At 33.3% G+C, this 115,343-nt stretch carries 110 protein-coding genes and 1 pseudogene (2 of these 111 only partly in view); 33 read left to right on the forward strand and 78 right to left on the reverse strand.

The window, feature by feature from the left end; all coding sequences use genetic code 11:
• The 6 genes from prfB to fakB1 all read right to left on the reverse strand — a co-directional run.
• Positions 1-545 (reverse strand): peptide chain release factor 2 gene (prfB, locus tag NGI30_RS08020; RefSeq protein ID WP_251519183.1). Its coding sequence is split into 2 segments (ribosomal slippage): positions 1-472 and positions 474-545, totalling 1,113 coding nucleotides; it reaches 569 nt to the left of the window's first position; the frame shifts between segments, so codons are not numbered across the junction.
• A gap of 397 nt (positions 546-942) precedes the next feature.
• Positions 943-3,480 carry a preprotein translocase subunit SecA gene (gene secA / locus NGI30_RS08025; RefSeq protein ID WP_251519139.1) on the reverse strand — a complete coding sequence of 846 codons (2,538 nt, stop codon included), beginning with the start codon at positions 3,478-3,480 and terminating at the stop codon, positions 943-945.
• 278 nt (positions 3,481-3,758) lie between these two features.
• Positions 3,759-4,331, reverse strand: coding sequence for a ribosome hibernation-promoting factor, HPF/YfiA family (gene hpf / locus NGI30_RS08030; RefSeq protein ID WP_251943275.1), 573 nt, complete (start codon positions 4,329-4,331; stop codon positions 3,759-3,761).
• A gap of 65 nt (positions 4,332-4,396) precedes the next feature.
• Entirely contained in the window at positions 4,397-5,071 is a 675-nt protein-coding gene (locus NGI30_RS08035) for a ComF family protein (protein ID WP_251943277.1), read from the reverse strand.
• Positions 5,064-6,368 (reverse strand): DEAD/DEAH box helicase family protein, encoded by a 1,305-nt coding sequence (locus tag NGI30_RS08040; RefSeq protein ID WP_502960380.1) that lies wholly within the window; start codon positions 6,366-6,368, stop codon positions 5,064-5,066. Before NGI30_RS08040 ends, NGI30_RS08035 begins: the two co-directional genes overlap by 8 nt.
• 86 nt (positions 6,369-6,454) lie before the next feature.
• The gene (gene fakB1, locus NGI30_RS08045) at positions 6,455-7,318 is read right to left on the reverse strand and encodes a fatty acid kinase binding subunit FakB1 (RefSeq protein ID WP_251943281.1); all 864 of its coding nucleotides are present in this window, start codon (positions 7,316-7,318) and stop codon (positions 6,455-6,457) included.
• A 169-nt stretch (positions 7,319-7,487) separates the two neighbouring features.
• Here fakB1 and NGI30_RS08050 point away from each other — a divergent pair, with 169 nt between their 5' ends.
• Complete coding sequence (locus NGI30_RS08050) at positions 7,488-8,129, forward strand: YigZ family protein (RefSeq protein WP_251519125.1); 642 nt, start codon at positions 7,488-7,490, stop codon at positions 8,127-8,129.
• A gap of 223 nt (positions 8,130-8,352) precedes the next feature.
• Here the strand turns inward: NGI30_RS08050 and NGI30_RS08055 are convergent, their stop codons facing one another.
• Positions 8,353-9,402 (reverse strand): glycosyltransferase family 4 protein, encoded by a 1,050-nt coding sequence (locus NGI30_RS08055; protein WP_251519122.1) that lies wholly within the window; start codon positions 9,400-9,402, stop codon positions 8,353-8,355.
• A 370-nt stretch (positions 9,403-9,772) separates the two neighbouring features.
• Between NGI30_RS08055 and gdpS the strand changes: the two genes are divergently transcribed.
• The 4 genes from gdpS to pepT all read left to right on the forward strand — a co-directional run bounded on the left by gdpS (position 9,773) and on the right by pepT (position 13,615).
• Positions 9,773-10,843, forward strand: a complete 1,071-nt coding sequence (gene gdpS / locus NGI30_RS08060) for a GGDEF domain-containing protein GdpS (protein ID WP_251943283.1) — start codon at positions 9,773-9,775, stop codon at positions 10,841-10,843.
• Positions 10,844-11,089: 246 nt separating this feature from the next.
• Positions 11,090-11,851: a threonine/serine exporter family protein gene (locus tag NGI30_RS08065; protein WP_251519115.1), complete on the forward strand. Its 762-nt coding sequence runs from the start codon at positions 11,090-11,092 to the stop codon at positions 11,849-11,851.
• A gap of 15 nt (positions 11,852-11,866) precedes the next feature.
• Positions 11,867-12,367: a threonine/serine exporter family protein gene (locus tag NGI30_RS08070; protein ID WP_251519113.1), complete on the forward strand. Its 501-nt coding sequence runs from the start codon at positions 11,867-11,869 to the stop codon at positions 12,365-12,367.
• A gap of 12 nt (positions 12,368-12,379) precedes the next feature.
• Positions 12,380-13,615 (forward strand): peptidase T, encoded by a 1,236-nt coding sequence (gene pepT, locus NGI30_RS08075; protein ID WP_251519112.1) that lies wholly within the window; start codon positions 12,380-12,382, stop codon positions 13,613-13,615.
• 256 nt (positions 13,616-13,871) lie between these two features.
• Here pepT and NGI30_RS08080 read toward each other — a convergent pair whose 3' ends face one another.
• The 3 genes from NGI30_RS08080 to NGI30_RS08090 form a co-directional block, all read right to left on the reverse strand.
• A complete protein-coding gene (locus tag NGI30_RS08080) occupies positions 13,872-14,996 on the reverse strand; it encodes a glycerate kinase (RefSeq protein ID WP_251519111.1) in 1,125 nt (374 codons plus the stop codon).
• 243 nt (positions 14,997-15,239) lie between these two features.
• A complete protein-coding gene (gene ytxJ, locus NGI30_RS08085; RefSeq protein ID WP_251943286.1) occupies positions 15,240-15,560 on the reverse strand; it encodes a bacillithiol system redox-active protein YtxJ in 321 nt (106 codons plus the stop codon).
• Between the two features lie 158 nt (positions 15,561-15,718).
• On the reverse strand, positions 15,719-16,612 hold the full coding sequence (locus NGI30_RS08090) for an EMYY motif lipoprotein (protein ID WP_251943288.1): 894 nt from the start codon (positions 16,610-16,612) through the stop codon (positions 15,719-15,721).
• Between the two features lie 118 nt (positions 16,613-16,730).
• Here NGI30_RS08090 and NGI30_RS08095 point away from each other — a divergent pair, with 118 nt between their 5' ends.
• The 3 genes from NGI30_RS08095 to NGI30_RS08105 all read left to right on the forward strand — a co-directional run bounded on the left by NGI30_RS08095 (position 16,731) and on the right by NGI30_RS08105 (position 18,648).
• Positions 16,731-17,252: a GrpB family protein gene (locus NGI30_RS08095; RefSeq protein WP_251519106.1), complete on the forward strand. Its 522-nt coding sequence runs from the start codon at positions 16,731-16,733 to the stop codon at positions 17,250-17,252.
• Between the two features lie 144 nt (positions 17,253-17,396).
• The gene (murB, locus tag NGI30_RS08100) at positions 17,397-18,317 is read left to right on the forward strand and encodes a UDP-N-acetylmuramate dehydrogenase (RefSeq protein WP_251519105.1); all 921 of its coding nucleotides are present in this window, start codon (positions 17,397-17,399) and stop codon (positions 18,315-18,317) included.
• Between the two features lie 16 nt (positions 18,318-18,333).
• On the forward strand, positions 18,334-18,648 hold the full coding sequence (locus NGI30_RS08105; protein ID WP_251943290.1) for a CHY zinc finger protein: 315 nt from the start codon (positions 18,334-18,336) through the stop codon (positions 18,646-18,648).
• Positions 18,649-18,717: 69 nt separating this feature from the next.
• On the opposite strand, the gene NGI30_RS08110 is transcribed toward NGI30_RS08105, so the two are convergent.
• The 4 genes from NGI30_RS08110 to nrdI all read right to left on the reverse strand — a co-directional run bounded on the left by NGI30_RS08110 (position 18,718) and on the right by nrdI (position 22,794).
• Positions 18,718-19,041, reverse strand: a complete 324-nt coding sequence (locus NGI30_RS08110; RefSeq protein WP_251943291.1) for a PH domain-containing protein — start codon at positions 19,039-19,041, stop codon at positions 18,718-18,720.
• A 181-nt stretch (positions 19,042-19,222) separates the two neighbouring features.
• Positions 19,223-20,194 carry a class 1b ribonucleoside-diphosphate reductase subunit beta gene (gene nrdF, locus NGI30_RS08115; protein ID WP_251519101.1) on the reverse strand — a complete coding sequence of 324 codons (972 nt, stop codon included), beginning with the start codon at positions 20,192-20,194 and terminating at the stop codon, positions 19,223-19,225.
• 133 nt (positions 20,195-20,327) lie between these two features.
• Positions 20,328-22,433 carry a class 1b ribonucleoside-diphosphate reductase subunit alpha gene (gene nrdE / locus NGI30_RS08120; protein WP_251519100.1) on the reverse strand — a complete coding sequence of 702 codons (2,106 nt, stop codon included), beginning with the start codon at positions 22,431-22,433 and terminating at the stop codon, positions 20,328-20,330.
• Positions 22,384-22,794: a class Ib ribonucleoside-diphosphate reductase assembly flavoprotein NrdI gene (gene nrdI, locus NGI30_RS08125; protein WP_251943292.1), complete on the reverse strand. Its 411-nt coding sequence runs from the start codon at positions 22,792-22,794 to the stop codon at positions 22,384-22,386. The genes nrdE and nrdI overlap by 50 nt, the downstream gene beginning before the upstream one ends.
• 613 nt (positions 22,795-23,407) lie before the next feature.
• Here nrdI and NGI30_RS08130 point away from each other — a divergent pair.
• The 5 genes from NGI30_RS08130 to NGI30_RS08150 all read left to right on the forward strand — a co-directional run bounded on the left by NGI30_RS08130 (position 23,408) and on the right by NGI30_RS08150 (position 29,428).
• Entirely contained in the window at positions 23,408-24,274 is an 867-nt protein-coding gene (locus NGI30_RS08130) for a DMT family transporter (RefSeq protein ID WP_251519097.1), read from the forward strand.
• Positions 24,275-24,292: 18 nt separating this feature from the next.
• Positions 24,293-24,793, forward strand: a complete 501-nt coding sequence (queF, locus tag NGI30_RS08135; RefSeq protein WP_251519095.1) for a preQ(1) synthase — start codon at positions 24,293-24,295, stop codon at positions 24,791-24,793.
• Between the two features lie 213 nt (positions 24,794-25,006).
• Complete coding sequence (locus tag NGI30_RS08140; RefSeq protein ID WP_251943294.1) at positions 25,007-26,521, forward strand: peptide MFS transporter; 1,515 nt, start codon at positions 25,007-25,009, stop codon at positions 26,519-26,521.
• A 343-nt stretch (positions 26,522-26,864) separates the two neighbouring features.
• Positions 26,865-28,373 (forward strand): peptide MFS transporter, encoded by a 1,509-nt coding sequence (locus NGI30_RS08145; RefSeq protein WP_251943296.1) that lies wholly within the window; start codon positions 26,865-26,867, stop codon positions 28,371-28,373.
• 110 nt (positions 28,374-28,483) lie between these two features.
• Positions 28,484-29,428, forward strand: coding sequence for a diacylglycerol/lipid kinase family protein (locus NGI30_RS08150; RefSeq protein WP_251519088.1), 945 nt, complete (start codon positions 28,484-28,486; stop codon positions 29,426-29,428).
• Between the two features lie 130 nt (positions 29,429-29,558).
• Here NGI30_RS08150 and NGI30_RS08155 read toward each other — a convergent pair whose 3' ends face one another.
• The 6 genes from NGI30_RS08155 to NGI30_RS08180 all read right to left on the reverse strand — a co-directional run bounded on the left by NGI30_RS08155 (position 29,559) and on the right by NGI30_RS08180 (position 37,855).
• Entirely contained in the window at positions 29,559-30,095 is a 537-nt protein-coding gene (locus tag NGI30_RS08155; protein WP_251519087.1) for a 5' nucleotidase, NT5C type, read from the reverse strand.
• 155 nt (positions 30,096-30,250) lie between these two features.
• Complete coding sequence (hisC, locus tag NGI30_RS08160) at positions 30,251-31,306, reverse strand: histidinol-phosphate transaminase (RefSeq protein WP_251519086.1); 1,056 nt, start codon at positions 31,304-31,306, stop codon at positions 30,251-30,253.
• A 164-nt stretch (positions 31,307-31,470) separates the two neighbouring features.
• Positions 31,471-32,985 (reverse strand): ABC transporter permease/substrate-binding protein, encoded by a 1,515-nt coding sequence (locus NGI30_RS08165; protein WP_251943298.1) that lies wholly within the window; start codon positions 32,983-32,985, stop codon positions 31,471-31,473.
• Positions 32,978-33,946: an ABC transporter ATP-binding protein gene (locus tag NGI30_RS08170; protein ID WP_251943301.1), complete on the reverse strand. Its 969-nt coding sequence runs from the start codon at positions 33,944-33,946 to the stop codon at positions 32,978-32,980. Before NGI30_RS08170 ends, NGI30_RS08165 begins: the two co-directional genes overlap by 8 nt.
• Before the next feature lie 233 nt (positions 33,947-34,179).
• Positions 34,180-35,958 carry a DNA helicase RecQ gene (gene recQ, locus NGI30_RS08175; protein WP_251943303.1) on the reverse strand — a complete coding sequence of 593 codons (1,779 nt, stop codon included), beginning with the start codon at positions 35,956-35,958 and terminating at the stop codon, positions 34,180-34,182.
• Positions 35,959-35,971: 13 nt separating this feature from the next.
• On the reverse strand, positions 35,972-37,855 hold the full coding sequence (locus tag NGI30_RS08180) for an ABC-F family ATP-binding cassette domain-containing protein (protein WP_251518972.1): 1,884 nt from the start codon (positions 37,853-37,855) through the stop codon (positions 35,972-35,974).
• 111 nt (positions 37,856-37,966) lie between these two features.
• Between NGI30_RS08180 and NGI30_RS08185 the strand changes: the two genes are divergently transcribed.
• Positions 37,967-38,785 (forward strand): ZIP family metal transporter, encoded by an 819-nt coding sequence (locus tag NGI30_RS08185; RefSeq protein WP_251943305.1) that lies wholly within the window; start codon positions 37,967-37,969, stop codon positions 38,783-38,785.
• Between the two features lie 315 nt (positions 38,786-39,100).
• Here NGI30_RS08185 and ltaS read toward each other — a convergent pair whose 3' ends face one another.
• The 7 genes from ltaS to NGI30_RS08220 all read right to left on the reverse strand — a co-directional run bounded on the left by ltaS (position 39,101) and on the right by NGI30_RS08220 (position 46,291).
• Positions 39,101-41,041 (reverse strand): polyglycerol-phosphate lipoteichoic acid synthase LtaS, encoded by a 1,941-nt coding sequence (ltaS, locus tag NGI30_RS08190; RefSeq protein WP_251943306.1) that lies wholly within the window; start codon positions 41,039-41,041, stop codon positions 39,101-39,103.
• A gap of 928 nt (positions 41,042-41,969) precedes the next feature.
• Positions 41,970-42,974, reverse strand: coding sequence for a 5-oxoprolinase subunit C family protein (locus tag NGI30_RS08195; RefSeq protein WP_251518966.1), 1,005 nt, complete (start codon positions 42,972-42,974; stop codon positions 41,970-41,972).
• A complete protein-coding gene (locus tag NGI30_RS08200; protein WP_251518964.1) occupies positions 42,962-43,669 on the reverse strand; it encodes a 5-oxoprolinase subunit B family protein in 708 nt (235 codons plus the stop codon). The genes NGI30_RS08195 and NGI30_RS08200 overlap by 13 nt, the downstream gene beginning before the upstream one ends.
• 67 nt (positions 43,670-43,736) lie before the next feature.
• Positions 43,737-43,883 carry a hypothetical protein gene (locus NGI30_RS08205; protein ID WP_251518962.1) on the reverse strand — a complete coding sequence of 49 codons (147 nt, stop codon included), beginning with the start codon at positions 43,881-43,883 and terminating at the stop codon, positions 43,737-43,739.
• Between the two features lie 79 nt (positions 43,884-43,962).
• Positions 43,963-44,571 carry an aminotransferase class IV gene (locus NGI30_RS08210; protein WP_251518960.1) on the reverse strand — a complete coding sequence of 203 codons (609 nt, stop codon included), beginning with the start codon at positions 44,569-44,571 and terminating at the stop codon, positions 43,963-43,965.
• Complete coding sequence (gene pabB, locus NGI30_RS08215) at positions 44,571-45,713, reverse strand: aminodeoxychorismate synthase component I (protein WP_251943308.1); 1,143 nt, start codon at positions 45,711-45,713, stop codon at positions 44,571-44,573. The genes NGI30_RS08210 and pabB overlap by 1 nt, the downstream gene beginning before the upstream one ends.
• Complete coding sequence (locus NGI30_RS08220; RefSeq protein ID WP_251518949.1) at positions 45,704-46,291, reverse strand: anthranilate synthase component II; 588 nt, start codon at positions 46,289-46,291, stop codon at positions 45,704-45,706. Before NGI30_RS08220 ends, pabB begins: the two co-directional genes overlap by 10 nt.
• A 255-nt stretch (positions 46,292-46,546) precedes the next feature.
• Between NGI30_RS08220 and queC the strand changes: the two genes are divergently transcribed.
• The 5 genes from queC (at position 46,547) to NGI30_RS08245 (ending at position 49,587) form a co-directional block, all read left to right on the forward strand.
• Entirely contained in the window at positions 46,547-47,221 is a 675-nt protein-coding gene (queC, locus tag NGI30_RS08225; protein ID WP_251518947.1) for a 7-cyano-7-deazaguanine synthase QueC, read from the forward strand.
• 1 nt (position 47,222) lies between these two features.
• Positions 47,223-47,648, forward strand: coding sequence for a 6-carboxytetrahydropterin synthase QueD (queD, locus tag NGI30_RS08230; RefSeq protein ID WP_251518945.1), 426 nt, complete (start codon positions 47,223-47,225; stop codon positions 47,646-47,648).
• On the forward strand, positions 47,641-48,357 hold the full coding sequence (queE, locus tag NGI30_RS08235; RefSeq protein ID WP_251518943.1) for a 7-carboxy-7-deazaguanine synthase QueE: 717 nt from the start codon (positions 47,641-47,643) through the stop codon (positions 48,355-48,357). Before queD ends, queE begins: the two co-directional genes overlap by 8 nt.
• 322 nt (positions 48,358-48,679) lie before the next feature.
• Positions 48,680-49,273, forward strand: coding sequence for a hypothetical protein (locus NGI30_RS08240; RefSeq protein ID WP_251518941.1), 594 nt, complete (start codon positions 48,680-48,682; stop codon positions 49,271-49,273).
• A gap of 59 nt (positions 49,274-49,332) precedes the next feature.
• The gene (locus NGI30_RS08245; protein WP_251518939.1) at positions 49,333-49,587 is read left to right on the forward strand and encodes a GlsB/YeaQ/YmgE family stress response membrane protein; all 255 of its coding nucleotides are present in this window, start codon (positions 49,333-49,335) and stop codon (positions 49,585-49,587) included.
• A 187-nt stretch (positions 49,588-49,774) separates the two neighbouring features.
• Here NGI30_RS08245 and NGI30_RS08250 read toward each other — a convergent pair whose 3' ends face one another.
• The 9 genes from NGI30_RS08250 to NGI30_RS08290 form a co-directional block, all read right to left on the reverse strand.
• The gene (locus NGI30_RS08250) at positions 49,775-50,848 is read right to left on the reverse strand and encodes a glycosyltransferase family 2 protein (protein WP_251943310.1); all 1,074 of its coding nucleotides are present in this window, start codon (positions 50,846-50,848) and stop codon (positions 49,775-49,777) included.
• A 662-nt stretch (positions 50,849-51,510) separates the two neighbouring features.
• Positions 51,511-52,350, reverse strand: coding sequence for an aldo/keto reductase (locus NGI30_RS08255; protein WP_251943312.1), 840 nt, complete (start codon positions 52,348-52,350; stop codon positions 51,511-51,513).
• A gap of 212 nt (positions 52,351-52,562) precedes the next feature.
• On the reverse strand, positions 52,563-53,912 hold the full coding sequence (locus NGI30_RS08260) for a hemolysin family protein (RefSeq protein WP_251518933.1): 1,350 nt from the start codon (positions 53,910-53,912) through the stop codon (positions 52,563-52,565).
• A gap of 272 nt (positions 53,913-54,184) precedes the next feature.
• Positions 54,185-55,345, reverse strand: coding sequence for an N-acetylglucosamine-6-phosphate deacetylase (nagA, locus tag NGI30_RS08265; protein WP_251518931.1), 1,161 nt, complete (start codon positions 55,343-55,345; stop codon positions 54,185-54,187).
• Between the two features lie 289 nt (positions 55,346-55,634).
• Positions 55,635-57,602 (reverse strand): PTS fructose transporter subunit IIABC, encoded by a 1,968-nt coding sequence (locus tag NGI30_RS08270; RefSeq protein ID WP_251943313.1) that lies wholly within the window; start codon positions 57,600-57,602, stop codon positions 55,635-55,637.
• Between the two features lie 2 nt (positions 57,603-57,604).
• Positions 57,605-58,528, reverse strand: coding sequence for a 1-phosphofructokinase (gene pfkB, locus NGI30_RS08275; protein WP_251943315.1), 924 nt, complete (start codon positions 58,526-58,528; stop codon positions 57,605-57,607).
• Positions 58,525-59,280, reverse strand: coding sequence for a DeoR/GlpR family DNA-binding transcription regulator (locus NGI30_RS08280; protein WP_251943318.1), 756 nt, complete (start codon positions 59,278-59,280; stop codon positions 58,525-58,527). Before NGI30_RS08280 ends, pfkB begins: the two co-directional genes overlap by 4 nt.
• A 173-nt stretch (positions 59,281-59,453) precedes the next feature.
• Positions 59,454-60,548: an ABC transporter permease gene (locus NGI30_RS08285; protein ID WP_251943321.1), complete on the reverse strand. Its 1,095-nt coding sequence runs from the start codon at positions 60,546-60,548 to the stop codon at positions 59,454-59,456.
• Positions 60,545-61,273, reverse strand: coding sequence for an ABC transporter ATP-binding protein (locus tag NGI30_RS08290; RefSeq protein WP_251518923.1), 729 nt, complete (start codon positions 61,271-61,273; stop codon positions 60,545-60,547). The genes NGI30_RS08285 and NGI30_RS08290 overlap by 4 nt, the downstream gene beginning before the upstream one ends.
• Positions 61,274-61,413: 140 nt before the next feature.
• On the opposite strand from NGI30_RS08290, the gene NGI30_RS08295 reads away from it, so the two are divergent.
• On the forward strand, positions 61,414-61,992 hold the full coding sequence (locus NGI30_RS08295; protein WP_251518921.1) for a TetR/AcrR family transcriptional regulator: 579 nt from the start codon (positions 61,414-61,416) through the stop codon (positions 61,990-61,992).
• A gap of 91 nt (positions 61,993-62,083) precedes the next feature.
• On the opposite strand, the gene galU is transcribed toward NGI30_RS08295, so the two are convergent.
• The 3 genes from galU to norA all read right to left on the reverse strand — a co-directional run bounded on the left by galU (position 62,084) and on the right by norA (position 65,520).
• Positions 62,084-62,953 (reverse strand): UTP--glucose-1-phosphate uridylyltransferase GalU, encoded by an 870-nt coding sequence (gene galU / locus NGI30_RS08300; protein ID WP_251943323.1) that lies wholly within the window; start codon positions 62,951-62,953, stop codon positions 62,084-62,086.
• Between the two features lie 362 nt (positions 62,954-63,315).
• Positions 63,316-64,071, reverse strand: coding sequence for a hypothetical protein (locus tag NGI30_RS08305; protein ID WP_251943325.1), 756 nt, complete (start codon positions 64,069-64,071; stop codon positions 63,316-63,318).
• Positions 64,072-64,362: 291 nt separating this feature from the next.
• Entirely contained in the window at positions 64,363-65,520 is a 1,158-nt protein-coding gene (gene norA / locus NGI30_RS08310) for a multidrug efflux MFS transporter NorA (RefSeq protein ID WP_251518913.1), read from the reverse strand.
• 289 nt (positions 65,521-65,809) lie between these two features.
• Here norA and NGI30_RS08315 point away from each other — a divergent pair, with 289 nt between their 5' ends.
• Together NGI30_RS08315 and NGI30_RS08320 are read left to right on the forward strand one after the other, a co-directional pair.
• The gene (locus tag NGI30_RS08315; protein ID WP_251518911.1) at positions 65,810-66,433 is read left to right on the forward strand and encodes a DUF1361 domain-containing protein; all 624 of its coding nucleotides are present in this window, start codon (positions 65,810-65,812) and stop codon (positions 66,431-66,433) included.
• Positions 66,423-66,698 carry a hypothetical protein gene (locus NGI30_RS08320; RefSeq protein WP_251518909.1) on the forward strand — a complete coding sequence of 92 codons (276 nt, stop codon included), beginning with the start codon at positions 66,423-66,425 and terminating at the stop codon, positions 66,696-66,698. Before NGI30_RS08315 ends, NGI30_RS08320 begins: the two co-directional genes overlap by 11 nt.
• A gap of 165 nt (positions 66,699-66,863) precedes the next feature.
• Here NGI30_RS08320 and mdh read toward each other — a convergent pair whose 3' ends face one another.
• From mdh to NGI30_RS08335, 3 genes are all read right to left on the reverse strand, one after another.
• Positions 66,864-67,802 (reverse strand): malate dehydrogenase, encoded by a 939-nt coding sequence (mdh, locus tag NGI30_RS08325; protein ID WP_251518907.1) that lies wholly within the window; start codon positions 67,800-67,802, stop codon positions 66,864-66,866.
• Between the two features lie 126 nt (positions 67,803-67,928).
• Complete coding sequence (locus NGI30_RS08330; RefSeq protein WP_251518905.1) at positions 67,929-68,228, reverse strand: hypothetical protein; 300 nt, start codon at positions 68,226-68,228, stop codon at positions 67,929-67,931.
• A gap of 20 nt (positions 68,229-68,248) precedes the next feature.
• A complete protein-coding gene (locus NGI30_RS08335) occupies positions 68,249-69,154 on the reverse strand; it encodes an aldo/keto reductase (RefSeq protein ID WP_251518903.1) in 906 nt (301 codons plus the stop codon).
• 815 nt (positions 69,155-69,969) lie between these two features.
• Here NGI30_RS08335 and mgrA point away from each other — a divergent pair.
• On the forward strand, positions 69,970-70,413 hold the full coding sequence (gene mgrA, locus NGI30_RS08340) for a global transcriptional regulator MgrA (protein ID WP_251518901.1): 444 nt from the start codon (positions 69,970-69,972) through the stop codon (positions 70,411-70,413).
• A gap of 199 nt (positions 70,414-70,612) precedes the next feature.
• Here mgrA and cydC read toward each other — a convergent pair whose 3' ends face one another.
• Complete coding sequence (cydC, locus tag NGI30_RS08345) at positions 70,613-72,289, reverse strand: thiol reductant ABC exporter subunit CydC (RefSeq protein ID WP_251943327.1); 1,677 nt, start codon at positions 72,287-72,289, stop codon at positions 70,613-70,615.
• Positions 72,286-73,917, reverse strand: coding sequence for an ABC transporter ATP-binding protein/permease (locus NGI30_RS08350; RefSeq protein WP_251518897.1), 1,632 nt, complete (start codon positions 73,915-73,917; stop codon positions 72,286-72,288). The genes cydC and NGI30_RS08350 overlap by 4 nt, the downstream gene beginning before the upstream one ends.
• A 258-nt stretch (positions 73,918-74,175) precedes the next feature.
• Here NGI30_RS08350 and NGI30_RS08355 point away from each other — a divergent pair, with 258 nt between their 5' ends.
• The 4 genes from NGI30_RS08355 to NGI30_RS08370 all read left to right on the forward strand — a co-directional run bounded on the left by NGI30_RS08355 (position 74,176) and on the right by NGI30_RS08370 (position 76,945).
• Entirely contained in the window at positions 74,176-75,048 is an 873-nt protein-coding gene (locus NGI30_RS08355; RefSeq protein ID WP_251943329.1) for an undecaprenyl-diphosphate phosphatase, read from the forward strand.
• A 156-nt stretch (positions 75,049-75,204) separates the two neighbouring features.
• Positions 75,205-75,906, forward strand: a complete 702-nt coding sequence (locus tag NGI30_RS08360; RefSeq protein ID WP_251943332.1) for a hypothetical protein — start codon at positions 75,205-75,207, stop codon at positions 75,904-75,906.
• Positions 75,907-75,911: 5 nt separating this feature from the next.
• Positions 75,912-76,376 (forward strand): YaiI/YqxD family protein, encoded by a 465-nt coding sequence (locus tag NGI30_RS08365; RefSeq protein ID WP_251518891.1) that lies wholly within the window; start codon positions 75,912-75,914, stop codon positions 76,374-76,376.
• 2 nt (positions 76,377-76,378) lie between these two features.
• Entirely contained in the window at positions 76,379-76,945 is a 567-nt protein-coding gene (locus NGI30_RS08370) for an LOG family protein (RefSeq protein ID WP_251518885.1), read from the forward strand.
• 73 nt (positions 76,946-77,018) lie between these two features.
• Here NGI30_RS08370 and NGI30_RS08375 read toward each other — a convergent pair whose 3' ends face one another.
• From NGI30_RS08375 to NGI30_RS08390, 4 genes are all read right to left on the reverse strand, one after another.
• Positions 77,019-77,570, reverse strand: a complete 552-nt coding sequence (locus NGI30_RS08375) for a GNAT family N-acetyltransferase (RefSeq protein ID WP_251518884.1) — start codon at positions 77,568-77,570, stop codon at positions 77,019-77,021.
• 95 nt (positions 77,571-77,665) lie between these two features.
• Positions 77,666-77,962 (reverse strand): hypothetical protein, encoded by a 297-nt coding sequence (locus NGI30_RS08380; RefSeq protein ID WP_251518882.1) that lies wholly within the window; start codon positions 77,960-77,962, stop codon positions 77,666-77,668.
• A 281-nt stretch (positions 77,963-78,243) separates the two neighbouring features.
• Positions 78,244-78,456: an SA0632 family lipoprotein gene (locus tag NGI30_RS08385; protein ID WP_251518880.1), complete on the reverse strand. Its 213-nt coding sequence runs from the start codon at positions 78,454-78,456 to the stop codon at positions 78,244-78,246.
• 44 nt (positions 78,457-78,500) lie between these two features.
• Positions 78,501-78,968 (reverse strand): GNAT family N-acetyltransferase, encoded by a 468-nt coding sequence (locus tag NGI30_RS08390; protein ID WP_251943334.1) that lies wholly within the window; start codon positions 78,966-78,968, stop codon positions 78,501-78,503.
• A gap of 97 nt (positions 78,969-79,065) precedes the next feature.
• On the opposite strand from NGI30_RS08390, the gene NGI30_RS08395 reads away from it, so the two are divergent.
• Positions 79,066-79,749 carry a DUF1129 family protein gene (locus NGI30_RS08395; RefSeq protein WP_251943336.1) on the forward strand — a complete coding sequence of 228 codons (684 nt, stop codon included), beginning with the start codon at positions 79,066-79,068 and terminating at the stop codon, positions 79,747-79,749.
• Between the two features lie 65 nt (positions 79,750-79,814).
• Here NGI30_RS08395 and NGI30_RS08400 read toward each other — a convergent pair whose 3' ends face one another.
• From NGI30_RS08400 to NGI30_RS08420, 5 genes are all read right to left on the reverse strand, one after another.
• Complete coding sequence (locus tag NGI30_RS08400) at positions 79,815-80,978, reverse strand: MFS transporter (protein ID WP_251943338.1); 1,164 nt, start codon at positions 80,976-80,978, stop codon at positions 79,815-79,817.
• A 269-nt stretch (positions 80,979-81,247) separates the two neighbouring features.
• Positions 81,248-81,736, reverse strand: coding sequence for a DUF456 domain-containing protein (locus NGI30_RS08405; RefSeq protein WP_251943340.1), 489 nt, complete (start codon positions 81,734-81,736; stop codon positions 81,248-81,250).
• Positions 81,737-81,738: 2 nt separating this feature from the next.
• Complete coding sequence (locus tag NGI30_RS08410; RefSeq protein WP_251518872.1) at positions 81,739-82,947, reverse strand: sugar efflux transporter; 1,209 nt, start codon at positions 82,945-82,947, stop codon at positions 81,739-81,741.
• A gap of 85 nt (positions 82,948-83,032) precedes the next feature.
• On the reverse strand, positions 83,033-83,890 hold the full coding sequence (locus NGI30_RS08415; RefSeq protein ID WP_251943342.1) for a LysR family transcriptional regulator: 858 nt from the start codon (positions 83,888-83,890) through the stop codon (positions 83,033-83,035).
• A gap of 239 nt (positions 83,891-84,129) precedes the next feature.
• A complete protein-coding gene (locus tag NGI30_RS08420; protein ID WP_251518868.1) occupies positions 84,130-84,720 on the reverse strand; it encodes a ribonuclease FAU-1 family protein in 591 nt (196 codons plus the stop codon).
• A gap of 213 nt (positions 84,721-84,933) precedes the next feature.
• On the opposite strand from NGI30_RS08420, the pseudogene NGI30_RS08425 reads away from it, so the two are divergent.
• Positions 84,934-86,047 (forward strand): annotated as a pseudogene (locus NGI30_RS08425) (5-methyltetrahydropteroyltriglutamate--homocysteine S-methyltransferase).
• Positions 86,048-86,118: 71 nt separating this feature from the next.
• Here the strand turns inward: NGI30_RS08425 and NGI30_RS08430 are convergent.
• The 3 genes from NGI30_RS08430 to NGI30_RS08440 all read right to left on the reverse strand — a co-directional run bounded on the left by NGI30_RS08430 (position 86,119) and on the right by NGI30_RS08440 (position 88,124).
• The gene (locus tag NGI30_RS08430) at positions 86,119-86,619 is read right to left on the reverse strand and encodes a cupin domain-containing protein (protein WP_251943344.1); all 501 of its coding nucleotides are present in this window, start codon (positions 86,617-86,619) and stop codon (positions 86,119-86,121) included.
• Position 86,620: 1 nt separating this feature from the next.
• Positions 86,621-87,337 (reverse strand): YebC/PmpR family DNA-binding transcriptional regulator, encoded by a 717-nt coding sequence (locus NGI30_RS08435; protein ID WP_251518862.1) that lies wholly within the window; start codon positions 87,335-87,337, stop codon positions 86,621-86,623.
• Between the two features lie 133 nt (positions 87,338-87,470).
• The gene (locus NGI30_RS08440; protein WP_251518860.1) at positions 87,471-88,124 is read right to left on the reverse strand and encodes a Bax inhibitor-1/YccA family protein; all 654 of its coding nucleotides are present in this window, start codon (positions 88,122-88,124) and stop codon (positions 87,471-87,473) included.
• Between the two features lie 399 nt (positions 88,125-88,523).
• Here NGI30_RS08440 and NGI30_RS08445 point away from each other — a divergent pair, with 399 nt between their 5' ends.
• A complete protein-coding gene (locus tag NGI30_RS08445) occupies positions 88,524-89,354 on the forward strand; it encodes a LysM peptidoglycan-binding domain-containing protein (RefSeq protein WP_251518858.1) in 831 nt (276 codons plus the stop codon).
• A gap of 393 nt (positions 89,355-89,747) precedes the next feature.
• Here NGI30_RS08445 and NGI30_RS08450 read toward each other — a convergent pair whose 3' ends face one another.
• The 5 genes from NGI30_RS08450 to NGI30_RS08470 form a co-directional block, all read right to left on the reverse strand.
• The gene (locus tag NGI30_RS08450; RefSeq protein ID WP_251943346.1) at positions 89,748-90,752 is read right to left on the reverse strand and encodes an inorganic phosphate transporter; all 1,005 of its coding nucleotides are present in this window, start codon (positions 90,750-90,752) and stop codon (positions 89,748-89,750) included.
• Positions 90,753-90,765: 13 nt separating this feature from the next.
• A complete protein-coding gene (locus NGI30_RS08455; protein WP_251518856.1) occupies positions 90,766-91,383 on the reverse strand; it encodes a DUF47 domain-containing protein in 618 nt (205 codons plus the stop codon).
• Positions 91,384-91,987: 604 nt separating this feature from the next.
• On the reverse strand, positions 91,988-93,022 hold the full coding sequence (locus tag NGI30_RS08460; RefSeq protein WP_251518855.1) for a sensor histidine kinase: 1,035 nt from the start codon (positions 93,020-93,022) through the stop codon (positions 91,988-91,990).
• Positions 93,015-93,689: a response regulator transcription factor gene (locus NGI30_RS08465; protein WP_251518854.1), complete on the reverse strand. Its 675-nt coding sequence runs from the start codon at positions 93,687-93,689 to the stop codon at positions 93,015-93,017. Before NGI30_RS08465 ends, NGI30_RS08460 begins: the two co-directional genes overlap by 8 nt.
• 16 nt (positions 93,690-93,705) lie before the next feature.
• Complete coding sequence (locus NGI30_RS08470) at positions 93,706-94,623, reverse strand: Rossmann-fold NAD(P)-binding domain-containing protein (RefSeq protein ID WP_251943348.1); 918 nt, start codon at positions 94,621-94,623, stop codon at positions 93,706-93,708.
• Positions 94,624-94,741: 118 nt separating this feature from the next.
• On the opposite strand from NGI30_RS08470, the gene NGI30_RS08475 reads away from it, so the two are divergent.
• On the forward strand, positions 94,742-95,248 hold the full coding sequence (locus NGI30_RS08475; protein ID WP_251518852.1) for a GNAT family N-acetyltransferase: 507 nt from the start codon (positions 94,742-94,744) through the stop codon (positions 95,246-95,248).
• A 98-nt stretch (positions 95,249-95,346) separates the two neighbouring features.
• On the opposite strand, the gene NGI30_RS08480 is transcribed toward NGI30_RS08475, so the two are convergent.
• The 16 genes from NGI30_RS08480 to NGI30_RS08555 form a co-directional block, all read right to left on the reverse strand.
• Positions 95,347-96,378 carry an alpha/beta hydrolase gene (locus NGI30_RS08480; protein ID WP_251518851.1) on the reverse strand — a complete coding sequence of 344 codons (1,032 nt, stop codon included), beginning with the start codon at positions 96,376-96,378 and terminating at the stop codon, positions 95,347-95,349.
• 193 nt (positions 96,379-96,571) lie between these two features.
• A complete protein-coding gene (locus tag NGI30_RS08485) occupies positions 96,572-97,639 on the reverse strand; it encodes a YkvI family membrane protein (RefSeq protein WP_251943350.1) in 1,068 nt (355 codons plus the stop codon).
• 417 nt (positions 97,640-98,056) lie between these two features.
• Positions 98,057-98,557 (reverse strand): hypothetical protein, encoded by a 501-nt coding sequence (locus NGI30_RS08490; RefSeq protein ID WP_251518847.1) that lies wholly within the window; start codon positions 98,555-98,557, stop codon positions 98,057-98,059.
• A gap of 146 nt (positions 98,558-98,703) precedes the next feature.
• Positions 98,704-99,066: a dihydroxyacetone kinase phosphoryl donor subunit DhaM gene (gene dhaM / locus NGI30_RS08495; protein ID WP_251518845.1), complete on the reverse strand. Its 363-nt coding sequence runs from the start codon at positions 99,064-99,066 to the stop codon at positions 98,704-98,706.
• A gap of 1 nt (position 99,067) precedes the next feature.
• Positions 99,068-99,643: a dihydroxyacetone kinase subunit DhaL gene (dhaL, locus tag NGI30_RS08500; protein WP_251518843.1), complete on the reverse strand. Its 576-nt coding sequence runs from the start codon at positions 99,641-99,643 to the stop codon at positions 99,068-99,070.
• 24 nt (positions 99,644-99,667) lie between these two features.
• Positions 99,668-100,633 (reverse strand): dihydroxyacetone kinase subunit DhaK, encoded by a 966-nt coding sequence (dhaK, locus tag NGI30_RS08505; RefSeq protein WP_251518841.1) that lies wholly within the window; start codon positions 100,631-100,633, stop codon positions 99,668-99,670.
• A gap of 174 nt (positions 100,634-100,807) precedes the next feature.
• Complete coding sequence (locus NGI30_RS08510) at positions 100,808-101,824, reverse strand: FecCD family ABC transporter permease (protein WP_251518839.1); 1,017 nt, start codon at positions 101,822-101,824, stop codon at positions 100,808-100,810.
• On the reverse strand, positions 101,821-102,819 hold the full coding sequence (locus tag NGI30_RS08515) for a FecCD family ABC transporter permease (RefSeq protein WP_251518837.1): 999 nt from the start codon (positions 102,817-102,819) through the stop codon (positions 101,821-101,823). Before NGI30_RS08515 ends, NGI30_RS08510 begins: the two co-directional genes overlap by 4 nt.
• Before the next feature lie 10 nt (positions 102,820-102,829).
• Positions 102,830-103,633: an ABC transporter ATP-binding protein gene (locus NGI30_RS08520; RefSeq protein ID WP_251943352.1), complete on the reverse strand. Its 804-nt coding sequence runs from the start codon at positions 103,631-103,633 to the stop codon at positions 102,830-102,832.
• Positions 103,634-103,898: 265 nt separating this feature from the next.
• Positions 103,899-104,735, reverse strand: coding sequence for a YitT family protein (locus NGI30_RS08525; RefSeq protein WP_251943354.1), 837 nt, complete (start codon positions 104,733-104,735; stop codon positions 103,899-103,901).
• 474 nt (positions 104,736-105,209) lie between these two features.
• Positions 105,210-106,442, reverse strand: a complete 1,233-nt coding sequence (locus NGI30_RS08530; RefSeq protein ID WP_251943356.1) for a NupC/NupG family nucleoside CNT transporter — start codon at positions 106,440-106,442, stop codon at positions 105,210-105,212.
• Positions 106,443-106,712: 270 nt separating this feature from the next.
• Positions 106,713-108,431, reverse strand: coding sequence for an ABC transporter ATP-binding protein (locus NGI30_RS08535; RefSeq protein ID WP_251943959.1), 1,719 nt, complete (start codon positions 108,429-108,431; stop codon positions 106,713-106,715).
• A 605-nt stretch (positions 108,432-109,036) separates the two neighbouring features.
• Positions 109,037-109,435: a glycerol-3-phosphate cytidylyltransferase gene (gene tagD, locus NGI30_RS08540; protein ID WP_251518829.1), complete on the reverse strand. Its 399-nt coding sequence runs from the start codon at positions 109,433-109,435 to the stop codon at positions 109,037-109,039.
• Between the two features lie 92 nt (positions 109,436-109,527).
• On the reverse strand, positions 109,528-110,586 hold the full coding sequence (locus NGI30_RS08545) for a glycosyltransferase family 2 protein (protein WP_251943358.1): 1,059 nt from the start codon (positions 110,584-110,586) through the stop codon (positions 109,528-109,530).
• On the reverse strand, positions 110,583-111,674 hold the full coding sequence (tarB, locus tag NGI30_RS08550) for a teichoic acid glycerol-phosphate primase TarB (RefSeq protein WP_251518825.1): 1,092 nt from the start codon (positions 111,672-111,674) through the stop codon (positions 110,583-110,585). The genes NGI30_RS08545 and tarB overlap by 4 nt, the downstream gene beginning before the upstream one ends.
• Positions 111,675-111,877: 203 nt before the next feature.
• A complete protein-coding gene (locus NGI30_RS08555; protein WP_251943360.1) occupies positions 111,878-112,678 on the reverse strand; it encodes an ABC transporter permease in 801 nt (266 codons plus the stop codon).
• Between the two features lie 306 nt (positions 112,679-112,984).
• Here NGI30_RS08555 and tagH point away from each other — a divergent pair, with 306 nt between their 5' ends.
• Positions 112,985-113,779, forward strand: a complete 795-nt coding sequence (tagH, locus tag NGI30_RS08560) for a teichoic acids export ABC transporter ATP-binding subunit TagH (protein ID WP_251518821.1) — start codon at positions 112,985-112,987, stop codon at positions 113,777-113,779.
• Between the two features lie 97 nt (positions 113,780-113,876).
• On the opposite strand, the gene tarA is transcribed toward tagH, so the two are convergent.
• Complete coding sequence (gene tarA / locus NGI30_RS08565) at positions 113,877-114,638, reverse strand: N-acetylglucosaminyldiphosphoundecaprenol N-acetyl-beta-D-mannosaminyltransferase TarA (protein WP_251518819.1); 762 nt, start codon at positions 114,636-114,638, stop codon at positions 113,877-113,879.
• Positions 114,639-114,849: 211 nt separating this feature from the next.
• Between tarA and NGI30_RS08570 the strand changes: the two genes are divergently transcribed.
• Positions 114,850-115,343 carry the 5' portion of a M50 family metallopeptidase gene (locus NGI30_RS08570; RefSeq protein WP_251943361.1) on the forward strand. It continues 256 nt past the right edge of the window, so the window shows 494 of its 750 coding nt (coding positions 1-494); its start codon is at positions 114,850-114,852; the stop codon falls past the right edge of the window.

A 115,343-nucleotide genomic window follows, 5' to 3' on the forward strand; every position in this document is an offset into this window, starting at 1 on the left:
CGACGAAAGTTACGCTTTTTACGCCAGCTTCATCCCCAGGTAAATAGTCAGCAATTTCAACTTTAAATCCGCTTTGTTCGCAGTAACGTTGATACATTCTAAGTAACATATTCGTCCAATCTTGCGATTCCGTCCCACCTGCACCTGGGTGTAATTCAATGATTGCATTGTTTGCATCATAAGGGCCGTCTAATAATAGTTGTAATTCAAACTGGTCTAGCTCATCTTTGAAAGCTACCACTGTTTCTTCTAAATCATCTTTCATATCTTCGTCATTTTCTTCAACTAATAATTCTCTCGTTGTAGTCATATCTTCTATATCCGCTTCTAGTTTACGATAAGCATTAACGACTGATTTTAAAGCATTGTTTTTATCAATGATATCTTGAGCTTTGTCTTGATCATCCCAAAATGTTGGGTCTGTCATCATTTCTTCATATTCTTGTATGTTCGTCTCTTTCTCTTCTAAGTCAAAGAGACCCCCTAAGTTGTTCTAACTTCTCTTGATAGCTATCTATATTTCTTTTTATTTCTGATAATTCCATAGTGCATCGCTCCTATTTTCTTAATAAACAATGATTTACTTTTATTTTAATTTGTTTTTGAATGAATACAACTATTTTACAAAAGTTAAGGAACACCTTTCAACTTTACATACTGTTCGAACGTCCGTAGTTTGAAATAAGTAGAGTTGTTTCAGTTTCATCCCTAAAATACGCGTGTTTCACTCGATAGCTCTATTAATTCACTATCATTATAAAAATTTAGAGTCTGAGACATAATAGGTGTCTCAGACTCTTTGGCAACTTGACAGTAGATGTCTGAATTGAAAATGCACTTATATCAAGCTTTTTTCAATCCTAGTCATCCTTGCCGGGGTGGGACTACGAAATCTTTATTAAAAATCGATTTCTGTCCCACTCCCTTTTTAAAATTTATTAATTATGCACCGTGGCAATTTTTATATTTCTTACCGCTGCCACAAGGACATGGATCATTTCTACCAATATCCTCATCTTTAACATAAGGTTCTGCCTTAGCTTCACCTTCTCCATAGTCGTCTCCGCTCGTTACATGTTCAGCTTTACCAAAGTCAGTAGATTTATCACGTTCAACATCTTCTTCTACAGAAACAACTGATTTCAAGATGTATTTAGATACGTCCTCTTCGATTGTTTGCATCATTGTATCAAATAATTCGTGACCTTCGTTTTGGTAATCTCGAAGCGGATTTTGTTGTCCGTATGAACGTAAGTGTATACCTTGTCTTAACTGATCCATAGTATCAATGTGATCCGTCCAATGATCATCAATAGAACGTAATAAAATCATACGTTCAAACTCATCAAATTGTGAGCCGATTTTTTCTTTTTGATTCTTCAATGCTGTTTCAATTTTAGGCCATACATATTCGAACACATCTTCATTATCTTTACCTTTAAGTTCAGATGGTTTTAATTCACCTTCATGTAAGAATACGTCTTCAACGTAATTAACAAATGGTTCATAGTTTGCATCTTCTTCGTCTTCATTAATATAGTAATAGATACTGCGTTGAAGCGTTGAACGTAACATTGATTCAACTAGATCATTACTTGAGTCGCTGTCTATAATATTATTACGTTCACCATAAATGATTTCACGTTGTTTACGTAACACGTCATCATATTCAAGTACTCGTTTACGTGCATCAAAGTTGTTACCTTCAACACGTTTTTGTGCTGATTCAACCGCACGTGATACCATCTTAGATTCTATAGGCGTCGTATCGTCCATACCTAAACGATTCATCATACTTTGTAGACGTTCTGAACCGAAACGTACCATCAACTCATCTTGTAAAGATAAATAGAATCTACTATCACCTTTATCACCTTGACGTCCTGAACGACCACGGAGCTGATCATCTATACGTCTAGATTCGTGTCGTTCTGTACCTATAACAGCAAGACCGCCAATTTCTTCTACGCCTTCACCAAGTTTAATATCCGTACCACGACCAGCCATGTTTGTCGCGATGGTTACTGCACCACGTTGACCAGCATCCGCGATGATATCCGCTTCTTTTTCATGGTTCTTCGCGTTAAGTACGTTGTGTCTCACACCATTTTTCTTTAAAAGGTTTGAAATATATTCACTGGTTTCAACTGCAACCGTACCAAGTAAGACCGGTTGACCTTGTTTGTGTTTCTCAATAACTTCGTCCACAACAGCGTCAAATTTACCTTTTTGACTAACATAAATCATATCTGATTTATCGATACGTTGTACGGGTCTATTTGTCGGAATTTGAGTTACTGTCATATTGTAAATATTTCTAAACTCTTCTTCTTCCGTTTTAGCAGTACCTGTCATTCCTGAAAGTTTATTGTACATTCTGAAATAGTTTTGGAATGTAATAGAAGCCATCGTTTTTGATTCGTTTTGAATCTTAACGCCTTCTTTAGCTTCTATCGCTTGGTGTAACCCTTCTGAGAAACGACGACCTGGCATAGTACGACCTGTAAATTGATCGACGATAAGTACTTCGCCTTCATGCACCATATAGTCAACATCTTTTTGAAGTGTCACGTGGGCACGTAACGCCGTATTGATATGTGTAATAATATCGACATTTTTAACGTCATAAAGGTTATCAATTTTAAACATACGTTCAGCTTTATCGATACCTTGTTCTGTTAATTGTACAGATTTCGTCTTTTCATCTAAATTATAGTCTTCTTCATTTTTAAGCATTTTTGCAAAGACGTTTGCTTGAGTATATAAAGAAGTCGATTTTTCTGCTTCACCTGAAATAATTAAAGGTGTACGGGCTTCGTCAATTAAAATAGAGTCAACTTCGTCAATGATTGCGTAATGTAATGGTCTCATTACACGCTCTTCAGCATAGTTCACCATATTATCACGTAAGTAATCAAAACCAAGTTCATTGTTAGTACTGTAAGTGATATCACGTGTATATGCTTCACGTTTCTCATTAGTAGACTTACTATTTAAATTGACACCTACTGATAAACCTAGGAATTCGTATAAGCGTGCCATGTCTTCACTTTGACTACTTGCAAGATATTCGTTGACTGTGATGACGTGTACACCACGACCTGCAAGTGCATTTAAATATGTTGGCATCGTCGCTGTTAATGTCTTACCTTCACCGGTTCTCATTTCAGCAATGTCACCGTTATGAATAGCGATACCACCCATAACTTGTACTCTGAAAGGTACCATGTTATACACACGTTTTGAACTTTCTCGAACAAGTGCAAATGCTTCTGGTAATATTTCATCTAATATTTTATTTTGTTTCTTTACGTCGTCTTCTGCTTGTACTTTTTGTTGCAACGCTTTTGTTTTTTCTCTAATTTCTTCATCTTTTAAAATCGACATATCCTCTTCTAGGGCAAGGACTTTGTCGGCTAACTTACCAAGGCGTTTTATTTCTCTTTTATTGCCATCTGCAATCTTTGATAAAAAACCCATTTTGTTCGCTCCTTTAGCATTTTAACTCTTTGCTTACAACAATTAATCTTATCATTTATATCGTGAAATTTACACTTATTAAGTTCACGGTTAATATTAAGACTCTATTACTAACGTCTATCTCCCATAATTCTTCCGTTAGATATAATCTTATTTAAAATATACATGTTTTGATTACGTATTTCCAAATGTTTGGACCTTAACAACATAATAGGCTAGAAACATATGATTGTTCCTAGCCTATTCTCTGTATTAAGACGTACATTGCATATGAATCACTATTCAGTTGTTTCAATCAATCCATATTTGCCATCTTTTCTTTTATAAACAATGCTTGTACCATCAGTTTCACGATCTGTGAAAATAAAGAAATCATGCCCTAATAAATCCATTTGTAACACCGCTTCTTCTGAGTCCATCGGTTTTAAACTGAAGTTCTTTGAACGGATGATTTCAATATCACTGTCATCATTGTCCTCTTCATCTTGAAGTGATGGGACCTCATTTTCTTCTGGTAATGAAGCAAATGCCTCTTGATCATGACGATTGCGGTTCTTTCTATTGACACGAGTTTTATACTTTCTCACTTGTCTTTCTAATTTACTATTAATTAAATCAATACCTGCATATAAATCATCATGTCTTTCTTCCGCTCTTAAAGTAACATTCTTCAATGGAATTGTTACCTCAATCTTAGTAGAAGAGTTTTGATACGTTTTAACTTTAACGTGCGCAATAGCATTTGGCACATTATTAAAATAGCGTTCTAATTTACCAATTTTTTCCTCAATGTAATTACGAATTGCGTCAGTAATTGTGAGGTTCTCTCCGTGAATTTCAAATCTAAGCATAGTAATCGACTCCTTTAAAACCTCTTTATTGGTAATATTGCTTATCCTTATCATACCACTTAATACTACCGTGCAAAAGTAAATACATATAATTTTCTGATTTTTCTAACAAATATTTTACACGCAGCATGATGAATCGTCAATCCAGTTGTATAAATATCATCTATGAGTAAAATGTTCTTATCATCTAGATCGATAGAATCGTTAATAAGGTGAAATGGATTCGGTTGTTGTGCTCGAGTAAGCTTATCTAATTCAGATTGCTTTGCCCGTAACTGTGTAGAAAGTAACCGATGATAACGAACACCTAAATGCTCCAACACCATTTCAACTGGATTAAAAGTACGCATTTGATCTCGTTCGATGGGTGAAGGAATAGGTATATTGTAATGATAATCTTGTTTCGGTAACTTTAATTTGTATGCTAATAATTCACTAAGCGCTACATCTTTTAAAAATTTATAGTTATGCAAGATTTCTTTCATAACACCATCATATCGATAATTACAATACAGTTGATCCATTAATTTGAATTTTTGAGCTAAAAACTGACAATCTAAACACTGTGTTTCCTTTATAGCTAATGTCTTTAAGCAAGTTGGACAGCAATTTGTCTTACTTATCCCAATTTCCTTCCATTGTGATTCACATTTACAACAAAGCTTTCGTCTTCTTTTAAAAAGATTTCGTGCGTGCAAAGTTTCATTAATGGCAGAATGACATTGTAAGCATCTATTCACGAACCCACCCCCGTTGAGTAGCAAGACGATTCATTTTCACGATTTCGCGTTTTGCTTTCATCATCTTTAACGTAATCCCTTCATGCAAAAACATAACAGACCCTGTAGGTGCATCGATCTTTCTCCCTACTCGACCAGCGATTTGTACTAGCGCACTGCTTGTGAATGTATGACTATTTAACACTAAGACGTCCAAACAAGCTTTAGTGAAACCACGTTCTAATATTGTAGTCGTAAATAATATTTGAATTGTTCCTTCCCTAAATGCTGCTACTTTGTCAAACCTTAGTGGATCTTCACTATAAACGTAATCCAGGTGTTGGATTTGAGTTTTATATACCTTATACATCTTTAACATTGAGTCTATATGATTGAAAAACACGAGGGTAAATCGTTGTTGGTGAATTTGTATATTGAAGTAGTTCGTTAATGTACGTTGGGGCTTGTTATAATTTACCTTAAAATATTTAAACCGAGGCTCAGGTAGTGGATAGCCATGATAACGTGCTGGAAGTCTAACGATGTGAGATTCTGTCATTTGTTGAACAAGGGACCGAGGCGGCGTGGCTGTCATATACACATGACAATGTTGGGGTTTTGAAGCAGAAGTGATATTTTGCATTAAATTCTCATCCATTGACAATGGAAAGGCATCTACCTCATCTACGACTATGAAATCGAAATGCGCTTTATACCGATATAGTTGATGTACAGTTGAAATAATAAAATGCCCATCATATTGCTGACTTTGACCTTGATAAAGTACATCTATATTCTCTTTCTTGAAAGCTTCTTTAACACGCTTCGCAACTTCTATCACGACGTCTACACGTGGTGAAACTATCGCGACATTATCACCACGTCTCCGTGCATACTGTATACTTTCAAAGATCATTTCAGTCTTCCCAGCACCTGTAACAGCATATAGCAATAATGGCTGATAGTGCTTAAGTGCCTTTAATATATGATTGGATGCAAATTGTTGTTGATCTGTTAATTCGAAATCAAGTTGATAGTGTGCCAAGGATGGTTGTTGATGCGATTTCGTAATGATGATATCTGAAACGTTATCCATCCTTCCTAAATTGATACAATGTCTGCAATATACGATATGCTGTTTCTGAATCCTTGAATAATACTGATAAAATAGTTGTTGGTTTTGATTATTACACTGCACACAGAACCACTTTTCATCTACTCGGGTCACACCTTTCGATCGTGTGTGTATGATTTCATCAGTCAATGTTGAAATATCTGAAATTAATTTACCGTAATTTTTTATAATACTTTCCTCCAAAAAAAGAGATCAGCAACATCTATTGTTATTAGAAACATTACTTTATTTCTTAATAACGGATGTCATTACTGATCTCTATCTATATATTAATCAAGTCTAATTTTTCTACCAGTGTAACCTAAGCCCATTCCGCCTGAACCTATATGTGCAGCGACAACTGGACCTAGTTTAGAACGATGTACACGATATTGCGGATAATTTTGTTGTAACTCGTTATACAACCAATCACTATCTTCAGTAATATCACCTTCTACGATATACAACGTTACTTCTTCGTAATCTTTAACGCGTTCTGTAACCTTTTCAATGATTGTTTTTAAAGCACGTTTTTTAGTACGTACCTTTTCCTCTGGGACAATGAGACCGTCTTGGAACTTTAACACGGGTTTCATTTTCAACATAGTACCTATCCATGCTTGTGCTCCTGAAATACGCCCGCTTTTTTGAAGATTTTTCAAATCATCTACCATTAAAATTGCTCCTGATACTTCTCGCATTGATTGTAACTCATTAATAATCGCTTGAGGCTCATAACCTTCTTCAATCATTTCTAAAGCTCGTAAAACGTACCCGCCTTCTATCATTGCAGCTAATTCAGAATCAAATGTGTGGATATTAATACCTTCAACGATATCAGCAGCTTGCGTAGCTGTCTGATAACAACCACTAATACCTGATGACAAGAATATTCCTATAACATCTGTGTAACCTTGATCACGGAAATATTCATAATGTTCAATAAACTCCCCTATTGCAGGTTGACTCGTCGTTGGAATGGACTTTGACGTTTTCATACGTTCATAAAATTCCGAGCTAGAAATTGCCCCATTTTCTGTATAATTATCACCATTATCAAACGTAACACTAAGCGGTGCAATTCTTATATCGTATTTATCTATTAAGTTTTGGGGTAAATAACTTGTTGAATCAGTCAAAACTGCGATTTTCATATATTATCCTCCTCAATTATCCTCACTACTATAATACAGTATAATGAATTAAAAGAAAATTCATATTTTATTTAATATATCAATGTACACAGTGTATAATGAACTACAATGAATCAGTGCGAACGATATCAATCTCATTCAATACTGAATAAAAGAGGTGAACAACAAAATGAGTGAACAATTAATCACAATTAAAGAAGCACATACAATTGAAAATGTTATTAGTAAATCACGTTTTATTGCACATATTAAACCAGTAACAACTGAAGAAGAAGCTAAAGCTTTTATAAATGAAGTCAAAGCTGAATACCGTGATGCCAACCATAATTGTTCAGCATATACAGTTGGAGATCAAATGAACATTCAAAAAGCGAACGACGATGGTGAGCCAAGTGGTACTGCAGGCGTACCGATGTTAGAAGTATTAAAGAAACTAGAAATTCATAACGTATGTGTAGTAGTGACACGTTACTTTGGTGGAATTAAACTAGGTGGTGGCGGTTTAATACGTGCTTATAGTGGTGCTGTACGCGATGTTATTTATGATATAGGACGCGTCGTTTTAAAACCAGCCTTACCAACAACAGTAACAGTATCTTACGATCTATCTGGCAAGTTAGATTATGAATTGGAAGCCACACCTTACTTATTACGTGATAAAGCTTACACAGATAAAGTAAGTTATCAAATCGATGTTGTAGAAACGGATTATGACCAATTTGTTGAATTTTTAAATCGAATCACTTCAGGTAACTACGAACTAAATGCAGATGATACATTACTCCTACCATTCGATATAGAAACTAAATAACAGCACAGGACTTAAAATCCTGTGCTGTTATTTTTATAGTTACTTTTATAATAAAATTTTATCTTTCAATCCGAAACCGAAATAATCCAATTTTCACCCTTAACAGCTGTTTGGGCCGACTCCCGTGGGATTAGCACGTGCCGAAGACTACAGGCTGAGGCTGTGCCCACGGAAAGCGTGCCCAAATACTTGAATACTTAATAACTTTTTCACAATAAAAAAATTATTCTTCATGACCTTTATTTTCGATCAACTTTAATAAAGGTCGATAGTTGTCGTCAATCAAACCTGTAAATTCCACAATCAACTCTATCGTAATCAGGATTAGGATGAACATCATCAGTACACCCCATGGTTGTGATAAATATAAAACGATACTCGAAAGACTAAACAATAAAGCAATCGAATATATTAACACAACCGTTTGTCGATGAGAGTATCCTAATTGTAGTAACTTATGATGTAGATGTGACTTATCTGCTTGCATAATATGCTGACCATTCTTCACACGTCTTACCATCGCAAACAATGTATCGATAAATGGTACTGCTAAAATAACAATTGGGAAGAATAAAGATGCAAAGGTAATATTCTTAAAACCTAATAAAGATAAGAATCCAATAATAAAACCAATTAATAATGCACCACTATCCCCTAAGAAAATTTTAGCCGGGTGAAAATTAAAGCATAGAAAACCTAATAAAGCTCCAATTAGTACACAGCAAATCATAATAATAAAAATATTCGCTTGTAACATTGCTATAAAACCGATTGTCATTAACGCAATCACCGACACACCAGAAGCTAAACCATCTAGCCCATCAATTAAGTTAATTGCATTCGTAATAGCAACAATCCAAATAATTGTAATAGGTACACTGAAAATTCCAAAGTGTATCGTCGGACCCATTGGTAAAGAAATAAAATCAATGGAAACGCCATAAATAACTACAATACTTGCTGCAATAATTTGACCTATTAACTTTAACACTGGTTGTAAATCATAAATATCATCAATTAAACCTACGACATACATAATGAGTCCACCTAATATAAGTGGCTTTACCTCGGTTTCAATAGGATGGCCTAGCCATATACCTATTAAAAATGATAATAATATTACGGTCCCTCCTAAAACTGAAATCGGTTTAGTATGAACCTTTCTAAAATTGGGTTTATCTACAATCCCAAATTTATGTGAAACTTTTATGATTAACGGTGTGATTATTAAACTGACAATCATCGTGTAAATAATTAATAATAATGTATACATCAGTTTCACCTTCAATAAAATAACCTTGATTATTTTGATTTTAATTTTTAGCATTTATTATATAATAATATTAAACGATTGCAAACACATTTCATATCATACTTACTGACCATTTTTAAAATTCAGCTTCGTTCGACATAAACTGTTCTCTCTTTCCTATTCATACTTATTTATAAAAATTAGAAGTAATACGAAAAATTCATCGTTAATTTTTTTATTTAATAATTCAATTGTGTTTTTAGTATAATAAAAAACTATTTTAACATGAAATCATTGTGAATTATAATGAAATTATTTTTGCATTTTGATGACAAATTGTAAGTTTTCACTTACAATAACTAGTGGTTTAATTAAAAGGAGCGTAAAGTAAATGTTTGAAGCAATTATTTATAATATCTCAGTGATGGTTGCTGGAATCTATTTATTTCACAGATTACAGTACTCAGAAAATAAAAAAATGGAATTTTCAAAAGCATATGTATTCGTATTAATGACGGTTCTAGCTTTATTATTATCATCTTATCCTATTTCAATTTTTAACGAATATACGCTTTATCTAACTTTCGTACCTATTTTATTTTTAGGTCGTTATACAAATCTAATTTATACAGTTATATCAGCTTTGATTATTTCTGTAGTCAATTATCTCATAGGTGATTATACATTAATTTCAAGCGTGATCCTTGTAGCTATTGCAATCATCTCTGGAGCCATAGGTCCATTTATCAAACAGACTGATGCCATTGCAATTCAAATACTTAATGCCACTTCGTTATGTATCCTAGCAATATTGTCGCTCATCAGTCCGTATTATGAATTAATGCAAGTGGTCTATCTCATCCCATTATCATTTATCTTAACAGTGACTTCATCAATTACCTTTATCGATAATTGGCATTTCTTTTCACTCGTTAATCGCTATGAAAATGAAGATCGTCTCGATTATTTAACAGGTTTAGGTAATGTTAAAGAATTCGACAGACATTTAAATGAAGTTACAAAAATCGCTGAAGATAATCATGAAAGTTTAGGGTTGTTACTTATTGATATTGACGGTTTCAAAGAAGTTAATGATTCTTACACCCACAATGCCGGTGATGCAGTATTAAGACAGATGGCTCAATTGTTAAAAAATTATGTGCCACAACAATTTAGTATTTATCGTAATGGTGGCGAAGAGTTCTCAATCGTTTTAAATAACTATTCACTTGATCAATGTGTAAAGTTAGGCGAAAGCATTCGAGAAGGTGTTTCCCAATCTACTTTCCACCTACCAAATAATGATGTCATTAAATTATCTGTGTCTATCGGTGTAGGATACATTACGCAAGAAGATCACAAGTCTCAACGTACCGTCTTTAAAATTGCCGATGACATGTTACACATGGCTAAAAATGAAGGTCGAAACAAAGTAATGTTTAACCCAATCGTTAAATTGTAAAATCAAAGTAAGACAATTGAAATAAATACTATCCGAAATTTGCGAAGCCAGTTGATCAAACCAAGATCAACTGGCTTCATTTTTTATTTAAACCCCTATCCTTCACTAGATAAGAGATATTGGATTCATTAATACGTGTTACGATATAATAAAAAATATAACTGACATAAAAATACTATTGCAAGTTATACTCGTACACTGTAAACTTTCAATTGTTCTATAATCAATTTAGGAGGTGGGTCGTCAATGTCTGATTCAATTACTATTATCGATGAAGATAAGGTAATAGATGTTGTTCTCATTGCTGGAAGAATATTACTCGAGAGTGGCGCCGAAACATATCGTGTAGAAGACACAATGAATCGTATCGCCGCAAGTTTTGGTCTAGATGATACATATAGTTTTGTTACTTCGACAGCAATCATCTTCTCATTAAATAATCGTACGAATACACGACTCATTCGAATTCGTGAACGCACAACGGATTTAGAGAAGATCGCATTAACTAATAGTCTCTCACGTAAAATCGCAAATAAAGAACTCGATATCGATGAAGCGAAAACAGAACTCATCCATCTTCATCACGCTTCGTTACAGTTCTCATCTATTTCAAAGTTCTTCGCCGCTGCGATTGCTTGTGGTTTCTTCCTCTTCATGTTTGGTGGTGTGATGCAAGATTTTATCTTTGCAATAATCGCTGGTGCAGGTGCATTCTTAACGTTTGATTTCGTTCAACGTTTCATCCAAATTAAATTCTTCTCCGAATTTATAAGCGCAACTGTCGTTATTACCTTAGCTGTTGGTGCCACTAAATTAGGTTGGGCCCAAGATGCGAATATTATAACCATTGCTGGGGTTATGCCGTTAGTCCCTGGTATTCTCATAACCAATGCAATACGTGATTTAATGGCTGGCGAATTACTTGCTGGTATGTCACGTGGCGTCGAGGCAGCACTTACCGCGTTTGCGATTGGTGCCGGTGTTGCTTTAGTATTATTAATATTTTAAGAAAGGTGCGTACATATGGTCTTTGGTTATTATTTTCTACAGTTTATCGTAAGTTTTTTAGCGACGATGATGTTTTCTGTCATATTTAATGCACCTCGTAAACTATTACTCGCCTGTGGTTTAGTTGGTTCAATGGGATGGATGATTTACAAACTAACCATCGATTTAGAAACGAGTGAAGTCGTGGCAGCATTCTTAGGAAGTTTTATTTTAGCTTTAATGAGTCATATCATGAGTCGACGTTATAAACGACCTGTAATTATTTTCATAGTACCAGGCATCATTCCTCTTGTACCTGGTGGACTTGCTTATGAAGCGACACGTTATCTTGTGAGTAGTCAATATACACACGCTGTGAACACGTTTCTAGAAGTTACCCTTATTTCAGGAGCGATTGCCTTTGGAATCTTATGTGCAGAAATTTGGTATTACCTTTACACGAAAATCAAACAGTATTTTGGCAAATTAAATGGCAAAAGATACAAAAAGTCTTATAATATGAATAATAGAGTGTAAGGGGTGTTATATATGAAAAAAGATTTAATAGAACGATTAACAAGATATGTAAAGATTGATACGCAATCTAATCCTGAATCGACGACTACACCATCAACGGAAAAACAATGGGATTTACTTAATTTATTAGATCAAGAATTAAAGGCATTCGGTCTTGAAACAGAACTAGACGACAATGGTTATTTATTCGCAACATTAGAAAGTAATGTATCACGCCCACTTCCTACAGTTGGTTTCCTGGCACACGTTGATACATCACCGGATTTTAATGCTTCAAATGTAAATCCTCAAATTATCGATAAATATGATGGTGAAACGATTCAACTTGGTGAAACGAACCGTACATTAACACAAGCACAGTTCCCCCTATTAAAAGCAGTTGAAGGTCATACATTAATGGTTACTGATGGCACTTCACTTCTAGGGGCTGATGATAAAGCAGGAATTACTGAAATTATGGAAGCAGTGAAATATTTAACTGAGCATCCTGAAATTGAGCACGGTCGCATTCGTATTGCCTTTACACCGGACGAAGAAATCGGTAAAGGACCACATGCCTTTGATGTCGAGCGTTTCGGTGCTGACTTTGCATATACTATGGATGGAAGCGAATATGGTGAGCTTCAATATGAAAGCTTTAATGCTGCAGAGGCAAAGGTAATATGTCATGGTGTTAACGTTCATCCAGGTTCGGCTAAGAACACACTCGTCAATGCCATTCTTTTAGGTCAACAATTCAATGCACTATTACCGCAAAATGAAGTACCTGAAAGAACTGAAGGCTACGAAGGGTTCTATCACTTAATGCAATTCCAAGGCGATGTAGAACGTGCACAGCTCCAATACATCATTCGCGACCATGATAAAACAAACTTCGAACTACGTAAAAAACGTATGATTGAAATTAAATCAGATATTAATTCACATTATGAAGACGACCCAATCGAAATTGAAATCAATGATCAATACTATAACATGGGAGAAAAAATTGAAGCACAACCCCATGTGATTGAAATTCCTAAACGCGTATTTAAAACTTTAGACATTCCAGCAAACACAGAACCCATTCGTGGTGGTACAGATGGTTCGCAATTATCATATAAAGGATTGCCTACACCAAATATCTTTACAGGTTGTGCGAATTTCCACGGCCCATATGAATATGCTTCTATTGATATTATGGAAAAATCAGTCGAAGTTATTCTTGGTATCGTCAAAGAAATAGCTAAAGATGATACTCTAGCATAGTTCAAAACATAAAACATTAGTCAATCTTATTAAGCCCATCAAAGAGATTAATTATCTAAAATCTTTTTGACGGGCTATTTTGATATCTACGATTTGTATTTTCCTTAGCTGTTGGGACGTGACTTTATCACACCACCTGCTCAATAAATCTTTTTAAAATAACATAGTTAAAATAAAAAACGATGACTTCTATGTACATTTTCATAGAAACCATCGTTTTTAATTTATTCCTGTCTTTCTACAATAAACCCTAGAATTATTTTTGAGGGTCAAACTGTGTCTTTAACAGTTTAATTGCTTGAACCATATAATGTCTGATTTGGATACCCATTTTAAAATCAGTATAGTGTTTTGGCATTTCCATAAAGGTATTAAACATAGACGTTACACCCATTGATTCAAATAAATCAAACTTATCATTTGTCGCACAAATTGCAATTGACGGTTTGTGATGTTTCGTTGCGAGTTCTGCAATGCGAATCGTCGTAGTTTCTAGTAATTGATCTTCCTCATTAACACCTTCACCGAACACAATTAAATCAGCTTGTTCAATCAGTGATTCTAAATGAGTAATTTGATCTACTAATTCATGACTTGTCATAATTTCTGCATTATATAAGCCATTTAAAACTGCGGCAACGCCACCCCCTGCGCCACCTTTTTCAATTGGACCTAACGCAAGTTGCAATTCACTTTTAAATATTTCACTTAAATACCAAATTAAATTGTCTATTTCTGATGCTTTTTCACGATCGAGTCCCAACGCTTCGTATGATTGCATAATTTCACTGTGTTTGCCATATAACTTACTTTCAAAGTCAGTCATGACCTGTAAGCGAACATCTTTTAACTTAGGATGTAAACCACTTGTATCCACTTTACGAATATATTTTAAAACTTTAGCACCTTGTCGAACATCTACTTCTCGTGCTTCATCATCGTAAAATTTCATACCTAACGCTTGCAACATGCCCGCACCTGCATCGAAACTATCCATACCGCCAAGTGAGATTACAATGTGTTTCGCATCCTTCTCTAATGCATCCACAATAATTTCTCCTAAGCCGTAACTTGTACGTTCATTAATCGGTTTATTCCCTTTCATAAACAAATTACTTTCGATTACAGTGGTTTGATCATCTGTAATACCGTATACTGTTTCTACTTGATTCATATCAGCATCGTGCGTTTGAATGCGATACTTTGTACCAGATTGCCATAAAAATACAAAATCCATTAATTCATGACGTCCGTTAAATAGTGGTACTTGTACAATATCCGCTTTATCTAATTGACTGGCTACCGCTTCTTCGGCATAACGGTTTGCTTGGTAACTTGAAATGATACCATTAAATTCATCCATTGCCACTAAAACTTTCATTATGTCACCTCAAATATTTGTTTAAATTACTATAAGCTATAAATTTAATATGGATCGTTCACCTTATCCTAAATCGTTTAGCAAAGTGCCGTTTTAATCCCAAATAACTTTCCTAAACATTGTTACATTTACACTGTATTATACATGGCAAATAAGATTTTTTCACATAATAAAGAAACGCTTGCAATACCCTTCTTTGCTTTCGAGTATAGCAAGCGTCCCTTAATTAGTTTATTTCGTTTATTATTCTTCAGCGTTAGCTAAAGATTTCACATTGATATCTTCGTGATTAGCATGCCATATAGCTTTACCTTTAACAAAGTAAAATGCTTGTGGCGATTCATGTTTGATGTCAGTTTTTTCAGCTATGTAGTCTGACAATTCTCTTTCTTGTTGTACTACTAAATAATAGCCATCCATATCTCTTTCATATAAAAATTTGTTAAATTGATCTATTGCATTTGAAGAAATTGGACATGTTTCGCTATGTTTTAATACGAATACATACTTATTTTCATCAATAACTTGTTCAAACTGGTCAATCGAACTCAGCTTTATAGCCATTCTATTCACCTCTAAAAATATTTAACACACTCACATTTAATAAGTGTGAAATCCCCTCAAAAAAATGTCGTATCACTGCTTACAATTATACACAAATACCTTTTTATTGTTAACCGTTTATTAAAAATCAAGTTCTATTATAGTGCTGTCACAGTATTTTATTCGTATTTAACTTTAATGCTTTGATACTTTTCCTTGAATGACTCGTTGTAATGCTCTAAATCTTCACCATTTTTCAATAATTTGTCTCGATTAATTTTATCAATCTTCTCGCCGTTTGCTATCGTTTCACCGCGTGTTTCATAATAATTTTGTAAACTGTAATACATTTCAATTGCATTTTTACGTGCATTATTTGCATACCCATCTTTTAACTCTAATTTATTTAATTCTCTAATTTGGTCTGTAATTAAAGGCATAATTTCGTCATCGATCGCTTGTTGAGAGTCGTGTGAAACAGAATCACCTAACGTATTTTCAGATTTTGCTTTTAATTTTTTGTTTGTTTCAGCTATTTTATGCTTTAATTTGTTCACTTCATCGCTTTCCCCTGCTGAATTGGCTCTTTTAATATCATCTTCAACAAAGGCTCTATTTTTTTCAAATAGTTTCGTATAATCTAAAATATCTTCATTTGCTTTAATAGATTGATTATATAAATCTACATAAGATTTAACTTCATATATAGCATCTTTTTTTCGATTAACTGTTTTCATATATTCTTTTTTTAATGTCTTCGTATCTTCTGAAGTTGCAGGTAACTTTTCCGCTGATTGTTTATATTCATCAAATTTCTTTATTAATTTTCTATTTACTTTGTTTTGGATATCATTAAACTCTTTTTTATTTTTATCAGTTAATTGCGATTCACTTAAATCGTTTAATCGACCTAATTGTATATCATCAACCGTATTCTGTAATTCTTGGTCTTTTTGCTCAACTTTGGCATATGACTCTTTAAACTTTTTAAAATCAGAGCCATTCCCATTTCCACATGCATTAAGTATGATTGCCACAGAAAATAATAACGTGATATAAACTATTTTTTTCATATCTGCACTCCTTATCAATAAGTATTATACATAAAGTTATTTATATTGGAAATCAAATATGATATATTGTTTCAGAATTTATAGTTGTTAAATTACTATTTGTGTAAGGAGACGTAACATGCACTCAAATATTCAAACTTTTATAACTGAAGATGACGATCAATACTTTGCAACTCAATATAAAACGATACGTCAAGTTCTATTTAATTTACTTGATACGCCCGTGCAAACAACCTTTCACATAGGAGGTACAAAGCATTTTAATTACCCGACCGAACCCATCTTAGATATATTAGTCGGTGTGAATAACCTGCACGATATAACTGCTTTAGACGAAAAACGCTTAAACTATGAAGGCTTTTACCGTTTACATCATCCTTATAAGAAGAAAGTGGTAATGGCAAAATTCAATAATTTAATTGATTTAAGACAAACTGTACGTTTACACATAATTCAAAAGGATTCACCGCTTTACAATGCATACCTAAATACTAATGAAGCACTATCAACAAAGCCCGAATTAGCAGAACAATTTGGACAACAAAAGCAACAAATCACACAACATGTGACGACGATACGTCCATATGAAAATCAAAAACAGCAACTATTTACCAAATTAGCCAAACGCTTAGGCACATAGTAGATAAGACATTTTCAAAATGTATTGACCTGTATTGGGTTTAAATGAATTTTTTATCGGTAATATAAACCATACTATTTAGCATATTTAATGAAACATTGCTATAATAAGACAACGAATTAAATATGAAAGGATGTTCTATAATTGCATAAAGATACGATCTTAAAAGAACTCGAAGCAATTATCCCAAAAGAAATTATAAAAGTTGATGAACCATTAAAACGTTATACATATACAGAAACTGGTGGGAAAGCAGACTTTTATTTATCTCCCACACAACATGAACACGTTCAAGAAATTGTACATTTTGCGTATAAAAACGATTTACCGGTCACATATTTAGGCAATGGTTCAAATATCATCATTAGAGAAGGCGGAATTAGAGGTATTGTTATCAGCTTATTATCACTTGATAAAATAGATGTATCAGATGATGCAATTATTTCAGGTAGCGGTGCAGCAATTATCGACGTTTCGCGCACTGCACGTGATAAAAGTTTAACTGGTCTGGAATTTGCTTGTGGTATTCCTGGCTCAGTCGGTGGTGCTGTCTTCATGAATGCAGGTGCATATGGCGGTGAAATCAAAGACTGTATCGATTATGCTCTTTGCGTGAACCATAAAGGTGAACTTATCACACTGACAAATAATGAACTCGAGTTAGATTATCGTAGCAGTGTCGTTCAAAAAGATGATCTCGTTGTAGTTGAAGCTGCGTTTACGTTAGAACCGGGTAACCAAGAAGAAATTCAATCAAAAATGGATGACCTCACTGAACGTAGAGAAAGTAAACAACCTTTAGAATACCCTTCTTGCGGAAGTGTGTTCCAAAGACCACCAGGCCACTTTGCTGGTAAATTAATTCAAGATTCCGATTTACAAGGTCATCGTATTGGTGGCGTAGAAGTCTCTAAGAAACATGCTGGATTTATGGTAAATGTAGACAAAGGAACTGCGACAAATTATGAAGATTTAATACATCACGTACAAAATGTCGTTAAAGAAAAATTTGACGTAGAGTTACATCCTGAAGTAAGAATCATTGGTCAGCACCCAGACGAATAACTAGGAGCGAAACATTTTGATAAAAATTAATGGCCCAACAGTAGATAACGAAAGTCGATGTATTCATTACCAAACACCTTTAGATATCATTGCAATTAAATTTAAATGTTGTAATAAGTATTATCCTTGCTACAAATGTCATGAAGCTAATGAAGATCATGACATTAAACGTTGGAAACATGAGGAATATGATGAAAAAGCTGTCGTTTGTGGCGTATGTCAATATGAAATGACCATCAATGAATATATGATGGTAGAAGCATGTCCGAAATGTAATGGCCATTTTAATAATCGTTGTAAATTTCACTATCATCATTATTTTTCAGTATAATTCAAGTTATAAAATAAGAAGCGAGACAGAAATCTATTTGAAGTTAATAGATTTCGAAGTCTCGCTTTTTTAATTTATTTGTTCATTTACATAGGATACAAATTTTTCTGCATCACCTTTTTTAATATCTTTCATAGGCATTGGTCCGATTTTAAATTTAAAGTGGATCACATTACCGTCGTAAGTAACTGATTCAATTTCATTGTAAGCAATACTTCGGTAGTAAAATTCTCCATTCATATCGACATTTAGAATCAACCTTTCGTTTGTCGCGATGAATGCACCTTCAAATTCCGTACTACCTTGAATTGAATATTCAATGGTACCGAGAACAGTTGGTCCTTTCTTTTCTGTTGGATATAAATCATTCGGATTGACATTATCCAAAACCATAAATAAACCCCTCCCACGCTGTCTTTTTAACTATTATACATGTTGTAATACCATAAATTAATTTAGTTGCTTAAATTTTTATATCTTCTAATCTTTCAGAAGTCTTCGCTTCGATAATGATTATGAGTATAAAAATAGACCGAGAAGTCATATCGCTTCTCGGTCTAAAAAAATTATTAACTTATTTATCATCAAATACGAAGTCTTCATCACGTAATGCTTCTACATTTAAAGCAAGTGTATAACCATCACCTTTAACTGAGAAGAAATCATGGTTTTTCGTTGAAGTATCCAATGCGTTTTCAATGATTGGATTGAATTCTCTTTCTTCAAAGTAAGGTTCAAAGCCTAAATTAGATAAAGCTTTGTTTCCGTTGTAACGAACATAGTTAAGTACATCGTTCGTTAACCCGATATCATCGTAAAGTGACTGTGTATATGAAACTTCATTTTTATATAAATCATCTAATAATTTATACATTTCTTGATCTGCACGTTGCTTTTCACTTTCAGATAGCTCATTACGTAAACTTTGTGCATCCATACCTGTGAATACACCGTGAATAGATTCGTCTAATAAAATCTTACGAATAATTTCACCAGAAGTTGTCATTTTACCTTGTCCAGCAAGGTACAGTGGATAATAGAAACCTGAATAGAATAAAAATGTTTCTAAAAACACACTTGAAACTCGAGCCATATATTGATCAAAGATTGAAGCTTCTTTTGACCATAATTTGTGATAGTTCTCGATAATTTTATCTGATTTATATTTTAAATGTGGCTCTTCAATTACCCATTTATCTAATAAATAGTTTGTTTCACTTGATGGTAATAATGTCGTGAATATATGAGAATAACTTTTTGCATGAATTTGTTCCATCATAGCCATAAATGAATACACTGCTTTTTTACGTAAATCCGTAGTATGCAGCATGATAAGTGGCATACCATCATCTGCTTGGTGTGTATCTAAACCAGTTAAACCTGCTAATGCTTTTTTGAAAGCATTTTTCTCGGCATCGGATAATGTTTTCCAACTTGCGATATCTTTAGATACTTTAAACTCTGTTTCAACCCACATTTGTGATATATTTTGTCGCCAAAACATATTCGTCATATCTTCTTGCGTATTCCAATTGACTGCTTTCATGATTGAAAATGTCTCCTATTCGGTAAAATTTAGTTAACAATGATAGATGAGGCAAGGCCTTAGCACCCAAGAAGCAGTGCATCATCAACCTTAACCTCATTCAAAAAATCGTTTGGCTCACGGTCAATTTATATTAAATTGCACAGCTTGTGCATTCTTCAACGCTTAATAATTTATTTCTAGTGTAATATAGAGATTTTAATCCTTTATGATGTGCGTAAACATATAATCTTGATAATTCACGAGTTGATATTTCTGAATTAACGTAAAGTATCGTTGAAATGCCTTGGTCCACATGTGTTTGAATTGTTGAAATTAAATCAATCAATTTCATTTGATCAGTGTTGAATGCTGATTTGTAATACCACATTGTTTCTGGTGATAAGAATGGCATTGGATAGAATGTTTCAGCATTACCATAAGTACGACGTTCAATTTGGTCCACTATAGGCATTACTGAGCTTGTTGCATTTTGTACGTATGAAATACTTTGAGTTGGCGCAATCGCTAAACGATATGCGTGGAATAGTCCATGTTCTTCAACCTTTTGTTGCAATGCTTTCCAATCTTCTGCTGTTGGGATATCTAAACCATCAAATAATCTAAGTACTTTTTCATATTGTGGTTCGAATGATTGAGAAGTATAGAACTCGAAATATTTACCGTTTGCATAGTCAGACTTTTCGAATCCTTTATATGTCTCTTTACGTGATTGAGCAATTTCCATAGAACGTTCTATTGAATAATAGTTCATCATCATGAAGAACGTATTTGCAAAATCTTTCGCTTCTTCTGATTCATAACCAATTTTATTTTTAGCTAAGTAACCGTGTAAGTTCATAACGCCTAAACCAACAGAATGTAACTCGCTATTTGCCTTTCTAACACCTGGCGCATTTTTAATATCTGCATCATCACTTACTACAGTTAACGCATCCATACCCGTATGCACTGAATCTCTAAATTTACCAGATTCCATGACATTTACGATATTTAGTGACCCTAAATTACAAGAAATATCACGTTTGATTTCGTCTTCAGTACCATAGTCATTAATGATTGAAGTTTCTTGTAATTGGAAGATTTCAGTACATAAATTACTCATTTTAATTTGACCAATATCTGAATTAGCATGAACTTTGTTCGCATTATCTTTAAACATTAAATATGGATACCCTGACTGTAATTGAGTTTGAGCAATCATATTTAACATTTCACGTGCATCTTTTTTCTTCTTCTCGATATTAGGATTTGCGACAAGTTCGTCATAATATTCATCGATATTAATATCGTCTAAAGTCACGCCATATTCTTTATAGATTGTATGTGGTGCAAACATGTAAAAGTCTTTACCTTCTTTTGCTAAATCAAAGAATTTTGAAGGGACGATAAGACCAGTTGAAATTGTAGATAAACGTAGATCTTCATCGGCGTTAACCTTTTTAGTATCTAAGAATTCTTCAACATCGAAGTGGAAGATATTTAAATAAACTGCCCCAGCACCTGGTCTTTGGCCTAGCTGGTCGGCATAACTGAAACCACCTTCAAGTGATTTAGCAACTGGTAATACGCCTTTTGCTACACCTTTTATACCTTTAATTGCTTCGCCACGTGCACGTAGCTTAGATAAGTTAATCGCAACACCGCCACCAATTTTACTTAATTGCTTAGCAGTCGCATCTATAAAGTTGATTGAGTTTAAACTATCGTCAACTTCAAGTAAGAAACATGAGACAAGTTCGCCTCGGCGTGCACGACCTGCATTTAAAAACGTTGGTGTTGCAGGTTGATATCTTTGTTCAATCATCGCTTTAATAAATTGTTTAGCAGTCGCTTTATGACCATTTGCTAAATATAGTGACACGATAACCACATGTTGATTGTAATCTTCTAATAGTTGTTTTTTATCATTCGTTTTTAACGCATAATCTTTGTAAAATTTGCTCGCTGCCATGTAACTTGCAAATTTAAAATCAATGTTTTTTGCAAAATCAGTAATTTCAATAAGGTCTTCTTCTGAATATTTTTCGAACACATCGAAGTAGAAATTATTGTCCACTAAATAATGAAGACGCTCAATTTCAGAATCAAAGAAAATGGTCTTATCTTTAATCTCTTCCATGTATACAGCTAGCGCTTCTTGATCTTTTTCTAAATCGAAAAAGCCATTCTCTTTACGCTTTGTGACTTCATTGTTCAACTCTATATGATTGTATTGTTTCTCGTCCATAACCTTCATTTATGTGCCCCACCTTATCTTTAAATTCGCTAATATCTTCGTTAGTGCCTTGAACTTCAAATTTCATTAATAATGGTACTTGAAAGTCTGCTGCAATAGTTCGGCCGGCTTTCGCAAAATTTTGTCCCCAATTGCGATTGCCACTCGCTGCCACAGCTCTTAACAAATCATGATTTACATCTAAAAATGATTGTACGGGTGGCGGGATTTCACCGAATCCTATCGTACCAGTGACCAATATAAAAGGTTCCTTCACACGTTCAGTACAATTCGCTTGCGTAATTTCTAAAGTGTCAGCTATCTCTGTTCGTTGAATAAATCTACGCACATTTCCTGAAAATGAGTAATACGCGACCTTCATTAGACCACCTACTTCCTAAAATTGTCATGATCTTATTCCAAAATATCTATCGTTCAACTTTACGCAAAATCTAAAAATTACACATTGTGCTTAATTATATTAATTTACACAATATATAGAATTACCATAGATATGTATCAATGAAACAATCTCAAATTATATACCAATTTTCATTAAAATTGTCATATTTAAGCATCGTAATAGTGTCTTTTTAATTAAAATTTGATTTATTATAAATAAATTGACCACAAGCTAAAACACAATATCTTGTGTTAAGTTTGGGTCATCAACACTATATTATGTGTTTCATTATACATAACTCTTTCTGAGAATTAAAGACATAAAATTGAACTGGTTTGAAAAGATATTTTTAAAAAATGGCACCGAACCACGTGAATAAGCCTTTTGAAAATTTTTTAAATTTTTATTCCCAACTTCAAGCTAAAATTCTTGCAATTTAAAAAACATTATCTTCTGTTATCAACGAACTGAAATAGAACATTTGTTCGCATTTCCATATTATACTACTTCTGAGTTTATTTCAAGGATATACATATTGTATTTCTATGTGCTACTATAGATACGTTAAATTTTAGAAATTGAGGCGATAGTTGTGAATCCTAAAGTAAAAGGAATTATCGCAATTTTAATTTCCGCGATCGGTTTTAGTTTTATGTCAGTATTTTTTAGACTAGCTGGAGATTTACCCGTCTTTCAAAAATCGCTCGCACGAAATTTAGTTGCGATGTTTATACCGTTGTATTTCATATTCAAATATAAACAACCACTTTTCGGTAAGTTGAGTAGTCAACCTTTATTAATATCCAGATCTGCTTTAGGCCTCATTGGTGTATTATTAAATATTTACGCCATTGACCATATGATTTTAAGTGATGCAGATACATTAATGAAGCTTAACCCATTTTGGACAATTTTACTTAGTTTACTCTTCTTAAATGAAAAAATTCGAAAATACCAACTTATAGCAATGATTGTAGCTATATTAGGTATGTTGTTCGTAGTGAAACCAGAGTTTTCTTCTGCTGTGATTCCAGCACTTGGAGGATTACTTTCAGGAATATTTGCTGCCGGAGCGTATACATGTGTTCGTGCGCTAAGTTCACGTGAGGCACCTTACACAATTGTCTTTTATTTCTCATTCTTTTCTATTATAGCATTGATTCCATTTACGATATTTACATTTGAACCAATGTCATGGATTCAAGTGTTATACCTTATTGGTGCAGGTTTATCTGCAGCAATCGGTCAAATTGGTATTACATTAGCATATAGCTTTGCACCTGCAAAAGATATATCCATCTTCACTTACGCTTCTATTATATTTACAGCAATATTTGGATTTATATTATTTAAAGAATCACCAGATTTATTTGCAATATTAGGCTATATTATCATTATTGGTTCAAGCTATTACATGTTTGAGAAAGCACGACGCCAATCTGCTACCACTGAAAAATAAAGTTAAGGAGAGATTTCAATGTCTGAAGGACGCAATAAAGAACAATTAGAAGATATTACACTATTAGGAAATCAAAATAATAAATATGAATTTGATTACACACCTGAAGTATTAGAATCATTCGATAATAAACACCAAGGTCGTGACTATTTCGTCAAATTTAATTGCCCTGAATTTACATCATTATGCCCTATTACAGGTCAACCTGACTTTGCCACTATATATATTTCATACATTCCTCATATCAAAATGGTAGAATCAAAATCGTTAAAATTATATTTATTTAGTTTTAGAAATCATGGCGACTTCCATGAAGATTGTATGAATATTATTATGAACGACCTAATTGATTTAATGGATCCCCACTACATTGAAGTCTGGGGGAAATTCACTCCACGTGGTGGCATTTCGATTGATCCTTACACGAATTATGGACGCCCTAACACAAAATACGAAAAAATCGCAGAACATCGCTTAATGAACCATGACCTTTACCCAGAAAAAATTGATAATCGATAATCACATTTATCAATAATTTTACTCAGGGTATGGGACAGAAATCGAATTTTCTAAAAGTGATATCGTAGTCCCTCTAATTGCCATTGAGGCTGAGACATTTATTTTTGTCTCGGTCTCTTTTAATTTATTTATTCTAATTTCTGCATAAAATTTCCACTTGTTTTTTCAGAATATTCAGTATAAAATTAATCAAACATACATTGGGGGGAGAAGATGAAACAAGTCACATATACACATGAAGAAATAATGGAAAGTACGCCACGAAAAGGTTTTTTCGGTCATCCAAAGGGTCTGAGTACATTATTCGTAACTGAATTTTGGGAACGTTTTAGTTATTACGGGATGAAAGCCATCTTAATCTACTACTTATATTACAGTGTAGCTCAAGGTGGATTTGGATTGAGCGAAGGCGCTGCGATGCAAATTGTATCAATTTACGGTACTTTAATTTATATGTCTGGAATCATTGGTGGTTGGATTGCCGACCGAATTACCGGCACTCAAAATGCAGTGTTTTATGGTGGATTTTTAATTATGTTAGGTCACATATTACTTTCATTACCTAACAATCTAACATTGGTCATGGTTGCTTTAGCAGTAATCATTGCCGGAACCGGCTTACTCAAACCGAACATTTCAACTACAGTTGGGGAACTATACGATCGCAATGACGTGAAACGAGACAGTGCTTTCACGATTTTTTATATGGGAATTAACTTAGGTAGTTTACTCGCTCCACTTATTACTGGTTACCTTCAGACACGCATAAGCTTCCATGCTGGGTTCTTAGCTGCAGCTATCGGTATGTTTTGTGGTCTCGTTGTTTATATTTTAAAGCGAAAAGTCAACCTTGGTCTTGCAGGACGCAATGTACCTAACCCACTGACAAAGCCAGAAATTAAAAAATTGTCTGTCATCACAGTGGCTGTTGTAATTTTATTTTTACTCTATTTATTAATATTACATTTATTCAATGCATTAACTCTAAGCAATTTTAGTTTGCTTGTGACAATACTGGGAATCGTTCTACCGATTTACATTATCATCAACATGTTAGTGAGCAAAGATGTTAATAGAGAAGAACGTTCAAGAATTATCAGCTATATACCACTATATATTACATCTGTAGCTTTTTGGATGATTCAAGAGCAAGGGTCCACTGTTTTAGCAACCTTTGCAGATAAGAAAACGCAATTAGAAATGTCTAAATTAACGAATGGTGCAATTGACTTTTCAATACCTGCTTCATGGGCACAATCTTTAAATCCGATATTTATTGTCATACTCGCACCTGTTTTTGCAGCTTTATGGGTTAAATTAGGGAAGCATAATCCACCAACAGTACATAAATTTGCTTATGGTGTTATCACGGCTGGATTATCGTATTTAATTATGGTCATCCCATTATTAAGTGGCGTCGAATTAGTTAACCCAATTTGGCTCGTTTTAAGTTTCTTATTAATCACTTTTGGTGAGTTATGTATTTCACCTGTGGGGCTTTCTACGACAACGAAATTAGCACCCGTTACATTTACAGCTCGAATGATGAGCTTATGGATGTTAAGTAACGCTACAGCACAAGGTTTAAACGCACAACTTGTCGTCGTATATGAACACATGAAACAAGCAGATTACTTCTTATATTCAGGTTTATTTGCAGTCGCAATTGGTATCATATTATTAATCATTTCGCCAAAAGTAAAACGTGCGATGAAGGGTATTTATTAATTTTATAAAATAGTTTAAGAGGCTAGGACAAAAATAGATGTCTTAGCCTCTTTGTCTATTAATGGGACTACGACATCTCAATTAAAAGATTCGGTTTCTGTCCCACTCTCTTTTATTTCGTATCAAATTAGTGTAAATCGATTAAATATATAAACAGTTATTATATTTATTAACTAATAACACACTTACTTTCTAAATAAATACAAGTCTGTTATGATAAAAACAATAATATAACATAATATTCTAAATATTGTTATTTTTAGAATATTGTTGAAATTGAAAATATTTACGAGTAAAATACTTTTTATATCTTTTTTGTTTCATTGAATGGGGAGTGATAAAAATGAACAAGAAAGCAACAACTTACGACGAAGCAGTTCAATCAATACCTCAAAAAGGCTTCTTCGGTCATCCTAAAGGTTTAGGTGTTTTATTTTTTGTAGAGTTTTGGGAAAGGTTTAGTTATTACGGCATGCGTGCCCTATTAATCTTTTATATGTATTTTGCAATAAAAGATGGCGGTCTCGGCATGGATAAAACAACTGCACAATCAGTAATGGCAGTCTACGGTGCATTAATTTACATGACTTCCGTATTAGGTGGTTGGATTGCAGATAGAATTACAGGGACACGATTAGCTACTTTATTAGGTGGCATATTCATTATTATTGGACATATTTTTTTAAGTTTACCATTAGCTACAACAGGTTTATTTATCTCTATGTTCTTTATTATTTTAGGTTCTGGTTTAATGAAACCTAATATTTCAAATATCGTCGGTCGCTTATACCCTGAAAATGACGTACGAATCGATGCAGGCTTTGTTATTTTCTACATGTCTGTCAACATGGGAGCGCTAATTGCACCAATCGTATTAAACCAATTCGTAGGGTCAGGTAAATTCCATGGCGGATTTTTAATCGCAGCGATCGGTATGGGACTCGGCTTAATATGGTACTTTATATTTAATAAACGCAACTTAGGTGAAATTGGTTTACAACCGTCTAACCCGCTTAACCAAAGTGAGAAAAAACGTTACGGACTTATTTTCGCTATTGCAATCATAGTTATCGTAGCTATCTTAGGTATTACAGCAGCAACTCATACATTATCGTTCGACATTATTAGTACAACCGTACTCGTACTCGGCGTCGCTTTACCCATAATTTATTTCACAGTTATGATTCGCAGTAAAGAAGTAACTTCAGATGAACGTTCTCGTGTCGTTGCATTTATTCCATTATTTATTTTAGGTGTTTTATTCTGGTCAATCCAAGAACAAGGATCCAATGTTCTAAATATATACGCACTCGAACAAAGTGATATGAAACTGAATTTATTCGGGTGGACAACAGGTTTTGGAGCAGCGTTATTCCAATCTATTAATCCATTATTCATTGTGTTACTCGCACCAGTAGTGTCTATGGTTTGGGCTAAAATGGCCACTCGCCAACCTAGCCTACCTACGAAATTTGTATTAGGTGCAACATTAGCTGGACTATCATACATATTGATAGCAATTGTAGGTTATGCATCTGGTTCAGCACATATTAGCGTAAACTGGGTCATTCTATCATATATTATTTGTGTTATCGGTGAATTATGTCTCTCACCTACAGGTAATAGTAGTGCTGTAAAACTTGCACCAAAAGCTTTCAACGCACAGATGATGAGTTTATGGTTACTTACGAATGCCACTGCGCAAGCTATTAATGGATCATTAGTTAAATTAATTAAACCATTAGGTCAAACCAACTATTTCTTATTTTTAGGTGCTTTAGCAGTCGTTATAAGTATTATCGTCTTGATGTTTGTACCAAAAATTATAAAAGGTATGCGTGGCATAAAATAATTTTTTCAAACTACTATGAATTTCAAAATAAGTTCATAGTAGTTTTTTTGTACTCATTAAGTTAAAATGTGTATACATAAAAATAAAGTTTTAAGGAAATGGTGAAACTATTGGCAAATCATAAATTTAAACATGGTGTGCTTTTTTATCATGAGCATTCCGGTATAAAGGATATATACAGAGGTTTAGGCGACGTTGCAGCTTCACTTACTACATTTTGTAAACACTTATCTATTCAGCTCAGTGAAAATGAAGGAGACATTATTAAATATTGTGAAGAAATCAAAACACAACAATATAGCGATGATGTCGATATCGTATTTATTTTAGGTGGAGACGGAACAGTAAACGAGTTAATCAACGGCGTCATGCAAAACAATTTAGATGTGCCTATTGGCATTATTCCGGGCGGGACATTTAATGATTTCGTGAAAACTTTGAATCTAAATCCACGTCATAAACCTGCCAGCCAACAATTAATGCAATCAGAATTACAAACTTATGATGTAATGAAGATTAATGATCAATATGCCTTAAACTTTGTTGGTATGGGACTCATCGTGCAAAACGCTGAGAATGTACAAGAAGGAAATAAAGATGTATTTGGGAAATTAAGTTACGTAGGTTCTACAATGAAAACTTTACTTAATCCAGAACACTTTGACTATAAAATAACATTTGATGATAAAGAAGTTGATGGAAATACTTCTATGTTAGTTGTAGCAAATGGTCCTTTCATTGGAGGTAGCCGCATTCCATTAACAGATTTATCTCCAAGCGACGGATATTTAAATACATTTATCTTTAAAGAACAAGGTACAAGTGTACTTAATGATATATTCAAACAACGTGATAGTATGAATTGGAACAAAATGACAGACGGTATACAACACGTCTTATCTAAAAAAATCACTATAGAAACCGATCCCCAACAAAAGGTGGATATGGATGGTGAAATCGCGTTAACAACACCATTAGAAATTGAAGTCATCCCTAATGCAATTCAAATCTTAACGTTACCCGAAGAAAAGTTAGAAAATGATGACTTAAATTGATAAATCCACTGAACAGTAGAAAAGGTAATTTCTATTAATTACGTTGAAACGAAAATTTTATAAAAATAGCCACCCTAAAAGATTAATTCAATCTTTTAGGGTGGCTATTTTCTGTAATCGGACAGAGGTTTTACTTACTACCTAAGAAATAGGCTTCGATTTCTTTCCAATTATTCATACGAATAAAACGATCTTCATTTGCATTATGTGCCGCTGAAAACATAATCGAAGTTCCAGTAAAAATACTTAACTGTTTTGGATTATCATCTATTAAGTAATCAGCTTTAACGATATTCTTTCTACCACAAAAGACAAACTGTTGTGGATCTAAGAAAGGAAAATGCTTTCTTAACCAACTGTATTTATCGTCAAATGAAGTTGGTACATCCATTGCTGCTGTAGCGATGTAAATATCATAGTGTTGCGATAACTTTTCAACCACTTCTTGTGCATCTGGCATTACCGACAATTTATAGAAGAAACCAGGTTCTCTTAATAACCCGTTTAAAATGCCTTCATGTTCCGGCATTGCTTGTCTTAACCTTTGGCCTTCAAACATGTCGTATTGCAAGTTTAACTGTTGTCGTCTATTCACGCCTTCGATTAAAGCACCAATAGTATCTGCAAGCACCTCGTCCATATCTATAGCAATAGATTGTCTTGTCATTAATTATTCTACTCCCTTTTTAATTCAACTTTTCCAAAGGCATAGTTATTAAATAGATTGTCACTTTTAAGTATAGCAAATATATTACTGAAACTAAAATGCATTTCTTTAAATAAACAATTGCCTAAAATATTTTAATTAATCTTACTAGTTTATTAAAATTCAAATGACTGAAGCACTTGAATCATTTTTTCATTCTGTTCAGGGTAACCAATCGTCAGACGAATACCTTGTGGAAAGACACGTGTAATACATCCTACCTTCAACAATGCTTCAAACAATGCTTGAGGTTTATCCGTTTTCACATAAATAAAGTTTGTCTGACTTGGGTAGAAATGTTTACTTTCTTCTAACTCGAAGAATTTCTCTCGTTCTTCTGCATTACGGTTTCGAACTTCTTGAATATAACTTTGATCTTTCAGTGCTGCATGTGCTGCATATTCAGATAAACGCCCAACATTAAATGGCGGACGAATGATATTCCATTTTTCAATAGATTCTTGAGCAGCGACAACATATCCAATGCGCATACCTGCTAGGCCATATGCTTTTGAAAATGTACGTAATAAGAATGCATTCTCGAATTGTTGTTGTAATTTGAGCGTGTCAGGAAAATCTTCAGCAGTCGCATATTCTACATATGCCTCGTCAATTAAAACTGGTATTTGTGCAGGAACACGTTCAAGGAACTGTGTTAATTGATTATGCGTCATATAACATCCCGTTGGATTGTTTGGATTACATAACCATATGAGCTTTGTTTGGTCATCTATAGCTTTTAAAATACCTTCTAAGTCGAAGTGTCCATCAGTCAGAGGTACTTGTTCTACATCAGCCGCTTCTACAATCGCGTTATGATAATACTGTCCAAATGTCATTTCACTCGTCACAATCTTATCACCTGGCGTTAACACCGCACGTGAAATCATTAATATCACTTCATCTAACCCTGCCCCAAATAATATACGTGATGGGTCTACATTTAAATGTTCGCTAATCGCTTGTTTAAGGAGTGGTGAGCCTGTTTCGGGATAAAATTGTAGTTCATCCAAATGATTTTGAATGGCTTCTTTAACGTGCGTCGAAGGGCCATAGACATTTTCATTAGAAGCTAATTTATGTAAATCACCTTCAATCTCATATTTATCTTTCAATGCTCTCGGAGATAAACCAGGTTCATAGGCTGATAATTGTTCGATTTGCTGTTTCATAAAATGACACCCTCCTTAATTTACTGAATTTTCGAAACTTAGTAACTATTATATACCTTATATTTATACGAAATCAATAGCAATTTATTTACCACTAATTCAAAATAACCTAGTATCAATATTTAATGGACGAGCACCATTAATATCAATACTAGGCATTTAGGTCAATCTATTAAATTGTGCTTCTCTAAATACTTTTTCGCAACTTGATATGGGTCTTTGTTTTTCACTGTTACATCGTAATTCATTTTTTGCATATCTTCATTGGAAATTTTGCCAGCTAATTTATTAAGCGGTGCTTTAATTTCTGGATGTTCTTTTAAATATTTTTCTTTAAACATCGGTGCACCTTGATATGGTGGGAAGACGTGTTTATCATCCTTTAATACGACCATATCGTATTGTTTTAATTCGGCATCCGTTGAATAAGCATCAATTAAATTAATATTTCCTTTTTTAACGGCTTGATAACGTAACTTTGGTTCCATTTTTTTAACGTTTGAAACATCCAAGTGGTACGCTTTTTTCACTGCTGGGAAACCATCTTTTCTATCGTTAAATTCCATAGTGAAACCTGGTTTTAGTTGGTCACTCACTTTTTTCAAATCACTTATCGTTTTAATATGGTGTTTCTTGGCAAAGTCCTTTTTCACTGCTAATGCATACGTATTGTTATATTTCATTGGTTTAAGCATAGTCATGTCGTATTTTTTTTGCAGACTAGATTTAGCTTGCTGATACACTTTATCTTCTTGCTTTGAATGTAGTGATTCTTTGGTTAACTCTCCTAATACAGTACCTGTAAACTCTAAGTAACCATCGATATCATCGGATTTCAACGCATTAAATAGGAATGATGTCTTACCCATACCATCTTTGACATCAACCGTATCATCAGTTTCATCTTCAATTAATATCTTATACATATTCGTAATTACTGAAGGTTCAGAACCTAACTTACCGGCTAATGTGATTTTTTCACCTTTATTCGCAAACATTGGCACGATAATAACGAGTAACAGCACGAGAACAATTGCGCTTAATGTTATTAATAATTTCTTATACGATAACTTTTGCATATAACGTAATACTAAATCGAATAATATCGCCAGTAATGCTGCAGGAATGGCTCCAATTAATATTAAAGCACTATTATTTCTATCAATACCGAGAAGTATGAGGTCCCCTAAACCACCTGCACCAATTAATGCAGCTAGTGTTGCTGTACCGATGATAAGTACCATAGCCGTTCTTATACCTGCCATAATGACCGGCATAGCAATTGGCAATTCAACTTTAGTCAAACGACGTCCAGGCTTCATCCCTATACCTTTGGCCGCTTCAACAAGTGACGGATCAACCTCTTGTATACCCGTATATGTATTTCGTAATATCGGTAATAAAGCATACACAACTAAAGCTATAATGGCTGGTACTTTACCAATTCCGAACAATGGAATCATCAATCCAAGTAATGCCAGTGACGGAATCGTCTGTAAAATTGCTGCGATATTCATAACTATTTCTGACAATCTACGCGTTTTTGTTAATAAAATACCTAAAGGAACACCAATAAGTGCTGCGATAAATAGCGCTATAAATGAAATTTGCATATGTTCAAAAATCGTAGTTAAGAGTTCGCCTTTTCTATCTGAAAGTGTGGACAAAAATTCATGCATGATTGCCACCTCCAGTACGTTGTGCTAAATATTCGAACATAGTTTCTCTGTTAAGTTTATAATGTTTCGCAGTAGTTTCATCTTTAATAAACACCGTTTCATGTTTAGACAATTCTGGGTACGCTTCGTTGACAGTACGTTGACTATCAAATATAGGATATGTATGACTCATTTCTTCATCCCCAACAGTTGGTAAAGTTTCAATGATATCAGATAGTTTCATTGAATGTGTTGGTAGTTGCGCTTTATCCCCAATAAACTGTTTCACGAAGTCATTTTGCGGATGATTTATAAAACCTTGTGGTGTATCTATTTGTTCAATATGACCTTCATTTAATAAACATAAGCGGTCACCCAACTTCATCGCTTCTTCAATATCGTGCGTTACAAAGATAATTGTCTTTTTAATTTTTCTTTGTAATTCAATCAAATCATCTTGTAATTTCTCACGACTAATTGGATCCAATGCACTAAATGGTTCATCCATTAAGATGACTGGCGGATCTGCAGCCAGTGCGCGAATTACACCAATACGTTGACGTTGCCCACCTGATAGTTCATCTGGTTTGCGTGATTTATAAATTTGAGGATCCAAGTTGACCATCGTTAAGAGCTCATCAACTCGCTCATCAATCTTTTTCTCCGACCACTTTTTCATTTGAGGTACTTGTGCAATATTTTCCTTTACTGTCATATGTGGGAATAATGCAATTTGTTGTAATACATATCCCATGTCCCATCTCATTTCGTACACTGAATAATCACTAATAGGTTGGCCCTTAAAGTAAATGTAACCTTCCGTTAATGAAATTAACCGATTAATCATTTTTAAAGTCGTCGTTTTACCACATCCTGATGGCCCAATTAATACAAAAAACTCGCCTTCTTTAATATTAAAACTCACATCATCTACAGCTAATTTATTCCCATAACGTTTTACAACGTTTTTAAATTCAATCAAAATAACACCCTCATTCTTCATCTGAAATCTAGCACTTTTGAATTTTATTTTCATATTTTCAAAATAATTAGTCAATTTATCCATTTACAAAAATGGCAAAGTTAAAATCTGACCAGAGGCGCCTTTATATAAGTATGCGTTCTAGGTGATGTTCATTAACTTTGCCATTTAATTCAATTATTTTATTCTCTTATTATATAAGTAGTTTTATACATATTACACTTATATGCTCATTATATTTTCGCTTTATAAGTTTGAATTGTATCTAAAAACTTCGGACAATAATGCTTCAATTTATAGCTTCCGACCCCATCAATAGAAATCATATCTTGTTTAGATTCCGGTTTTCTTTTTGCAAATTCTTCTATCGTATAATCTGAGAAAATACTTACAGGCGCGATACCTAAATCTTCACTCAATCTTTTACGTACTTGGATGAGTTCATCAAATAACACACGGTCAACACCCTCTACTGTATTGATGCTAACGACTTCTTTAGATTTACGTTTAAATGGTGTCGTAAATATACTTACTTGATCATTGAGTAATGCTTTGACGGAGGTATCACATGTTAATATTTCATCATGCTCATTAAGATAACCTTTAAATCTTAATTCATCAATTAAGTGACTCAGCTCTGAAGTTGTATAATTTTTCATAATACCATGAGTTGAAAGGGTATTGTAATCACAATAACGAATATAATCCGTTTCTTCGCCACGTAACACTTGGATAATTACACTGTAATTCTCTTGTTGATTCATTCGAGCAATACAACTAATAATCATCTTCGCTTCATGGGTCATATCATATGTCTTATTACCTTGAGTACAATTGCTACATTGTCCACATTCAGTTAATTTTTCGTTAGGTTCAAAATAATGAACTAATGTTGCTTCCAGGCATTTCTTCGTTTTCGTATAGAACATCATCTTTGTGAGCTTTTCGCCCATTTTATCTTTATAATCATCATCAGCTTTAGATGAAGAAATAAAGTATTGATGTAAACCGATGTCACGCTCACTAAATAGTAAAATACATTCACTCTTTAAACCATCACGACCTGCACGACCTGCTTCTTGATAATAAGATTCTAAGTCACCAGGCATATTATAATGTATAACGAAACGTACATTTGATTTATCTATCCCCATACCGAAAGCATTCGTTGCTACAACGACGCGTACTCGATCATAAACAAAATCATTTTGAGCGGCTTCACGTTCTTTATTTGATAAGCCTGCATGGTAAATCGTACTATTCACATCTTGCTCAATTAACGCCTCATGTAGTTCTTCAACTTGCTTTCGCGTTGAGCAATAAATTATGCCGGCTTCTTTATCGTGATGCGTAACGTATTCTAAGACAAACTTTTGTCGTTGGTAGGTAGGGTTAACTTGAAATACAAGATTTGGTCGTTTCGTACTTGTTTTTATTTCGTCTTGTTTATCAATATTTAACCGTGCCATTATATCTCTTTGAACTTCAGCCGTTGCCGTAGCAGTTAAAGCTACAACAGTGAAATCTTGAGGCAAAGCAAAGACCTTATCAATAACTTCTTGATAACTCGGTCTGAAGTCATGCCCCCATTTCGAAATACAATGCGCTTCATCAAATGCTACTAAATGAATAGATATTTGCTGTAATAAATGTACAAAATAACCATTATCAAAACGTTCAGGCGCCACATATAAAAATTGAAGTTCCCCTTGCTTCAATTGTGTTTCTATCGTTTGTTGTTCTTTCTTCGTTAAACTGCTGTTAAGGTAGGCAGCGCGAATACCCGTCGCTTTCAATTGATCGACTTGGTCTTTCATTAATGAAATTAATGGGCTAATAACAATCGTTGTACCACCTAACATTAATCCTGGCACTTGATAACAAATTGATTTACCTCCACCAGTTGGTAGTACGCCTAATACATTTTGATGATTCATCACTTTTGTAATTATTTCTTTTTGGCCTGGACGAAACGTGTCGAAACCAAAATAATGCGATAAAGTCGACTCCATGTTTAAAAATCCCTCATTGTTCTTTTAATTCTTCTAATTCAGTCCATCTCATTATATCATTCTCATATGTTTCGTTAAGTTGTTCTTGTAATTCTGTAAGTTCTTTCACTTTAGCGTAATCAGAACTTGCTTCTAAAATATCATTCTCAACTTGTTTTAATTGTTGCTCTGTTTCATCGATGCGTTCAATAATTGTTTCATATTCTTGTTTTTCTTTATATGTTAAACCTTTTTTCTTCTTTTGTTGTTGTGGTTGACGTACACGTTGTTGCTGTTGTTTTTGTTGTTCTTTCGCACGTTCTTGTTCACTTTTATAACTTTGATAATCTTCAAAGTCACCGATGATACGTTCCATCACACCATCGTGTATATACCAATACTCTTGAGCTACTTTATTTAAGAAATAACGATCGTGACTTACGGTAATGACAGTTCCTCCGAATGAACTAATATAATCTTCCAATATTGTTAAAGTTTCAGTATCTAAATCGTTTGTCGGTTCGTCCAAGAGTAATACATTAGGTTGATGTACGAGTAGTCTTAGTAAATAGAGCCGTTTCTGCTCTCCACCAGAAAGTTTGTAAATCTTCTTTCCATGTGTTGAGCTAGGAAATAGGAAACGCTCAAGTAATTGCGTTATAGAAACTGAAGTACCATCTTTTTCTTTCGCTACTTCACTTTCTTCACGTAAATAATCAATCATTCTAATGTCTCTATCTAGTCTATCCTCGGTCTGCTTAAAATAAGCCACTTTAACAGTTTGACCTATTTTTAAGTTACCTTCAAATGATTGATCTTCCCCACTCAAAATGTTTAATAATGTCGTCTTACCTGCACCGTTCGGTCCCACGATACCAATTTGTTGACCATTTTGAATAATTTGAGTGATGTGTTCGAATAATGTTTTACCTTGAATACTTTTAGATACATCTTCTAATTCAAATACTTGCTTTCCTAATCGAGAATAAGCCAGGTTTAATGAACCTTTATCCTGTGTTGATTGGTTCTTTACGTCCTGCTCCAATTCAGCAAAGCGGTCTTTTCGAGCTTGTTGTTTTGTAGAACGCGCTTTAACCCCTGCACGCATCCATGCTAATTCTTGTTTATATAAAGAACGTTGTTTCGATTGTTGTTTCTGTTCGATGAGTTCATTTTCAGCACGTTGTGCGATGTAAGCTTCATAATTACCTGGGTAAGTTTTGAGCTTTCCGCGATCAAGTTCAATAATCCGAGTAGACACTTCATTTAAGAAATAACGATCATGGGTAACGAACATTACTGTATGCGGATATTGTTTCACGTAATTAATCAACCAATTAATTGATTCAAAGTCTAAATGGTTTGTCGGCTCATCTAACAACAATAAATCGGGTTGTTCAATCAGTGTCTTTGCTAAACCTACGCGTTTTTTCTGTCCACCAGATAATTCATTCACTTGCTTATTTGTATCTTTAATACCAAGTTTAGATAATATCGTCTTAATTTCTGAGCTGTAATCCCAAGCTTGATGAGCATCCATAGCCTCTTGTGCTTGCATCATCTTGTTGAAATTCTGTTCTGTTTGTGAAGCACTGTACTGATTAACTGCATGTTCATAAGTACGAATAACATCTAGCGTTTTCGTTTCTGAACTTAATACTGCATCAAATACTGTCATATCTTCATGAAATTCTTGTTTTTGAGAAGAATAACGTATGCGATATGAATTGGGATGGTTTATATCAGCGTCAAAGTCAATATCCAATCCGCCGATGACTTTTAATAGAGAGCTTTTACCAGTTCCATTAATGCCCACTAAACCAATCCGTTCACCTTCTGAGATCGATAGATGCAAATCATCAAATATTATTTTGTCGGCATAAGATTTATGTAAATGTTCTATTTTATATGCTTCCATCGTTCAACATCCTTTTTAATATCGAAAATTATATATTTTTCTGGTAAAATTAATTCAGTTCTATGTATTATACACCTTTTTGAAATGAAATGATACAAAGGAGACAGACTTATGTCGGAATTTTTCCAAAATCTACCTCCATATGTACAAGCTTTAATCGCAGGTATTATTACTTGGTTACTGACAGCCTTAGGTGCAGCTGGCGTGTTCATGTTCAGACGCATCAATGACAAGGTTCTCAATTCTATGCAAGGTTTCGCCGCTGGAATTATGATCGCTGCTAGTTTCTGGTCGTTATTACAACCTGCAATCGAATATGGTAAACATTCTGCAATACCATGGCTACCTGCAGCAATTGGATTTTTATTAGGAGGATTATTTATTCGTGGATTAGACTTAGTCATTCCACATATCCACCCTAACACACAAGATTCAAGTCAATATCAAGAAGGTGTAGGCACAAAAAAATTAAACAAAAACACCTTGCTCGTCTTGGCGATTACACTGCATAATGTTCCCGAAGGTTTATCTATTGGTGTCGCTTTCGGTGGAGTGGTGTCAGGTAATGGTCAAGCAACGCTATTAGGTGCTTTAAGTTTAGCCATTGGTATCGGAATTCAAAATATTCCTGAAGGTGCTGCACTCTCTATGCCAATACGTGCAGCAGGTGCTTCCAGATGGAAAGCATTTAACTACGGTCAAGCTTCAGCAATTGTTGAACCAATCTTTGCGACAATAGGTGCAGCGGCTGTTTTAGTTATCACACCTATGTTACCTTACGCACTCGCATTTGCAGCTGGTGCTATGATATTCGTAGTTGTAGAAGAACTTATACCAGACTCACAAGCAAGTAATAATACCGATTTAGCTACTTTAAGCTTGATGGTTGGTTTCACTATTATGATGGTATTAGATGTCGCATTAGGATAAAGATTCATCTATATCGTTCATTAACGAATTATTTAAACCTAAATATTAAAGAGCCACGCAACAGGACCTTTGGAAGGTTTGTTGCGTGGCTCTTTTTTATTATACATTTAAGATTATGTGTATAATACCTTAGGTATTTAAAAAATTAAAAAAGCGACAGGGCTTTTCGTCCCTGTCACTTTGTCTTTGATTTCCGCTCTTGGCAGTGGTTGTCTGTTCTGAATCTTCGTTTTAATCAAACTCGATTCAGTACTAGTCAACTGTGCCGAGGTGCTACTAGAGTTTTGTTAATAAATTATTTAATAGTAGCACTCTTTATTTCTTTTCTGATCCTTTTGGACCTGTTTTGTATTCATAAGTTGACGGTTGTACTTTTTTGAAGTCTGGATTTTTATAGAATCTGAATAAGTCTCCGTTAAGTACTGAGTCACTCATTTCTAAATCTTTTTCAGTTTGTTCTTTACGTTTTTCAAAGTCTTTAGGTTTCTTCGTCACTGGTTTATTTGTCTTGTTGTCGTAGATTTTACCGTTAACATATTTGTAGTCTTTCGTTACGAAGTCACCATTTCTGAATGGTACTGTATCGTTATGTTCTTTAGAGAATAAATCAGTACCCATCATTAAGTAGTTCTTAGAATCAATACCTAATAAGTGTAATAGTGTTGGCATTACATCGGCTTGGCCACCGTATGTTTCGTTAATGCCACCTTGTTTACCAGGAATCTTCATCCATAAACCAGTACGGTTTAAGTCTGTGAATTTCGCTGGTGTAATATCTTCACCTAATAATTTTTCCATAGCTTTGTTATGGTTTTCAGAAATACCGTAGTGGTCACCGTAGATCATAATTACTGAATCATCATATAAACCTTTTTTCTTAAGTTCAGTGATGAATTGTTCTAATGATTCGTCTAAATATCTAGCTGTTTGAATATATCCATCAACTGTTGAATCACCTGTATTTGGTTTATCAATAGTTGCATCATCTGGTGACAATGTGAATGGATAATGGTTTGTCAATGTAATTAAGTGATTGTAGAACGGTTGTTTTTCTTTTGATAAATAATCCGCTGATTCTTTAAATAACTCTTTATCTTTAAGACCTAAGTTTTCAAGGTTGTTTGGTGACATATCATAGTATGTTGCATCGTAGAATTTATCTACACCAAAGTGTTTATACACTTGGTCTCGGTTCCAGAATGTCTTATAGTCACCGTGCATAACACTAGATGTGTAGCCTTGTTTCTGATCTAAAATAGCTGGTAATGATTGGAATGTGTTATCCCCTTTTAATGAGAACGCTGAACCTTGTGATAATCCGTATAAACTATTATCCATCGTAAACTCTGAATCTGATGTTTTACCTTGTCCAGTTTGATGGAAGAAGTTAGGGAAGTACGTAAAGTCTTGGTTACCTGAAGAAAGTTTGTTTAAGAATGGTGTCACTTCTTCACCATTTACTTTCTTGTTAATTAAGAAAGTTTGGAAACTTTCTAAGTGAATTTTGATGATGTTTTTCTTCTTAGCTGCACCAAAATATTCTTTATTAGGTTCTGTTCGTTTTTGTTTTGTGTAGTTTAATACTTTTGTTAAATCATCTTCATTAGCAAGTGCTTTTTGTTGTTTGTTCTGTACTGTTTTAACACCATCATAAACTGTGAAGTTAAATGGCCCTAAGTATTTAACTAAATATTTATGGTCAAATGTACGTGTTAATAATTGTGGTCTATCTGATTCAGCGAATGCTAAATTCAGGAAGAATAACGCGATTGATGCTCCCATAATGACTGGTACGAATTTCTTACTGAATACGCGTTTATCTAACCTTTTTTGTCTGAAAATCAATACAAATAGATAAACGATTGAATCTAAGAAATAAACAAAGTCGTACCATTTAAATGATGCACCAACGGCGCCACCCATAGAATCAACGTTCCCTACTTGGTTTAATGTACTAAATGTTAAGAAGTCAGAGAAGAATCTGAAATAAACAACATTGGCATATAGTAAGAAACTAAGTAAGAATCCGCCGATAAACATGAACCAATACGCTTTCTTACCTTTAAAGAATAAGAAAATACTTAAGATTAAAGCAATTAAGCTATATGGATTCATCAGTAATATTAAATTTTGAACTAAACCTTTAACACCTAAAGAAAAATCAACATAATATGCAAAGTACGTCTTCAAAGTAACTGTTATCACAGTCAGTATAAAAAACGCAAAAAGAGTTAACTTCTTTTTGTGTGTACTCATGTTTGTTTCCCCCATTATTAATTTATATAGGTTAGAAAATATCTATCCCTTTTAGAAAATATGTGACAAGTTACGATTAACAAATTCTATTGGCTAATGTTATATACATACATTGGTACGTTAATGACAAAAGGTACATACATTAAGATGTGAAATCCATTGTAAACTTATCAATACACTGTGATAGATTCCTTGAATTTCGCTTACTTTCTCTTTTTTAATCGTCGTTATATATCATAAGTTCTTCTACAAATTGAGAGGTTAAGAACATAATCGCTTAACAAATCGGACCATAACTATTTATTGAATGGGTTGTAGTTTCACCATTAAAATGTGCTTTCATACAACTAAAGTTTATTCTTTAATTAAGTAAGAGATCCATATTTGTACGTTATGTCAAGCCCCTAGTTGTTGTGGCAATATTAATGTCACAACACATACGTTTTACTAATTAATATATTATTTACATTCTTTGTTATCTTGTAATACGAATGTAACAAAACGCACATTACTCAATTAACTAATATAAAGGAAAACTTGGTAAATTTCAAGTAAAAAGTCACTTTTTACAAAAATACCTTTTCACATCAGAGTATTGTTAATTGGTTATTAATATATCTTTAAGCAATAAGATGCTTATTTATTGTACGTGAATCTCAAAATAAATTAATCAGACTAGAGACTTATATACGTCAAATAATTTCCAATATCCTATAACCCTATTCATGATAACTTTTTTAAAAATAAAAAAATCAAACCTCATTCTTTACTCTTCTTGAATAAAATAAAGATAATGAGGTTTGATTTCTAATTTGAGTTAAATTTGAGATGCGTTTTCACATTTTAAAGTAAACGCTAACATTGTAAATCCATTGCAAAAAAATACGGTAAAACCCAGGAAAAACTTTAAAATAACTAAATAAAGTTATTATTTTAACATTTCTAATTGCATGCGATATTCTATACCGTGAAACAGTTGGTTTAACCAGTTAGAATATTTAACTAAATTTTTCTCCGCTTCTTCAACGTCAATAAACTGAAATTTTAGCTTAGCGCCTTGTTGCTTTTGACCTAGCTTCGTCAAATGGTAGCTCGCAATCGTTCCAATTTGAGGATAACTACCTAAGGTATAGTGGTCATTCAACAATATAATTGGTGTGCCATTTCTTTTTACTTGGATTGTTCCTTTTTGAACTGATTGGTGTGATGGCATATCATCATAGTAAGCTTTAATTGAAGTACCTTCTAAATACATACCCATACGATTTGCTTTACTTGTCACTTTATATTCTCCAAATGTAAAGCGATGAATGACATCTTTTTTGAAATCTTCAGTACCTTTATTTTTAATTACATGAAATACATCAGACATATAATTAAATGATAAAGCATAACCGTCTATACCCCAGTCAGTTTGACGTTCGTGTTCTAGATTTTCGAACAGTTTAATATGACGTTCTGTATAGCTACGTTTCATGTTCACTTCGTCACCGTTCTTTAATCTACGTCCATGGAAACCGCCGATATTAGAATTAAAATCCGTCGAAGTTGAACCTAACCACGATTCAAGTTCGAAGCCTCCGCCAATCGCAAGATATACTCTCGATGTACGCTTCGTCTCAACAAATCGTAGTACATCACCTTTCTCCATTAAATAGAGTTTGTTAGGTAAAATGGTCATATCTTGTGTTGCAGCTTTAAAGCTACCGCCACTTAAAGCGATTAAAGTAGACTCTGTGAATCGGATGCGTGCCATATTATTTGTCATTTCTAACGTTGCTTCGTGCTTGTCATTTGCTACTAGTCTGTTGGCTATTTCATGAGATAGAAAATCCATTGCCCCGCCCGGGATGACACCATCATGTTCATAGCCTACACGACCGAAGTCTTGGAAGCTCGAAAACAAGCCCGCATCTTCTATTATAATTGACATGGTTTAAAGCCTCCTAAATCGATATCCTCTGCTTTAACTGGTTTAAATACGATATTATCTCCTAGTTTTAAAGTGGTAAAATCCTTCTCTTCAGGTTTAAATAATCGTATAGGTGTATAACCGATAACTAACCAATCTCCATATGTATCAGTCGTCGTTATACCTGTCTTTTTACCTTCAATAATAACTGAACCAGCCGGAATAAAACGCTTATGCTTTCCAGTATGATTGACAAATAATTTCTTGTTCATACCTGTTAAATATGGGAATCCTGGTGTATAACCCATCATTGAGACGAAATATATCTTTTCTGAATGTAACTTTACGAACCGATCAAATGAAATTTTATAGTATGATAATAAATTTTTGATATCAGGCCCTTGTTCGCCACCGTATACTATTGGTATCTCTATAGGGATAATTGTTGTATCTTCATGTTTAATTTCAAACTGGATAGACTGTATCAAAGCTTTCATATATAGAAACGGAGATTGAATATTGTGATGCTTAATCATATCTCTCGCATCGTAACAAATCATCATATCAGATTCTGTTGGCACAATTTCAGTTATAAATGGAAATTTTTTGCTATTTAAATACTTTCTTAACGCTAATAAATCTTCAGTCAGACCTCTAGAAACTTCTTTCTCTATCGAAACGACAATCGCTTGGTCTCCCTGGCTATATATCTTCATTGTTTCACCTCATAATAGTTACTCATGATAAAACACATCTAAACCTTTGACTAGATAATGTATAATTTCATTGACCACAAAATAGATAATGATGAATTGGATGATACAACTTATTGTAACGATTAACTGCACCAAACGAACCCGTTTTTGTTGTAATAGTGGTTTGATCAACCGACGCGTTAAGATAATCATTACAACCATTAACATTAACCATACAACCAACATCATTGATATCACTCATTTTCTAAAATATAATAAAATCATTTATTTCATTACTTGTTATGACATTCATTTTATATATAAATCTTCACGTCGGCAACCTCTCGCAAACTATTTATCAAATACACTTGTATCTCATTTTGCTTATATTTCTCTTTAAAAGAGTCAACATCGTAATCACGTTCATATATGTTACCTTGTTCAATTAAAGCCTGTCGCATACATCCCTTCAACATATCTTTATTATATGTAGGTGTATAGAAATGGTCATGCTCTTTAATTAATATATTACCAATATCAAACTCTAAAATTTTACCATTTGCATCATATAATAAAATGAGATCCGTTAGGTGTTGATGAGATAAATGGGCACGGTTTGTAGTCTTGTTCGTCAAAACCGCTTCAGGTATATTTTTCGGCAACTTTTGTAATTGAGCACTAAATAATGCTTTATCTGGTAAATCTGCTATAACTGAATCAAATTTGCCATTTTGCTTTAAAATTATCTTCACGCGATAAACACCTTTAGGATATTCCTCTGCAATACGATTAAGCAATTGGTTCCATTGTTCAAGGTTAAAGTTTATGTCCAAATTACGACTTGATTGTTGAATACGTTTCGTATGAAACTGAATTCTCTTAAAAATTCCATCTTCTAACCGCATCGTTTCAAATAGATCCATTATATACTCTCCAATATTTTGGTTTTATCTTTAAATTCTTCAACTTCTCTTTCGGGAACCGAATCAATCGTTATACCAGATCCTACACCATAAACGGCTTGTTGATTAACATACTGAATCGTGCGAATCGGTACATTAAAAATTGATTTACCATCCGGTTTCATTAACCCTATTGTCCCACAATAAATACGTCTTGGCACTTGTTCTAACGCTTTAATATATTTCATCGTATTGACTTTAGGTGCGCCAGTAATAGAACCACAAGGGAATAAACCGGTAAGTATTTGCAATAAACTCGTATGAGGCTCAACTTGCCCGGCAACCATACTTGTCATCTGATAGACAGTGGGATAAGATTCAATATTAAACATTTTATAAACATTCACTGTTCCCGTTTTAGCTATACGCCCAATATCATTGCGTAATAAATCAACAATCATTACATTTTCTGCTTTGTCTTTTGAAGATGTCTCAAGTTGATTGAAATGCGTTATATCCTCTTCTTTCGTTCTACCTCTAGGCATCGTACCTTTCATCGGTTTACTCACAATCACGTCTACCTCACCTTTAAACGGTCCACGTTGAAAAAATAATTCTGGAGACAATGAAGCTACTTGTAATTCTTCTGTATCTATTAGTGATACGTAATGCCCATGTTGCTTACGTTGTAAAGCTTCATAAAGTTGAGCAATCGGTACATGGATTTTATCAGTTAAGCGCGTCGTATAGTTCACTTGATATGTATTGCCGGTTTTAATATTTTCCTGAACAGTGCGTATATGACGTATCAATTGGTCATTAGACAATTGAAATTCGAAGTTACATTGTTTGTGAAATTTATCTGGAGATGAAGAAGCATCCATTGGCTCAGCCTCTTTAAACGTATAAGCTGCCGCGTACACCTCACCTTCATTCAACTGCATGGTAGCCATTTGCGAATTAAAATATGTCGAAGCTTCGTATGGTAAATATAATACTACAAAATTACCCATCTGCTGTTGACGTTCCGCATATGCAACGACCTCGCCGACTTGTTCTAATTGGTAAGCTATCTTTTTGTCTTCACATTGTGTGAAATGATAGCAATATGACTCATAACGTACCTCATCTAACATATATCGATAATTAAACTCTATTCGCATAACACGCCCTCCACTTGTTCAATAAATAATTGGAATTGTTCTATGCCATAGTCACTTAATATCGACTCTGGATGATATTGAACGCCATATATTGGTCTTGACTGATGTTCAAATGCCATAATGATCCCTTCCTCATTCTTTGCTGTAATCTTCAGTTCACGTGGAAAGGTTTCAGAATCAGCCATTAAAGAATGATAACGCATTACTTTAAACCCTTGTGGTAAACCTTTGAAAATGCCTTCGTTATTATGATGAATGCACGTTGTGTGACCATGTACCGGTTTCTTGTTATGTATAATATCCCCTTTAAAAAAGTATACAAGTTGTTGGAAACCAAGACATACTCCTAGAATAGGCATTCGTTCTGGAATCGTCTCATATATATGTAACATATTGCTATACTCAGACGGAGTTCCAGGACCAGGTGAAATAATTAATGCCTCAGGGGAAAGATTACTTATTAAATCACTATTCACTTCATCAACATCGATTACGCGTAATTCTTTATCAGTTGATCGTTTAATATAATCGACAATGTTATAGGTGAACGAATCTTTGTTATCAATCATTAATATCATTGTGTCACCTCAATAAATTCGTAATTAGTTAGGATTGCTTTATATTATCCCAAAGATTAGCTTGATTTTACAATACAAATATATTATTCTTATCCAAGTAAAATTACATCGTATCAGAGGTTCCTAGCTCACACCCTCTATAAAAAACTAGACACCCAAAAACGTCTATCTTTTTATAGAGATAGACGTTTTTTTAGGCGTCATAGTCATTCACAGGAAAGCTAGAGAGTTTAAATTTGAAGGAGAGTAACAAATATGACGCAACAAAACACATTAAACAACAATAAAGCCATTGTCGTTTTTAGTGGCGGTCAAGATAGTACGACTTGTCTTTTTTGGGCAAAGAAACATTTTGACGAAGTAGAGTTAGTTACATTTGAATATGGACAACGACATGATAGCGAGATAGAAGTTGCAAAGCAAATTGCCAAAGAGCAAAACGTTAAACATCATGTATTAGACATGTCTTTATTATCACAACTCACGCCCAACGCACTAACTCAACATGACATGGATATAGAAGAAAACGATGATGGCGTACCAAATACATTTGTACCAGCAAGAAATTTACTATTCTTATCATTTGCGGGCGCTTTAGCATATCAAACTAACACGAAACATATTATTACAGGTGTATGTGAAACAGATTTTTCAGGCTATCCAGATTGTAGAGATAGCTTTATTAAATCGATGAATGTCACACTTTCACTTTCAATGGATAAAGATTTCGTTATTCATACGCCGCTGATGTGGCTCGACAAGAAAGAAACATGGGCACTCAGTGATGAACTCGGCGTACTAGACTATATTAGATACAATACACTCACTTGTTATAATGGCATCGTGGGTGATGGTTGTGGCACATGTCCAGCCTGCAAATTGAGAGCACGTGGCTTAAATGACTATTTAGAAGAAAAAGGAGTACGATAATATGTTTCAACAGCATTATCCGAGCATAACGCATCCTTACCAATTCGAACTGAACAAAGATTTCAACTTCTCTGCCGCACATTATATCCCCAATGAAGATGCAGGTAAATGTATGCGTACACACGGACACACTTACTTTGTGAATTTGACTATTGCAGGTGATACTTTAGATCATAACGGCTTCTTAGCAAACTTCAGTGAACTTAAAAAGTTGGTACACGGTCAATTCGACCATTATTTACTAAATGATTTGCCACAATTTGAAAATAAGATTCCTTCAACTGAACTCGTGGCACAAACAATATATGAAATGATTCAACAAGATTTAGACCAAAGACCCAACAAACCGCAATGCCTACAAGTATACCTTCGTGAAACACCAACAAGTTATGTCATTTATCGACCAAAGGAGCACAATAATGAGTAAGATTCCCGTATTAGAAATTTTTGGTCCTACAATCCAAGGTGAAGGACGTGTAATTGGACGTAAGACGATGTTCGTCCGAACTGCGGGTTGTGATTATCGTTGTAGTTGGTGTGATTCAAGTTTCACATGGGATGGCAGTGCCAAAGAAGATATCCGTATGATGACAGCTGAAGAAGTTTATGAAAGACTATATGAAATCGCTGGTGACACATTTAATCACGTAACGATTTCAGGAGGTAATCCTGCTTTAATTAAAGGTATCCAGTCCCTTGTTGATTTATTTGAAGAAAAGAATATAAAAACTGCTCTCGAAACACAAGGAAGTAAATTCCAACCGTGGATGCGACAAATAGATGACTTAACAATCAGTCCGAAACCACCAAGCTCTATGATGAAACCTAATTTACCATTATTAGATGAAGTTATCGAAGAATGTGTACCTGAATCATTGAATTTAAAGGTCGTGGTTTTCGATGAAACTGATTATGATTTCGCTAAAATGATACACCATCGTTATCCAGAAATACCATTTTACTTACAAGTGGGCAATCCTTATCTTGAGGATGACCATATCGATTCACATACAGAAAAACTATTATCACTTTATGAATCGTTGATTGATCGAGTAATGCAAAGCAGTGATATGAATAATGTATACGTCTTACCTCAATTGCATACATTACTATGGAGTAATAAAAAAGGGGTCTAGTATCGATACTATAAATATATTTCACTTATTTAGAATGGAGTCTGAGACAAAAAATGTCTCAGACTTTTTTTCAACTAGCTGAGATGTACGAAATCTATTTTAGAAATTTCGCTCCTGTTCCACTCCTATTTTTTATGTTTAAAAGGTATGGGTAATGCTAACACTTCTATTTTTAACAACTTAAAATAACACGAACAATACAAAAACAATAATATTACACATTTCCCTTTCAAAAATTATAAATTATGAGTTGTTATCAAATGAATATCTTTATTTTAATTGATATAATATTGGAATGAAGTACATTGGTTAGGAGAGCATCATGCTACAATTTATTATCATAAACATTGCTGTGGTATTTATCATTTTAGGTTTAGATTTATATCGTCAGAAATTTACACAACTTAAGTTCAGCTCTATTCTTATTGCAATTACTATCAATTCCTTTATCAATCTCTTTTTTGCAGAGAAACAAGATTACATAACTATATGCACCGTAGCTCAATTGTTAATTTGGACCATTTTGCATATTTATATTGATAAAACTATTCATTCAGCAACTATTAACAAACATAAATATATGGCGTTTATTATCTCAATTATTTTTAGTTTATCACTCTTGCTTATTTATGGTACGAGCCAAGATTCCTATTATATGTCAGCGCCCTATTTTTCACCGACGATATTTATGTTAGGCTTTATAATTCTTCTTTATAGCACTTTCAAACCAGAAGAAAAGCAATATTTTAAATTAATCAATCGTATTAAAGCACCATTGTACGTTGGACATACACTTATTATTATCTCGTTTACAGTAATGATTATCTTAACACCTTACTGGTACATATTATTATTTATTCATATCATATTTTTATTATATATATATTGGCAAAAGCTCTTTTCAAAGAAATATTGATTATGTTATAACATTTCGTGGTATATAATGATTATCATATTATTTAAGGAGGTTATACCATGGGTTTTATTCTTATGTTAATCATCGGGGGATTAATTGGTTGGATTGCTGGTGCAATTCTAGGTAAAGATATTCCTGGTGGTATTATTGGTAATATCATTGCAGGTATTATCGGTTCAATCATCGGTTCTAAACTATTTGGTCAATGGGGCTGGGAAATCGGCCGTATTCACGTATTCCCTGCATTAATCGGAACAATTATTTTAGTTGCACTTGTTTCACTTGTGTTCGGATTAATTCACAAGAAAAAATAATGGGACATACGTTTAACTAAATATTATTATGAAAGAGATAGATTCTTTTACTAGAATCTATCTCTTTTTTTCTAATGAAACAAGGAATTAAAAACAATATATTTTCAGTCCATAACTATCTTAGAACTAAAAAAGCGAGATGCAAACTTCTATATTTAATAGATGCTTGCATCTCGCTCTTATTAAATTATTTATGATTGACTAATTTCTTTTCCTCGACAGGTTGTTGTTTTATTTCATGTTGATAATATTTTTGATTAATATTAGTAATTGAAGTGTGGTAATCTCTTTCTCTTTCATCTCTTGATTGTTGGTATGACTGTTTGTTTAAATTGGATGCTTCAACTATATATTTAGGTCGTTTTTTCACTTCATAATAAATACGTCCGATATATTCACCGATAACACCAATTGAAATTAATTGGATTCCTCCTAACATAAGTATAGCTGCTATAGTAGAGAAGTATCCTGGTGTTTTGACACCGTGTAAAATAATACCAGCTAAAATAAATACTATATATAACAAACTGATAAATGAAACAAACATCCCTAAATAAATCATCATACGTAATGGTTTTGTATTAAATGAAATGAGTCCATCTATACCATAATTTAACAGCTTACCAAATGACCATTTGGAGTCACCATCTTCTCTTTCAACATTTTCATAAGTAAATACTTTCGTATTATAGCCAATCCAAGCATAAAGTCCTTTAGAGAAACGCGTACATTCATCTAAGTCAGTTAAAGAATTTACTGCTCTTTTACTTAATAATCTGAAATCTCCAATACCATCTTCAAGTCTAATATCTTCTACAAAGTAGTTGATTGCTCGATAATAAATTCTTGTTAATAATTTACGAGATTTCTTTTCGCCTGTTCGGTCTCTTTTTGCAATAACTTGATCATATCCATCCATATAACCTTCAATCATTTGAGGAATTAATTCTGGTGGATGTTGCAAATCTGCATCAATCATAACGACTGCATCACAATGGCTACTATGTTGGTAACCTGCAATCATGGCTGACTCTTTCCCGAAATTACGGCTAAATGAAATGAATTTAACGTGTTGGTCTTTATTTGCCACATCTTGTATATAATTAATAGTATTATCGCTACTACCATCATCTATAAATAACAAGTCATAATTGTAGTGGTGTTGTTGGCTGTCTTCTGATAAAATTTCAGTTAATCGTTGATACGTTTTTAATATAACTTCACGTTCGTTATAGCAAGGTATGATTACTCTTAATTGCATTCCTTAACACCTTCATTTTAGTTACTTCTTTATTGCTTTATATTACTTTATCAAGTTACTGCATGATAATGCTATCTATAGCAATTAATTTTACATAATTTTTATATAGCCTTTACATTCTTCAATTAAACTTGTTTCCCAATAAATCGGACTAAGGTCGCAATTAAAATCTTTATTTTGTTAAAAATGCTTTTCAAACTATATTTCACCTTATATATTTAGGAAAATGTACTCGCTTTCCTAGGGCACTGCCTCAGCCTGTAGTCTTCGGCTTGTGCTATTCCCTCAGGAGTCGGTACATTTTCATTTAAAGATCTGTCTTCTATTTATTTTAACTTTTATATTTTTTACCTTGGAAAATGTATTCACTTTCCTAAGGTACTGTCTCTACCTGGAGTCTTCGGTCCGTGCTTTCTTCTCAGGAGTCGGTACATTTTCATTTAAAGATTTATCTTCTATTTATTTTAACTTTTATATTTTTTACCTTGGAAAATGTATTCACTTTCCTAAGGTACTGTCTCTACCTGGAGTCTTCGGCCCGTGCTTTCCTCTCAGGAGTCGGTACTTATTAAGTATTTATATATAATAAAACCGATGATACCTTCTTACGAAGATATCATCGGCTATAAAGCATTGGTACTATATTAAAAATACACTGCTTACTATTTTAATGTGCCTATTCTTACTTCATCCGGGTCTTTACCTTGTCTAGCACCTCTGTCTAAACTATCTATTTCAGCTATATCTGTTAATTCTAAATTAAAATCAAAAATATTATAGTTTTCTTCGATACGTTCTGGTGTTTTAGATTTAGGTATGACAATGCGATTATGCGCAAGATGCCAACGCAATACTATTTGCGCAGGTGTTTTATCATAGCGTTTAGCTAAATCAGTAATTAATGGATCGTCTAATAAGCCTTGATTTCTCATTAATGGCATCCAAGCAGTTACTGCAATATCATGTTTATCACAGAACTTTTGTAGTTTGTACTGGTTAAAGTATGGGTGGAACTCAATTTGATTTACAGCTGGTACGATTTCCGTTTCATCCATCAGTTGTTCTAAGTGGTGTTGTTTAAAATTGCACACCCCAATAGCACGTACTTTTCCTTCTTTGTATAATTGCTCCATCGCTTTGTAACTTTCAATAAATAATCCATCTTCTTCACATGGCCAATGAATTAAAAACAAGTCTAAATAATCCGTATCTAAATTATTTAGTGTTTTATTAAAATATTCAATTGTTTGGTCGTAGCCTTGATAATCATTCCATAATTTTGAAGTAATAAATAAGTCATCACGTGAAACATCTGATTTTGATAGTACTTGACCTAAAGCTTGTTCATTATTATAAAAATAAGCAGTATCGAAAGCACGATACCCTACCTCTAAAGCATGCATTACTGCTGTTTCCATTTCTGTTTCAGAGATTTTATAGACACCTAGTCCTACTTTTGGCATTGGATAACCGTTATTTAAATAATATATATCTTCAATCATAGGTAATCCCCTTTCTACATATTTCCTAAAATATATTGATCAAATAAACTTTTTTCACAATTCATATGACTTTCTATGTGAACAGTATTATATCTATTTTATTATGCTCAAAAATAAAAATATACCTTTAAGCTTAGAAACGAAAATAAAAAACTGAGACGTTATTACACGTCTCAGTTTTAGCATTTATATTATTTCGTATAAAACATTTATTAATCGTTTGATTCGTCTTCCTCATCTTCTTCAGGTGTCGGACGCGTATCGTTAAACTCATATTTTAAAATAACATGAATAATTTGATGATTATCTATTTCAGAAATGACCCAACGATCATGTTCAGTATCTACATAGTCATTTTGCTGTAAGTTTGTATTGTGGGCTTGTAGCCAACCACCAATCGTATCAATATCTTCAGAGTCTTCAAATTCAATACCAAACTGTTCGTTTAAGTCGTCGAGTAATACACGTCCATTAATTTGGTATTTATCATCAGATAATTTCACAATATCGTTTACTTCATCGTCATCAAACTCGTCACGGATTTCACCTACTATTTCTTCTAAGATGTCTTCCATTGTTAATATACCGGCTGTACCACCGTATTCATCAATGATTAAACTGATATGCACATGTTCACGTTGCATGCGAATTAATGCATCACTAATCTGTGTCGTTTCAGAAATCATAGGTAAATCGTGAATATAATTGCTTACTTTAATCTGTTTACCTGAAGCATATTCCGTTAAAAATTCTTTAACGTTGATAAAGCCTTTAATATGGTCTTTGTCACCATCTTCAGTAATAGGATAGCGTGTGAATTGGTGTTCTTTAATTGTGTCTAATAATTCATCAACATTAAATGGTTCATTCAACGTAATCATTTGTGTTCGTGGCACCATGATATCTTTAGCATGGCGCTCATCGAAAGAAAAAATATTTTGCATGTAAGCTAACTCGGTTTGGTTAATTTCTCCACCGTTGTAGCTGTTATTTATAATAATCTTTATTTCTTCCTCTGACATTGCATCATTATTTGCATCCGGGTCTACACCAAAAATACGGATAATCAGTCTTGCTGAACCGTTCATTAACCATATTAATGGTTTCATCACGAATCCAAAATAATAAAGTGGTCTAGAATATAATAGTGCTAATCTCTCTGTATGTTGAATTGCTAAAGTCTTCGGTGCTAATTCCCCAAGAACTACGTGTAAGTACGTAACGATGATGAACGCTAGAACAAATGAAATCGTCGTAGTGATAGCTTGAGGTAGATGTAATAATTCGAACAAAGGATGTAATAACTTATCGAAAGTTGGTTCACCTAACCAACCTAATCCTAGAGAAGTTACCGTAATCCCGAGCTGACAGGCAGATAAATAGTAATCCAAGTTCTTCGTCATCTTTTTAACAACTTTGGCATTACCATTTCCTTCTGAAGCTAACTGTTCAATTCTCGTAGATCGAACCTTTACTAAAGCAAATTCCGAGCCAACAAAGACAGTAGTTAACGCTATTAATAGAAAAAATATTACTAAATTTATTATGGTCGCAGTTTCCAATTAATTCCCTATTTCTAGGGATTCACCTCCAAATTTTTGTGTCACAATAGGTGACCGTTCATTATATTGATCGTTATTCCAAGTCATCATTAAAGTTACTAAATCCTTCCCATTGTAACACCTCCCTAAAAATACATATTGATTTTTATTCTACCATATTTAAGACGACTATTCTATATTTCAGAATCTTTTTTATTCATATTACTAATAAATCGTAAATATACAATTCCATTAATGTTTTAACAATCTAAATGTTAAATTTAACATTAGTATTATTTTGAAAAATGATGCATTTTACCTGACTTAATTGTCAATTGCACATTTATATCATTATCTAGCACAACGATATCTGCATCATTGCCAACTTTTAAACTCCCTTTTCTATCATCTATTTTTAGTGCTTTAGCTTGATTTAAACTCGTAACTCTCCATAAGTTTTCTAATGAATCGCCAGTATAATTGATTAAGTTATTTAAACCGTCATTCATCTTCAATATACTACCAGCCAAGGCACCTGATTCTAACCGTGCTTCAGTGCCTTTAACAATCACATTTTGACCGCCTAAATCATATTCACCTTCAGGCATGCCTTTCGCTCGCATCGCATCTGTAATTAAGAAAAATCGACTATTACCTTTTTGTTTATAAGCAATTTTGACAGCTGCAGGGTGTGAATGCACACCATCAACAATGATCTCTGTATGAAGATCATCGTTCGTCCACGCCGCGCCAAACACGCCTGGCTTTCGATGTTCAAATGGCGTAGCTGCATTGTATAAATGCGTCACATGTCTAGCACCATTTTGTGCCGCTTTATTAGTCTCTTCAAACGTCGCCACACTATGACCGATCGAAAAACGTATTTTATCTTTAAATGATTGTAATAACGCTAAAGCACCTTTGACCTCTGGGGCAAAGGTTATAACTTTGATTTGGTTATTTGCACTTTCTTGAAACTGTTGCAGTTTTTCTACGGTTGGTCTTTGTACATATTTAGGATTTTGAGCTCCTACTTTATGTTCAGAAATAAATGGACCTTCTAAATGGACACCTACTACTTCAGCTGCTTGATATCTATCTTGTTGTGACTGATAATCGGCAATATTTTTTAATGCCGCTTTAATGTTTTGTTCGGATTGAGTCATTGTCGTAGGTACATAACTTGTTGTACCTTCAGACAATAGCGATTCAGATAAATGTTTCAGTCCGTCAAACGACCCATCCATTGCATCTTCTCCATAACCACCGTGAATATGCATGTCAATAAATCCTGGTAAGATGTGTCGCCCTTTCATATCATATGTCTCGAGCTCACCTTCATAGTTACCATTACCTAAACCAGCAATTTTGCCGTTTTTTATAATGACATAACCTTTATCTATTTTTTCTCTTTCTGTATATATACATCCATTGATTAAAACATATTTAGACATTATACTTACCTTCTTTATATGTTAATTTAATTATGTTTATCCTACTTTATCAGTTTATCAAAATTAACCTACATATTATATTCAAATGTTTATGTTAAATATATGACAATAGTTAGAAAATCCACTAAACGTGCTTCATTTTTAGAAAATAAAAAAATAGAGGCTGGGATAAAAAATATCTCAGCCTCTTTGTAAATTAGGTGGGATTACGAAATCTCTATTAGAAAAATTCGATTTCTGCATCATTCTCTATTTTTATAAAGTAAAGTGTTAATTATTACATTATATATTATTCATTCATTGACTTTGAAGCGTCAAGTTCATTATCAGTTACTTTAGGTTTAAGTACACCGTAAATGATTGCTGAAACAATTGAACCAATTACAATTGCTATTAGCGCTGACAAAATATGATCTAAATGGTTAATGTTCGTACCAATAATTACAAAGATACCACCATGAGGCGCTTGTATTGTTGAACCTAATCCAAGTGCAATCGCACCAGCTACACCTGAACCAACCATCATTGAAGGAATCACTCTTAAAGGATCAGCTGCCGCAAATGGAATTGCACCTTCTGTAATAAATGAGAGTCCCATAACATAGTTTGGTAAAATTGATCCTCGTTGCTCTTTCGTGAATTTCTTTTTAAAAATTAACATCGCAGTTGCAATAGCCATTGGAGGTACCATTCCTCCAATCATAGCTGCTGTAATTGGCGCTGCATTACCTTCAGTTAAAGCTGCAGTCGCAAAGACATATGCGGCTTTGTTGAAAGGACCACCCATATCGATTGCCATCATTGCACCGATAACTAATCCTAATAACATGATGTTAGAGCCAAATAAACTATCTAAACCGTTAAGTAATGTATTATTTAACCATGATGCAGGTGGGTTAACGACATAAATCATTAGTAATCCACTAATTAGAACAGAAAATACGGGATAAATTAATGTCGGTTTTAAACCTTCCAATGCTTGTGGTAAATAACTCGCAAGTTTTTTAATACCTTGAGTTAAGTAACCAGCTAAGAAACCAGCTAGAATACCACCAATAAAGCCTGAATCACCATTGGCTGCTAACATACCACCAACTAAACCTGCAGCGAAACCAGGTTTATCCGCGATGCTTCGAGCGATGTAACCCGCAAGCACTGGTATAATAAGTAAGAATGCACTGTTTTTACCGATATTCCATAATTGTTCTGCGAAAGCATTATGTTCAGAGCTTTTTGGATCAAAAGAGTTTGGACCTATAATAAATACAAGTGCCATAATGATACCACCTGCTATTACGAGCGGTAACATATTAGAAACACCATTCATGAGATGTTTATAAATTGTTTTTCCGACACTTTGTTTCTCATTGCTTTCAGTATAGCTGCTTTGGCTATCTCCTTTTGCAACAAATGGTTTACGAGAACGATCTTGTGCCATATTTATTAATGTTTCAGGACGTTTAATACCATCAGCCACTGGCACTTCTACAACATTTTTTCCATCAAATCGATCAGTATCTACATGTACATCAGCTGCTACGATAATTCCTGTAGCACGTGCTATATCTTCATCTGTAAGGTGATTTTTGATACCACCTGAACCGTTTGTTTCGACTTTTATTTTAACGTCCATTTTTTCTGCTTGTTTCTTCAAAGCATCACGTGCCATATATGTGTGCGCAATTCCAGTAGGACAAGCTGTGACAGCCAAAATGTATGGTTCATCTTTATCAGTTTCTTCCGTTGAAGAAGCATTGGTTGTAGCTGAAGCTTGTTGTTCTGCTTCTTCATCTTCAGTTGCCTCATCATCAGCTTTATCAATAATTTGTAATACTTCCTCTGGAGATTTAGCATCTAATAATTGTGCGCGAACATGCTCATCCATAAGAATACCTGAGAGTTTCGCCAGTGCATCTAAATGCGTTTGAGCACCACCTTCTGGCGCAGCAATCATAAAGAATAAATGTGCAGGTTGCATATCTAAACTTTGATAATCGATGCCCTTTTTAGATTTACCGAATGCTATCGCTGGTGAATCAACTGCAGCTACTTTGGCATGTGGAATAGCAATCCCTTCACCAATACCTGTTGTACTTTGCGCTTCACGGTTATGAATCGCTTCTTTAAAAGCTTTAACATCGTTAAGTTTTCCTGCATGATTTAACTGATTCCCTAATTCTTCAATAACACCATCTTTATCATTTGCAGATAAATCCATCGCAATGGTTGATTGCGTCAATAATTCTGTAATTCTCATGTTTATACACTCCCATCTAATGCGCTAATTGTAACTTTGTCTTTAACTTCTAATATAGATTGATATGTTGCTAAATCATCGTTAAACGCTGTAGCTGATCCCGAAGCCACTGCTTGTTTAAATGATTCTTCGATTGAAAGACCTGATTCTAAACCTGCAACCATGCCTGCAACTGTGCTGTCTCCTGCACCAACTGTGTTGATCACTTTATCTATAGGCACTTCAGCTTTATAACTATTTTTATGATCAACGTAAATTGCACCTGCACCACCGAGCGTGATTATGACTGACTGTGCACCTTGGTCTATAATTTGTCGAGCATATTTAATCACTTCTTCATCTGATTTAATCGTCGTATCAAACATATCTTCGAGTTCATCTTTGTTCGGTTTAATAAATAAAGGCTGATATTCTAATACAGACTTCACTAAATCTTTTTCCGCATCTACTACTAACTTCGCACCTGTTTCATATGTGATTTGAGCTATTTGTTTATACGCATCATCAGGTATACTCTTTGGGACGCTACCTGAAACAATGACAACATCATGTTCTTTCGTTTTTCTCATTTGATTTAATAATGTTTCAAATTGCTCATGACTAACAGTTGGGCCAGGTGTATTTATTTCTGTTTCAACCTGTGTTTTAAGTTTGACGTTAATCCGTGTATCTTCATCAATATGCACAAAATTATTTGCAATTGATGCATTTTGTAATGTATCGATAATAAATTGTCCCGGAAACCCACCAACAAAACCTAATGCAGTCGAATGGACATTTAATGTTTTCAATACACGCGATACGTTAATTCCCTTACCTCCTGCGAATTTCTGCGTATCTGTAACGCGATTTAACCTACCCAACTCAAAGTCTTCTGACACCATGATATAGTCTATCGATGGATTAAAAGTAACGGTATAAATCATATTGTTTCCCCCGTAAATTGATATTTTTCAAAATAATCTCGTTGTACTGTTGCAACAGCCTTTTTAGAAGTTACAATTTCTATATCTTCTTGAAGTGAAACTTGGGCAAAATAAACTTTATTGAACTTTGAATAATCTGCTAATATAAATATCTGTGAACCCAACTCAATAGCATGAGTCTTTATAAGGGCTTCTTGTTCATCAGGCGTCGTCAATCCATGCTTTAAATCAATACCATTGATTCCCATAAATACTTTGTCAAAGCGGTAACGATTTAAAGTAGATAGTGCGCTGGCACCAACTGCGGCAAGCGTTGTTGATTTAATTTCTCCACCAATCATCAACGTCTTAATACCTTGCTTTAATAGTTCTTCTACATGTGTTAAACCATTAGTTACAACGATAATATCTTTCGCAGTAATATAAGGTATCATTTCAAGTGTCGTTGAACCGGCATTTAAATAGACACAATCGTTATCATTTATTTGAAGTGCAGCTAACCTACCTATTTCTTGTTTTTCTCTAATATTTGTACTCCGTTTATCTGCTAAATTAGGTTCAAACACTGTAGTTTGATTCAAAGTTGCACCACCATGCACACGCTTAAGTTTCCCCATCTGTTGTAACTTAGATAAATCACGTCTAACCGTTGAAGCACTACAATGCGTTCTATCTACTAATTCATTCAAAGTTAAAAAGTCTTTCTTCGCTAATTCATTTAAGATTAAACTTTGTCGTTTTTCTGAAATCATCGTTTCACCTCATCTTCAAATTCATTATAATGAATCCGCTTTCATATTTCAATCACTTTTTATCAAAAACAATCAAAATCAATCATTTTTCTGACAACTTTTTGAACAAATAAAAAATCACAAAGCGCATATTTATTTACGCCTTGTGATTGAATACTATTAAGTTCTTTAATTTATACTTTTCTATAACGTTTCAAACCAATAATATTTAATAAAGTAAATACTCCAATAAATAACAATAGTACAGCAAGATCTACCCAAATATGGGCGAGCCCCTGACCTTTGATCATTACATCAGTTAGTCCTTCACCACCATATCTTAATGGGAAAGCATAACTAATTGAACTAATCCACTTTGGAATATTATCTAAAGGAATAATACCCGATAAGAACACTTGTGGTATAACAACAATAGGTATAAATTGAATCATTTGAAATTCTGAATTAGCAAATGTTGATACAAATATACCGATAGCTAGAGCCGTTAAAGCAATCAGTATGTTAGTAAGTAACACCCAACCGATACTACCGTGAATATCAATTTTTAATAGGTAAATAGAGTACAGGACGATGATAAGCGTTTGAATGATAGCAAATAAACCATAACCTGCCATATAACCAAAAACGATTTCACTTCTTTTAATTGATGTAGCCAACAATCTCTCTAAAGTTCCATTTGTTCGTTCTCTTAATAATGCAATTCCAGAAATTAAAAATACAAAGAAAAATACGAAAACACCTATTAGAATAGGAAATAACTTATCAAAGTATGTGCTATTTGCATCACCATATAAATAGTGATGTTTTAATTTCATATCCTCTGAGGTATGTTGTTTGTTTTGCTTTAGCTGAGGTGGTAGTTTTTGCATGACATGAGCCATATTTTGCATTTTATCTTTCTGAAGAGTGCTTGCTAATATTTGTTTGGTAGAAACAGTATGGTTAGGATCTTCATTTTTATAAGTAATGTTTAAATGTTTACCGTCTTTTTCTATATAGGCATCTAGGTTATCGTCTTCAATCGTTTCTTTAATAGAATTAGGATGGTTAACTGTTTTCGTATCAACTTTATCTGAAGGAAAAGCATTAACTATTTTATTTGGTACATTTCTATTCACGCCAATTTTCAAATCAGATTCAGTATTTGTATCAAATATAAAATACATTAACGTCAAAACTAAGAGCGGCGCTAAAAACATTAACGCTAATGTTCTTTTATCACGTAACAATTCCTTAATAACTCTTATAAAAACTGCTTTTAACCTCATTGTTCCACCTTCTTTTCAGCTTTAATAAAGACTTCTTCAATGGAATCAACTTCAAATTTAGCTTTGAGTGTCTCAGGTGTGCCCATCGTAAATAACTGACCATCAACAATAAGACCGATATAATCACAACGTTCAGCTTCGCTCATCACATGTGTTGTGACGATGACAGACTTATTGTTGCGCGTAAGATGGTTTAACTGTTTCCAAATATCTTTTCTTAAACTTGGGTCGATACCTACTGTTGGTTCATCTAAAATAATGAGGTCAGGATTAGAAAGTAAAGTGATTGCTAATGAAAGTCGACGTTTCATCCCACCTGAAAATGTAGAAACAATTTGGTCAAGTTCTTGTTCTAAATTAACAAGGTTCATCGTTTCAGATATAGCATTTTTTAATACCTTACCTTTGATTCCTTTTAAATTTCCGAAAAACTCCAAATTTTCGCGAGCTGACAATGATTCATATAACGCATCGCTTTGGCCCATATAACCAATGTCATTTAACACTTTTCGATTAGGGATAGTTTGATTAAATAAAGTGGCTTGCCCACCATCCAGTTTCTCCATACCCATCAGGCATTTAATTGTAGTCGTTTTGCCAGAACCACTTGGTCCAATTAATCCTAATATTTCACCTGAAGATAGTTCAATATTAATGTTATTTAGGACCTGTTTCTTTCCATAATATTTCGTTCCATTTATAAGTTGCGCTACATTTTTTGTCATTTGCATCCCCCTCCTATTAGACACCGTGTTTATTTTCTCTCATAATAAGATTATATAATGATGGATAATTTAAGCAATAGTAAATCTTAATTTAATTAACATATAATTAAATATGTCTAATAATGTTTAGGAGGTAAATTATGGAAAATGAAAACACAACAGATATACGGATTTTAAAAACAAGACGTCGCGTACGTGTAGCTTTAATAAAGTTATTAAAACAAAAAAAGTTTGAAGAAATTGATGTGAAAGATATATGTAATGAGAGCGGAATAAGTAGAGGGACTTTTTATAAACATTTTAAAGATAAATATGATTTAGTTTATCAATATCAATTAGAGATAATGAAAAAAGCAAAACAACATATTAGTCAAATCATCAATAACAACCCAGATCAATTATTTATTCAAATGCTAGAATTTTGGAATAATGAAGCCGAATTACTTCTTCTACTTATTTCAAATAACGGTTCTCCAGATATTCAAAATCAAGTTAAAAAATTACTTCAACGATATATGGAACGTTATACCTTTTCTTTAGTGTTTAAAAATAACTTCACTAATCAAGAAAAACATTATTTCACAATATTTTTAACTAATGCGTTATTCGGCATTATCCAAGAATGGGTAAATCAAGGTCAACAAGAATCTCCTGAAGAATTGGCTTTAATCCTCTCGAAAATCATGCCGTCTTCTTTAATGAAGAAAAGTTATACTTAATAAATAATTTCAATGATTGGTATCTAATTTAATTTAACAAAAACAATACTCCCCTTTTCATTTTTAGCGAAAAGAGGAGTATGATTAACAATTAATCAATATCTAATTTTTTAATAAATGATGTCAATTCATCGCGCATTGACTCATCTTTTAAGGCGAATTCTATCGTCGTTTTAACGAAACCTAACTTTTCGCCAACGTCAAAACGATTTCCATCGAAGTCAAATGCGTATACTTGATCATCTTTATTCAAACGTTCAATAGCATCAGTCAACTGGATTTCGCCACCTGCACCTTTACCTTGTGTAGCAAGGTAATCAAATATTTCTGGTGTTAAAATGTAACGGCCCATAATCGCTAAATTAGAAGGCGCTGTACCTTGTTTTGGTTTTTCAACAAATTGTTTAACCTCATACTTTTTATCTACCTTTTCTAAAGGATCGATAATGCCGTAACGATGCGTTTGGCTTTCATCAACTTCTTGTACACCAATCACTGATTTACCTGTATCCTCGTAAGCCTCAACAAGTTGCTTGATTGCTGGGTTATCAGATTCAACGATATCATCACCTAATAACACTGCAAACGGTTCATCTCCAATAAATTGGCGTGCCGAATAGATAGCGTGTCCTAGGCCTTTTTGTTCTTTTTGACGAACATAGAATATATTCGCTAAATCAGTTGAATATTTTACTTGTTCGAGTAAATCAGTTTTGCCTTTTTCTTGTAAAATCATTTCTAATTCTTTTTGATTATCGAAATGGTCTTCAATTGCGCGTTTATGTTTACCCGTAACTATAATAATATCTTCTATACCAGCCTTGGCCGCTTCTTCAACTATGTATTGAATCGTTGGTTTATCTAATATCGGGAGCATTTCTTTCGGCATTGCTTTAGTCGCTGGTAAAAATCTTGTTCCTAATCCTGCTGCGGGTATAATCGCTTTCTTAATTTGATTCAAGTTGTTCATCCTTTCCGTTGTCATCTATCATCAAATATACTCGTGAGCATGGTCATCATTGTTGAATACTTTAAAAAGGTTTGCTTACCATTACTTTTATAGTACTCTTCTCAAACCGCTTACTCATCTCACTTTTCTTAATGTAATCATAACATTGATCGGTACAACTTTATAATATTTTTTATGTCAGTTGCATATTATTCAATATCTATGTGAAGTTTACCCATATTTTTCTGTATATAAAATAAAGAGTCTGCGACAAAAATAGGTGTCTCAGACTCTTTATCAATTTGTGGGACTACGAAATCTCTGTTAGAAAATTCGATTTCTGTCCCACTCCCTTTGATACTTATTTAATACACTTAATTTATTGTATGTTGATGATTTACGTTTCCATTTTTATCAATAATAATTTGATATGTTTTTGAACCATTTTTACTTTGATACTTATAACACATACCATCTTTCGATTCTTCAACATTACTCAATGTTGTACTGTTACCTAGTTTATCTGTGGCATGTTTTTGTGCAATGACTTCAGACTCCTGTGGTGAAATGCTAGGTTTATGAGATGGTTTGCCACCTTTAATATTAAATGATTTATCAATAATACGAGCTTCATTGTGGTTGTCTACTAAAACTTTATAATAAGTGTGTGGTTTCAGTCTATTTTTAAAGGTGAAAATATAATAATATTTACCTTGGCATGTACTATCGATACCATAATCATTATATTTATTGTTTGCGTGGTTATCATGGTTAACTGTGGAACGCGCTTTACCTAATGCTTCTGAGAATTGAGGTAATTCAGCTTTACCAATTTCATTAAGCTTCAAATTATGTGTCTCTCTTTCAGCAATTGGTATATAGTGCTTTGCATGATAAGGTTTTTTTTGTTCTTTTCCGTTTTTCACTTTATCGATTAAGTTAAGTGAGGCCTCATGACCGTTATTATCTTTTTCTTTTGCATTTGCTATCTTGCTCATATTGGGCACGTTAGAAATTGTATGATGCACTTTCATTAATGCATTTTCATTTGTAGCTATGATTAAAAGAAAACATAAACAACAGGCTAGAAAGAGGGCTGATACACCTAACATCATATTTTTCCAATTCATATTCATACCCACATTTCTTCAAATAATTTACCTTATAGTAACACAAAACAACCTATTTTCAGTTATATAGATTGCAATTTAAAATAAATGTAATATATGTAATATTGGTATTACTAAATTGAAGTATCATTACAATATTCACTAATATTTATTTCACTTTAAATCGCATTATAAGGTAATTTTTGAAAAGTTATGAGCTTAGTTTTTTTACAACGCTAAATCATCTTTCTTTTCACTTTGTGTTGACGAAAATTTCATTACACATCGGTAATGCGAACAATCTTTTAAATATTATGTTTGCTTCTTTTTATATCTCATTTTCTCAATAAAAATTACACCAATACCTATCATCATAACGATAATCGACATATATAAAGGAAATTCAAAGTTGACATCATACAAACTTCCTGCAACGAGCGGACCAATAAAATTCCCCATACTCGTAAATGTGGAGTTGAGCCCACCCGCGAAACCTTGTCGATTACCTGCAATATTTGAAAAATAATTGGTTATAGCAGGGCGAATCATATCGAACCCAATAAAGACTATGAAACTGATCAACATAATTGTCCAATAATTATTCGCAACAATTAATCCTAATAGTACGAGTGATGAATAGAGTAGCGCTACTACTATAAAGTTAAGTTCCTTTAAATATTTCATAAATTTATCAAAGAAGAATACTTGGCATATCGCACCTAGCACGCCCCCACCAGAAATTGCGATAGATATATCTAACGGAGAATACTTTGCTTTGTCTGCAGTATATAGAGGGAACAACGTTTCAAACGCCGATAATCCAAAAGCTAATACAAGAGTAAGGATTATAGGTGTTACAAATACTTTCCAATCAATTTTAGTTAGCATATCGCTTTGATACTTTGTAAAACCGTCTGTTGAATGTTTTTTTAAACTTTTAAGCATAGTGATTGTCATGATTAACGCAATAAAACCACTGACCCCTGCAATAAAGAACGGTAAACGGTGTGAAAATTCTGCTAAAAATCCACCAATTCCTGGTCCAAGAATAAAACCAGAGTTAATAATGGCTGACATATAGCCAAAATTCTTTGCTTTATCTTTAGCTACTGAAATATCAGCAATCATACCTGTCACACCCGGCATAACCATACCTGCACTAAAACCACCGAGAATTCTTGAAATAATAAGTATTGTAAAAGTATGTCCTACTGCAAATAATATTTCAGAAATGGTAAATAACACGAGGCCTATACAGATTATTAACTTTTTACCTAATTTATCTGCTAAAGTACCACCGAAAGGAGAAATAAGCATTTGAGACATAGCAAATACCGCAACTAATATACCTAGGTCACTACCATTGAGTCCCAAGTCTTTTAAATAAATAGGCAATACTGGAATAACTAATCCAATCCCTAAAAAAACTAAAAATATATTAAAATAAAGTATAATAAACTGTTTTTTCATATGTCTCGCCTCATTTCTCTATATAGTACCTTTTCATACAATTATTTATGTACTAAACTCTTTTGATTTATATTTGAATTTTACGTAAATAAGCTTTATTATAAAATTTCACGTCAAATCAACTTAGAAATTCATACAAACTAATTATACTAACTACTTTATTATGAATTTATATAAAGTCAAAACAATCAAACTTACTTTGATTTACGAATGCAATATTTGTTTATATAATTAACCGATAATGAAAAAAAGTGAACATCAAAAACAACAAAGGAAAGTAGGTTTTGTCATGAAAGCACGCTATATAGCTAGAATCACCTTTGTCTTACTGATGATTATATCTATTTGCTTTAATAGTGTATTTAAATTTCTGACATTAAATTTATTTCTAGCTTATATCCCCTTTGAACTGTGCTTACTCTTGAAACTGTTCAAACCAAAACGAAATATCGAATGGCCATTATTTATAATTTTTATGCTCGTATTTTTATTTATGGTTCCAAACACACTATATATGGTGACCGACTTAATTCATTTAAAGCAATTTAACTTTAACTTTTACCAAGGATTGGAAATTCAAGAATGGGTATACTTTACATTCCTAATTATCTCAGTATTACTCGCACTTTATTTACTAACTATTATGTATTTAGAACTTGAACATTTTACGCACAATCTTTTAATGAATAAATTACTGATATTAGTCATTATGTTTTTAAATGGACTCGGCATTTTTATAGGCAGATTCTTAAGGTTACATTCAGTTTATCTCATTAATGAACCTTTACCAATTATTCAAAAAGTGTTGACTAGCTTGAATTTTGAGTCAATTTCTTTTATCTTATTACTCGTCATTTTACAAATCATTATTTATGCTTTTGCGAAGGGAGTTCGAAGCGTCAATGAGTCCTAATATAATGATTCTTATCGTTGTAATCGTTGTTTTGCAACTGATTATCGGACATTTATTACATGATATAGGTTTTTCATATACACAAAGTATTTTATTGATGTTACTTCCTTTAGGTATTGGATTGTTTTTCCTACAAATCTTATATTATGAAAGAAAGTATCCAGAATGGGATGTACCATTCAAATCAAAGGTTCGTTTAAAATACCTTTATTTATTAACATTATTAGAATACATCGCTTTGTATATTTGTATCTTTAAAATGTAAATCATAATTTCAATTCGAGAAAACGAACCATGTCTAGAACATAAATCCTGAAAAAGCCAGTAAATGAGTTTTACATTCATTTACTGGCTTTTTATTTATAATACTTCATAAGCTTATGATTTAAATAGTTAGAATACTTTATAATCCGATGTCACTTTTCCAAAATTATTGTTGTTTCAACGATTGTTTTACTTCTGTAACAGAATCAGCTGAAACCTTAAGTTGCTCTTGTTCCTCTGTGGATAGTTTCAATTCCACAACGCGTTCTATTCCGTTCTCTCCTAATATCGTAGGCACTCCTAAACAGATGTCCGAATACCCATATTCACCATCTAAATAAGAAATGGTTGGGAGTAATCTTTTTTGATCTTTGAGTATCGCAACTAACATGCTATACACCGCTGAAGCTGGAGCATAATAAGCGGAACCATTGCCTAATAATTCAACAATTTCAGCTCCACCTTTTCGTGTACGAGCAACGATACCTTCAATTTGTGTATCATCTAATAAAGAACGTAAAGGGACTCCATTCACATTTGTAGAATTTACTAATGGCAACATCGTATCTCCATGACCGCCAAGCACGAGGCCTTTAACGTCTTTGACAGAAACACCTAAAGCCTGTGCGATGAACGTTTGGTAACGTGCTGTATCTAATATGCCTGATTGACCTATTACACGAGATTTTGGGAACCCTGATGCTTGTAATACAGAATATGTCATCGCGTCTACTGGATTGGTTAACACTACAATCGTACAGTTAGGCGAATATTTTACGATATTACTTGTAACGTCATGCATGACAGATTCGTTAACTTGAACAAGTTCATCACGACTCATACCTGGTTTACGCGGCACCCCAGCAGTAATGACTACAATGTCTGAGTTCTCAGTATCTTCATAGTTAATTGAACCTTTAATGTCAGCATCAAAACCATAAATAGGGCTACTTTGTAAAATATCTAAAGCTTTACCTTGTACCTGACTTTCATTGTGAGGTCGATCAATCACAACAACATCTGCAAGTTCTTGTTGCGCCACAATAAATGCTAATGTTGCACCCGTATTTCCGCCGCCAATAATAGAAACCTTTTTCTTTGCCATAATATCCCCCTCAATCTAATTTACTTGTTATTTTAATTATAACACTAAAAAGAAAGATATTATGGTAATTCACTTGCTTGATTTCTTTGATTTAATTATTCAATGCAATTAAATTTACTTATCATATTAAAATAAATTATTTGCTTTACCATATAAATAAATTAACGAACCAAAAATAGCTAATGTCATTAACGTTAATATCAAAGTAAGTATCATAATACGTTTGTAATGCTTAAGAAAAGATACAAATAATAATCCTGTATTGTAAAAGAAAAACAGACCAAATAATACCATCATCGTATTAATATCTGGATAAATAATATTCAACAATGCTACAACGAGTGCGAAACCTAAAAATGGTAAGATAATTAAATTACGTGCAAACTTAAACTGCTTTTCACGTAACTTATCGTTATTCTCCGTCATAACAACTCTCCTTCTAAATTTTACTTTATGTCATGCCCTAAAGATGCAGTATAGACGTCGAACCACTCCTGTTGCGTCAACTCAATGTTTAAACCTGAAATCGCTTCATCAATACGTTCTAATCGATGTGTGCCTAAAACTGGCATTATCTTTGCAGGTAATTTGCTCAACCAAGCTATCATAATACTACTGTGTGAAACATCATATTTAACAGCTAAAGATGATATAACTTTCATGATACGTCGCGATTTTTCATCTTTCTCATCAAACAGTTTACCGCCTGCTAAAGGGCTCCATGCCATTATTTTAACATCATCTTTCATCATATGACTTAACACTCCGTTATCAATCGTTTCTAAATGATATGGAGAAATTTCTAACTGGTTTGACGTAATATGCAATTGTTCGGACATCAAACGTTTGTTGAGTAAGTCAAATTGTTCATTATCGAAGTTAGAAACGCCAAATGACTTAATCTTACCTTCGAAAACAAGTGCTTTCACCGTTTCCGTTATTTCTTCTGGATCCATTAACGGTGAAGGTCGGTGAAGTAATAGCGAATCGAGATATTCAATATTCATATTTGATAAAGAGCGTTCAACAGATTGGCGAATATGTTGGGCGCTATGATCATAACGATGACCACGTTCATGATATGGCGTTGACGGTAAAATGATGCCACACTTAGTGATAATCTGTAATTCATTTCTTAAATTCGGAGATAATTTTAATGCATTACCAAAAAGCGTTTCACAATGATATCCTCCGTAAATATCTGCATGATCCATAGTTGTAACGCCACGTTCTACAAGGCTATTAAGGTAATAATTTAATTGTTGGTCCGTCCATTGCCAATCTTTAGCTCTCCAAAATCCTTGTATTAATCTAGAGTAGGATATGTGTTTATTAATTTGCACGCTTTCCAATCAAACCATCGCCTTTTTCTAATAATTGAGATGATTGTATCACAAAATGGCTTAAAACGTCATAAAAACACCTTATATCTATACTGATAACAGAATAAAAATAATGTCTGGCAACGCCTGAATGATTTCATGACCATTTACGACACCACGATAAACTGTTATTATTCAGATCGGTTTACTTATATCGCAACAATATGCAAAAATCTCAAGTTTTTAACCTTTTATTTTATATCATTATCTCGAAATCGTAAAATAAAATGATAAATTTCAATTCAACTATATTATTACTTGAAAAATCTCCCGTTAAATTTTACGATAAAAAAGTTGGGGATAACATTTTTTATCTCCACGAATCAGATGATGCCCTTTAATATTTTGAATTTGTCTTTGTGCCCAAATGTGAATAATTAATAAAAATGTGTTTTATTGCACTTTTATGATAAAAATGTTTTAATTATTTTATCATGAAAACGGAAAATTTTTATTTTACCGTTAAAGCAATTACGAACTTTGCACGAGAGTATTAATTATAACTTAGTCAATACGAACAATTTATCTGATACATGTGAATTAAAGCGACTTTAATTATAGATTACGATAACGTTTGAAATATCGTTATAATTGGTTTTCAAATTGAAATAATATATAATTAGGTCTTTACTAGGCCAAAATTGCTACCCCTTTATTTATTTACATCACATATTTTAGTGTGATAAAGTGCAAAAGTGTGTTTGAGGAAGTGTCTAACAACATTAGACGGATTCAATCCGATACACAGAGAGAAAAAACGGATAGAATGTCTGGAGGAGAACTTTATGTCTGAAGAAATAAATTTAAAGGAAGAACTTTGTTTTAGTTTGTACAACGCTCAAAGACAAGTAAATCGCTACTACTCTAATCATGTCTTTAAGAAATACAAACTAACTTACCCACAGTTTTTAGTTTTAACTATTTTGTGGAATGAATCACCAGTTAACGTCAAAAAAGTCGTTACTGAATTAGCATTAGACACAGGTACAGTTTCACCATTGTTAAAAAGAATGGAGCAAATGGAATTAATTAAACGTGAACGTTCAGAGGTTGACCAACGTGAAGTATTCATTCACCTTACTGATAAGAGTGAAGAAATCAGACCAGAACTTGATACTGCGTGCCAAGATGTCGCAGTTGCATCATCTTTAAATAAAAAGGAAACAGCTGAACTCAACCGTTTATTAAACAAAATTATCACAACATTTGCTGAAGGTAACAAAGAATAAAAGCTCTAGTATACTAATAAGGGGCACTATTGATAAATCAATATATTTCGATATAATTAAGCGTTCTAGCGAACTAGAACGCTTGTACTTATATTTAAAAAGAGGTCGAGACAACAATCGTTGCATTTAAGAGGGTCATAACCCCTCCTAGCAAGTCATTATTGTCATGACCTCTTATTTTTTGACATATTTTACAAAATTATTGATTCATTTTCATAACCTCAGATAAATATCCTTGAGATTGTATTAATGTTTTATAACTCCCCGATTCAACAATCTGGCCTTCTGAGATTACAATGATGCGATCAAATTTCGGTAATATTCTTAAGTCATGTGTTGCTACTATAAGTGTTTGAGCGTGCTCTTGAATGAGTGCCATAACATCGTCACTATGATTTATATCTAATGATGTCGTAGGCTCATCAAGTACCCATATCGGAGCATTTCTCAGTAATAACCTCGCTATTCCGATACGTTGAGCCTCTCCACCTGACAATGTCTCTCCTGAAATAGTTACGTCTTTATTTAAAGGAATATGGTCTAATCCTAATTGATTCAACACTTTGCGTATCTTCGCGTCATCTGCTTGAGTAAACAAATTATCTTTAATATTTCCATCAAACAGTTGTTGAGATTGTAGCAACGCATTAATGTTTTGATATTTTGACTCATCACTTATTTTATTAATGTCTCGGTTGTAAAGACGAACCTCTCCTTTTTCAGTTTGATATAAGCCTGACATCATTTGAAGTAACGTTGATTTACCTGAACCAGAAGCACCTATAATCGCCACATGCTCCCCCTTTCTTATACTTAAGTTAATATCTTCTAGTACATATTGTTTTTGATTCCAATATTTAAAATGAATATCTGTTATTTCGAGCACGTGAGCAGAATATGGTTCTGATATATTGCCAATTGTTTCTGTACCTTGTTTAACAGGATGTTGAATGACTTCATTAATGTCTTGTAATGCAGCATCTGTATCAGCTTTATAATAAGCCACGTTACTCATCGGAACGGCTTGTTCAAATATCGTCAACATCATTAACACAATACTCGTTAAATAAACAACATCAAGTTGACCGTCGTGAACTTGAAGAATACCTAAACTAAGCGTCAGTATCAAAGCAACCATCGATACTATATTTAAACTATATTCATATACAATTAAAAATCGTTGTTCTTTTGATTGCGCTTCTTCAAAACGATTCAAGGCTTCTGACAAATGTTGATAATAAGCTTCAGTTTGGTTAAAACGTTCTAACTCTTCGTAACCTTCATGATAATCATAAAATGTCGTTAGAAAATGTTGTTGTTGCTCACTTGAATATTTCTTTAAATGTTGGGCTCTACGTGCACTCAACCATGGTATAACCAACAGTGAAATGAGCATACTCACAGCTATAATGAGCGCATGTACCCACGAGAAAAACAGCATTACAACAATAGAAATCATAGCGGTTAAACCAATTACAATTGGTGGATAATATACGCGTAAGTAGATGTTTTGTAATGCTTCTACACGACTAATCATCTTGTTTATAAGGTCACTTGAGTTGTGTCTTCGATAGACATCAGGAATAACAGGCAATAATTTTTCGAAAAATTGCACTCTCACGTCACGTAACATAGTGAAAGTCGTTCTATGGGATAGCAATCGCTCTATATATCTAGCAATTGCTCGCATAAATCCAAACAACTTCACTGTTACGATAATAATCATTAATGAAAATAACGGCGCGCCTAAAGCACTTTGGGTAATCATATAACCTGACAAGAAGAACATGATTAGTGCGACTAAACAACCTACTACGCCCACAACTATCGCTAATACTAAATCTTTATCTGGATTGAACTTTATACGTGGTTTCATGTAAAATCACCACCTATGTTTGGTTTACGTATTGGTTGATAACTATCGTTAGTGATCGTTTGATTTTGAAGATGAATAACTCTATCTGCGTGTTGAATCGTGTGCGGTCTATGGGCAATCGTAACAATTGTTTGGGTACTGAATTGTTTTGCTATCGCTTGTTGAATTATTGTTTCAGTATGAATATCTAAACCGGTTGCAGGTTCATCAAAGATAATAATATCCGGTTGATCTACTAATATTCTACATAACTCAACTCGACGCATTTGCCCTCCTGATAACATCTCTCCACCTTCTCCAATTTGTGTATCGAGTCCATCTTCTAACATCATAACTTTGTCATATAAATCAACGTATTGAAGTGCTTTTACAATGACAGACTCATCTATTTCACGAAACATCGTAATATTGTTACGTAGAGAGCTAGAAAAAATGTACGGTGACTGACTGAGCACACCCATTTTTATATTTGGAGATTGATACGATATTACACCATTATTAGGACGATATCGACTCGAAATAAGTTGGACTAGCGTCGATTTACCTGCACCACTTTGACCTACGAGCGCTATGTGTTCTCCTTTGAAAATATCTAAATTGATATTTTTTAACACGTAAGACGAGGCAACGTCATATTTAAAGCTCACATCATCCACTTTAATTAACGGAGATTGCTGTTGGTTAAAATGTTTCGACACTTTACTTGATGCTTGTTGCTGATCAATTAATTCAAAAACAACATCACTTGCTCCTTCACTTTGTTTCCCTGTGTGGAATGATTGCCCTAAATCTTTAATCGCATTGTAAAATTCTGGCGCTAATAACATTGCAATAGCAGCCACTTTAAAATCAATGCTATGAAATACGATAAGACCCAATCCTGCTTCTAACGCAACAAGTCCAATACCTAGCATTGTTATAAATTCCAACATTAAACCAGAAAGAAATGCGCTTCTTAATATGCGCATCGTCAAATCCCTAAACGTTGTACTTTCTTGAAATAAATTTTGTTCAGTTTGCTTCGTTTGGTTAAATAATTTCAAAGTTATTAAACCTTTAATTTTATTTAAAAAACGCTGGCTAAACTGGTTTAAATAAGTCATTTTATCTTTGGATTCATCACGTGTTTTTAAACCGAAAATAATATAAAACAATGGAATAAATGGGGCTGTTACCATCATAATTAATGCTGTATTCAAATGAATAAAGCACATTGCAATAATAATAAATAACGGTATCATAACTGATTTAAAGAATTGAGGTAAATAATTATTAAAAAATGGCGACATTCCATCAACACTTTCAGTGATTGTATTCATCTGTACACCTAGTGAAGAAGGTCTCCGTTGTGAAATAATTTGTGTTCTTAGAAGATGTTTCACTTTTCCAGATAACAGGTGGCCTAACAATAAATTGAAGCTATTAAATGTAGCGCGCAATATGAGTACAATAAATGCGACGATACATAATTTCACTATATTTTGATACGAATGGTGTAACGTTTCGTTTAAAATCGTTGCAATCGTAATATTTTGTATTATTACAGATAATGCTAAACAAATACTGGCTATTACCATACTCATTGGATAAATTTTGTATTTTTGTGCTAAATTCATTAATCTTTTCACACATATCACCTGTAATTAATTATAGTCTTTATATATATAATTTAAATATATTAACTCATATTTTGAAATCTCTTTGATTTAGAATTCATAAATCTGTCATACATTTTGTTGTAATATGTTGCCAAAAGCTGATTTTTTCCAAGAATGGTTTTTTGTGGTAATTGCTATTTTTATTATGCTATGATTATGTAATGAAAATGATGAAAATTTCATAAACGAATAATTATAATAGTAACTTTATAAGAAAGTAGGTAAAACATGTTATTGCTTGAAATGATAAAAGGTATCATTCTCGGTATTGTTGAAGGATTAACAGAATTTGCCCCAGTTTCATCAACAGGTCATATGATTCTCGTCGATGACATGTGGTTAAAATCGAAAGAATTTTTAGGTTCACAATCAGCGTTCACTTTTAAAATCGTTATTCAACTCGGCTCTGTATTTGCAGGGGCATGGGTTTTCAGAGAACGTTATTTTGAAATGCTACATATAGGTAAATATAAAGCGCAACCCGCTACTGGATCTAGACAACGTTCTAAACGCTTAAACTTATTACACATTTTAGTAGGTATGATTCCAGCAGGTGTTCTTGGCGTACTTTTTGATGATGTCATTGAAAAATATTTATTCAGTGTCCCAACAGTCATGATTGGTTTATTCATCGGAGCACTTTATATGATTGCTGCTGATATGTATAGTAAGAAAGTGCCAAACCCACGCACAGTGGATGAAATAAATTATGTACAAGCCTTTATTATAGGTTTGTCTCAAGCCATTGCGATGTGGCCAGGTTTCAGTAGATCAGGTTCAACAATTTCTACTGGTGTATTAATGAAGATGTCACATAAATCTGCATCTGATTTCACATTTATCATGGCAGTACCAGTTATGTTAGCAGCAAGTGGTTTATCACTCGTTAAGAATATGGAATATATTCATTTAAACCATATCGGTTTTTACATTCTTGGATTCTTAGCTGCGTTCATCGTAGGATTGATTGCGATCAAAACATTCCTATCACTTATTAGCAGAGTGAAACTAGTACCATTTGCAATTTACCGTATTGTCTTGGTAATTATTATTGCAATATTATATTTCGGTTTCGGCATCGGCCAAGGTATTACAGCTTAATATCAATAACACATACACCCTGCAACTTGTTTGGAGGGTGTTTTATTTAGCTTATTAAGAAGCAAATTTACTTTCATAACAGATGTGATTATCGTTTATTTTCATGTATCATAGGGTAATAAGAATATAGTATATTATGATATGGAGGCAACGTGTATGGACAAAAAGCAATTAATTAAAACAACCGTCAGAGTTTTACCTATATTTTTAGTACCGTTAGTTGTTGAGCGTAAACGTATTAAAGACCACCCTGACGTTAAAAAGGCAAGCGAAAAAACTGTCGATGCATCTAAAGTAGTAGCAGACAAATCAGTACAGTTTAAAGATAAAGTCGTAGAAAAATCTTCAAATACTAAAGATTATGTGGCTGAAAAACGTAATGATAGAAAGCAAAAACGTGAACTCAAGCGTATTGCTAAAGAGCATGACCCTGCTTACATTGAGAAAAAAGGCGAAAAATTAGAAAAAGAAAACCGTAAAGAAGCCAATAAATTAGATAAAATTCTTCAAAAAAATATTGATAAACGCCACAAAGAAGAAGATAAATTAAGAGAAAAAAATAAAAAACAACGCATCAAAGATATGAAAAAATCTAATAAGCATATGAAAGAAGTTGGCTTAACACCTGGTAAACTTGACGATGATACACAAGAAAAAGGTGAACAATTAGAAAAAGAAAATCGTAAAGAAACGAACAAACTCAACAAAAAGCTTCAAAAAAATATCGAAAAGCGCCATAAAAAAGAAGAAAAAGCTCAACAAAAAAACAAAAAATCACGTTTATCTGAATTTAAAAACTTCAAAAATAAAAATTCAAAAAGCGTTGTTAAACAAAACAATGACGACCAAGGTAAATAATTAAAATGACAAACGTAATTATTGACGGAGATGCTTGTCCTGTTGTTGATTCAGTGATTGAATTGACACAAGGCACAGGCATCTCTGTACTTATCATGAGAAGTTTTAGTCATTTTTCAACAAAAATAGACCCATCACATGTTCAAACGATTTATGTCGATGATGGACCTGACGCTGTAGATTACAAAATAGTACAACGCGCACGTACTGAAGATATTGTTATAACCCAAGATTACGGCTTAGCAAGTTTATTATTAAATCAAGTTTATATTGTGATGCACCATAAAGGTGAAATTTACACACCTCAAACTATAGATACTTTATTAGAACAACGTCACGCCAGTGCTCAATTTAGAAAAAGTGGTGGTCATACTAAGGGGCCTTCCCCTTTCACAAAGGAAGACAGAGCTATTTTTGAACAAAAATTTTCTACAATCATTCAAACATTAACTGCATCTGAGGAGGATTAACATTGAAAAGAATCGCTGTATATTGTGGAGCTAGTAAAGGTAAAGACGAAATTTATATGAAAGAAGCGTATCAACTTGGAAAGCAATTAGCTTTAGCCGATTATGAACTCGTATTTGGTGCAGGTTCAGTCGGTATTATGGGTGCGATTCAAGATGGAGTATTAGATCATGGAGGTAAAGCAATCGGCGTGATGCCACGTATGCTAGATGAACGTGAAATTACAAGCACGAAATTAAGCGAATTAATTTTAGTAGATTCCATGCATGAACGTAAACATAAAATGGCTGAACTAGCTGACGCTTTCGTTATGGCCCCAGGTGGTGCAGGTTCCCTAGAAGAATTTTTCGAAATGTATAGTTGGGCACAAATAGGTATCCATCAAAAGCCAATCGCAATTTATAATATTAATCAATTCTTTAACCCATTAAATACACTAATCCAACATATGATAAGCGAAGGATTTATCGATCAAAAATATGAAAATCTTGCACCACTCTGCGATACGACAGAGCAATTATTTGAAGTATTGCAAAACTTTAAACCATTAGGTGTTAGAACATACGATTAACTCAAGCACGAACAAAGCTACTGGAATAAAAACATATTCCAGTAGCTTTTTTATTATATATCCCTGTACGCTTTTAATGTAATAAACTTAAGTCTCTGTAATACCTCACACACTCACTTAAATGATGATGTGGACTCACTTCAGGATCTTTAAAGTGATCATAAATTTTCATCCCAATTTTTTCCATCACTTTTCTCGAAGCAGCATTTGATACAGTCGTAAAAGCATAAAGTTCATTAATTCCCTTTGAACGCGCATATTTTAAGACCGCTTCGGCACCTTCAGTTGCTAGACCATTGCCCCATACTTCTGGTATTAAACGCCAACCAATTTCGTAAAATGGTAACTCTTTAAACGTATATTTCGTTTTCTCCGTTACATAATTTAAACCGATAAAACCTAACCATGCACCTGTTTCTTTTAATTCCACGGCAAACAGACCGATGCCAGTTTCCTCAAGTACTTTGGCCATATTTTTCATGTCATTTTTTGAACGTTGATAACTTAACAGACTGGAAAAATGCCTTCTTACTTGTGGGTTCGCATTCATCTCTTGGAATAACTTTAAATCCTCATCTTGCCAGTCTCTTAGTAGTAATCTATCAGTTTCAATATAAACAGTCATCCCATCACACCTCTTACTGGTTATGTAAAATTCTATACAAAAGTAACGCGTTATGAGTAAATCATAGCGCGTTACACTTGTCCGTTATCTTTAAATTAAGATTTTGTCATATAGCTAATTAATTTAACATTTACAGCAATTTCAGTTAAACGGTTTCTTTCACGTTTAGGTGCAGTGAAAGTTGCATCGATAAAATCATGTTGATGATTTAAACGATAAGTAGCTACAAATGTATCTGTATCTGATTCAAAATTAGGCAAATGTGCAACGACACGTTTAATTTCGCCTGTAGAATCTTTGATTTGTCTTCCTGTAATGTTCTCTATTTCTCTACCTAATTCAGGTAATGTTAGTGAACGACCTTCTAACATTCTAAAGTCTTGTTCATGCATAATAGTTACCTCTCTCTCTTTGAAAGCTAATTTAATATTATTGAAAAGTGCTCCAATATTTCATAATAAAATTCACAAGTTTAATATGTTCTCATTTGGAAAATGACTATTATTTGTATCGATACCCTTTAAATTAGTGATTAAAACGCAATCTTCATTTCCTAGGAAATATTATACCATATGGCATAAATTTTATTAAATAACGCTTCAATTTATAAGTTATAAAACACTACATAATATAATAGTAGATTTTCGTCATCATAACACTTTTACAGCTATTATTATGAGTCAGCATTTACTTCTTTCTCTAGGTCTTTTGATTTTTTCTTTAACTCTTTATTTTCTTTATCTAACTGATCTTTTTGTTTTTTTAACTTTTTATTTTTGTCTTCGTACTTTTTAATATTATTCTTCAAGTCTTCTTTTTCTTGACTCTTACCACACCCGCTTAATACGATTGTCGCAGCTAAGAACAATGTGACATATTTCTTCATTTAGGTACTCCTTTATATAACGATATAATAACTTAATTTTATCATTATTTCCTATCGTCTTCACTATTTATAGTTAAATCTTTAACCATATGCACTTTTTCAATTTTGTAGCCCCTCTCTCTATTCATTTGTTTCATCATTTCATTATTATTTTGGACCGTCGTTTCTATACGTTTTACATTTATAGAAAAAGCCTTCTTTTCGAGAGCGTTCTTAAGACTTGTAGCAATACTTTTACCACGATAATCTTCATCAACATATAACATCTCAATTTTCATTGTGTTCGTTTCTTTTAAAATGCGTCCCCAAATAAATCCAATGATTTGATTACCTTGAACTTCTGCAAACACGATATCCGTTTTATATCGTAAGCCACGAGCAAGAGATTCTTCTCTCAAACCAACAGAAAAATCACTATGTTGGTAATCGTGATATTGTTTATCCAATTGTTGTTCATGTTGTAATGCGATTTGTTTAATAAAATTATGTTGGTCTTCACGAATGCTTTCCATCTGCTACACCTCACAAAATATTAAGTTGATTTATAATACATTTTTCTTCATAATAAGCTTTACCAAAGACTTTACTAAAAGGAATGCAAAATCTAAAATGAAATCTACTGAAGCCCTAATGCGTGAAAATAATGTAAAAGCTTTGAGATTAAACAATACAGATAGAGAAACCTTTGAAAATTATATGACCTATGTACGCGCTGATTTAAGTGTGAACCCACATGATTCTGAAAAGATGCTAAACCGTATTCTAAAGCAACTACTTAAGGCCGATGAAGAAGGCACACTCGCTATGGACTTTTTTGATTGTGATCCGAAAGCACATGCAAAAAATGAATTGAAGAAATTACCGAACGAAACGATACAAAATATTTTCAAATATATTTTTAGACATTTCATTTTATTTTTCGGTATTTTTTGTTTTATGAAAGGATTTATAGGTTTTTTCATCGGTGAAAAACGATTATATATCTTTACTTTCTTAGTCACTCTAGTTATCGGCATCTTTATTATCTTTTTATTCGTGTGGATGTTATTCCGAACCATCCAACTACATTGTTTTGGCAAATCCCAATGGGTTTGGATTTTAACATATTGTACTATTTTATTATTACTTGCTGCTATGTTTTATGTCTTTTTCATACCTCAATCTTATCTCGCATTTGGTCCTTATGTTCGAATTGGTAATTGGACATTTATTATATTATCTTTCATTATTATACCAATTGCCTTTTACATTAATTATCACTTTATAGATAGTGATTCAAACACAACACTTTAATCAAAAATATAAAATCAGCTAACCACGATTTATTCGGGTTAGCTGATTTTTGTTAATATATTAATTTACGTTGCGAAACGTCCCTCTTTACGTTCTACTTTTATGCTAATGAATAAAAAGATTAAACCAATAAATGTTAATATCGGTGCAATTAATGTTAGTGATGCTAAAGGTAAATTTGTAACAACAACGCCACCAATAAACGCCCCTAAAGCATTACCTAAATTAAATGCAGATTGATTTAAAGTACTCGCTAATGTAGGTGCATCTTGAGAGATTAATGTACTCTTGAATTGTAATGATGGACTCATACTAAATCCAATTAATCCAAAGAAGAAAATACCTGCTACCATAAGGAATCCATTCATTTGGATAAAGTACAATAAGATAAAGTAAAGTATAAACACAATAAAGATACTTTTAAGTGAACGGTTAAGATCTTTATCCGCAAGCTTACCTCCTACTACATTGCCTAACGTTACCCCTACACCGAAAATAATTAATAGATAAGATATTAGATTTTCATGAACATGAGAAACATCAGTTAATACGGATGAAATATAAGTGAAAAATGCAAATACACTACTAAATCCAAATAATGTCACTGCTAACGTTAGCCATAATTGCTTTTCTTTTAATATTTTTAATTCACTGATAACAGATGATTGCACAGTTTGTTTTTGATTCGGAACAACAAATAAAATACCAAACCAAGCTACAATTCCAATAAAAGCAATAATTACAAAAGTCATCTTCCAACCGAAATTTTGACCAATCAGTGTGCCAAATGGTACACCAAGTATATTACTTAAACTTAATCCCATAAACATTAACGCCATTGCACTGGCACGTTTTTCAGGTTTCACCATACTTGCTGCTAAAATAGAACCGATACCAAAGAAAGAACCATGTGCCAATGAAGTAATGATGCGTCCCACCATCATTAATGGATAATTAGGACTTAATGAAACTGCAAAGTTACCCAAAATGAAAATAATCATTAAAGCTAATAAGAGTAACTTTCGATTCCATTTAATTGTCAACATCACTAGTATTGGACCACCTATAGCTACACCTAATGCATAACCCGTAATCAATTGTCCAGCTTGACTCACAGTTACATCAAAATCTCTTGCTACATTAGGTAATAAACCCATAATTACAAATTCTGACATCCCAATTGCAAATGCTCCAATAGCTAGTATCCAAATAGCAAATGGATATTTCATACTACATTCCCTCCTATTTCTTTTTTACATGTGTGAGATTATACTAAAAAATGATTGCAGAATACAAGTATACAAGAACAATTTCTTTTATTTTTTTACAAATTTCTAGAGTATTAATCATTTGTAAGTCGCAATTAATTAAAAGCAATGTACAAAGCGACAATAAAAAACACCCCAAAAGATTGATTTAACCTTTTGAGGCGTCTTTATCATTTAATGAATGACCTAAATGTTTTCTCTATTCGATTCATTTTATGCATAAATGGTATTTAGTTGATAAGTAATGCATCAATAAAGAACCAAACTACCATGATAAACATGATGATGGCTTGTGCAATTGAACTCGCTAAGAATGCTACAATTGAACCATAACTTGCCTTTAAAGCTCTTGATACATCTTGCTGTTGCATGAATTCAACAATAAATACTGCAATAAATGGGAAGATGATAATGCCGAATGGTGGTAATAAGAAACACCCGATAATGACACCGATTAAAGCAGCGTATTCACTCATTTTTGAACCACCAAATTTATTAACGAAATATTTATTCATTAAGAAATCTGCTACTATGATAAATAATGTAAACAATACCATCGAGACGTAGAAGACCCATGATAAATTACCAGTTTGGAATCCAAATTGATAAATCAAGAACCCAATCCATAATACGAGCACTGAAGGAATAATCGGTTTGATTAGACCTACAAATGCTAAAATAAATGCCACTATAATTAAAATCCACAATATAGCTGTCATTTTTAATTCCTACCTTCTGTTGTAAATTTTTGTTCTTTCGTAAAGAACATGAGTATCATTCCTAAAAATAACGATGAAGCTGAAACAAAGAAAACGTTTCCTAGTCCAACCCATTGTCCCATAATACCACCTAATAAATTCCCACATAACTGACCGATGACCATAGCGTTTGCAAATAATGTGGACGCATAACCAGGGAAATCAGGTAAGATATCTTGGAAGTAGCTAATACCTAGCCCTAATAATATCGCTAAAAATGCAGCTAAAAATAATTGACCGATGACCATCATCATGAAACTATCAAAAACACCAATGCTAAAGAAGAACATGCCTCCTAATAAGCCAGCCACCATCAGTAAGGTGCGCGTCTCAAATTTAGCAGCAATGATTCCTAAGATTACCATAAATGGGACCTCGAGACCTGCACATAAACTTGCTAATATTGATACATAACTCTCAGGTTCCTTTAAATACTTTGTTACGAATAAAGGCATATTTAGTGTATACATCCATTGACCAATATGTAATAAGATAAAAGCGATAAATGGTAAAAATAACCTAATATCTTTAAACATATTAGGTGCTGCAACTTCTACCTGATTCGTGTCAGCAACATTATGTTCAACCTTCACGTCTTTAAAGAAGAAGATTTGGAGTACAAGTGTAAATAAAATAACAGAAACTGTACCACCAAATAATCCTGCATAACCGTTGATTTGCAGTAATAAACTACCTACAAGTGGGCCAAATAAAAATCCAAAAGAAAACATTGACCGGAGTACAGTATTAGCAAATTTAGCTCTATCTCGTGATGTAGATGCATTGATCGCCTCACGCGCCGAAGCATACATTTGAGGCATAGCAGGTGCAAAGCATCCTTGTAATATTGCATAAACTACAATAAATATCCATATTTCATGTATATAAAAATAAATTGAAAAACTCAATGCCCCCATAAATAAGGCGGTAATAATAATTAACTTTCTACTGATTTGATATGTATCTGAAAAACGAGCTACAATCGTATTCATCGTAAATTGACTAATCGCAGCCAACGCGAGTAATAGACCAAATTGTGATGTAGTCATTCCTAAATCATTTGTTGCAAATAATACGAGGTAAGGTACAGTAATCGCAATCCCCATTCCTAATAGCATCATATTTACAACAAATAATTTGTAGTTCTTTATATGTAATAATGCTCGAAACATCTTATTCCCTCTATTCTTTATCAAATATATATCGGGTCAAATAAACCATAATACTTAAAATAATTCGCATCGAAAATCTACATGATTAATTCACGTATTCCATCATTAAATTAATAAATGAATCAACTTGAGGGAGTTGTAACATACTCGCATCATAACTTAAAAAGGTTGATCGAATTAGTGGATTATTTTCTATATCGACACGTTTAAATTCAAATTGATCACGGTCTAAATTTTTCATCATAATTTCAGGTAATATTGTTGCACCGACACCATTTAACAACATTTCCTTACATGTAGCAACTTGATCTACTGTAATCATAGCATGATAATCTTTACCAATGTGATACCCGTACCACTCTTTAATTTGATTGATGTACATTGGATCTGCCTGAAATTCAATAAATGGCATTTTATCAACGCTATCATGTCTTTGATCTTTTGGATAAATAAAGTAATGTTCATCATTAAATAAATGGGTATTACTTAGGTTCATTATCTTATTTCCTCGGATAATAATGACGTGGTAATCCTTATGATTCGCTTTAATCTGTTCGCTTGAACCAACTTGAACTTGAATTTCTACATTAGGAAATTGACGCGTATACAAATTGAGCACTTCGGGTAACAGTGTTTGCCCTATCAAAGAAGAACAGCCAATGGAGATTGTACCATTGACTTCACCAATGTGAGCTTGCATTTTATCGAAGAATAAACGTTCACGATTTAACATATCTTTCGCATGTTCAATAATCATGGCACCTTCAGTTGTAGTGATGAGCTGCTTTTTAGTTCGAATAAAAATATCCACACCGAAAGCATGTTCAATAGCTTTTAACCTTTGTGTTACAGCAGGTTGTGAAATATATAAAATTTCTGCCGCTTTTCTTAATGTTTTTGTTTCGTCTAAAGTCGTCAATAAGCGATAATCCTCAATCTTCATATAGTCCTCCTCATTTCAACCACAATTTCGCACACCTTTGAAAGGATTGAAATTGCACACACAAAACATATTCGTAGATGTCTTTATAAGTTACTTCATTTCCTATAAATAAATTTGGGACAGATACAAGATTGATTACAAAGCGACAAATAATGTTTCATACGATACCACATTTTAACTTCTCTCACTTTTGTAATATTTCTATAAAGTTAACTATCCCTCTTAAAAATTAGCAAGCGTTATTTTTTATGCTGCTTTTTATTTTTATACTTTTTAGATTTGTGATGCTTTTGTTTTTGTCTTTGTTTAATCTTATAAAAACAATACATAATTTTTTCTTGTAATGATTCAAAATCTTCATCAATTTTGATCATAATTTGATGTGCAATAATATACGCTTCGTGATATTGTTTTTTCGATATTTGCCCATTGTCTAGTGCACGTTGTAAATCGTCTTCGTCTACCAATTCATACTCTCCGCTCGGTAACACGAGTACATCTAAACATAAATCAATTGTTCGGGCATTGCCACGTTGAGTGACATTTTTAATATTAATGTCAAAATAATATTCTAATGGATTACCTTTGTCATCTAACATCACAGTGATACTATAACGCTTCTTTTCAGGTAATATTTGTAGCCATTGGTAATTGTCATCAGCAACGATTATCTCTTTCCCTGCTACCGTAACTTCCAATGGCTCACGTACCTTTTTCATCGTTACAAGACCAATAATACCTTTATATTTATTATTACTTACTTTCACTTCGGTATATTCTCGATCAATAATGCGACGCCAGTGACGTTTATCAATATACTTTACTTTCACTGCCACCCACTCCTTGTCATTATTATATAAAATTCAATTGTTCATGTCATCCTAAGATGTATAAATATGAAAACAATCTTTATATCCAGAAAATTCAATTATGTACATTGTACTATATTTCATTACATAAAAGTAAATTGACAAACTTTTGGAATTCTGATAACTTTTATTTATATTTTTTCAGAAAATTCAATCAATAAGGTGCGTGAACAAATGACAGTACAAAACAGACCATTTAGAGCAGATCATGTCGGTAGCTTATTACGACCTGCGCGTTTAAAAGAAGCACGAGATGCTTTTCGACAACATCATATTACACAAGCAGAATTAACTCAGATTGAGGATGAAGAAATTGAACGAATCATTGAAAAACAAATAGAAATAGGATTACATAGTGTGACTGACGGAGAATTTAGAAGAAGTTGGTGGCACTTTGACTTTTTGGAGCATTTAGAAGGTGTAGAAGGCTATTACACAGATCGTGGTTTGCAATTCCAAGGTGTAGAAACACGAAATTATAATGTGAAAATCGTCGATAAAGTTAAATTTAATCCTGACCATCCACACTTTGAACACTTTAAATTCCTCTACGATAAAGTAAATGGACGAGCTACAGCAAAGGTCTCTATCCCAAGTCCTAATCAGCTCTTCCATCCTAATATATTAAATGAAGAAATTTATCCAAACATTGAAGATTATGCATCAGATGTGGCACAAGCTTACCATCAAAGTTTATTAAAATTATACGAAATTGGGGCACGTTATATACAATTAGACGACGTTTATTGGGCGAACCTAACTTCAGGTTCACAATTAACACACGGACGCGATCGCAATGAAGATGAAAAAGAAAAAGCGAGACAACTCGCCTACAAAGTAGTCAACGATGCCATTCGTAATTTACCTGATGACCTTTTAATAACGACGCATATTTGTCGCGGTAACTTTAAATCTACTTGGGCCATCACTGGTGGTTACGAACCAATAGCGCCATATTTATTTAAAGAGCAATTAGGTGGTTTCTTTTTAGAGTATGATGATGACCGTTCAGGTGACTTTGAACCTTTACGTTTCTTCCCAGAACATCAATCAACTGTTGTATTAGGCTTATTCACTTCTAAAAAAAGGGCAACTTGAAGATAAAAGTACGATATTAAAACGTCTGAAAGAAGCACAACAATACGTGGATCTTAATCAAATTTGTTTAAGTCCTCAATGTGGCTTTGCTTCAACTGAAGAAGGAAATAATTTAACTGAAGAAGAACAATGGAACAAACTTGCATATATTGTTGAAATTGCTGAAGAGGTTTTTGGAACGACACGATAACAGTTGATTTTATAGTATAAAAAAACCACGATGAGATAGGACAAACTTTAATCTCATCGTGGTTTTCTTTATTAAATATTATCTATTTGGGCTTGTGTTAATGCATAGCGCTTACTTATTTTTGAATGTTGACGATAATTTGCATCAAGCCACTCTTTACTTATCATTTCAAAGCTTTCAAATTCAAATCCAGGTTGACACATACACCCTACTAGAGCATATTCTCCCTTTCCTTCTATTGAAGAAGCAAAAATTGTTCCTTTAGGGACTACATATTGTAAGACATCTCCGGATTCAATATTTGGTCCTATTGATACCTGTTGATATTGACCATCCTCAAAAATCATATGAACGGTCAAACTATCGCCTGAATGGTAATACCAAATTTCATCTGAATCAATACGATGAAAATGCGAAATATCTTCCTGAATAATTAAAAAGTAAATACTTGTATAGGGTGAACGTTGAATTTTATTGTCATAAGGTGCCTTTATTACTTCTCTGTAATAACCACCTTCGGGATGTGGTTGAAGTTGAAGTTTATGAATCCATTGTTTTATGTCTTCATTCATATTATTTCAAATCCACATTATGAAAGACGTTTTGAACATCTTCAAGATCTTCTAAAGCATCAATTAAACCTTCAAATGTCTCTTGATTGTCAGCTGATAATTCAACATCACTTTGAGGTAACATTTCAAATTCAGCTACTTTGAAATCTTCTACTCCATTTTCTTTCAATGTATCTTGAACTTGAGCAAATTGATCCGGTTCTGCGTATACGATTGTTAAACCATCTTCGTCAATAACATCTCGCACATCTATATCTGCTTCCATTAATAGTTCTAAAGTGTCGTCGGCAGATTTTCCTTCGAAACCAAATACAGCTGTATGGTCAAACATATAGGCAACTGACCCAGAAACACCCATGTTACCACCATTTTTACCGAATGCAGAACGAACATCTGATGCTGTGCGATTCACATTATTTGTCAATGCATCAACGATAATCATTGATCCGTTAGGACCGAAACCTTCATATCTTAAATGATCATAACTTTCTTCGCCGCCGCCCTTAGCTTTTTCAATCGCTCTATCAATAATATGATTAGGGACTGAATAAGTTTTCGCACGTTCTAAAGTTAAACGTAACGTTTGGTTAGATTCTGGGTTAGGTTCCCCAGATTTTGCTGCGACATATATTTCTTTACCGAACTTCGCATAAATTCGGCTCGTATTTTTATCTTTTTGGGCTTTCTTTTCTTTAATGTTATTCCATTTTCTACCCATAATTTCATCTCACTTTCTCGATAACAACTAATCATTACACGCTATATTATACATGATATTTTTATTTCGGTGAAATTGAAAAATCTTATACAATTTCAAAAGTTAAGCAATGTATTCTTCAATTTTATCTATTTTACTTTCTCACTCTGTCCGCTAAATATAATACATCTTTAATGATATTGAGTAAGTTAATGAATAAATTGAAGCCCATTTCTCTTGGTTTAAAATGGCCTCTTTTCATACGGTTAAAGTCATAAATCGTATATAGTAAAAACAGTAATAACCCTACAACCGTAATGATTGTATGGAATATTGAATTATGGATAAATATACCAACTAAACTTGCCACAATGAGTGCTATAAAGGTTACAAACAAGTATTTACCCATACCTGCAGCATTATCTATTAAGAAATAACCAATCAGACCAAATGCTATAAATGCTGCAATAGCTAAAATAACGTTTTTATAAAAAACATCTGTACCTAAACTTTGTAAATAATAAGTGAAAGTCGCGTATGACAATAAACCAATAACTATTGCATAAATGTGAGAAATAATTAAACCATACTTACGTGCACGGTTTACGAAAGTAGTTATCAATACTAATACGAGTAAACCAATTGAAAGTGGTTGTCTCCATTGCATTGGTAAAAATTGTCCTAAATAACAACCAATACCAAAGATAAGCCAATAGTAAATAAAGAATAACCATACTTTGCCATAAGCATTAGACTGAGCTTTTGACTTCTGATGAGTATGTGTTGCATTGTGTGCTGTTTTAGACAATAGTTTTTCCTCCTGTATCGCTTTTTATTTCAAATCTCTAATATGATTGACTAATGATTATTTTATCATAATCTTCCTTATCATTTAGTTCAATTAAAAATACATTTAATGCCCCAAATAGCGATTTTTTATATTTCATTACCTTTTGAAATATTACAAAATCATAAAGTCAAATAAAAAAGTTTAAAAAATAACACCTCTCAAAACCTTTTATACCAGTAATTCAAACAATTGAAAGAAATATGTTGAAAATATTAACAATGTTACATCTCTATAACAATAAACACAGGCTAAATAAATTTTGTTATTATTGAACGTGAATTTAGATTCAAAAAACATTTACATATATTTGATTCATTTATAACGATAAAATATATAGGAATCAGAGGAGGAGTTCTTTTGAAAAAGTTAGCTTTTGCAGTTACGGCTGCTTCGGGTGCGGCAGCATTTTTAGCCAACCACGAAGCTGATGCATCTACGCAACACACGGTTAAGTCTGGCGAGTCACTTTGGACATTATCACAAAAATATGGTGTTTCTGTTGACGAAATCAAAAAGAATAACGATATCAAAAATAACATGGTGTTCCCGGGACAAGTCATTGAAATCAGTGGTGGTTCATCACAAGAACAAGGTAACAATTCAAACTCAAGCCATTCCGTTCAATCTGAATCATCTAATGGTTCAACACATACAGTAAAAGCTGGTGAGTCTTTAAATATTATCGCGAATAAATATGGCGTATCAGCTCAAGAAATTATTTCAGCAAATAACTTAAACGGTTATTTAATTCACCCTAACCAAACACTAACAATTCCTACAGAAAAAGGAACTGGTGGATCAGGTTCAGGTGGTACTGCATCTCAAACTGGTAACACAAGTACACAATCACATGCCAACGATTCAAACCTTTATACATGGGGACAATGTACTTGGCACGTATTCAACCGTAGAAAAGAAACAGGTCAACCTATCAGTACTTATTGGTGGAACGCTGATCACTGGGCAAACAATGCTGCAGCTGATGGTTACACAGTAAATCATAGAGCAACAGCTGGTTCAATTTTACAAACATATTCAGGCGCTGTTGGTCACGTTGCATACGTAGAACGCGTTAACCCTGATGGTAGTCTTTTAATTTCAGAAATGAACTATAATACACCACCAGGCGTTGTTGACTACCGTACAATCCCAGCTTCACAAGTATCAAGTTATAACTACATTCATTAATAATAGTTTATAAAATAAATCCGAGACATTAATGTATTGGTTTATATTAAAACGATGATTTCTATTGAAACAGTAGGAATCATCGTTTTTTATGTATTAGCCTTTAAATACCTTCACGTTTCTTAATTATTTAATACCTGTAAGTGACTTTGCGCTGTAACTTAACCTTTAGCTCATGGCTTATATCAATATTCCCCTATTCAAGCGTTATAAAGAAATATAATTAACCCAACAAAGAAAATTGAGTTGAAAGCCATGTGTTAAGTTGAATATTAATGAATGATAGATCTAGGACTTTTGCAATAAATCTTTCGTATGCAGGTGCATATACAACCATAATAAAAAGAGGTTAAGCCATTTCAGTGACTTAACCTCTTTTTTTTATATTAATACTTACAAGAAAATGTTGATAATTAGGTATGTGATTGCTGCGACAAGTGCAGAGATAGGTAATGTAATAACCCATGTAATAACCATACGTTTTGCTGTATTCCATTTAACACCTTTCACACGGTTAGATGAACCTACACCTAAAATAGCTGAAGAAACAACGTGTGTAGTTGATAATGGGAAATGTAATGATGATGCAACAAAGATTGTTAATGCTGAAGCTAAATCTGCTGATGCACCATTAGCTGGACGTATTTTCATGATGTTACCACCAACAGTTTTGATGATTTTCCAACCACCTACTGCTGTACCTAGACCCATTGCTGCCGCACAGGCAATTTTAACCCATAATTGAGGTTCTACACTACCTGTTTGTACATGCGCAACGATTAACGCTAATGTAATTATACCCATTGATTTCTGAGCATCGTTTGTACCATGTGAGAATGATTGTAACGCTGCTGTGAAAATTTGGAAAAATCTAAAGTTACGATTCGCTTTGGAAAGGTTAGCGTTTTTAAATATTACTTTAACAAGTGAATAAATGATAAAACCTACGCAAAATGCAATTAATGGTGATAATAATAGAACTATGATAATTTTAGTAAACCCTTGATAATGTAATACTGCAAATGAACCTTGAGATGCAATCGCTGCACCAGCAATAGATCCGATTAATGCGTGTGATGATGAACTTGGTATACCAAAATACCATGTTAATAAGTTCCAAAAAATTGCTGCTATAATTGCTGCTAAAACAACTATCAAACCATTTTCAAGCTTGAATGGATTGACGATATCTTTAGTAATCGTACCAGCGACACCTGTGAAAGTAAGTGCCCCTATGAAGTTCATAACAGCTGCTAATAATATTGCAAGTCTTGGTGTTAATGCACGTGTAGAAACAGCAGTCGCTACCGCATTAGCAGTATCATGGAACCCGTTGATAAAGTCAAATACAAGTGAAAAAATTACGATAGCTATTGTGATGATCAAAATATATTCCATAACTTAGGACTCCTTAGCTATTTTTCATAATAATTGTTTCAAAGTTATTTGCTACTGTTTGACATCTATCAGCAATTTCTTCTAAACTTTCATAAATATCTTTTATTTTGATTAAAGTCATTGGATCTGTTTCACTGTTAAATATATGTTTGATTGATTGACGTAAAATGCCGTCACAGTTTGTTTCAAATTCTTTAATATTGATTGAATGAATACGCATATGTGATAATTTCTTATCTACGAGTAATCCAACTGCTAATTTCATTTCGCCAACAGCTTTTTGAATATTTTCAACAAATTCAGCCATATATTCGTCTGTATACTCAATTGAATACATTTCGAACATAGCTGATGTTTCTTCCATTGCGTCTAATACATCATCAATGGCATTACACAATGAGAGGATATCCTCACGTTCGATTGGTGTGATAAATGTTTGGTTTAAATCAGAAATCACTTGATGCATTAATTCGTCACCATGTGATTCGTAATTCTTTATGTTATCTGAGTACGCCTTTAAATCTAAATGCGTGTTAAAATCCATCTTACCAAATTCATTTGCTGCTCGATCTAAGTTGAAGACCATTTCTTCGAGTTGCACCATGAACTTATCTTTTTTCTTATTAAACATTCAAAAAATCCTCCATTTACAGCGACTGTTTCCAATCACTTTCAATTTAATTTTAAAAATTTAAAATCTTTAGGATAAAAAATTCAAGGTGAACAATCCAACTTTTCTTGTGAGTAAATATAATTTTTTATGTAAAAGTGAGAACCGTTACTTTGTTACCTCAAAATTGAATTATCCTTAATTGAAAATAGCACAAAATTTACATTTCCACAATTATATTTACAAATTCTTAACAATAGATATTAATTGCCTTAATACTTTTATGCATGTCATGGTGTGCCTAATACAAATCCAACAATACATATGCAAGTTACATTCATTTTCTTAACCATCTAAAAACATCATTACACATTTATTATATGTGTTCAAATGATATAACAATAGTTAAATTATTATGCGCGCCATCTATCAATTTATAAATACATCTTTATTACAGTTTATTTTGTACTTTTCATAAACTTTGTAGTAATCAAATATTATGATAAAAGCACATATGTTTCAGCCCAATTCGTTATCCATATGTGCATTGCCTTCGTTGTTTAGAGCAAAAAATAACCTGAGACATTTCGTTTGTCTCAGGTTATTATTCTTACGTAAATTATACTTATCTCGTACCAGGATTGGATAATCTATTAATGATTTCATTTTGATTTGGAAAGTTGAAGGTAACAGAAGTGCCTTCATTTTCTCTAGAAGCTATTTTTACTGCAATACCTAAGTTGTCTTTGACGGTCTTCACTAAATATAACCCTATACCAGAAGAAGTTGTTTCATTTCGATATCGTGTAGATGTAAATCCTTTGTTATAAATACGTGGTAAATCTTTCGCACTTATGCCTCTACCTTCGTCTTTAATATTTAAAGTAACGTGACCGTCCTCTATAAAGGTCTTTACATAAATCGAACTATTTTCACTATATTTAATCGCATTTGATAATATTTGTCTAATCATCATACGACACCATTTCGTATCTGTATAAACTTGATAATCATCTTTGAAGTCTACTTCAAAGGCGATACCTTTGGATTGGCTAATATTGCGCGTTAATTGTATTTCTTCGATAATTAGCGATTTTAAAGGTACATTTTCAAAATACATATCATTATTTTGAGATTCTAATTTAGTTAAATACAATTGACGATCTAACATTTCATTAATTCGAGACCATTCGAAGAGCAAGGCTTTACGTCTTTCAGGATCTTCTTCCTTTTGTAACATAATATTAAGTGCCGTCACTGGCGTTTTAATATCATGGACGAAATCAGTCAATGAAGCAGAAGTTGCGCTAATTTGTTGTTGTTGTTTTGTAACTAATCTCTTTTGTTTCGTAATTTGATAGAAAAGATAGTTTACCATGAGCTTTTGGAAAGGTGTGTCAGCTAAAGACTTATGTTTCAGTTCCTCGGGTTCTAAATTTTTCTCTAAATGTTTATAAAATTTGATTTCTTTTACGAACGTAAATATAAAGAAGAAAATTGATAATATGAAATTTAATACAATAATATAGATTATACTTCCTAAACTGATATCATAATCTATATATGCCACACCAAGGAAGATTAAATGAATAAAAATAATCCATAAAATCCAGTTTAACCTTGAACCAATAAAGATCATTGCCCATTTATAACTACTCATGTGCCATGTATCCTTTACCGATTTTAGTTTCTATAGCATCTTGCATATCAATTTCTTCTAATTTTTTTCTCATTCGATTCACATTTACAGTTAACGTATTGTCACTGACAAACGCCTCATCATCCCATAAGGCAGTAATGAGCGTATCGCGCGTAACAATTTGGCCTTGTTTCTTTACGAGCATTTCTAAGATAATCATTTCTGTTTTAGATAGAACCACTTGAACATCGTCTTTATTGATACTATCTTTAGATAAATCTAACGTAGCTTCTTGCCAAGTGAGTACACGTTTATCGTCTACACTAAATTGATATACTCGGCGATATATCGCCTGTAACTTTGCAATGAGTATACTCGTATTGAAAGGTTTCTGGACATAATCATCTGCGCCCAATTCCATACTCATCACTTGGTCCATCGGATTATCTCTTGAAGATAAAAATAATATCGGTGTGTTTGAAATGGCTCTGATTTTACGTGTCCAGTAAAATCCGTCAAACTTAGGCAGTTTCACATCCATAATCACGATAGAAGGTTGAAGCGTTTCAAATGTCTCTAGCACCGTACTAAAATCTTCTATGCCATGTACCTCGAAATCCCATTGTTCTAACTCATTACTTAATTCATTGAATAATGTCATATCATCTTCCACTAACAAAATATCCATACCTATCACAACTCCATTATTTGGTATATTTGATTTCTTCGCCTGATTGTATTCGCCCATTATAGTGTTTAATTCGACAATCGATTTCAAATCCACGCATCATTAAATTTTGGAATGGGGATTGCACAAGGTAAAATATTGGCCACGTTAGCTTCGGAATATAATCAAATAAGTGAACCATCACCTTCTGGGAATCTTTCAACTTTCTAAATTCCAATTTCCCTTGCTTTTTAAGGTTAGGTTTTACTAAACTGCCACCGACGAGATGTAGCGTAATGATATCGTCTTCGGTATAGCTTTTATTTAAAATCAATAAAGGTTTATTCTTGTCTTTTAAATATACGATATAATTATTATCTTCGTAATCTGTATGTAAGAGTGTTCCATTTGTGGAATTTAACCAATCGAAGTAATAATTAACTAAATGCTTGAGTGTCCAATTCATAGGTAATTGCATGCTTTGGGCACTACGTACATCGTCATATTTAGAACCTTGAATCTCAACTGATACATGTGGACGAGGCACCGCAGTTTTAGTTGTCTCTACAGTAGCTCCATAAACAGACAAACGCTCAATTGTTTCTAAATCGAAACGCCCTCCACTGATGTAGATAATCTTACTAACACCTTGTTTTACAGCAGCACGACCAAAGTTATCTGCTGCAATTAAGTTTAAATCACGTGCACTCGCATGCGTTAATTTGGCTGAATGTTTCGTTGGATCCAAATAAAATATTGCAATGTCAATATTCTGCATAGCTTCAACAACATGATTGTAGTTGAATATATCTTTCTTCAACCATGTTATATCCTGAATCTCTTCCTCTTTCGGATATTTAGACATCGTATAAAGGTTAGTACCTTCTTTAATCGATTGAATTAACGTCTTACCAATTGAACCTGTCACACCTGATAATAAAATATTTGGTTTCATCGTCAAACTCCCTTATTAAAAACTGAACCACTCCAAAATTATAAAAAAACAAATATGCGAATTATCATAAATTGTGGTACGATTAATTATAAGTACAATAGATTAAGGAGTGGCATAAATGGTTCATCAAATTCGTGAAATTAGTATTAAAGATATAGATGACTTTGTAAATTTATTAACAACTATATATGATGAATCCGATTATTTAATGTATAGCCCTGGTGAATACTCACCTTCTACGACAGACGCTATTAATAATTTAGAGCATTTCATTACTTCACCTACAAATGCAATCTTTGTAGCTGAAAGTAACCAGGAACTGGTAGGTTTTGCTACAGTCACTACTAAAAAATTAGAACGTGTGAAACATGAAGCGCACTTCTCTATGGGTGTTATTAAACGTCATCAATCTCAAGGATTAGGACAATCGTTAATCAACTCTGTTGAAGCTTGGTGTGTTAATCATGAAATTCACCGTATAGAAGTCATCATTGTCCCTGAAAATGCATCTGCATTGGATTTATTTAAATCATCGAATTATCAAATTGAAGGCGAACTTCGAGATAAGTTATATATTAATGGTCAATATTATAACCAATACGTCCTCTCCAAGTTATTATTATAATCTACTTTAATTTTCTATTATATTTCTAACTATTTCCATTCTAATACGAAACAATGAAAAGAGCCAAATAACTACATCGTTATTTGACTCCTTTTTTATTAATATGGATTTAATTCAACATTATTTGGATTATTGCTTGATGTTTTCAACTCAGTTTCTACCCCAGATGCGTTCGTATTTCTACTTAAAAATTTCAGTACATCTTTCATGTTCTGTTGTGATTCAGGTAATTCCATATGAAATTGATATTGATGTTTCAAATGATGTGATCCATCATAGAATAATTTATCCACCGGCACATCTTTAGATTTTAACTTTTTATAAAATGCTGTATTTTGACTATAAAATGGGTCAGCATCCCCTACAGATAAAAATGTTGGCGGATAATCTTTAGTCACTTGATTAATCGTTGACATTTCACTGATATATTTAAATTGTCGCTCCCAATCTCGTACGCCTGTATAACTTTCCATAAAGCGTTGGATGCGTGGAAATTCCGTGGCCTTAACTGTCTTCATATCATAGAAACCACCGAAAAGAATGACTGATTTAATTTGATCTGGTTTAAATTGTTGTTTAAAATTCATTTTATTTCTAAGTGACTTATTTGTCTGGATTGCTGTATATTGACTTGATAATTGTGCACCGGCAGAGTCCCCTCCAAACACGACTTGGTCAAAATCAATCGGTAATTCATGTTTATTTGATTTTATAAACCTAACCGCACGATCAATTTGATTAAGTTGCGTCGGATATTTGTAATCTGGGGCTAAAGCGTAGTTTATATTTACTACGATGTAACCTTGTTCAGCAATTTTAGAAAGCAACGGGTTTTTATATTGTTTATCACCTGCAATATAACCTCCCCCGTGCATCCAAAATATGACAGGTAATTTATTATTTTCATCTAGTTCAGTTGGCGTTAATATATCTAATTTACTATTCGGAACGCCTTGACTATATGTGATATTCGTAAACGCTTTAACATTTCTGTTATTTATTTGTACTTTCTCTTTTACCCCTTTAGCATGCTCTCGATCGAAGTGTTGCTTTAAAAATAGGCCGATAACAGCTGCAACAATGAGGAAAATAACTAAAGTGATGACCGTCCATTTATGTTTGTGCTTCATGTGCGCTCGTTCCTTTCTGAAGCATTGTAACATAATTACGAATTACACAATAGTAATAATCTTGAGCTTTTATTTCTTAACTTTAAAAATAAAGAAACTGCACATCTCTATAGTAAAAGCCAACCTAAAAGATTAAATCAATCTTTTTAGGTTGGCTTTGTTTATTAGCGCTTTAATTTAATTTCTAGTTAAATTAAGCAATGTGTTTTTTATTATCATTTTTTCTTAAGTAATACTTAATTAATACTGCTACAACTACGATTAATCCGATAACACCCATTACTGGATATAAGAAGTTGATTAAACCTTTGAATCCTACGAAGCTCAATATAAACCCAACTGCTACCATAATCACAATAAATATATGGTATTTTTTACTGTAAGGTTCTGTAAATCGAGCTGCGAATGAGTACATTAAACCTAAAATCGTATTGTACATAACAGCTAACATAATAATTGATAACGCAATTCCAATCCATGGTTGAATGTGATTAGCAAGTGTCAACATTGGAATTGACGCGTCTTTAACCTTTGGATATTCAGTTTGTAAAGCGAAGTTTATAAGTGCTAATAATACAGTGTATATAATACCACCAAATGCAGCACCTGCACCTGCTACTCTACGTTTTGATGCGTCACCACCAATAGCGACAATCGTACTGAATCCTACTGCAAAGGCTAATCCTCCGTAGTTAATACCTTTCAATATACCTAAAAAGATATTAGGTTGTGGTACTGTTTGGTTTATTTTATTTAATGGAATCGTTCCGTTAAATAAATAGTAAACTGCTATGATGACCACAAAGATAATTAAGAAAGGTGTTACAAGTCCTAGAGCTCTAACAATCTTATCAAAGTCCATTAACAATGTTAGGTAAATTGCAACTGCCATTATTAATGCACCTAACCATGTTGGTAAACCAAAACTTTCTTTAAATGTCGATCCTGCACCGGCAATCATTGTTACGGATATACCGAATAAGAAGAATATCAATAGATAATCGACAATTTTACTAAATAAATCATTAAATAAGTAATTTAAAGTTGATTCGTGGTTTTGGGCATCAAATGCTGTCCCTATCTTAGCAACTTGACGTCCAATAAAACCTAAAATTAAACCAGCTAATAATACACCAATATACGACCATAAGCCAAATGGCGTAAAGAACTGTTTAACTTCTTGTCCTGTTGAAAAGCCAGCACCTACGACGATACCGACATAAGCGAAACCAATTTTTATAGCTTCTTTATTCAACCCCATGTAATAAATAACCTCCTCATAGTTAACACATTGAACAATTATAACGTACTCAAAATAATTTGCAACATAGTTATAATTAAATTTACATTTATAATTTCAAATGACACTCGTTAGAAAACTTTAATAAATATGATATAAAATTCTACACATTTCAAAATTTATAACTATATTTGAGTGATTTAATTGATCAATGCACTTGTTCTATACCACTTCCCACGGTTTTTTAAAGATAAAATAATATAAGTATTGTTACAATATATTAAAAATGTAATAAACCATCCGTATATTATGTAAAATGTAACTATAGTGGTTATGATTCATTTCATATTTTAAATTCAATAAAATTAAAACAAGACGATTCGCTTCTCGAACCGTCTTGTTTTAATATTATTTATTTTTCTAAACAGATTTCAATTATTAGTGAGCATTTTTAATACGATTTAATTCGTTGATATCAACAACGACATTGTCCATACGTTTTGCAGTTTCTTTTAAGACTGTACGTGCTACATTATTTGATGGGTCTAATTTGAGTATTCTTCTAGATATATCAAACGCCTTCTTGTCGCTAATTACAGGCTCAGGTACTGCGTGTAATAGTAACATTTGCAGTAAACTCTTCACTTCTTTACCGTCAGTTAGTTTTATGGATGATTCAGCATGATAGTAAGCAGAAGTTAATGCACCTTCAATTTCACTTAATGGATATACTAATAATAAGAAGGCTAAGTCATGCATTTCTGCTGTTTCCTCTTCTTTCATCATGTCTAATATACACGTATAAAACATAATGCTTTCCACTTCGTGAGCACTTGAAATATAAGCTTCCTCAAACTCCATAAAATCTGTCTCGGACATTAATCGTTTGACTGACTCAAATTCACCATTTAAGACATGTTTTTTGATTAACTCATGCATGCCAATGTCCTCCTAAGTACCCAGATTTTAATTACATATGATAATTAGTCTTTATTTTATCACATTTCTATATAATCTTCATTCAAATAATGTACTTTCTCAGATATATTTTAAGAAAAAACCAGTCCGTCGCACAACCACAAGCTTTACCCAAATTTTTCATTTAGTTCTTGTTCAACATCATCAATATCTTTTCCAACTGAAAGGTTTACTGCCGCTGTAAAACTGCCTTCAACTATCGGTGCTTTCATCTTTTTAACTTGATGATTCCCTTCATACATTTCTATTGCCATGTCTAAATTCATTTCGGCCGATCCTATATCATAGAAACATAACGCATCATCATCTAGTTCGTTGACAAGTTGCTGTATGTCATCATATGAAGTACCGATACCTTCTTCAGTACCTCCTTGTACAATCACTTCAACATCATTAGCCATTTGATTCAATAAATCTTTAACGCCATTAGCTATGTCCTTACTATGACTGATGATTACTATTTTAGTCATTTTATTCATCTCCTATTAAAGCATTTAATATATAAACGCTACTTTGTGCGCCCGGATCAATGTGACCTTTTGATTCTTCTTTAAAGTACGAAGCTCGACCTTTCGTTGCTTCGATATCTTTGGTTTGGTCAGCAAATGATTGTAAGATTGATTCATTTACCGTCTCACCATTTTTCAAAGCATTATTTGTCCGTTCAATTACATCGAACATTGTCTTTTCGTTAAGTTCAACTTTCCCTCTTTGCGCTACCGCTTCGGAAAATGCATTTACTATTTCACCGAGATTATCGTGGTCAATCTCTTCGGCTACGACTTGAGACATCTTTACAAAGCTAAAACCGTACAACGGCCCTGAAGCTCCACCAATATTTGACATTAAAGTCATGCCAGTCGATTTAAATAAAGCTTGCATTGAACTATCATCAATTTTATCAGGTAAAGCTTTAAAACCACGTACCATGTTTACACCATGATCGCCATCACCAATCGCTCGATCTAAATCTATTAATAATGTTTCTTTCTCTTCAAATATTTTTACTAGACCTAATAATTGTTCTTTAACTTGTGCTACGTTCATTTATCATCACTCCTAGAATAAATACTAATTAAAATAAGGACTTGCAGTTGGAGCAGTCAGTGCTTTACTTAGCGTCTCTTCATAAGGCATTAAGGTAACTGACAAGCCTTGCATATCTAATGAAGTCATAAAGTCACCGACGAACCAATGCCCTACTTCAACATTTTGTTGTTCAAATACTTGTGCAATGTATTTAACGGCTATACTGAGCTCAGACTGCGGGGTGCCGCCCATACCATTCACCATGACGATTAATTTATTAGCGCTCACTTCTTTTTGCAATGCATCAATGAGTTGATCTACAATTTGATCTACAGTTTGAATTTTTGTTCTAGAGATACCTCTTTCTCCATGAATACCTATACCAATTTCCATTTCATCGTCATCAATATCAAAACCATATTGACCTGTAGTTGGCACCATAGGAGCTGTTAAAGCCATACCAATCGATTTGATTTGAGGTAAATAGTGTTCGACACGTGACTGAATTTCATCTAATGTATAACCTTCATCAGCTAAATAGCCAGCAATTTTATGAACAAACACAGTACCAGCTACACCTCTGCGTTTCTCTGTATCAGTAACTGCTATATCATCTTTAACAATGACTGTAGCGACTTTGATATCTTCCATTTCAGCCATTTCTTGTGCCATCTCGAAGTTCATAACATCACCAGCATAATTTTTAACAACGAGAAGGACACCATCACCATTGTCTACTGCTTTGATTGCATTTAATATTTTATCTGGTGTTGGAGAGGTAAAGACTTCCCCACATACAGCAGCATCTAACATGCCTTCAGCTACATACCCTGCATGTGCAGGTTCATGTCCACTACCGCCTCCCGATACAATTGCGACACCTTTATCTTTTTTATTCTTTTTCACGACAATCGTTTCGTCTTTAATTTCTAATTGTGGATTTGCTATTGAAAGACCTTTTAGCATATCGGCTAAAAAGTGTGTTTTCTCATTTATTAGTTTTTTCATTGTAGACGCCTCCTAAATAACCTTCCAACTATAGTATACCCGCACAACAAATGTAAACGCTATCATAAAGCTATAAAAATAATCAGGAGATCAGATGATTATTGGTTAGTTGGACAATGTTATGCATGTTCTCAATAATATCTTAATCTCCTGAAAGTCTTTAAAAATTTTTTATTAAACCGATTTTGTTTTGTACATTAAATATAAGAAATAAGGTGCACCGATAATTGCTACAATAATACCTGCTGGAATACCTGATGGCTGTAATATAACCTTACCTACTGTATCGGATAATACTAATAAAAATGCACCTAACAGAACAGATAGTGGTAAGAATAATTGATGACGTGGACCGACAATTGACTTCGCAATATGTGGTCCCATCAGTCCGATAAAGCCTATTGCTCCTGCAACTGAAACGGCTGTAGAAGATAAAATGACTGCAACAATTAATAACACTATACGTTCTCGTTCTATTTTAACGCCTACACCTTTAGCAATATGTGGGTGTGTATTTAATAAATTAAGCACATTCGATTTAAGTAATAAAAATGGAATGAGAACAATTACCCATGGTAAAAATGCAATCACAAATGACCACTCGTCACCCCATATATTACCTGCATACCAAGAAGCGATAAACTCAGATTGATCTTTATCGAACTTAGACATTAATGTAAGTGACCCACCACTTAACGCTGCAGCCATTCCGACACCAACGAGCACCATACTCGCTGGTGTAATACCGCTTCTTTGATTATAACTAAACGCAAAGATGACTAAAGCCGTTACAATTCCACCTATTGTACTGATAATTGGTAACACATAAATAAAACTATCTGCATTCACTTGGCCAATCATGATAAAGAGTGCGATAAAAAATCCACTACCGGCATTAATACCTAGAATACCAGGTTCAGCTAATGGATTACGTGTAACACTTTGAAGGATGGCGCCACTCATCGCTAATGCTGCTCCAGCTAATATTGTAATAAGCATACGTGGCATTCTAAATTGAAGTAATATGAGGGAATCTGTATATTCACCAAATCCAAATAGTGTTTTAAAGAATGTACCGACAGACATTTTATAATCTCCTGCAGTCATACTCCATGCACATGCTAATAATATTAAAATAACTACAATGGCCATACTTATCCATTGTTTATATTTTAACTTTGGATCTATCATGAGAATCGCCCTCTCTTTTTAACTAAATATAAGAAATAAGGCAATCCTATAAATGAAATCATTGCACCTACAGGGGCTTCGCCTAACAGACGTGCTAACGTATCAGCAACAAGCATGAGTAAACCTCCAACCACAGCTGTTAAAGGAATAACACGTGAATAGTCTGTACCAATTAAATAACGTACTATGTGAGGCACCATTAAACCAATAAAAGCTATTTGCCCGACCATGGCTACAGCGATACCTGCTAAGATCATTGAAATGATTAATGTTACAGCACGTGTTACGGCAACATTTTGCCCTAACCCTTTCGCTAATGTTTCACCTAAATTAAGTATCGTGAGTTGCTTACTCATCGCAACGATGATAACAAGCGAAACGAGAATGATTGGTGTCGCCCAGATCAATTGATTCCATGTCGTACCAGATACCCCGCCCGAACTCCAAAAGTTCAAGTTTTGATTTAATCTAAATAGTAATGCTATACCTTGGCTCAATGCCGTTAATAACGCACTGACAGCTGCACCAGCTAAAATGATTCTCATCGGATTAAAGCCATCACTTCTTGATCTTCCGATGATTAAAACGATGAGCCCACCAATTAATGCGCCTAAAAATCCTGCCAACATCATTACTAAGAACGGTGCGCTTGGATAAAACGCATACGTTAGTGCCAACATAAAAGAAGCCCCCGAGTTCAATCCTATTAAACTCGGGTCAGCTAAACCATTCTTTGTCACGCCTTGAATGACAGCACCAGAAGTAGCTAATGCAACACCAACGAGTATAGCGCCAATATCTCTTGGTACCCTTATTTCACTAATTATATTATGTTGTTGGTTACTTGATTTGTAATTAAAAATGGCATCAAAGATTGTTGAAATATGAACTTTAGCATCACCTAATAAAATAGAGACAATTAATGCTAAAAATAACAGTATGATACTAGTAGAAAATATAATAATGAAACGATGTTTTCCGTGGTCCTTTTCCATAGCTTAATACCTATACTTCCGAATAACTTTTCTTACATAAATCATATGTGACTAGCATCGGTTTACCAGTTCTTGGATCTGTACTAATTTCAACATCGATGTTAAATACTTTTTCAAGGATTTCTTTCGTTAATACCTCTTCTGTATCGCCGCTCGCAATAATGTCGCCATCTTTCATCGTTACGAGATAGTCTGAGAAGCGTACTGCTTGGTTAATATCATGTAATACCATAATGATTGTACAACCTTGTTGTTCATTCAATTGTGTAATTAATTCTAAGATTTCTAATTGATGAGAAATATCTAAATATGTTGTAGGTTCATCTAAAAAGATAATGTCAGTACGTTGGGCAAGTGCCATCGCAATCCACACGCGTTGACGTTGTCCACCACTCAGATCATTAATTGAACGGTGTTTAAATTCAAAAGTTCCTGTCACTGACATGGCCCAATCTATTTCTTTTTTATCTTCTGCAGATAAACGTCCAAATCCTTTTTGATGTGGAAATCGACCATATGACACGAGTTCTCCAACAGTTAGCCCATCTGCAACTTCTGGAGATTGTGGTAAAATCGCGATTTTCTTTGCAATGTCTTTCGTAGACTGTGCATGCAACGATTCCCCGTCAAGATTAATTTCACCATTTTTTATTGGAAGTAATCTCGACATAGCTTTCAGTAAAGTTGATTTCCCACAACCATTCGGTCCAATAATTGAGGTGATCTTCCCATCTGGTATTTGAACATCTAAATTGTTTACGATGTCATTATCACCATAGCCAATTGTTATATTTTCTCCGTTTAATCGACTCATAAATACCCTTCTTCCTTTAGTTCAAAATTCATTTCCCTTAACAACGAATCATCTATGTTTTGTTTATATATTTAAATTAAGTAATTTATCGTCTTTCGTAAATGATAATCATTATCATGGATGTTATTATAACATTTTTGAAATAAATTGACTATCGATTGTTCATAATTAGTTGTTTATCCACCATATAAATAACCCCACACAATGATTTATAATTTAAATCATTGTGTGGGGTTTACTTTTCAATAATACTAATATGGTTCGATTAATGTTCTTCCATTAAGAATCCATTTCCATATACATCACGTACATCGTGAATAACAAGGAAAGCATTTTCGTCTATGCCTTTTATTAATCTTTTCGCTCTTGTAACTTGCGTCTTCGTTATCACGACATAAAGAATATCTTTTTCTTCTTGTGAGAAGTACCCTCTACCTTGGAGTATCGTTAACCCTCTTCCTACTTGTTGATCAATCACATCTGCAATTTCATCAGGTTTACTAGAAATGATTGTAATAGCTTTCTTCGTATTCAAACCTTCTATGACAAAGTCCATTACTTTTGTACCAATGTATAATGAAATAATCGTAACTAATGCACTCGCAATTGGAATAACTGTCATAGAGATGGCAACGACGATTAAATCAAAGAATAGCAATGCATACGGTGTACTTACGTCTAAATATTTTGCAGCGATTTTCGCTAAAATTGTAGTACCCGCAGTAGTTCCTCCGGCAAGCACGATAATTCCAATGCCTAAACCAACACATGAACCACCAAATACAGCATTCACTAAAATATTTCCTGTTTCAATGTGCCAACTACCTGTTAGCTCTAGAAAAAGTGATATCAAAATAGTAGCAACGATTGTAAGATACATACTACGTTTACTCAAATATCTATATCCTACAGCTATAAGTATTGCATTTAGCACAAAGTTCGTAATACCAGGAGATAAGTGAAAGGCATAATATAGTACAATCGCTAAACCGGTCACTCCTCCTTCACCTAAATCAGCGGAAATAATGAATGTATTGACCCCCGCAGCAAAAATAAATGACCCAATAACAATAAAGATTAAATCACGAATTGTTTTATTCACCTTCACTCCCCCCTTTATTAAGTTCAATCATAACAAATGTTAGCAAATATTTCCTATTTCTACAACTTCGCTTACAACAATTTAAAATATTCTGAATTTTCCATTTACTTAAAAGAGTAAATTTGCTATAATAATATGCATCTTCTTAATGAAGAATAAGAAGATATCTCCTTTGTGTTGTTTATAGTCACAAACAAATTTTTTTGCTCGGTATATTGATAGTACCTAGTCCTTGCTATCAATTATACTTTTAATTCATTTCCCGTAAAAACCAAGTGGATGAAGATAGCTCTGTCACTTCATTTACTTGGTATTTTTTTGGATAAAGGGAGTGGAACAGAAATCGAATTTTCTAATAAAGATTTCGTAGTCCCATAAATTGACAAAGAGTCTAAGACAACTATTTTGTCTCAGACTCCTACAATTATTATTCATTAAATTATGTCTATAGTTAAAACGTTAATTTCCTCATACTTACCACGCAAATAAACCTACAAAACCTGCTGTCATCAGTGAAACGAGAATACCAGCAAGTAACATCATCGGTACGTATTTCGCTACAAAGTCAGATGTCTTTTGATCAACAATACCTTTTAATGTGCCGACAATCATACCAATAGTTGAGAAGTTAGCAAATGAAACTAAGAATGTCGTTATAATTGCTCGTCTGTGTGCTGAATATGAATCAATGTGTTTCGATATTTCACCCATGACTACAAATTCGTTCGTTACAATCTTCTTCGACATTTGTTGTGCTACATGCCAAGCTTCATCAAACGGTAAACCTAATAATAATGCAAATGGATACATAAAAGCACCTAATATTTGATCTAGACCAAAGCTACCTTTAATGTGCATTAAATGTGCGATACCACCAGTAATTAAATGGATCAAACGATCGATTAAATCAGATAATGCAACAAAACTAATGACGAAAACGATGATGATTAATATTAATTTACCTGCATTCAATACTGAATCTCCTAAAAATGAGAAGAACGGTTGACGCTCTATTTCGTTGTTGCGAATACTGTAAATAACATCTTCTTTGTCCTCTAATGAAATTGGATTTAAAATTGAAGCAATGATAATTGCGTTAATAATATTTAATGGAATTGCAGTCAACACTAAATCGCCTGGTACCATCGTTACATAAGCACCAACAATTGCCCCAGATACTGAACTCATTGACATCATTGCTATTGTTAAGACACGCGCTTCATTAATACGCTTTAATTGCTCGTTAGATACTGCTAGAGCTTCGGTGTTACCTAGGAACATCATTTCAATACCGAAGAACGATTCAAACTTAGGCTGACGCGTAACCTTAGCAAGCACCCAACCAATACCACCAATGATTTTAGGTAAAATATTGAAATACATCAAAATATCAAACAATGGGACAACTAATAAAATTGGAAATAAAGCACTTACTGCCATATCCATTTGACCACCAGGCTTAACCCAACTAGAAAATGCAAAACCTGTACCAGCATGTGCTGATTCAATCCCCCACGCAATTGCATTGGCTAAACCGTGTACAGCTGCCTTCCCCCATGGAAAGTAAATTAAAAACCACGCTAACACTAAATTCACTAATACAAGTATACCGACTGAACCCCATTGGATGTTCTTTTTATTTCTTGAACATAAAACTGCTATACCTAGAAACACAAATAACCCAATGATATTAATCAACAAAAACATTCTACACCCACCAATTCATATAAATTCAAGTATGTAATGTGTTCTATCAGAATTCCCAAAAGTACACGATAGTTACATGAATAATCGAGATCATTCACAAACAATTCGTTTAACGCACTACAACTTCTATAATTTACAATAATTATAGCATGACTGTACTTTTGAGAAAATAACATTTTTAAAGTTCGTTTATACATATATTTAATAAAAAAACTCAATGAAAATGTACGGAATTATACATTTCCATTGAGTTAAGATCAATTGATTAAATTAATCTGTTAAGTTTTGTGTTGAAACAAATTGTTGATACTTTTCGTGCGTTTCCATTAAATATTGATGCGTACCTTTACCAGTAACTTTACCGCCATCAATAAATATAATTTGTTGTGCTTTTTTAATCGTTGATAATCTATGTGCGATAACAACAGTCGTACGATCTTCCATTAACACTTCTAACGCATCTTGTATTTTACGCTCACTCTCACTATCTAAATTAGCTGTCGCTTCATCTAGCAGTAAGATATCTGGGTTTTTCACGAAACTGCGTGCGATATCGATACGTTGACGTTGTCCACCTGAAAGTTTCAAGCCACGTTCACCAACAACTGTATCGTACCCTTCATCAAACTCTTGGATAAAGTCATGACAATTCGCAAGTTTTGTATAAAGTATCAATTCTTTATCTGTTACTTCTCTATTAATTCCATAAAGAATATTGTCTCGAATTGTACCGTTCATCAATGAATTTGATTGCATAACATAGCCAATCTTTCTTCTCCAATCAGCTAATGTTAAATCGTATATGGATTTACCACCATATGTAATTTGTCCACGTTCAATTTCGTACATACGTTCAATAATGTTGAATATCGTACTCTTACCTGAACCAGATGGTCCAACAAATGCGGTCACTTTATTCGTTGGAATTTTAAAAGACACATCTGACAGTACAGGCGAATCATCATATTTGAAATCTACTTTATTAAACACTAAACTGCCATCTCGAATATTACGTTGTTTCTGCACATCCAATGGCTCAGTAGGTTCAAGCATGATTTCGAAGATTCGACTACTTGCACCGACAGAACGTCTATAATCCGTAACGAGTGTTGATAAATTAATTAACGGTGCAGACAACTGAATGACATAAAATATCATCGCTATTAATGTACCGGCAGAAATCGCACCAGTTGAAATTTCAATTGCTCCGAATCCTAAAATGATTGCGACCGTTAATAGCATGATTAAACCTGAAATCGGTTGAATAATCGCAGTGATTTTAGCTTGCTTTAAACCGAGATGATAAATTTCTTTCAAGTTTCTATGCGCATTATCTAATTCCAATTGCTCCGTATTTGAAACTTTTACAAGTCGCATTTCTGTTAACACACGACCTAATAAACCACTGAAATTCGCAATTTCTGTTTGCGTATTCATTGATACTTTCTGCATTTTCTTACCGAGTGGCATCATTATCGCTACGAAGATTGGAACTGCCACAAATGTTAGCAACGTCATCTTCCAATCCATTATAAATAGCATGATGAGAGAGCCAATAATTGTTAAGACTGATGGTAATAAGTTTGGTAATTTTTGTGAAATAAAGACATTAATTACTTTCGTATCATCAGTCAAACGACTCATTAACTGACCACTTTCATTTTTATCGAAGAAAGGCATCCTTAAATGGATGATATGTCTCCATAATACAGAACGTATATCATAAATAATCTTCTCACCGATTTTACTTAATAAGTATAATCCTAGACCGCTAAGTACAGCATTAAGCATGAATACTCCGATAAATCCTACAATAAACATCCAATTAATGTTTTCTAATGAGAATTTATCTACCAATTTACCTGTGAAAAATGGTACAACGAGTCCTGTTAAACTGCCTAATGAAGAGATTAAAACTGCGATAATAATCAATCCAACAGGCCATTTCAATCTCTTTAATAAGTAAAATAATGGATTTCCATGTTTCACTGTTCGTTTCATTGTGTCTTTCATTATGAGTTACCTCTTCCAGAAAATATTTTTACTGACTCAATTTTTGCAACTATGATGCACAACTCAAAGTTATATTATGCGCTCAAATCATATTTGCAACAATAAAAAAACAATGTGTATATGTATGCTATAAAGCCATATACCCATTTGTAAAAGTTGTAATTATATCTCTAATCAAAAAAATTGGGCAAAATCATCCGAACTATAGAACGCATTATTTAATTTATTATGCGAACAAACAAAATTGATTAAGTCGCACCTGCCACACTTTAAAATCAATGTGACATTATATATGTATAAAAAATTAATGCAGACGATATAATATGCATCTGCTCATTAATATTATTATAACACCTTTAACTCACTAGAATATAGTGAAAGCTTTCTCAAATTATCTTCTTTTGTTAAAAACCAACATTGCTACTATATCATCTCACTAATAAAATGAATAGCGCGACACTATGTGCATATATAAATCTTTCCATTTAAGTTATTTTATAGAAGGAAACCAAAATAAAAAACCTATGTCACTGAACTGATAGTACAGTAACATAGGTTCATAAATTTTCGTCAATGAGTAATTATTTAGCGCCATCTCCGTAAAGTTCTTTCTTAATTTTCGTAGTTGAAATACCTTCCGTACGATTTAAGTAAACCACTTCACATTTATCTTTAAGAAAGTCAAACTCACCTTCCCAATCATGACCCATTACAAATTTATCAATTTCATAACGGTCAACATCTTTTTCTTTTTGACCCCAACCATTTTCTGGGATTACAAGATCGACAAAGCGAATTGACTCTAACATGATTTTACGTTGTTCATAATTGTAATATGATTTTTTATTTTTAATACGGTTAAATTCGTCTGTTGAAAGTGCCACGATTAAATAGTCACCCATTTCACGCGCACGTCTTAACAATTCGATATGACCATAATGTAACAAATCATACGTTCCATAAGTGATTACACGTTTCATTTGTTTATCTCCTTTACATAAAATTAAACTAAAATTTACATTTTTAAAGATTATAGCACATCGAAATCAAGTTTTCGAATATTCTTATTGATTTATTTTCTCAAATATTTTTTTAAAGTCGTTTCACCTTTATATTTCGCGCGTTTAGGTAAGGCACTAGCTTTAAATAAAACATATTTCGGTCTTCCGATACCGACGCTAATTAATGTACTTCTCCATTGATCATAAAGTGCTTTATTCCAATTTTTTGTGCCTTGTTCAACCACTTTCACTATTCTGAACATAGCGTCACCATCATAGTCAGTCTTCTGCATCTCGTTAATATAATTGATGACCGTGTTCAACGTCGCTTGAGTCAGCTTTTCATGTTCTGTTAGATACGCTTGAATTAAATAGCTCACGATGAGTTCATCCATGCGATAACTATAATATAGTCTTGCCTCTCTTAAATGTAATTGATCCATGACACTTGATCTCACCTTAATCGCATCTTTCATATATGCGTCGAAATGTTGTTGACGATTGTATGTCACTGAATCAATTTGTTCATTATATCCGTAAACGACGTCTGGTAACAATTGAATATCGCGTGCCTTTTTATAAAGTTGCACCATAAATTCATGTTCTTCACAGAATACGATATCTTCATTAAAACGCTCACCGGCAAAACGTGCGTTAAACATTTTCGCACCTGGTCCGATAGATTGCAGTATCGCTGGGCACTGTGAAAAATTAACTTTATCTTCCTTTTGAATATCACGATGTGTAGGAATCGCAGTCCAAGTGCCATATACATCTCTAGCTAACTGACCTAAGACAATATCTACATTTTCATCTGATAAATAATAATCTGCCATATAATCGATGCGACTTGTTAAAAATTCATCATCTGCATCTAAAAACATAAATACGTCACCAGTGATCAATTCTAAACCTTTATTTCTACTTGCAGCTGCACCTTTGTTCGTTTGATTAACAATCACCATGTTTGAATATTCTTTACGTAATTGTTCTAATACTTGTTGACTATTATCTGTTGAACCATCATTGATACAAATAATTTCGTGATCATGCTTCGTGTCGATTGATTTTATTGCTCTTTGAATCGTTTGTGCTGCGTTGTATACGGGAACGATAATTGATATTTTCATGATTTCACCATACCCTCTATATATTTTATAATTTGAGTTAAACTGTTGTCGTTATTGAACTGGTGCCATTCTTTGAAAATAGGTTGTAGTGTATTTTCTTTGTATTTTAGTTTCTGTATCATATCATGTTCATTATACACTTTATAGTGAGAAGGTGTTTGGTAATAAAATCTATTTAATCCTCGTTCAGCTTCATATTGCGCTTCATCATATACGTATAACAATGTTGGTTTATTAAGGTAACTCGCTTCAATTGCGAGAGAACTATAATCACTAATAACAACATCAGCCATAATTAATAGAGATTGTATATCTAGTGAACTATCATTCACATCAGTGATGGCAGGATGTAATTTACTTAATAATGTATAATTAGGCAGTTCTTGTTCGAAGTGCTCCTTATTAATCACGCGATTGCTTTGATGATTTTCACGATATGTTGGTACGTATAAAGCAACCTTCCCTCGAATATTATAGTGTGATTTTAATTCTTGCTGTCTTTGTTTAATATCGATGTTTTTATATTTAACCAGACGTGGTAGACCTAATGTTAAAAATTGATGTTCTTTTGCTCCAAATGATTCCTTAAAGCAAATTGACATCGCTGGACCGCCGATTAAATATTTATCAGTCGCATCATAAACACGTTTATACTGTGCTACTTTTTTTGAGTTTGATAAGTCTACTTGATGATCTGTCAAACCAAAATTTTTCAAGGCGCCTGAAGCATGCCACGTTTGAAGTACTGTCTGGCCAGCTTTTTTATGAAATGCACCTAACATTAAATAGTACGTATCTACAATAATCACTTTCGCTTGGCTTAGGGCTTGAATGTGTTTAAAAACGTATTTATTACCCGCCGTAATGTAAGTAACATCTTCTAAATGCTTAATATATTTTCGTTTCTCTTCTTTACCGATGACCGTTATACGATAGCCTTTTTTATATAAAGCTTCAATTAAAGGCAATACATCTTCAACAAACGTCATCATGACGACGACGTTATCATTTTCAACCTTTTTCTTACTAAATAATATATTTAAGAAATGTATGAACCATAAATACATTTTCTTTATGATTTGTCTCAAATCTTTCACCGTCCACATCACGTATATTTGTGCTTTTTGCAAGTGACTAACTACAATCTGTTACTTTTTATACAAACGCAATTTAAATCCATAATGTATAAGCGTTTATTTATTCCTAAATATAGACTAAGCCTGAGACATATTTTCTATCTCAGGCTATTTTTTCTATCTACTTAATTTAAAACGTTTAAAGCAGGCACTTATTACATAAAGTCTGCAAAGTGATCTCTATAACGCATGTGCATAAAGGCACCAACAACAAACATAAACAAGATAAAACCTACATTATATAATGTTAACTCCCAGTGAGTGATGAAATACCATTCTTTATGCAATACCGCTGCACGATATGCTTCCGCTAGGTAATATATTGGATTAAATTGCATGACTTGCTTTACGATGCCATCTGGCGGAACGATCAAGATAGATGACGCAAAGAATACCATACGCATTAATGCTTGAATCGCTTGTTGAGTATCTCTTACTAGCACACCTAATGTGGAAGTAAATAAGGCGATAGACGCGGTTAATACTAATGCCATTGGTACATAAATTAATAATTGTAATGTATAAATAGATGGATAAAACCCACCAATCATACAGAGAATCATGACAATTGCTAACAATCCAAGATGTCCATAGAACCGACTCATAACAATATAAGTAGGTACAATAGATAACGGGAAATTCATCTTCGAGACTTGATTATACTTAGTGGCTATTGATTTTGTCCCTTCTAAAACGCCCTGGTTGATGAAAAACCACATACTAATACCAACAAGCAACCAATAAATAAATGGCACGCCATCAATTGGACCATTACTTCTAATACCTAATCCGAACACAAACCAATAAACTAATATTTGTAGAGCAGGATTGATCAATTCCCACGCCATTCCTAAGTAGTTATTCGTATTTGAAATCTTTACTTGGAATTGTGCTAACCTTTGAATAAGATAAAAATTTCTAAAATGCTCTTTAAAAACTACCCAAACTGCATTCATTTATATAAACCACACTTTCAATCAATAGACTATCTTTTTGCTAAATAAATACTTTTAATTTCAAAATGCAATGCGCCACTTATTTAAGAGCTTTATATTTTCATTACTTACAAGTATGATGATCATCATATCAATCAAATTTATTTTTATAGTTGATTTTATTTCTCATATTCAGTAAAATTTAAAAACTGTATTTGCTCTATAACTTTAAATTATATTTACCAACTTTACAATAGGTTAATAAATTTAACAACTATTATAATATATAATATAATGGAGCTAACTGTAAATAAGGAAGGTAGAAATATGACTGTATCGGTTAACATTGACCATGTAACAAAAGAATACCGAATTTATCGCAATAACAAAGAGCGTTTAAAGGATGCACTTTTACCCTTTAATAAAAATAAAACATTTTACGCATTAAACGACCTTTCACTTACAGCTTATGAAGGTGATGTTGTAGGTCTCGTAGGAATCAATGGCTCAGGAAAGTCTACCTTAAGTAATATGATAGGCGGTTCATTATCTCCTACGCATGGCAAGATTGAACGTAACGGTGATGTGAGTGTTATTGCTATCAACGCAGGTTTAAATGCCCAGTTAACAGGCATGGAAAACATCGAATTTAAGATGTTATGCATGGGCTTTACGCGTAAAGAAATCAAAAGACTCACACCTGAAGTAGTAGAATTTAGTGAACTCGGTGAATTTATTTATCAACCCGTTAAAAAATATTCTAGTGGTATGCGTGCTAAACTAGGTTTTTCAATCAATATCACTACAAATCCTGACATATTAGTGATTGATGAAGCATTATCTGTTGGTGACCAAACTTTCGCACAAAAATGTTTAGATAAAATTTATGAATATAAAGCACAAGGCAAAACGATTTTCTTCGTCAGCCATAACATGAAACAAGTACGTGAATTCTGTACTAAAATTGCTTGGATTGAAGGCGGCAAATTAAAGCAGTACGGTGAATTAGAAGATGTCTTACCGGAATATGAATCTTTCTTAAAAGGGTTCAAAAAGCGTTCAAAGAAAGAACAAAAGGCATTCCGCAAAAAATTAGATAGTTCTAGATTCGAAGTAAAATAACTCAATAATAAATTAACCACCCTAAACGTGATTTTTACGCTAAGGGTGGTTTTTATATTTCCTAATTTAATATTGTTGATTATCACATTTATAGTTCTTAAACGTGTTTACGCTTAAACATATTTTGTGATTTAAACACACTGAATAAATATTTTGGTATGACAGCCATTCTACCGATACGTTTCCAATCAATTAACAAACGATAAACCCATTCCAAGTTTAATCGTCTCATTAACATAGGTGCACGTTTCTTGGTTCCACTAAAGACTTCAATAGCGCCACCTACACCCATAAATAATGTTTGATTAAATGCATGTTGATGCTTTGCAATCCATTGTTCTTGTTTAGGATAACCCATACCAACAAATACATAATCAGGTTGAAAGTCTTGTATTCTCTTTGCAACAATTTCATCGTCTAATTCAATATAACCATGATGACTTGCGATTTCTATATTTGGATATTGTTGTTCAATATTATGTTGTGCTTGTTGTACAATCGAATCTTCGGCACCTAATAAGAAGACCTTTTGCTGTTTATAGTTGGCAATATCAAGACAACTTTCCATTAATTCGATACCTGGCACACGATCTTTCAGAGGTGTCTTTAAAATTCTGGAAGCTAAGACTACACCGATACCATCAGGAATAACAAAATCCGCTTTATTAATTAATTGCTGATATGATTTATGATGAAATGCATAATAAACAATTTCTGGATTTGCAGTTACGATGAACATATTTTGATGTTGCTGTGTATTGAAAAATTGATTAATGTTATGTTGCATATCAAATAAAGTAACATTATCAAAGCTTACAGATAACACATCAACTTTATTTTTCTCATTGATATGTGTCATAATGATTAACTCCTCACTCGCCCCAGTTGGACGACTACCTTTACATATTATTAACAATCTTAACACAAACATTACCTAGAGAAAATAAGTTAATAAAAAGATACATCTAAAGTCTAAATGCACAGATTATTATTTTGGATTATACTTAATGAATCATTAAGGAGTTAAACTTATATGGGAACATTAAAAAGTGATAAATTGGGGTTTTGCTATGACATTACTGAATAATTTTTTAAATACATCAATACAATTACATATTCTGTGGATCTTGTTTATCGCGCTTGCCTATATTGTGATTCACAATAATCGACTTAAACCCGTGAATCAATTTTTAGATATTTATTTAAATTATATCCCCGTACTTACACATGAGTTTGGGCATATTTTATTTAATAAAATAAGTGGCGGGAAAGCGAAAGATTTAGTAATTGTCGCCTTGCCGAAAGAACGTCAAGCTACTTCTCAACAAGGTTATGCGATTACACAATCTAAAGGACTCCTCGGCCAAGCGATTACGACATTAGGTGGTTATATCATGCCACCATTCATGCTTTATTTAAGCTTTTTAGCTGTGGAATTAAAATATCCGAGTATTTTTATATTTACATATTTAGTGATATTTATTTATTTTCTCGTCCTGACCTCTCGAAAGTTTTTACCCATTATTATCATTATTTTGTTAATCATACTATTATATTTTCTATT

The organism is Staphylococcus sp. Marseille-Q5304, from assembly GCF_943737015.1.
In the GTDB taxonomy this organism is placed as follows: Bacteria; Bacillota; Bacilli; order Staphylococcales; family Staphylococcaceae; genus Staphylococcus; species Staphylococcus hsinchuensis.

Bases quoted from the DNA above. Each gene is read 5' to 3' on its own strand.
- tagD (WP_251518829.1), bottom strand. From the start codon at position 109,435: ATGAAACGTGTAATCACTTATGGAACGTATGATTTGTTACATTATGGT.
- dhaL (WP_251518843.1), bottom strand. From the start codon at position 99,643: ATGAACGTAGCACAAGTTAAAGAACAATTATTAGGTCTAGTAAAAATA.
- NGI30_RS08450 (WP_251943346.1), bottom strand. From the start codon at position 90,752: ATGGAATATATTTTGATCATCACAATAGCTATCGTAATTTTTTCACTT.
- NGI30_RS08280 (WP_251943318.1), bottom strand. From the start codon at position 59,280: ATGATTTCAGAAAAACGACAAAGTTTAATCTTAAATGAATTAGCGAAG.
- NGI30_RS08080 (WP_251519111.1), bottom strand. From the start codon at position 14,996: ATGAAAGTTTTAGTGGCAATGGATGAATTTAATGGTATCATTTCAAGT.
- NGI30_RS08465 (WP_251518854.1), bottom strand. From the start codon at position 93,689: ATGGATATTTTGTTAGTGGAAGATGATATGACATTATTCAATGAATTA.
- NGI30_RS08510 (WP_251518839.1), bottom strand. From the start codon at position 101,824: ATGATAGATCCAAAGTTAAAATATAAACAATGGATAAGTATGGCCATT.
- NGI30_RS08250 (WP_251943310.1), bottom strand. From the start codon at position 50,848: ATGCAATTAAGAGTAATCATACCTTGCTATAACGAACGTGAAGTTATA.
- NGI30_RS08545 (WP_251943358.1), bottom strand. From the start codon at position 110,586: ATGAAAATATCAATTATCGTTCCCGTATACAACGCAGCACAAACGATT.
- NGI30_RS08205 (WP_251518962.1), bottom strand. From the start codon at position 43,883: ATGGTTAATGTTAATGGTTGTAATGATTATCTTAACGCGTCGGTTGAT.
- tarA (WP_251518819.1), bottom strand. From the start codon at position 114,638: ATGACACATATCAATGAGAAAAATAAAGTTGATGTGTTATCTGTAAGC.
- tagH (WP_251518821.1), top strand. From the start codon at position 112,985: ATGACTGTATCGGTTAACATTGACCATGTAACAAAAGAATACCGAATT.
- recQ (WP_251943303.1), bottom strand. From the start codon at position 35,958: ATGGAGTCGACTTTATCGCATTATTTTGGTTTCGACACGTTTCGTCCA.
- fakB1 (WP_251943281.1), bottom strand. From the start codon at position 7,318: ATGAAAATCGCAGTTTTGACTGATTCAACAAGTTATTTACCCCAAAAC.
- hpf (WP_251943275.1), bottom strand. From the start codon at position 4,331: ATGCTTAGATTTGAAATTCACGGAGAGAACCTCACAATTACTGACGCA.
- NGI30_RS08405 (WP_251943340.1), bottom strand. From the start codon at position 81,736: ATGACAGCTATATTGTGGATTTTAATTATAGTGGCATTTATTTTAGCA.
- NGI30_RS08365 (WP_251518891.1), top strand. From the start codon at position 75,912: ATGACAAACGTAATTATTGACGGAGATGCTTGTCCTGTTGTTGATTCA.
- NGI30_RS08095 (WP_251519106.1), top strand. From the start codon at position 16,731: ATGCACTCAAATATTCAAACTTTTATAACTGAAGATGACGATCAATAC.
- NGI30_RS08480 (WP_251518851.1), bottom strand. From the start codon at position 96,378: ATGAAGCACAAACATAAATGGACGGTCATCACTTTAGTTATTTTCCTC.
- mdh (WP_251518907.1), bottom strand. From the start codon at position 67,802: ATGGCAAAGAAAAAGGTTTCTATTATTGGCGGCGGAAATACGGGTGCA.
- ytxJ (WP_251943286.1), bottom strand. From the start codon at position 15,560: ATGGCTATAAAGCTGAGTTCGATTGACCAGTTTGAACAAGTTATTGAT.
- NGI30_RS08180 (WP_251518972.1), bottom strand. From the start codon at position 37,855: ATGGAAGCATATAAAATAGAACATTTACATAAATCTTATGCCGACAAA.
- NGI30_RS08490 (WP_251518847.1), bottom strand. From the start codon at position 98,557: ATGCATGAGTTAATCAAAAAACATGTCTTAAATGGTGAATTTGAGTCA.
- ltaS (WP_251943306.1), bottom strand. From the start codon at position 41,041: ATGAGTACACACAAAAAGAAGTTAACTCTTTTTGCGTTTTTTATACTG.
- NGI30_RS08240 (WP_251518941.1), top strand. From the start codon at position 48,680: ATGCTACAATTTATTATCATAAACATTGCTGTGGTATTTATCATTTTA.
- NGI30_RS08430 (WP_251943344.1), bottom strand. From the start codon at position 86,619: ATGAATGAAGACATAAAACAATGGATTCATAAACTTCAACTTCAACCA.
- dhaM (WP_251518845.1), bottom strand. From the start codon at position 99,066: ATGACTAAAATAGTAATCATCAGTCATAGTAAGGACATAGCTAATGGC.
- NGI30_RS08530 (WP_251943356.1), bottom strand. From the start codon at position 106,442: ATGTTTTTGTTGATTAATATCATTGGGTTATTTGTGTTTCTAGGTATA.
- NGI30_RS08455 (WP_251518856.1), bottom strand. From the start codon at position 91,383: ATGTTTAATAAGAAAAAAGATAAGTTCATGGTGCAACTCGAAGAAATG.
- NGI30_RS08355 (WP_251943329.1), top strand. From the start codon at position 74,176: ATGTTATTGCTTGAAATGATAAAAGGTATCATTCTCGGTATTGTTGAA.
- NGI30_RS08245 (WP_251518939.1), top strand. From the start codon at position 49,333: ATGGGTTTTATTCTTATGTTAATCATCGGGGGATTAATTGGTTGGATT.
- NGI30_RS08210 (WP_251518960.1), bottom strand. From the start codon at position 44,571: ATGGATCTATTTGAAACGATGCGGTTAGAAGATGGAATTTTTAAGAGA.
- NGI30_RS08220 (WP_251518949.1), bottom strand. From the start codon at position 46,291: ATGATATTAATGATTGATAACAAAGATTCGTTCACCTATAACATTGTC.
- NGI30_RS08380 (WP_251518882.1), bottom strand. From the start codon at position 77,962: ATGCATGAACAAGACTTTAGAATGTTAGAAGGTCGTTCACTAACATTA.
- NGI30_RS08070 (WP_251519113.1), top strand. From the start codon at position 11,867: ATGGTCTTTGGTTATTATTTTCTACAGTTTATCGTAAGTTTTTTAGCG.
- NGI30_RS08055 (WP_251519122.1), bottom strand. From the start codon at position 9,402: ATGTATACATTATTATTAATTATTTACACGATGATTGTCAGTTTAATA.
- nagA (WP_251518931.1), bottom strand. From the start codon at position 55,345: ATGTCTAAATATGTTTTAATCAATGGATGTATATATACAGAAAGAGAA.
- NGI30_RS08200 (WP_251518964.1), bottom strand. From the start codon at position 43,669: ATGAAGATATATAGCCAGGGAGACCAAGCGATTGTCGTTTCGATAGAG.
- dhaK (WP_251518841.1), bottom strand. From the start codon at position 100,633: ATGAAAAAACTAATAAATGAGAAAACACACTTTTTAGCCGATATGCTA.
- NGI30_RS08290 (WP_251518923.1), bottom strand. From the start codon at position 61,273: ATGACAAAAAATGTAGCGCAACTTATAAATGGAACGAAATATTATGGA.
- queC (WP_251518947.1), top strand. From the start codon at position 46,547: ATGACGCAACAAAACACATTAAACAACAATAAAGCCATTGTCGTTTTT.
- NGI30_RS08185 (WP_251943305.1), top strand. From the start codon at position 37,967: ATGTCGGAATTTTTCCAAAATCTACCTCCATATGTACAAGCTTTAATC.
- cydC (WP_251943327.1), bottom strand. From the start codon at position 72,289: ATGAAACCACGTATAAAGTTCAATCCAGATAAAGATTTAGTATTAGCG.
- NGI30_RS08090 (WP_251943288.1), bottom strand. From the start codon at position 16,612: ATGAAAAAAATAGTTTATATCACGTTATTATTTTCTGTGGCAATCATA.
- NGI30_RS08165 (WP_251943298.1), bottom strand. From the start codon at position 32,985: ATGCATGAATTTTTGTCCACACTTTCAGATAGAAAAGGCGAACTCTTA.
- NGI30_RS08255 (WP_251943312.1), bottom strand. From the start codon at position 52,350: ATGATTGAAGATATATATTATTTAAATAACGGTTATCCAATGCCAAAA.
- NGI30_RS08155 (WP_251519087.1), bottom strand. From the start codon at position 30,095: ATGACAAGACAATCTATTGCTATAGATATGGACGAGGTGCTTGCAGAT.
- pfkB (WP_251943315.1), bottom strand. From the start codon at position 58,528: ATGATTTATACCGTTACTTTTAATCCATCGATAGACTATATCATGGTG.
- pepT (WP_251519112.1), top strand. From the start codon at position 12,380: ATGAAAAAAGATTTAATAGAACGATTAACAAGATATGTAAAGATTGAT.
- NGI30_RS08515 (WP_251518837.1), bottom strand. From the start codon at position 102,819: ATGGAAAAGGACCACGGAAAACATCGTTTCATTATTATATTTTCTACT.
- NGI30_RS08400 (WP_251943338.1), bottom strand. From the start codon at position 80,978: ATGAAATATCCATTTGCTATTTGGATACTAGCTATTGGAGCATTTGCA.
- NGI30_RS08375 (WP_251518884.1), bottom strand. From the start codon at position 77,570: ATGACTGTTTATATTGAAACTGATAGATTACTACTAAGAGACTGGCAA.
- NGI30_RS08460 (WP_251518855.1), bottom strand. From the start codon at position 93,022: ATGAGTAGTTATAAATGGGCAATGATCTTTATTGGTTCAAGGTTAAAC.
- NGI30_RS08435 (WP_251518862.1), bottom strand. From the start codon at position 87,337: ATGGGTAGAAAATGGAATAACATTAAAGAAAAGAAAGCCCAAAAAGAT.
- NGI30_RS08270 (WP_251943313.1), bottom strand. From the start codon at position 57,602: ATGAGAATTACAGAATTATTGACGCAATCAACCATTGCGATGGATTTA.
- NGI30_RS08410 (WP_251518872.1), bottom strand. From the start codon at position 82,947: ATGTTTCGAGCATTATTACATATAAAGAACTACAAATTATTTGTTGTA.
- hisC (WP_251519086.1), bottom strand. From the start codon at position 31,306: ATGAAACAGCAAATCGAACAATTATCAGCCTATGAACCTGGTTTATCT.
- NGI30_RS08520 (WP_251943352.1), bottom strand. From the start codon at position 103,633: ATGAGTCGATTAAACGGAGAAAATATAACAATTGGCTATGGTGATAAT.
- NGI30_RS08395 (WP_251943336.1), top strand. From the start codon at position 79,066: ATGAAATCTACTGAAGCCCTAATGCGTGAAAATAATGTAAAAGCTTTG.
- NGI30_RS08110 (WP_251943291.1), bottom strand. From the start codon at position 19,041: ATGGTTTTGGATAATGTCAATCCGAATGATTTATATCCAACAGAAAAG.
- queF (WP_251519095.1), top strand. From the start codon at position 24,293: ATGTCTGAAGGACGCAATAAAGAACAATTAGAAGATATTACACTATTA.
- pabB (WP_251943308.1), bottom strand. From the start codon at position 45,713: ATGCGAATAGAGTTTAATTATCGATATATGTTAGATGAGGTACGTTAT.
- NGI30_RS08195 (WP_251518966.1), bottom strand. From the start codon at position 42,974: ATGTCAATTATAATAGAAGATGCGGGCTTGTTTTCGAGCTTCCAAGAC.
- NGI30_RS08415 (WP_251943342.1), bottom strand. From the start codon at position 83,890: ATGAAGATTGAGGATTATCGCTTATTGACGACTTTAGACGAAACAAAA.
- NGI30_RS08475 (WP_251518852.1), top strand. From the start codon at position 94,742: ATGGTTCATCAAATTCGTGAAATTAGTATTAAAGATATAGATGACTTT.
- NGI30_RS08315 (WP_251518911.1), top strand. From the start codon at position 65,810: ATGAAAGCACGCTATATAGCTAGAATCACCTTTGTCTTACTGATGATT.
- NGI30_RS08145 (WP_251943296.1), top strand. From the start codon at position 26,865: ATGAACAAGAAAGCAACAACTTACGACGAAGCAGTTCAATCAATACCT.
- nrdF (WP_251519101.1), bottom strand. From the start codon at position 20,194: ATGAAAGCAGTCAATTGGAATACGCAAGAAGATATGACGAATATGTTT.
- NGI30_RS08140 (WP_251943294.1), top strand. From the start codon at position 25,007: ATGAAACAAGTCACATATACACATGAAGAAATAATGGAAAGTACGCCA.
- NGI30_RS08285 (WP_251943321.1), bottom strand. From the start codon at position 60,548: ATGAGGTTAAAAGCAGTTTTTATAAGAGTTATTAAGGAATTGTTACGT.
- NGI30_RS08320 (WP_251518909.1), top strand. From the start codon at position 66,423: ATGAGTCCTAATATAATGATTCTTATCGTTGTAATCGTTGTTTTGCAA.
- NGI30_RS08360 (WP_251943332.1), top strand. From the start codon at position 75,205: ATGGACAAAAAGCAATTAATTAAAACAACCGTCAGAGTTTTACCTATA.
- nrdI (WP_251943292.1), bottom strand. From the start codon at position 22,794: ATGAAGGTCGCGTATTACTCATTTTCAGGAAATGTGCGTAGATTTATT.
- NGI30_RS08390 (WP_251943334.1), bottom strand. From the start codon at position 78,968: ATGGAAAGCATTCGTGAAGACCAACATAATTTTATTAAACAAATCGCA.
- queD (WP_251518945.1), top strand. From the start codon at position 47,223: ATGTTTCAACAGCATTATCCGAGCATAACGCATCCTTACCAATTCGAA.
- NGI30_RS08050 (WP_251519125.1), top strand. From the start codon at position 7,488: ATGAGTGAACAATTAATCACAATTAAAGAAGCACATACAATTGAAAAT.
- NGI30_RS08305 (WP_251943325.1), bottom strand. From the start codon at position 64,071: ATGAATTGGAAAAATATGATGTTAGGTGTATCAGCCCTCTTTCTAGCC.
- nrdE (WP_251519100.1), bottom strand. From the start codon at position 22,433: ATGAAGGTTATGGACGAGAAACAATACAATCATATAGAGTTGAACAAT.
- NGI30_RS08470 (WP_251943348.1), bottom strand. From the start codon at position 94,623: ATGAAACCAAATATTTTATTATCAGGTGTGACAGGTTCAATTGGTAAG.
- secA (WP_251519139.1), bottom strand. From the start codon at position 3,480: ATGGGTTTTTTATCAAAGATTGCAGATGGCAATAAAAGAGAAATAAAA.
- NGI30_RS08065 (WP_251519115.1), top strand. From the start codon at position 11,090: ATGTCTGATTCAATTACTATTATCGATGAAGATAAGGTAATAGATGTT.
- NGI30_RS08330 (WP_251518905.1), bottom strand. From the start codon at position 68,228: ATGACGGAGAATAACGATAAGTTACGTGAAAAGCAGTTTAAGTTTGCA.
- mgrA (WP_251518901.1), top strand. From the start codon at position 69,970: ATGTCTGAAGAAATAAATTTAAAGGAAGAACTTTGTTTTAGTTTGTAC.
- NGI30_RS08485 (WP_251943350.1), bottom strand. From the start codon at position 97,639: ATGGGGTTGAATAAAGAAGCTATAAAAATTGGTTTCGCTTATGTCGGT.
- NGI30_RS08385 (WP_251518880.1), bottom strand. From the start codon at position 78,456: ATGAAGAAATATGTCACATTGTTCTTAGCTGCGACAATCGTATTAAGC.
- norA (WP_251518913.1), bottom strand. From the start codon at position 65,520: ATGAAAAAACAGTTTATTATACTTTATTTTAATATATTTTTAGTTTTT.
- NGI30_RS08295 (WP_251518921.1), top strand. From the start codon at position 61,414: ATGGAAAATGAAAACACAACAGATATACGGATTTTAAAAACAAGACGT.
- queE (WP_251518943.1), top strand. From the start codon at position 47,641: ATGAGTAAGATTCCCGTATTAGAAATTTTTGGTCCTACAATCCAAGGT.
- NGI30_RS08555 (WP_251943360.1), bottom strand. From the start codon at position 112,678: ATGAATGCAGTTTGGGTAGTTTTTAAAGAGCATTTTAGAAATTTTTAT.
- gdpS (WP_251943283.1), top strand. From the start codon at position 9,773: ATGTTTGAAGCAATTATTTATAATATCTCAGTGATGGTTGCTGGAATC.